The sequence below is a fragment of the Halarsenatibacter silvermanii genome (genome assembly GCF_900103135.1).
GTDB lineage: Bacteria > Bacillota > Halanaerobiia > Halanaerobiales > Halarsenatibacteraceae > Halarsenatibacter > Halarsenatibacter silvermanii.
This window is the reverse complement of record NZ_FNGO01000004.1, coordinates 1-115343: the sequence shown is the minus strand read 5'-3', so window position 1 is coordinate 115343 and position 115343 is coordinate 1. Positions and strand designations below refer to the sequence as shown.

113 protein-coding genes, 4 tRNA genes, 1 rRNA gene, 1 other RNA gene and 1 pseudogene (1 of these 120 running past the window's edge) are annotated in these 115343 nt (G+C 43.5%); 118 read left to right on the top strand and 2 right to left on the bottom strand.

Annotated features, from left to right (window positions below; all coding sequences use genetic code 11):
• From amaP to rnhA, 69 genes and pseudogenes are all read left to right on the top strand, one after another.
• Window positions 1-250: the end of an alkaline shock response membrane anchor protein AmaP gene (gene amaP / locus BLT15_RS03260; RefSeq protein WP_089758613.1), read on the top strand. The gene continues 449 nt to the left of window position 1, outside the view; the window shows 250 of its 699 coding nt (coding positions 450-699); its start codon lies off the left edge, out of view; its stop codon occupies window positions 248-250.
• A 41-nt stretch (window positions 251-291) separates the two neighbouring features.
• Window positions 292-519, top strand: a complete 228-nt coding sequence (locus tag BLT15_RS03255; protein WP_089758611.1) for a DUF2273 domain-containing protein — start codon at window positions 292-294, stop codon at window positions 517-519.
• 42 nt (window positions 520-561) lie between these two features.
• On the top strand, window positions 562-972 hold the full coding sequence (nusB, locus tag BLT15_RS03250; RefSeq protein ID WP_089758609.1) for a transcription antitermination factor NusB: 411 nt from the start codon (window positions 562-564) through the stop codon (window positions 970-972).
• A 37-nt stretch (window positions 973-1009) separates the two neighbouring features.
• Window positions 1010-1720 (top strand): FadR/GntR family transcriptional regulator, encoded by a 711-nt coding sequence (locus BLT15_RS03245; protein WP_089758606.1) that lies wholly within the window; start codon window positions 1010-1012, stop codon window positions 1718-1720.
• 314 nt (window positions 1721-2034) lie between these two features.
• Window positions 2035-3450, top strand: coding sequence for an FAD-binding oxidoreductase (locus tag BLT15_RS03240; RefSeq protein ID WP_089758605.1), 1416 nt, complete (start codon window positions 2035-2037; stop codon window positions 3448-3450).
• 30 nt (window positions 3451-3480) lie between these two features.
• Entirely contained in the window at window positions 3481-4278 is a 798-nt protein-coding gene (locus tag BLT15_RS03235) for an electron transfer flavoprotein subunit beta/FixA family protein (protein WP_089758603.1), read from the top strand.
• 2 nt (window positions 4279-4280) lie between these two features.
• A complete protein-coding gene (locus tag BLT15_RS03230; RefSeq protein ID WP_089758601.1) occupies window positions 4281-5267 on the top strand; it encodes an electron transfer flavoprotein subunit alpha/FixB family protein in 987 nt (328 codons plus the stop codon).
• 380 nt (window positions 5268-5647) lie between these two features.
• Window positions 5648-7324 (top strand): L-lactate permease, encoded by a 1677-nt coding sequence (locus BLT15_RS03225; RefSeq protein ID WP_089758599.1) that lies wholly within the window; start codon window positions 5648-5650, stop codon window positions 7322-7324.
• A gap of 125 nt (window positions 7325-7449) precedes the next feature.
• Window positions 7450-8724 (top strand): nickel-dependent lactate racemase, encoded by a 1275-nt coding sequence (gene larA, locus BLT15_RS03220; protein ID WP_089758597.1) that lies wholly within the window; start codon window positions 7450-7452, stop codon window positions 8722-8724.
• A gap of 471 nt (window positions 8725-9195) precedes the next feature.
• Window positions 9196-10239, top strand: a complete 1044-nt coding sequence (gene hrcA / locus BLT15_RS03215; protein ID WP_089758595.1) for a heat-inducible transcriptional repressor HrcA — start codon at window positions 9196-9198, stop codon at window positions 10237-10239.
• Between the two features lie 6 nt (window positions 10240-10245).
• Entirely contained in the window at window positions 10246-10833 is a 588-nt protein-coding gene (gene grpE / locus BLT15_RS03210) for a nucleotide exchange factor GrpE (RefSeq protein WP_159429788.1), read from the top strand.
• 78 nt (window positions 10834-10911) lie between these two features.
• On the top strand, window positions 10912-12816 hold the full coding sequence (gene dnaK, locus BLT15_RS03205; RefSeq protein ID WP_089758590.1) for a molecular chaperone DnaK: 1905 nt from the start codon (window positions 10912-10914) through the stop codon (window positions 12814-12816).
• 79 nt (window positions 12817-12895) lie between these two features.
• Window positions 12896-14068, top strand: coding sequence for a molecular chaperone DnaJ (gene dnaJ, locus BLT15_RS03200; RefSeq protein ID WP_089758588.1), 1173 nt, complete (start codon window positions 12896-12898; stop codon window positions 14066-14068).
• A complete protein-coding gene (locus BLT15_RS03195; protein WP_089758586.1) occupies window positions 14065-14991 on the top strand; it encodes a 50S ribosomal protein L11 methyltransferase in 927 nt (308 codons plus the stop codon). The genes dnaJ and BLT15_RS03195 overlap by 4 nt, the downstream gene beginning before the upstream one ends.
• A gap of 36 nt (window positions 14992-15027) precedes the next feature.
• Window positions 15028-15780 (top strand): RsmE family RNA methyltransferase, encoded by a 753-nt coding sequence (locus BLT15_RS03190; RefSeq protein WP_159429787.1) that lies wholly within the window; start codon window positions 15028-15030, stop codon window positions 15778-15780.
• Window positions 15777-17120 (top strand): tRNA (N(6)-L-threonylcarbamoyladenosine(37)-C(2))-methylthiotransferase MtaB, encoded by a 1344-nt coding sequence (mtaB, locus tag BLT15_RS03185; protein WP_089758582.1) that lies wholly within the window; start codon window positions 15777-15779, stop codon window positions 17118-17120. Before BLT15_RS03190 ends, mtaB begins: the two co-directional genes overlap by 4 nt.
• Before the next feature lie 16 nt (window positions 17121-17136).
• A complete protein-coding gene (locus BLT15_RS03180) occupies window positions 17137-17481 on the top strand; it encodes a histidine triad nucleotide-binding protein (RefSeq protein ID WP_089758580.1) in 345 nt (114 codons plus the stop codon).
• Window positions 17482-17777: 296 nt separating this feature from the next.
• Window positions 17778-18713 carry a PhoH family protein gene (locus tag BLT15_RS03175; protein ID WP_089758716.1) on the top strand — a complete coding sequence of 312 codons (936 nt, stop codon included), beginning with the start codon at window positions 17778-17780 and terminating at the stop codon, window positions 18711-18713.
• A 49-nt stretch (window positions 18714-18762) separates the two neighbouring features.
• Window positions 18763-20880 (top strand): HD family phosphohydrolase, encoded by a 2118-nt coding sequence (locus BLT15_RS03170; RefSeq protein ID WP_089758578.1) that lies wholly within the window; start codon window positions 18763-18765, stop codon window positions 20878-20880.
• The gene (ybeY, locus tag BLT15_RS03165) at window positions 20880-21338 is read left to right on the top strand and encodes an rRNA maturation RNase YbeY (RefSeq protein WP_234985482.1); all 459 of its coding nucleotides are present in this window, start codon (window positions 20880-20882) and stop codon (window positions 21336-21338) included. Before BLT15_RS03170 ends, ybeY begins: the two co-directional genes overlap by 1 nt.
• Window positions 21339-21363: 25 nt before the next feature.
• A complete protein-coding gene (locus BLT15_RS03160) occupies window positions 21364-22635 on the top strand; it encodes a hemolysin family protein (protein WP_089758576.1) in 1272 nt (423 codons plus the stop codon).
• Window positions 22636-22645: 10 nt separating this feature from the next.
• Complete coding sequence (locus tag BLT15_RS03155) at window positions 22646-23668, top strand: DUF3048 domain-containing protein (RefSeq protein ID WP_143423002.1); 1023 nt, start codon at window positions 22646-22648, stop codon at window positions 23666-23668.
• Between the two features lie 60 nt (window positions 23669-23728).
• Window positions 23729-24136, top strand: coding sequence for a cytidine deaminase (locus tag BLT15_RS03150; RefSeq protein WP_089758572.1), 408 nt, complete (start codon window positions 23729-23731; stop codon window positions 24134-24136).
• Complete coding sequence (gene era / locus BLT15_RS03145; RefSeq protein WP_089758570.1) at window positions 24137-25021, top strand: GTPase Era; 885 nt, start codon at window positions 24137-24139, stop codon at window positions 25019-25021. It begins immediately after the preceding gene.
• Between the two features lie 198 nt (window positions 25022-25219).
• Complete coding sequence (gene deoC, locus BLT15_RS03140; protein WP_089758568.1) at window positions 25220-25906, top strand: deoxyribose-phosphate aldolase; 687 nt, start codon at window positions 25220-25222, stop codon at window positions 25904-25906.
• A gap of 9 nt (window positions 25907-25915) precedes the next feature.
• On the top strand, window positions 25916-26701 hold the full coding sequence (recO, locus tag BLT15_RS03135; protein WP_089758566.1) for a DNA repair protein RecO: 786 nt from the start codon (window positions 25916-25918) through the stop codon (window positions 26699-26701).
• A 113-nt stretch (window positions 26702-26814) separates the two neighbouring features.
• Entirely contained in the window at window positions 26815-27669 is an 855-nt protein-coding gene (locus BLT15_RS03130) for a glycine--tRNA ligase subunit alpha (protein ID WP_089758564.1), read from the top strand.
• Between the two features lie 2 nt (window positions 27670-27671).
• Window positions 27672-29738 (top strand): glycine--tRNA ligase subunit beta, encoded by a 2067-nt coding sequence (glyS, locus tag BLT15_RS03125; RefSeq protein WP_089758562.1) that lies wholly within the window; start codon window positions 27672-27674, stop codon window positions 29736-29738.
• A 6-nt stretch (window positions 29739-29744) separates the two neighbouring features.
• Window positions 29745-30554, top strand: a complete 810-nt coding sequence (locus BLT15_RS03120) for a pyruvate, water dikinase regulatory protein (protein ID WP_089758712.1) — start codon at window positions 29745-29747, stop codon at window positions 30552-30554.
• A gap of 131 nt (window positions 30555-30685) precedes the next feature.
• A complete protein-coding gene (locus BLT15_RS03115; RefSeq protein WP_089758710.1) occupies window positions 30686-31693 on the top strand; it encodes a deoxyguanosinetriphosphate triphosphohydrolase in 1008 nt (335 codons plus the stop codon).
• Between the two features lie 56 nt (window positions 31694-31749).
• Window positions 31750-33552 (top strand): DNA primase, encoded by a 1803-nt coding sequence (gene dnaG / locus BLT15_RS03110; protein WP_089758560.1) that lies wholly within the window; start codon window positions 31750-31752, stop codon window positions 33550-33552.
• Complete coding sequence (locus BLT15_RS03105) at window positions 33542-33742, top strand: RNA polymerase sigma factor region1.1 domain-containing protein (protein WP_089758558.1); 201 nt, start codon at window positions 33542-33544, stop codon at window positions 33740-33742. Before dnaG ends, BLT15_RS03105 begins: the two co-directional genes overlap by 11 nt.
• Complete coding sequence (locus BLT15_RS03100; RefSeq protein ID WP_089758556.1) at window positions 33666-33842, top strand: sigma factor-like helix-turn-helix DNA-binding protein; 177 nt, start codon at window positions 33666-33668, stop codon at window positions 33840-33842. The genes BLT15_RS03105 and BLT15_RS03100 overlap by 77 nt, the downstream gene beginning before the upstream one ends.
• A 172-nt stretch (window positions 33843-34014) precedes the next feature.
• A tRNA-Ile gene (locus BLT15_RS03095) sits at window positions 34015-34091 on the top strand.
• Window positions 34092-34454: 363 nt separating this feature from the next.
• On the top strand, window positions 34455-35570 hold the full coding sequence (locus BLT15_RS03090; RefSeq protein WP_089758555.1) for a Nif3-like dinuclear metal center hexameric protein: 1116 nt from the start codon (window positions 34455-34457) through the stop codon (window positions 35568-35570).
• Window positions 35571-35717: 147 nt separating this feature from the next.
• An RNA gene (gene rnpB / locus BLT15_RS03085) (RNase P RNA component class A) lies at window positions 35718-36065 on the top strand.
• Window positions 36066-36087: 22 nt separating this feature from the next.
• Window positions 36088-36306: a hypothetical protein gene (locus BLT15_RS03080; RefSeq protein WP_089758551.1), complete on the top strand. Its 219-nt coding sequence runs from the start codon at window positions 36088-36090 to the stop codon at window positions 36304-36306.
• Window positions 36299-36514 (top strand): hypothetical protein, encoded by a 216-nt coding sequence (locus tag BLT15_RS03075; RefSeq protein ID WP_089758549.1) that lies wholly within the window; start codon window positions 36299-36301, stop codon window positions 36512-36514. Before BLT15_RS03080 ends, BLT15_RS03075 begins: the two co-directional genes overlap by 8 nt.
• Before the next feature lie 169 nt (window positions 36515-36683).
• Window positions 36684-37448: a YebC/PmpR family DNA-binding transcriptional regulator gene (locus BLT15_RS03070; protein WP_089758547.1), complete on the top strand. Its 765-nt coding sequence runs from the start codon at window positions 36684-36686 to the stop codon at window positions 37446-37448.
• A 72-nt stretch (window positions 37449-37520) separates the two neighbouring features.
• Window positions 37521-38018 carry a crossover junction endodeoxyribonuclease RuvC gene (gene ruvC, locus BLT15_RS03065; RefSeq protein ID WP_089758545.1) on the top strand — a complete coding sequence of 166 codons (498 nt, stop codon included), beginning with the start codon at window positions 37521-37523 and terminating at the stop codon, window positions 38016-38018.
• Window positions 38015-38605, top strand: a complete 591-nt coding sequence (ruvA, locus tag BLT15_RS03060) for a Holliday junction branch migration protein RuvA (RefSeq protein ID WP_089758543.1) — start codon at window positions 38015-38017, stop codon at window positions 38603-38605. The genes ruvC and ruvA overlap by 4 nt, the downstream gene beginning before the upstream one ends.
• A 7-nt stretch (window positions 38606-38612) precedes the next feature.
• A complete protein-coding gene (gene ruvB, locus BLT15_RS03055; protein WP_089758541.1) occupies window positions 38613-39680 on the top strand; it encodes a Holliday junction branch migration DNA helicase RuvB in 1068 nt (355 codons plus the stop codon).
• A 3-nt stretch (window positions 39681-39683) separates the two neighbouring features.
• Window positions 39684-40712: a tRNA preQ1(34) S-adenosylmethionine ribosyltransferase-isomerase QueA gene (gene queA / locus BLT15_RS03050; protein WP_089758539.1), complete on the top strand. Its 1029-nt coding sequence runs from the start codon at window positions 39684-39686 to the stop codon at window positions 40710-40712.
• A gap of 24 nt (window positions 40713-40736) precedes the next feature.
• Window positions 40737-41855 carry a tRNA guanosine(34) transglycosylase Tgt gene (gene tgt / locus BLT15_RS03045; protein ID WP_089758708.1) on the top strand — a complete coding sequence of 373 codons (1119 nt, stop codon included), beginning with the start codon at window positions 40737-40739 and terminating at the stop codon, window positions 41853-41855.
• 327 nt (window positions 41856-42182) lie between these two features.
• A complete protein-coding gene (gene yajC / locus BLT15_RS03040; protein ID WP_089758537.1) occupies window positions 42183-42479 on the top strand; it encodes a preprotein translocase subunit YajC in 297 nt (98 codons plus the stop codon).
• A 45-nt stretch (window positions 42480-42524) separates the two neighbouring features.
• Window positions 42525-43100: a signal peptidase I gene (lepB, locus tag BLT15_RS03035; protein WP_345788679.1), complete on the top strand. Its 576-nt coding sequence runs from the start codon at window positions 42525-42527 to the stop codon at window positions 43098-43100.
• Between the two features lie 31 nt (window positions 43101-43131).
• Complete coding sequence (secD, locus tag BLT15_RS03030; RefSeq protein WP_089758534.1) at window positions 43132-44349, top strand: protein translocase subunit SecD; 1218 nt, start codon at window positions 43132-43134, stop codon at window positions 44347-44349.
• Complete coding sequence (secF, locus tag BLT15_RS03025; RefSeq protein WP_089758532.1) at window positions 44342-45253, top strand: protein translocase subunit SecF; 912 nt, start codon at window positions 44342-44344, stop codon at window positions 45251-45253. Before secD ends, secF begins: the two co-directional genes overlap by 8 nt.
• A gap of 49 nt (window positions 45254-45302) precedes the next feature.
• A complete protein-coding gene (locus BLT15_RS03020; protein WP_089758530.1) occupies window positions 45303-45635 on the top strand; it encodes a hypothetical protein in 333 nt (110 codons plus the stop codon).
• A gap of 57 nt (window positions 45636-45692) precedes the next feature.
• Window positions 45693-47369: an ABC1 kinase family protein gene (locus BLT15_RS03015; protein ID WP_159429786.1), complete on the top strand. Its 1677-nt coding sequence runs from the start codon at window positions 45693-45695 to the stop codon at window positions 47367-47369.
• Window positions 47370-47437: 68 nt separating this feature from the next.
• Window positions 47438-49834, top strand: a complete 2397-nt coding sequence (gene recJ, locus BLT15_RS03010; RefSeq protein ID WP_089758526.1) for a single-stranded-DNA-specific exonuclease RecJ — start codon at window positions 47438-47440, stop codon at window positions 49832-49834.
• Entirely contained in the window at window positions 49831-50343 is a 513-nt protein-coding gene (locus tag BLT15_RS03005; RefSeq protein ID WP_089758524.1) for an adenine phosphoribosyltransferase, read from the top strand. The genes recJ and BLT15_RS03005 overlap by 4 nt, the downstream gene beginning before the upstream one ends.
• Window positions 50344-50395: 52 nt before the next feature.
• A complete protein-coding gene (locus BLT15_RS03000) occupies window positions 50396-52537 on the top strand; it encodes a RelA/SpoT family protein (protein WP_089758522.1) in 2142 nt (713 codons plus the stop codon).
• A 64-nt stretch (window positions 52538-52601) separates the two neighbouring features.
• Complete coding sequence (gene dtd, locus BLT15_RS02995; RefSeq protein WP_089758520.1) at window positions 52602-53051, top strand: D-aminoacyl-tRNA deacylase; 450 nt, start codon at window positions 52602-52604, stop codon at window positions 53049-53051.
• 28 nt (window positions 53052-53079) lie between these two features.
• The gene (locus BLT15_RS02990; RefSeq protein ID WP_089758519.1) at window positions 53080-53709 is read left to right on the top strand and encodes an MBL fold metallo-hydrolase; all 630 of its coding nucleotides are present in this window, start codon (window positions 53080-53082) and stop codon (window positions 53707-53709) included.
• 81 nt (window positions 53710-53790) lie between these two features.
• The gene (locus tag BLT15_RS02985; protein WP_089758517.1) at window positions 53791-54996 is read left to right on the top strand and encodes a SurA N-terminal domain-containing protein; all 1206 of its coding nucleotides are present in this window, start codon (window positions 53791-53793) and stop codon (window positions 54994-54996) included.
• A 20-nt stretch (window positions 54997-55016) separates the two neighbouring features.
• Entirely contained in the window at window positions 55017-56270 is a 1254-nt protein-coding gene (gene hisS, locus BLT15_RS02980; RefSeq protein WP_089758515.1) for a histidine--tRNA ligase, read from the top strand.
• Window positions 56271-56300: 30 nt separating this feature from the next.
• Window positions 56301-58103, top strand: a complete 1803-nt coding sequence (aspS, locus tag BLT15_RS02975; protein ID WP_089758513.1) for an aspartate--tRNA ligase — start codon at window positions 56301-56303, stop codon at window positions 58101-58103.
• Window positions 58104-58484: 381 nt separating this feature from the next.
• Window positions 58485-59822, top strand: a complete 1338-nt coding sequence (locus tag BLT15_RS02970; protein WP_089758511.1) for a replication-associated recombination protein A — start codon at window positions 58485-58487, stop codon at window positions 59820-59822.
• Window positions 59809-60465, top strand: coding sequence for an IMPACT family protein (locus BLT15_RS02965; protein ID WP_089758509.1), 657 nt, complete (start codon window positions 59809-59811; stop codon window positions 60463-60465). Before BLT15_RS02970 ends, BLT15_RS02965 begins: the two co-directional genes overlap by 14 nt.
• A gap of 63 nt (window positions 60466-60528) precedes the next feature.
• A pseudogene (locus BLT15_RS02960) lies at window positions 60529-60964 on the top strand (RrF2 family transcriptional regulator).
• 34 nt (window positions 60965-60998) lie between these two features.
• The gene (gene nifS, locus BLT15_RS02955; RefSeq protein ID WP_089758507.1) at window positions 60999-62174 is read left to right on the top strand and encodes a cysteine desulfurase NifS; all 1176 of its coding nucleotides are present in this window, start codon (window positions 60999-61001) and stop codon (window positions 62172-62174) included.
• A 72-nt stretch (window positions 62175-62246) separates the two neighbouring features.
• A complete protein-coding gene (gene nifU, locus BLT15_RS02950; protein WP_089758505.1) occupies window positions 62247-62681 on the top strand; it encodes a Fe-S cluster assembly scaffold protein NifU in 435 nt (144 codons plus the stop codon).
• A gap of 39 nt (window positions 62682-62720) precedes the next feature.
• On the top strand, window positions 62721-63809 hold the full coding sequence (mnmA, locus tag BLT15_RS02945; RefSeq protein ID WP_089758503.1) for a tRNA 2-thiouridine(34) synthase MnmA: 1089 nt from the start codon (window positions 62721-62723) through the stop codon (window positions 63807-63809).
• Between the two features lie 206 nt (window positions 63810-64015).
• Window positions 64016-64093: transfer RNA gene (locus tag BLT15_RS02940), tRNA-Ile, on the top strand.
• Between the two features lie 3 nt (window positions 64094-64096).
• Window positions 64097-64172 (top strand) — tRNA-Ala (locus BLT15_RS02935).
• Window positions 64173-64207: 35 nt separating this feature from the next.
• Window positions 64208-64324 (top strand): 5S ribosomal RNA (gene rrf / locus BLT15_RS02930).
• Window positions 64325-64342: 18 nt separating this feature from the next.
• A tRNA-Asn gene (locus BLT15_RS02925) sits at window positions 64343-64418 on the top strand.
• Between the two features lie 146 nt (window positions 64419-64564).
• Entirely contained in the window at window positions 64565-65380 is an 816-nt protein-coding gene (gene rnhA, locus BLT15_RS02920) for a ribonuclease HI (RefSeq protein WP_234985479.1), read from the top strand.
• Between the two features lie 53 nt (window positions 65381-65433).
• Here rnhA and BLT15_RS02915 read toward each other — a convergent pair whose 3' ends face one another.
• Entirely contained in the window at window positions 65434-65820 is a 387-nt protein-coding gene (locus tag BLT15_RS02915; protein WP_089758501.1) for a Fur family transcriptional regulator, read from the bottom strand.
• 217 nt (window positions 65821-66037) lie between these two features.
• On the opposite strand from BLT15_RS02915, the gene trpS reads away from it, so the two are divergent.
• The 32 genes from trpS to lnt all read left to right on the top strand — a co-directional run bounded on the left by trpS (window position 66038) and on the right by lnt (window position 97423).
• The gene (gene trpS, locus BLT15_RS02910) at window positions 66038-67033 is read left to right on the top strand and encodes a tryptophan--tRNA ligase (protein WP_089758499.1); all 996 of its coding nucleotides are present in this window, start codon (window positions 66038-66040) and stop codon (window positions 67031-67033) included.
• 26 nt (window positions 67034-67059) lie between these two features.
• Window positions 67060-68118: a D-alanine--D-alanine ligase family protein gene (locus BLT15_RS02905; RefSeq protein ID WP_089758497.1), complete on the top strand. Its 1059-nt coding sequence runs from the start codon at window positions 67060-67062 to the stop codon at window positions 68116-68118.
• Between the two features lie 198 nt (window positions 68119-68316).
• Complete coding sequence (mraZ, locus tag BLT15_RS02900; protein ID WP_089758495.1) at window positions 68317-68748, top strand: division/cell wall cluster transcriptional repressor MraZ; 432 nt, start codon at window positions 68317-68319, stop codon at window positions 68746-68748.
• Between the two features lie 42 nt (window positions 68749-68790).
• Complete coding sequence (gene rsmH, locus BLT15_RS02895) at window positions 68791-69735, top strand: 16S rRNA (cytosine(1402)-N(4))-methyltransferase RsmH (RefSeq protein ID WP_089758493.1); 945 nt, start codon at window positions 68791-68793, stop codon at window positions 69733-69735.
• Between the two features lie 60 nt (window positions 69736-69795).
• On the top strand, window positions 69796-70242 hold the full coding sequence (locus BLT15_RS02890) for a septum formation initiator family protein (protein ID WP_089758491.1): 447 nt from the start codon (window positions 69796-69798) through the stop codon (window positions 70240-70242).
• A gap of 18 nt (window positions 70243-70260) precedes the next feature.
• Window positions 70261-72357, top strand: a complete 2097-nt coding sequence (locus BLT15_RS02885) for a penicillin-binding transpeptidase domain-containing protein (RefSeq protein ID WP_089758489.1) — start codon at window positions 70261-70263, stop codon at window positions 72355-72357.
• A gap of 45 nt (window positions 72358-72402) precedes the next feature.
• Entirely contained in the window at window positions 72403-73860 is a 1458-nt protein-coding gene (locus BLT15_RS02880; RefSeq protein WP_159429785.1) for a UDP-N-acetylmuramoyl-L-alanyl-D-glutamate--2,6-diaminopimelate ligase, read from the top strand.
• 19 nt (window positions 73861-73879) lie between these two features.
• The gene (locus tag BLT15_RS02875) at window positions 73880-75277 is read left to right on the top strand and encodes a UDP-N-acetylmuramoyl-tripeptide--D-alanyl-D-alanine ligase (protein ID WP_159429784.1); all 1398 of its coding nucleotides are present in this window, start codon (window positions 73880-73882) and stop codon (window positions 75275-75277) included.
• 5 nt (window positions 75278-75282) lie between these two features.
• Entirely contained in the window at window positions 75283-76239 is a 957-nt protein-coding gene (mraY, locus tag BLT15_RS02870) for a phospho-N-acetylmuramoyl-pentapeptide-transferase (protein ID WP_089758482.1), read from the top strand.
• 55 nt (window positions 76240-76294) lie between these two features.
• Window positions 76295-77704 carry a UDP-N-acetylmuramoyl-L-alanine--D-glutamate ligase gene (gene murD, locus BLT15_RS02865; RefSeq protein ID WP_089758480.1) on the top strand — a complete coding sequence of 470 codons (1410 nt, stop codon included), beginning with the start codon at window positions 76295-76297 and terminating at the stop codon, window positions 77702-77704.
• A 65-nt stretch (window positions 77705-77769) separates the two neighbouring features.
• Complete coding sequence (gene ftsW / locus BLT15_RS02860) at window positions 77770-78921, top strand: putative lipid II flippase FtsW (RefSeq protein WP_089758478.1); 1152 nt, start codon at window positions 77770-77772, stop codon at window positions 78919-78921.
• Complete coding sequence (gene murG / locus BLT15_RS02855) at window positions 78918-80033, top strand: undecaprenyldiphospho-muramoylpentapeptide beta-N-acetylglucosaminyltransferase (RefSeq protein WP_089758476.1); 1116 nt, start codon at window positions 78918-78920, stop codon at window positions 80031-80033. Before ftsW ends, murG begins: the two co-directional genes overlap by 4 nt.
• Window positions 80034-80036: 3 nt before the next feature.
• Window positions 80037-81455 (top strand): UDP-N-acetylmuramate--L-alanine ligase, encoded by a 1419-nt coding sequence (gene murC / locus BLT15_RS02850; protein ID WP_089758474.1) that lies wholly within the window; start codon window positions 80037-80039, stop codon window positions 81453-81455.
• Window positions 81452-82141, top strand: coding sequence for a cell division protein FtsQ/DivIB (locus BLT15_RS02845; protein WP_089758472.1), 690 nt, complete (start codon window positions 81452-81454; stop codon window positions 82139-82141). The genes murC and BLT15_RS02845 overlap by 4 nt, the downstream gene beginning before the upstream one ends.
• Window positions 82142-82331: 190 nt before the next feature.
• A complete protein-coding gene (gene ftsA, locus BLT15_RS02840) occupies window positions 82332-83636 on the top strand; it encodes a cell division protein FtsA (protein ID WP_089758470.1) in 1305 nt (434 codons plus the stop codon).
• A 65-nt stretch (window positions 83637-83701) separates the two neighbouring features.
• Entirely contained in the window at window positions 83702-84784 is a 1083-nt protein-coding gene (gene ftsZ, locus BLT15_RS02835; protein WP_089758468.1) for a cell division protein FtsZ, read from the top strand.
• A gap of 2 nt (window positions 84785-84786) precedes the next feature.
• Window positions 84787-85566 (top strand): purine nucleoside phosphorylase YfiH/LACC1 family protein, encoded by a 780-nt coding sequence (locus BLT15_RS02830; protein WP_089758466.1) that lies wholly within the window; start codon window positions 84787-84789, stop codon window positions 85564-85566.
• A 6-nt stretch (window positions 85567-85572) separates the two neighbouring features.
• Window positions 85573-86457 (top strand): permuted SH3 domain-containing protein, encoded by an 885-nt coding sequence (locus tag BLT15_RS02825; protein WP_089758465.1) that lies wholly within the window; start codon window positions 85573-85575, stop codon window positions 86455-86457.
• Between the two features lies 1 nt (window position 86458).
• Window positions 86459-87166 (top strand): YggS family pyridoxal phosphate-dependent enzyme, encoded by a 708-nt coding sequence (locus BLT15_RS02820; RefSeq protein ID WP_234985478.1) that lies wholly within the window; start codon window positions 86459-86461, stop codon window positions 87164-87166.
• Between the two features lie 29 nt (window positions 87167-87195).
• The gene (locus BLT15_RS02815) at window positions 87196-87642 is read left to right on the top strand and encodes a cell division protein SepF (RefSeq protein ID WP_089758460.1); all 447 of its coding nucleotides are present in this window, start codon (window positions 87196-87198) and stop codon (window positions 87640-87642) included.
• A 24-nt stretch (window positions 87643-87666) separates the two neighbouring features.
• Window positions 87667-87951: a YggT family protein gene (locus BLT15_RS02810; RefSeq protein ID WP_089758458.1), complete on the top strand. Its 285-nt coding sequence runs from the start codon at window positions 87667-87669 to the stop codon at window positions 87949-87951.
• 44 nt (window positions 87952-87995) lie between these two features.
• A complete protein-coding gene (locus BLT15_RS02805; RefSeq protein ID WP_089758456.1) occupies window positions 87996-88784 on the top strand; it encodes a YlmH family RNA-binding protein in 789 nt (262 codons plus the stop codon).
• A gap of 31 nt (window positions 88785-88815) precedes the next feature.
• Complete coding sequence (locus BLT15_RS02800; RefSeq protein ID WP_159429783.1) at window positions 88816-89604, top strand: DivIVA domain-containing protein; 789 nt, start codon at window positions 88816-88818, stop codon at window positions 89602-89604.
• Complete coding sequence (locus tag BLT15_RS02795; protein ID WP_089758453.1) at window positions 89601-90818, top strand: hypothetical protein; 1218 nt, start codon at window positions 89601-89603, stop codon at window positions 90816-90818. Before BLT15_RS02800 ends, BLT15_RS02795 begins: the two co-directional genes overlap by 4 nt.
• Window positions 90819-90882: 64 nt before the next feature.
• Complete coding sequence (locus tag BLT15_RS02790) at window positions 90883-91137, top strand: hypothetical protein (protein WP_089758452.1); 255 nt, start codon at window positions 90883-90885, stop codon at window positions 91135-91137.
• On the top strand, window positions 91121-91435 hold the full coding sequence (locus BLT15_RS02785; RefSeq protein ID WP_089758450.1) for a DUF5665 domain-containing protein: 315 nt from the start codon (window positions 91121-91123) through the stop codon (window positions 91433-91435). Before BLT15_RS02790 ends, BLT15_RS02785 begins: the two co-directional genes overlap by 17 nt.
• A 70-nt stretch (window positions 91436-91505) precedes the next feature.
• Window positions 91506-91940: a signal peptidase II gene (lspA, locus tag BLT15_RS02780; protein ID WP_345788678.1), complete on the top strand. Its 435-nt coding sequence runs from the start codon at window positions 91506-91508 to the stop codon at window positions 91938-91940.
• Between the two features lie 40 nt (window positions 91941-91980).
• Window positions 91981-92919, top strand: coding sequence for an RluA family pseudouridine synthase (locus tag BLT15_RS02775; protein ID WP_089758444.1), 939 nt, complete (start codon window positions 91981-91983; stop codon window positions 92917-92919).
• Between the two features lie 109 nt (window positions 92920-93028).
• Window positions 93029-95002: an elongation factor G gene (fusA, locus tag BLT15_RS02770; RefSeq protein ID WP_234985477.1), complete on the top strand. Its 1974-nt coding sequence runs from the start codon at window positions 93029-93031 to the stop codon at window positions 95000-95002.
• Complete coding sequence (locus BLT15_RS13795) at window positions 94947-95087, top strand: hypothetical protein (protein WP_427854094.1); 141 nt, start codon at window positions 94947-94949, stop codon at window positions 95085-95087. Before fusA ends, BLT15_RS13795 begins: the two co-directional genes overlap by 56 nt.
• A gap of 146 nt (window positions 95088-95233) precedes the next feature.
• A complete protein-coding gene (locus BLT15_RS02765) occupies window positions 95234-95917 on the top strand; it encodes a Crp/Fnr family transcriptional regulator (protein ID WP_089758443.1) in 684 nt (227 codons plus the stop codon).
• An 18-nt stretch (window positions 95918-95935) separates the two neighbouring features.
• Entirely contained in the window at window positions 95936-97423 is a 1488-nt protein-coding gene (gene lnt, locus BLT15_RS02760; RefSeq protein ID WP_089758441.1) for an apolipoprotein N-acyltransferase, read from the top strand.
• Here the strand turns inward: lnt and BLT15_RS02755 are convergent.
• Complete coding sequence (locus BLT15_RS02755; protein ID WP_089758438.1) at window positions 97420-99189, bottom strand: Rqc2 family fibronectin-binding protein; 1770 nt, start codon at window positions 99187-99189, stop codon at window positions 97420-97422. The two genes, lnt and BLT15_RS02755, sit on opposite strands and share 4 nt — an antisense overlap.
• A 618-nt stretch (window positions 99190-99807) precedes the next feature.
• Here BLT15_RS02755 and remA point away from each other — a divergent pair.
• The 17 genes from remA to BLT15_RS02670 all read left to right on the top strand — a co-directional run.
• The gene (gene remA / locus BLT15_RS02750; protein ID WP_089758436.1) at window positions 99808-100065 is read left to right on the top strand and encodes an extracellular matrix/biofilm regulator RemA; all 258 of its coding nucleotides are present in this window, start codon (window positions 99808-99810) and stop codon (window positions 100063-100065) included.
• Window positions 100066-100095: 30 nt separating this feature from the next.
• Window positions 100096-100662 (top strand): guanylate kinase, encoded by a 567-nt coding sequence (gmk, locus tag BLT15_RS02745; protein WP_089758703.1) that lies wholly within the window; start codon window positions 100096-100098, stop codon window positions 100660-100662.
• 4 nt (window positions 100663-100666) lie between these two features.
• Complete coding sequence (gene rpoZ / locus BLT15_RS02740; RefSeq protein WP_089758434.1) at window positions 100667-100885, top strand: DNA-directed RNA polymerase subunit omega; 219 nt, start codon at window positions 100667-100669, stop codon at window positions 100883-100885.
• Window positions 100886-100907: 22 nt separating this feature from the next.
• The gene (gene coaBC, locus BLT15_RS02735) at window positions 100908-102092 is read left to right on the top strand and encodes a bifunctional phosphopantothenoylcysteine decarboxylase/phosphopantothenate--cysteine ligase CoaBC (RefSeq protein WP_089758431.1); all 1185 of its coding nucleotides are present in this window, start codon (window positions 100908-100910) and stop codon (window positions 102090-102092) included.
• A 17-nt stretch (window positions 102093-102109) separates the two neighbouring features.
• Complete coding sequence (gene lgt, locus BLT15_RS02730; protein ID WP_159429781.1) at window positions 102110-102880, top strand: prolipoprotein diacylglyceryl transferase; 771 nt, start codon at window positions 102110-102112, stop codon at window positions 102878-102880.
• Window positions 102870-104054 (top strand): methionine adenosyltransferase, encoded by a 1185-nt coding sequence (gene metK / locus BLT15_RS02725; RefSeq protein ID WP_089758427.1) that lies wholly within the window; start codon window positions 102870-102872, stop codon window positions 104052-104054. Before lgt ends, metK begins: the two co-directional genes overlap by 11 nt.
• Window positions 104055-104243: 189 nt before the next feature.
• Window positions 104244-105290 carry a lysylphosphatidylglycerol synthase transmembrane domain-containing protein gene (locus BLT15_RS02720; RefSeq protein WP_089758425.1) on the top strand — a complete coding sequence of 349 codons (1047 nt, stop codon included), beginning with the start codon at window positions 104244-104246 and terminating at the stop codon, window positions 105288-105290.
• Window positions 105271-107532, top strand: a complete 2262-nt coding sequence (priA, locus tag BLT15_RS02715) for a replication restart helicase PriA (RefSeq protein WP_089758423.1) — start codon at window positions 105271-105273, stop codon at window positions 107530-107532. Before BLT15_RS02720 ends, priA begins: the two co-directional genes overlap by 20 nt.
• 87 nt (window positions 107533-107619) lie before the next feature.
• Window positions 107620-108102, top strand: coding sequence for a peptide deformylase (gene def / locus BLT15_RS02710; protein WP_089758421.1), 483 nt, complete (start codon window positions 107620-107622; stop codon window positions 108100-108102).
• Between the two features lie 6 nt (window positions 108103-108108).
• A complete protein-coding gene (fmt, locus tag BLT15_RS02705; RefSeq protein ID WP_089758419.1) occupies window positions 108109-109059 on the top strand; it encodes a methionyl-tRNA formyltransferase in 951 nt (316 codons plus the stop codon).
• 27 nt (window positions 109060-109086) lie between these two features.
• Entirely contained in the window at window positions 109087-109755 is a 669-nt protein-coding gene (locus BLT15_RS02700) for a DUF6391 domain-containing protein (RefSeq protein WP_089758417.1), read from the top strand.
• 48 nt (window positions 109756-109803) lie between these two features.
• Window positions 109804-110844: a dual-specificity RNA methyltransferase RlmN gene (rlmN, locus tag BLT15_RS02695; protein ID WP_089758415.1), complete on the top strand. Its 1041-nt coding sequence runs from the start codon at window positions 109804-109806 to the stop codon at window positions 110842-110844.
• Window positions 110844-111563, top strand: a complete 720-nt coding sequence (locus tag BLT15_RS02690) for a Stp1/IreP family PP2C-type Ser/Thr phosphatase (RefSeq protein WP_089758414.1) — start codon at window positions 110844-110846, stop codon at window positions 111561-111563. Before rlmN ends, BLT15_RS02690 begins: the two co-directional genes overlap by 1 nt.
• Before the next feature lie 17 nt (window positions 111564-111580).
• The gene (pknB, locus tag BLT15_RS02685; protein WP_089758412.1) at window positions 111581-113479 is read left to right on the top strand and encodes a Stk1 family PASTA domain-containing Ser/Thr kinase; all 1899 of its coding nucleotides are present in this window, start codon (window positions 111581-111583) and stop codon (window positions 113477-113479) included.
• 22 nt (window positions 113480-113501) lie between these two features.
• On the top strand, window positions 113502-114365 hold the full coding sequence (gene rsgA, locus BLT15_RS02680) for a ribosome small subunit-dependent GTPase A (RefSeq protein ID WP_089758410.1): 864 nt from the start codon (window positions 113502-113504) through the stop codon (window positions 114363-114365).
• The gene (gene rpe, locus BLT15_RS02675) at window positions 114349-115002 is read left to right on the top strand and encodes a ribulose-phosphate 3-epimerase (protein ID WP_089758408.1); all 654 of its coding nucleotides are present in this window, start codon (window positions 114349-114351) and stop codon (window positions 115000-115002) included. Before rsgA ends, rpe begins: the two co-directional genes overlap by 17 nt.
• 133 nt (window positions 115003-115135) lie before the next feature.
• The coding region (locus tag BLT15_RS02670) for a hypothetical protein (RefSeq protein WP_143423000.1) at window positions 115136-115343 on the top strand (208 nt) is incomplete at its 3' end.

Genomic DNA, 115343 nt, shown 5'->3' with positions numbered 1-115343 from the left:
GAATATAACCGGTGCGGAAGTTATTTCAGTTGAAGTGATGATCGAAAACGTTGAAACTGAAGAGGAGATGGAGGAATATCATCCCCGGGAAGAAAGTTCTTCGACAGAAGAGCTCTCTTCCGAGGAGAGAGAGGATGAGGATAAAACAAATATTGAAGATAAAGATCTTGAAAATCAAGCCGAGGATTCGGATGCAGGCGATGAAGAAGAAATAGAAGAAGAGAGCGAAGGATCTGGCTTTTTTGGCTGAGCAATAGCTTGAATGCATAAGGCTCGGGAGGGATAGCTGGCATGGATGAGGAAAGTTTTAAGTATAAAATAAAAGAACTCATCTCTGAAAATATGAGAGAGTTATTGGGAGCATTAGCAGGACTTTTAATAGCAATTATGCTGCTATCTTTTGGGGTTTTACGCACAATAATTTTGGTTGTGTTTACAGCCTGCGGATTTTTGATAGCCAGCAAAGAAGATCTCAAACGGGATATTAAAGATCTGGTGAATAGGATCATCTCAGGCTAATTTAGCAGAACAAACAGTATCAGGATGGTGTATTAGTAAAAAATGAAAAATCTTACCAGACGACAGGAAAGAGAACTCGCGCTTCAATATTTATTTGCGCTTGAAAGTCAGCAGAAACTGAAAAAAGAGCTTTTCCCTGAGGACCTGGAGGAACTGCCGGTCTCCGCCGAAGGTGTTTCCCGTGATGCCTATCATCTGGATATAATTTTTGGGATTAACCAAAATTTAAAGGGTATAGATAGGGAAATATCCCGGCATCTGATCGAATGGAGATTTGAAAGAATAGCTATGGTCGATAGGAATATTCTTAGAATTGCAGTTTGTGAGATTATTCATAATGAGGAAGTGCCTAAAGCTGTGGCTATAGATGAAGCAGTAGAGCTGGCAAAGAAGTATGGTTCAGAAAAATCTCCAGAATTTATTAATGGTGTTTTAGCTCAGGTAGGGGATTGATTTTTCAGAACTGTGTCCTGAAGTGGAGGAAACTTATATGGAATTCGAACCGATTAAAACCAATAAAGTTTATGAAGAGGTAATAAATCAAATAAGAGAGATGATTTATCGGGGGGAGTTAAGTCGGGGTGATAAGCTTCCCTCAGAGAGAGAGTTAAAAAAAGAACTTAATGTCAGCAGGGCGTCCATCAGGGAAGCTTTTAGCGCCCTGGAGATGATCGGGTTGATCGAATCACGGCCTGGCGAAGGCACTTTTATTAAAACCGATGCAGATCGCAATCTGCTTGAGCCTCTTTCTCTGGTTTTGATGCTGGAGAATGATATAGCTCAGGAGCTTTTAGAGTTGAGAAAAATACTGGAGGTCGATTGTGTTAAATTTGCCTCGGAGAGAATAACAGAGGAAGAGCTTGAACAGCTGGCCGGTTATCTCGCAGAGATGGAGGAGATGAGCGGTTTTGAAGAAGAGAGCATAAAGCTGGATAAAAACTTTCATCATACCATTGCTGAAGCCGGGAAAAATAACGTGCTTTATTACGTAATGACTTCGATAATGGATGCTATGGATTTTCATATCAAGCATACAAGAACTACACTGGTTTCCAGGCCGGAGACGATGAATCAATTTACCGTCCAGCACAGGAAAATTTTTGAAGCTGTAAAAGCAGGGGACTCTGATAGCGCAATGAAAAAAATGGAAGAACATCTCGAATACGTGGAGAAACTAATTAGCAGGGAAATAGAAGGTTGAAGGTTATTTAGAATTTAAAGCTTAATATTATGAAAATTAAAATTTTGTAGCCGAAAAAAATTGTGAAAAATATAATTTGTCTAATTAAAAAAATAATTTACAAATCAAGCAGGATTTCTTACCGTGAATGTTGAATCGTTATTATAGGCAATGGTCTGACCATCATATCTTTGGTTTTTTCGATTTTTTAGGTCATTGTCTGCTAGTTTTTAAAAATAGAAGTTGAATACACCTATTTTGTTCAGCTAAAAAAATCTATAAAGTCCAACAAAAGATTTTTATCCACCAAATCTTCAGGGAGGGATTTTAATCAAATGGAAAAGACAGTTGTGAATGATCTTATGAATATTGTCGGCGAAAAGTGGGTTGATACCGATGCGGAAAGAGTCTTTAGTTATGCCAAAGAGTGGACGATTGAAAGTTACGGCCTGGTAGCACCTGAACCTGCTGAGGACTGCGTGGTAGTCAAGCCCTGTGAAGCACAGGAAATTTCTGAAATAATGGAATATGCCAATGAGAATTCAATACCAGTTTTGCCCAAAGGCGGTAATACTGCTCTTTCCGCCAATGCCATACCTGATGAGCCGAGTATTATTATTGTACTGGAGAGAATGAATGAAAAGATAGAGATTGACGAACAGAATATGACCGTCACTTGCGATGCTGGAGTCACACTTGAAAGCTTACTCGAAAAGCTTTCGGAACATGACAAGCTTTATTTCCCTCTCCATCCTGGTGATGAAGGGGCTCAAATAGGTGGAATGGCCATCATGAATGCCGGGGGAGTTAGAGCTGTAAGAGATGGTGTTATGCGCGATCAGATCAGGGGATTAAAAGCGGTTCTTCCCACGGGTGAAATTGTGGATTTTGGCAACAGAGATGGCAAATTGATAAAAAATAATGCTGGTTATGATCTGTCACATCTTATGATCGGCAGCGAAGGAACTCTGGGGATCGTCACCGAAGTCACTCTGGATTTAAAGCCTGAACCACCTTACAGTGCTACACTAATAATTCCTTTCGAAAAGCGAAATGATGCATTTAGAGCAGTTCCAGAAATACTTCAGGAGGGTATAATACCTCTAGCTATTGAATATGTGGAAAGAGAGCAGATCCTTGCAACTGCTGAGGACCTGGGTAAAGAGTGGCCTGCCACTGAAGGAGCCGGAGATCTGATGGTCATTCTGGCCGAGGATTCAGAGGAAGATTTATTTGAATCAGCCGCTGGAATTGAGAATATATGTGAGGAGCACAATTCAATTAACACTTTAATGGCGGACACCACTCAAGAAGAGAAAGAACTGCTGGAAATAAGAAGTCACTTTTTGCCAGCAATTGAAGATGATGTTGTCGACTGCCCGGATATAACCGTGCCCCGCAGCGAACTTGGAGATCTAATGGACAAATTGGACGAGCTATCTGAGGAATATGATGCCGATATGCCGCTTATGGCTCATGCTGCCGATGGAAATCTCCATGCATTTATTATGCTGGAAGATCCAGAGGTTGATGAGATACCTGATTATTACGAAGAGCTAAAACATGACATGTATCAGGCAGCTCTGGATCTGGGCGGCACAATAACAGGGGAGCACGGAGTGGGAGCACTGAGGAAAAAGCAGCTCAAAATGCAGTATACCGAAAGAGAGATAGAGATAATGAAAAGTCTCAAACAAGCTTTTGATCCTAACAATGTACTCAGCCCTAACAGGATTGTCGATATCGACTGAGCTTAAAATCAAATCATGGAGGCTTAAAAGATGGATATAATTGTATTAGTTAAAGAAGTTCCTGACATGGAAAAAGTCAAGTTTGACCGGGAAAGAGGGGTTATCGACAGAAGTTCAGCCTCTGCACAAATTAACCCTTTCGATCTCAACGCTCTGCAGACAGCTGTCGATTTGAAGGAAGAAGTTGGAGGTAATATTACGGCAATCAGTATGGGCCCTCCCAGCGCTGAAGATTCTCTTAAGGAAGCAATAGCCCGCGGAGCCGATGAAGGTATTCTGCTGACCGATACTTCCTTTGCCGGAGCTGATACCTGGGCTACCTCATTTATCCTGTCCCAGGCCGTCAAAAAAATAGGTGATTTTGATCTGGTAATCTGCGGGGAGATGAGCGTTGATGGAGATACTGCCCAGGTAGGTCCTCAGGCAGCTGAATTTTTGGACATTCCTCATGTGGCTTTTGTATGGGATATAGAAGAAATTGTTGACGAGGGTCTGGTAGTCTGTACCGATATGTGGTCGAGCAGCTACCGTCAGCAGGTCAATTTTCCCGGTATGATCACTGTAACCAAAGATATAAACACTCCACAGCTGCCCTCTCTGCAGGATAAAATGAAGGCGAAGAAAGCTGAAATAACAACCTGGGGGCTTGATGATTTTGCTGAGCTGGATATCGAAGACGACGATGTAGGTCTTTCCGGATCCTACACCAAGGTGAAAAATATTGTTGTTCCACCTGAAACCAGCCGTGATAGCAAAATTTGGGATGATGATTATCAGGAAGGCCTGGATGAACTTATCGAACTGTTGGCCGAAAAAAGGAGGCTATAACGATGAGTCGTGATTTGAGCGGAGTGCTTGTATATGCTGAACAAAACGCAGGGGAGATTCATCCGGTCTCCTATGAACTTTTGCAAAAAGGCAGACAGCTGGCTGAAGACCTGGGAGAAGAACTGATCGCTATTGTGCTGGGACCGGAAGGACTTGAAGCTGATGAGCTGGTTTATCGAGGGGCCGACAGAGTATATTGTATCCAGGGTGAAGAGCTTTCCCAGCCCAATTTAATTACCTATAAGGATAATCTTAAGAGATACATCATTGATGAGATAAAGCCGGAAATAATTCTTCTGGGGGCAACACCTTTTGGCAGATCTCTGGCTCCCAGGCTGGCGATCGCAGTTGATTCAGGTTTGACTGCTGATTGCACCGATCTGCAGATAGATGAAGAGGATGGAAGACTTATACAAATCAGACCCGCATTTAGTGAAAATATTCTGGCCCACATTAAATCCACTTCTGATCTACAGATGGCGACGGTGCGCTATCAGGAATTCGATGAAGCCGAAAGAGATGATAGCCTCGAGGGCGAGATAATTAATGCCGAAGCAGAAAGATCTAAAGATCACGGTCTTAAAGTTCTGGAAAGATTGGCCGGTAAAGAAGTTAATATTACCGAGGAAGATGTCATAGTGGCCGGCGGCAAGGGCCTTAAAAATCCCGAGGACTTTTCCCTTCTGGAGGAGCTGGCCGAAAAATTGGGCGGCGAAGTCGGAGCCTCACGTGATGTAGTTGATGAGGATTATATCGGCAAAGAACATCAGGTCGGTTACAGCGGTCATCGCGTAAAACCGGTAATATATATTGCCTGCGGAATTTCAGGCGCCCCCCAGCATCTGGCCGGGATGAAAGAATCGGATACGATAATAGCGATTAACAATGATCCATCCGCACCCATATTTGAGCACTGTGACTATGGGATTGTCGGCGATCTATATGATGTAATTCCCGAGATGATCGACAGGATAGAAGAATCAGCCTGATATGATAAAAGGCATATAGAATTAGTTCTTTGTACAAAATAAAAGATTAAATATCCCCGGTTTTATCCAATATGATAGGCAATTACAATAATTTTAGCCGGAAAATATTTTTAAACGATAAAATCATCAAAATCCTTATTACAAAGCCGGGGATTATCACTGTTCAAAATTTGAAATGCGGGGGTGATATTATGTTATGATAATTATATCTAAATTGAAAATTCATAATAAATAATACGTTCACAATATTATTCTTTTAATATGAGAACATATATTGTCGATCAGATGGTCACCTTTTTGGGAGAGAGGAGAAAAAATGTAGTTCTGGCTTTAAGTCTAAATTATTTGAATTATAAAATCAGTAGAGGAGTAGATAATTTATGCTAGCACTGTTAGCAGCTATTCCGATAATAATTGTAGGTGTGCTGATGATAGGCTTTATGTGGCCTGCTATGAAGGCTATGCCTTTGGGCTGGATTGCCGCGGTGATTATTGGAGTAATCTGGTGGGATATGCCTTTAAACTGGATTATGGGTGCTTCTATAGGCGGAGTGATTGATGCCTTTGGAATATTATTGATCGTCTTTGGCGCTCTTTTGATTCTGCAGCTTTTAAAGGAAAGCGGCGGCGTGGACAGCATTTCTTATTCTATGGCCACCGTATCCACTGATAGAAGGGTACAGGCTCTCTTACTGGCATTTCTCATGGGGGCGTTTTTTGAAGGGGCTGCAGGCTTTGGAACTCCTGCTGCTGTAGCTGCGCCTCTTTTGGTAGCGCTGGGTCATCCCCCCCTTATCGCAGCAACAATAGCTTTAATAGGCAACAGTGTTCCGGTTTCCTTCGGAGCCGTTGGAGTTCCTATCTGGGGCGGCTTTGATGTGGTGGACGGCCTGGTTGAACTTCCCCTTGAAAGCATGGGAGCACAGATCGAAACCTTCAGAGCATTTTTGGAATCGGTAGGAGGCTATGCTGCTATATTGAATGGCAGTATGGCAATTTTCATTCCCCTGGCTATAGTAGGAGTCATGACTAAAATTGCTGAAGGCTCTCTGCTAAAAGGATTGAAAGTTTGGCCGCTGGCAATATTTTCGGGTTTGATTTTTGGACTGCCGATGATTTTCATTGCAAATTTTATCGGTCCGGAATTGCCCTCTCTGCTGGGTTCATTAATAGCGCTGCCTATTTTCGTATTCGCCGTGCGGCGTGGATTTTTAGTTCCTGGAGACGAATGGGATTATCCGGACAAAGAAAATTGGGAGGATGAATGGGAAGACGAAGTCGAAGCTGAAGCAGAGATACCCGATCCCGATGAACTTACGGTTACGGTAACACCTTTTAAGGCCTGGCTTCCCTACCTGATTATTGCAGCTGTTCTGGTGATTACCAGAATTGAAGCTTTTGGCCTGGTCGGTACCCTGCAGGGGGTTGAAATAGGCTGGGAAAATATTCTGGGCACTGATGTTTCTGAAGCTGTTGCACCTCTTTACAATCCGGGCATAATTCCGTTTATTTTGGTAGCCTTGTTTATTCCTTATCTGCTGGGAATGGAAAAAGGCAAAGCTTCTAAGTGCTGGATGGAAACATTGAGTACTGTTAAACCTGCAGCTATAGCTCTATTTTTTGCGGTAGCCATGGTCTATGTTATGATGAATTCTGATCCCGTAGTAGAATATACTATGTTAGAAGAAATGGCCTTTGCCACTGCTAATATTTTTGGAGGAGCCTGGCATTTTGGAGCTCCTTTTGTAGGGACTCTTGGTGCTTTTATATCCGGTTCCAATACAGTTTCCAATATAATGTTCGGTGCTTTTCAGTTTGAGACTGCTATGGCTGCTGGAGTAGAGGTCATTCCCACACTCGGATTACAGACTGCTGGTGCGGCCGGCGGTAATATGCTCTGTGTTCATAATGTAGTGGCAGCAATCACAACTGTTGGGCTGGTAGGAAAAGCAGGTCTGGTCATGAGAAAAACCATACTTGTTACGATACTATACGGTCTGTTCATTGCGCTTTTAACCACTTTTCTGGTAGGTACATTATATGCAGGGATTTTCTAAAAGAAATATAATAACTTAACTCAGTGTAAAATATACTAAAGTAAATTTCAGAATCGGCCGGGAACACAAATCGATTTATAAGTTCCTGGCCTTTTCTGAAAAAAAATAATCGAGGGGGTATTCCCTTGAAATTTGATATACCTTATGGCAAAGAAAACATTTCTTTTACAATAGAGAATGATAGAATAGAGGGGGTGCTGGAATCCAGAGCAAATGAGTATGAGCCCGAAGCTGATCAAAAAGCTCTGGTTGACAGCGCACTGACAGATCCTATAAATTCGCCTGATTTGAAAGAAATTGCCCGGGATAAAAAAGAAGTGGTAATAATATGCAGTGACCATACCCGACCTGTCCCCAGCAGGTTTATAATTCCTCCTATGCTTGCAAAAATCAGGGAGGGTAATCCTGAAGCCAGCATCAAGTTATTGATCGCAACAGGATTCCATCGACCTTCTACTGAAGAAGAACTTGTAGATAAGTTCGGCCAAAAGATCGTTGAAAATGAAGAAATAATCGTTCACCGCAGTGAAAACAAAGATGAAATTGTTCATCTGGGTTCGCTTCCATCAGGGGGAGATCTTGAACTAAATAAACATGCCGTTGAAGCTGATCTGCTTTTGGCCGAAGGTTTTATAGAGCCTCATTTCTTTGCAGGATTTTCAGGCGGACGCAAAAGCGTTTTGCCCGGAGTGGCCAGCCGTGAGACCGTTCTCGGCAATCACTGTGGTGAATTCATTGCCCATGAAAATGCCAGAACTGGAATTTTAGAGGGCAATCCCCTGCATAAAGATATGCTTTATGCTGCCGAAAAAGCAGAGCTGGAATTTATTGTGAATGTTGCCATCAATCAAGACAAAGAAATTATTAACGCTTTTGCCGGAGATTATAAAAAGGCCCATGAAAAAGGTTGTGAATTTGTAGCCCGATTGGCCGGAGTCAAAGCAGCTCCTGCCGATATCGTTATAACAACCAATGGAGGTTATCCTTTAGACCAGAATATTTATCAATCTGTGAAAGGCATGACTGCAGCGGAAGCTGCCTGTAAAGAGAATGGCGTAATAATTATTGCCGCTGAATGCTCGGATGGTCATGGAGGGGAAGGTTTTTACAATACATTTTTAGAAGCTGATAGTGTTCAGCAAATACGAGAAGATATAAAAAGCCGAGATATGTCTGAAACAGTACCTGATCAGTGGGAATCACAAATCCTGGCCAGAATTTTGGACAAATTTGAGGTTATTATGATCACCGGGGCTCCTCGAAAAATGGTGGAGGATATGTATATGTATAAAGCCGAAAATATGGATGAAGCTTTGAGTATGGCCGAGGACATGGTAGCAGAGGTTAAACCCGGGATAACCGTAATTCCTGATGGTGTATCTGTTATTGTAGAAAAATAAAAGCTTTTTGGAGAGAAGACTGAAGCGGAGCGGAATAGGAGAAGGTCGGTAGGTTGAGAGCTCAACCTACCGACTTCCTCCTAATGTCCTCCTTTAATAAAAGATTTTTTGGCAGGCTTTGCCTCCAGTGTATTTAAATTTTCTCAAAAATTATTTTGCTACCGGGCGGGCAGCAATTATTTTTGCTGCCTTTTTTTATTTTTAGGATCTTCTTGTATTCAGTTGATTAAAAGGTGTGTAAAAAACCTCATTTAGTTGTACTGGAAGATATAAAGCTTCGTTCACAATGAAATTTTTCCCCGATCTTATACGATATCTATCAGCTGATAACAAGAAGATTCTATTTTTAAACCTTCGTAATATACGCAAATATCTCCGGATAATTAACTTGACAAAAAAAAGATCATGTGGTATTTTTAATTATGGTTGTTAGCACTCTTCCGGAGTGAGTGCTAAAAGGAGGGGAGTGTGATGAAGGAGCAGGTTTCGGATCGGCAAAAAGAAGTTTTACTGGCTATAATTGAGCAGCATATTTTAACAGCGGAGCCGGTTGGATCCAGAACACTGGCTCGCGAGTATGATCTGGGTTTTAGTCCAGCTACCGTGCGCAATGAAATGGCCGACCTTGAAGAAATGGGCCTTGTGGAGCAGCCTCATACTTCAGCCGGCAGGGTTCCTTCTGATCTGGGATATAGATTTTATGTTGATAATTTGCTGGCGAGTGATTTCAAAAAACCGGAATCTATCACCAAATATTTAAAAAAGCTATCACAAAAGAAGTCCGGTCTTGAGGATATAATGTCGGGAATGGCCCGCATGCTGTCGCAGATGACCCAGTACACTGCCCTCTTGAGTGAACCGGGTTTTTCAGCCGGAAAAATTTCGCGTCTGGAGCTTTTTCCTGTAAATAAACGGCGTCTGCTTCTGGTACTAATCACTGATGCCGGACTGGTGACCAATAAGGTAATTCCTCTGAAGGAGGAGTTGACTGAAGAACAGATAGAAGATTTGAAAATTGTCCTCGCTAAAAGGATCATCGATAAAAATATAGATGATATAGATGAGGAATTTTTGCAGTCACTCGAGCAGGAATTAAAACGAAGGTTAAATTATACGGAACAGATAATTTCCGTTCTGCAGGAAGAGTTGAATAAAGTTTTGAGTCAGGAAGAGATGAAAGTATATCTTGAAGGTACGAATTATATCCTGGAACAGCCCGAATTTAACGATATCTCGGATTTGAAACAGATTATGAAAGTTCTCGATAAAGAAGAAAATCTCAGAGAACTGCTGCAGGGCCTGGAAGAAGAACTGGACGTTAAAATTGGACGTGAGATTCATCTCGAAGAGATGCAGAATTGCAGTCTGGTTTATGCCACCTATCAGCTGTCCGATCAGGCCAGAGGCAAACTGGGAATCTTGGGGCCGACGAGGATGAAATATGTACAGGCTATATCGGCAGTTGATCTGGCTTCTGAGCTATTGAGCCAAATAATTTCCAGCACAGGCAGGTGATAAATTGTGTTTCAAGAGAAGAAAGTCGAACAAAATCAGGAAGTAAAAGGTACAGAACGTGAGATTCCTGATTCAAAAGCTTATGAACCTCCTGGTTATGAGGAGATAGCTACCATGAAACCCGAAGAGATCAAAAAGGAATTTGAACGACTCGCCCAGGCACTCGATGAAGTTTCCTCTGCCAGTAAAGATTATCAGGAAAAGTTCAAACGTTCTCAGGCAGATTTTGCCAACTATCGCAGGAGGGTCAAAAAGGAAAAATCAGAGCTTGAAGAAAAGCATAAATGTGATCTAATAGAAAATATACTTCCCATTCTGGACAATTTCCAGCGAGCTCTTGATAGCTGTGAAGAGGAAAATGAGTTTACCAGAGGAGTAGAAATGATTTATCGTCAGTTAAAGGACATGTTATTCCAGGAAGGTATTGAGGAGATAGAAGCAGAAGGGGAAGAATTTGATCCCAGATTTCACGAAGCAGTCGACCAGATAGAGGGAAGCGAAGCAGAACCAGGAACTGTTGTTGAGGAAGTTCAGACCGGTTATAGTCTTGGTGATCAGGTGATAAGACCCAGCCGGGTAAAGGTTGCGGAATAAGTTTTGTTGACCTGATATAAAATCATGAAGATGATTTTAAAGAAAAATTTTTAGATAAAATAAGGAGGATGCATATATATGAGCAAAATACTCGGTATTGATCTGGGCACCACCAATTCCTGCATGGCAATTATGGAGGGTGGCGAACCCACTGTTATTCCCAACAGAGAGGGCGAGAGAACCACTCCCTCAGTGGTAGCCTATAATGAAAAAGGAGAAAGAATTATCGGTGAGCATGCCAAGCGTCAGGCAATTACCAATGCCGATCAGACGGTGACTTCTATTAAACGACATATGGGCACAGATCATAAAGAAACTTTGAACGACAAAGAACAAACTCCTCAGGAAATTTCCGCTATGATTCTGCAGAAGCTGAAAAGGGACGCAGAAGATTATCTGGGCGAGGAAATTGAAGAGGCAGTTATCACTGTGCCTGCTTACTTTACCGACAGTCAGCGTCAGGCCACCAAAGATGCCGGAAAGATAGCCGGTTTTGACGTGAAGAGAATAATCAATGAACCCACAGCGGCTTCGCTTGCTTATGGGCTGGATGACAAAGAGGATAAAACGATCTTTGTTTACGATCTCGGTGGTGGAACATTTGATGTATCGATTCTGGAAATAGGAGATGGCGTATTTGAAGTTATAGCTACCAGCGGCAACAATAAACTCGGCGGCGATGATTTCGATGAGAGAATTCTGAATTACGTTGCCGACAGATTTGAAAAGGAACACGGAATAGATCTGCGTGAGGATAAGATGACTCTGCAGAGACTAAAAGATGCCGCCGAACAGGCTAAAATAGAACTTTCGAGCATGAAAGAAACAAATATCAATCTACCCTTTATCACGCAGACCGAGGAGGGGCCGCTTCACCTCGATGAAGATATCACCCGGGCTAAATTTAATGAGTTGACCGAAGATCTTATAGACAAAACAATGGGCCCGGCTCGACGGGCCATGGATGATGCTGATATATCTCCTTCCGAAATAGATGAGGTTATACTGGTAGGCGGTTCTACCAGAATTCCAGCTGTGCAAAAAGCGGTAGAAGACTTCATAGGCAGAGAACCTCATAGGGGTATAAATCCTGATGAAGTGGTCGCTATCGGTGCTGCCATTCAGGCTGGAGTTCTTTCCGGCGAGGTAGATGATCTGGTTTTGCTGGATGTAACCCCTCTTTCTCTGGGAATTGAAACTCTCGGAGGCAAATTTACCAAGCTGATAGATAGAAACACCACCATACCGACTTCGGAAAGCAAAATTTTCACCACTGCCGAAAATAACCAGACCACCGTGGATGTGCATGTTCTGCAGGGTGAACGCAAACTGGCTGAACACAATCAAACTTTAGGACGCTTTCAGCTGACCGGTATTCCTCCTGCTCCCAGAGGAACTCCCCAGATAGAGGTGACATTTGATATCGATGAGAATGGCATTGTTCAGGTTTCAGCAGAGGATAAAGGCACCGGCAAATCCGAAGATATTACGATAGAATCCACTGATGGTCTTTCGGAGGAAGAAATTGAAGAGATGGTCAATGAGGCTGAAAAATATGCTGAAGAAGATGAAAAGAAAGTTGAAAGAATTGAAACACGCAACGAGGCCGATGCCTTGATCCATTCGGTCGAGCAGACTCTTGAAGAAGCTGGCGAGGAAATCGAGGAAAGCGTCAAAAAGCCAGTGATAGAAGCAAAAGAAGAGCTTGAAGAAGTTCTGGAAGAAAATGAGGATGATATCGAGCTAATTAAGGAAAAGATGGAAGCGCTGAACGATGCTGTGGCTGATCTGAGCAGCGAACTTTACAGTCAGCAGGATGCTCAGCCCGGTGGAGCTGCCGGAGGTCCGGCTGGAGCAGGTCCACAGGGAGCAGGCCCCGCCGGTCCTGGACCGGAAGGCACTCAGGCCGGTCCTCAGCAGAGCTCAGAAGAAGATGATGAAACGATAGATGTCGACTACGAGGAAGTAGATGAAGAAGAATAAATAAACCGGGAAAAGGCAAAAAAGGCAGGAGGGGGCGTGATGCCCTCTTCTGTTGTTTTATAGAGGATGGTGATAAATTATGGCCAACAGCAGCAATAAAGATTATTATGAAGTTTTGGGAGTAGATCGCGATGCCGATCAGGATGAAATCAAAAAAGCCTATCGCGAACTTGCCAAAAAGTATCATCCCGATCGCAGTGATGATCCCGAGGCAGGGGAAAAATTCAAAGAAATTTCGGAAGCTTATGATATACTGAGCGACCCTGAAAAGAGAGAAAAATATGATCGTTACGGTCATGCCGGTCTCGGTCAGGACGATTATTCAGTGAATTTTGATGATTTTGCAGGTGGTGATTTTGGCGGAATTGGCTTTGAAGATATTGACGATATTTTCGATATGTTCTTTGGCGGCAGGCGCAGAACCTCCCGGGGCCGATCCGATCGCAGGTCGTCCCGTCAGAGCAAAAGAGGCAAAGATCTTAAATACCGGATTGAAATAGATTTTGAAGAGGCTGTTACCGGAACGGAAAAAGAGATACAAATTCCCAGAGAGGTCAGCTGCGATGAATGCGGTGGAACCGGTGCTGAACCGGGCAGCAGCAGCCGCACCTGTCCTAAATGCGGTGGGCAGGGGAGAATTAGAACCACTCAGCGCACACCTTTTGGTCAGATGGCCAGCACTCAGGTTTGCGATGAATGTGAGGGAGAAGGAGAAATCATAGAAAACCCCTGTCCTCAATGCGGAGGTTCAGGCACACAGCGTGAAAGAAGCACTCTAACCGTAGATATTCCGGCCGGTATTCGTGATGGGAATCAGCTGAGAATGTCCGGAGAAGGACAGGCCGGCCAGAGAGGTGCCCGGCCCGGTGATCTCTATATTGTTGTTAATGTCAGAGATCATGAAATTTTTGAGCGCCGGGGAGATGACATTCACTGTGAGGTACCTATCAATTTCGTTCAGGCTGCTCTTGGAGATGAGATCGAGGTTCCCACAGTTGAAGACAAAGTTAAATTTCAGATCCCCGAAGGGACTCAGCCCGGCGATGTGCTAAGGCTGAGAAATAAGGGAGTTCCTCATCTGAAAAAATCCGGCAAAGGAGATCAATATATCCATGTAAAAGTTGTTATACCACGTTCGCTCGACCAGGAGCAGAGAGAACTGCTGGAAAAATTTGCTGAAATCAGCGGAGACGAGATAAACCCTGAAGGAAAGAGCTTTTTCAGGAGGGTTAAGGACGCATTTGGAGGATGAATAAATCAGGCGAAAATCTCATTAAATTCTATATCGAACTGCCTTCCGACTGCAGAGAGATCGGTCAGAATATAATGAATGCCGTTTTTCAGGCCGGTTTCATGATGGATAAATCTTCGGAAGGCAGCATTTTATTTACAGGTTATTCCAGCAGTTCCGATTATTTATCAAAGGAGGTCTGGTCCAGACTGCACAACTTGCTGGAATTAAATCGCTCTGATATCATTAAAGCCGGAGGTTATTCTTTAAGGCGACAGCATTCAAAACGCACTGATTGGAATGAAAAATGGAAATCAAATTTTAAAAGCAAAAAAATAGGATCGAACTGGATTGTAATTCCGGCCTGGGAAGCGGATAAACAGAATTTGGTCGGGAGCAAAAAAACGAAAAAAGGCGATAGATTTCCTATAATTCTGGAACCGGGGGTTGCTTTTGGTTCCGGACATCATCCTTCGACCATTCTGGTTTTGACTGAACTTGGAAGGCTGATAAAAAATCCGATTAAGATTAATTCGTTTTTGGATGCAGGCTGCGGCAGCGCGGTTTTGTCGATTGCAGCAGCGCACCTGAACATTCCTCGCGTAAAAGCAGTTGATGTTGATGAGCTCTCCATAAAAAATGCTGAGAGGAATATAAAATTAAACAGAATGGAAGATCGAATAGAGCTTAATAAGAACGATATAAACAGAATCGATACACAGGAAGAATATGATCTTATTGCGGCGAATTGTCTTCCGCAGATACACAGGGATATCATGCCTCGACTCACAAATCTTTTGACCGAAGAGGGTAGACTGCTGGTGGGTGGCATCCTCCTCCAGCATCTGCGGAAAATTGGTCGGAATATTGAAGAGCATAATCTCACAATTGACTGGAAGCTGGTCAGAGATGGCTGGTGGCTTTTGAGCTGTTCGCGGTCATGAAATGGGGTGGAAAAAATGCCCAGCAAGCGATTCTTTTTGCCTGCATCTCGAAGCGAAGATTTGATGAAGCTTGATGAGATCGAAGTAGGCCCTGATATGTATAATCATATGATTAAAAGTATGCGCATGCAGAAGGGGGACTGCTGTCTTCTGCTGGATGGCAGAGGTCATCAGGGCAAAGTCAGGATAGAGGAAATAGATAGAGATAGGGAATCAGCAGTTTTAAAAGTGATTAATACAGAAGATGCTGCCGGGGAGCCAGATACAGAAATTTTTATAGCTCAGGCGCTGGCCAAAAAAAAGAAGGTAGAGACTGTTATCCAGAAGTCAACAGAGATTGGGGCCAGAGGATTTTATCCCTTTAGCAGCCGGCACGCTGTGGTAAAACTGAAAGCAGACAGAGTCGATAAAAGACTCGATCGCTGGAGAAAAATTATCAGAGAAGCAGCCCGCCAGTCAGAGCGGGGAATTCGGCCGGATATTTTTCGGCCTATTGATCTTGACGGGCTGATGGATCTGAGCCGAGATTTCGAAGTTGTGCTTCTGGCCCGGGCTCGAGAAGCTCGTCATACTATCAAAGAATTGAGTAGAGAGAAAGTTGTTCGGAAAGGAAGAAAAATTCTTCTGATCATCGGACCTGAAGGAGGCCTGGCCGAAAAAGAAATAGAAAAATTAATCAGCCTGAAAAATTGTTATGATATCTCTCTCGGCCCTAGAATTTTGAGAACTGAGACCGCAGGGCCGGTACTGTCTGGAATTATACTGCATGAAGTGGGGGAGATGCAGTGAAAGTTTCCGATATGAGAAATCAGCCGAGGATAGCAGTATACAATCTGGGCTGCAAGGTAAATGAATATGAAGCTGAGGCTCTTATCGATCAATTTCGTCGGGCCGGCTACAAACCGGTTGATTTTTCAGAGGCGGCAGAGATTTATGTCATAAACAGCTGTGCGGTAACCACATCTGCTGCCAGCAAATCGCGCAAGATGGCCCGGCGGGCCAGCCGCAGAGGTGGGGAAAATTCGATCGTAATTGTGGCCGGCTGTTACAGTCAGTCGACTCCGGGGGAAGTTGAAGAGATCGACGAGGTAGATTACCTGGTGGGAAGCTCGGATAAAGACAGGCTGGTTGAGCTAATTGAAGAGATTTCCGCAGACCGCAGCTGGCTTGCCCCCAGAAAGAATTATGAAAAGATCGATGAGTATCCGGAGCTGGAAGTCCGTGAAGTTGAAAGAAGAACCAGAGCCAATATAAAAATTCAGGATGGCTGTGACCAGTTCTGCAGCTACTGTATAATACCTTTAGCCCGGGGCAAAAAGCGCAGCCGTGAGCCTGAGAGTGTACTCGAAGAATTTGAGCGCCTCAAAACCCAGAACGTAAAAGAATTTATTCTTACCGGTATTCATCTGGGGGCCTACGGAGATGATTTCTCCGATGATAGAGATCATCTGCAGGAATTACTGCAGCAGATTTTGGGAAAGAAGGGTGACTTTCGGATCAGACTCAGCTCTTTAGAAGCTTTAGAGGTAAGTCGCGAACTTGTTGAACTGATAGGGGAATCGGAAAAATTCTGCCGGCACCTGCATCTGCCTCTGCAGAGCGGCAGCAACAGAGTGCTTTCCAGAATGAATCGACCTTACAGGGTTGAGGATTTCACCCAAAAAATAAATATGATAAGAGATATCGTGCCGGAGATAGCTATTACCAGTGATGTAATGGTTGGCTTTCCGGGGGAGACGGAAGAAGATTTTGAGAGGACAGTAAAAACGGTGGAGAAACTGGAATTCAGCGATATTCATGTTTTTTCTTATTCCTCCAGGCCGGGTACTAAAGCTGCCAGCATGTCTGATGAAGTAGACAGCAGGATAAAAAAAGAGAGGTCTAAAATTCTGCGGCAGCTGGGTAAAAAACTGAGCAGAAAATATAAAAAAAGATTTTTGAAAAAAACTCTTCGGGTGCTTTTTGAACGGGAAAAAGATGGTGGAAGTTTTTCAGGATACAGCGATAATTATCTCAGGATAAGAGTGGAGAGCGAAAAAACTTTAAAAAATAAATTTTCCAAAGTAAAATTAAAAAAGCTCTCCTCCGATGAGGGCGAGCTTAAAGGAGCACTTATAGAAAATCCATAAGGAGGTGAATTCGGAGATGACGGATTGCATTTTTTGTGACATAGCTTCCGGAGAAATGGATGCCGATGTAGTATACGAGGACGATAGGATCGTTGCTTTTGAGGACGCCAATCCTCAGGCGCCGGTTCATCTGCTGGTAATACCCAAAAATCACATTGAATCACTTGAGGAAGTTCCTGAAGATGAGTTTGATCTTATAGCTGATATTCATAAGACCATTCAGAAGCTGGCCCGTTCGGAAGGGATAGCAGAAAGCGGTTACAGGGTGGTAAATAATTGTGGAGAAGAAGGCGGACAAACTGTCGGCCATGTCCATTTTCATCTTCTGGGAGGAAGAGAACTTTCCTGGCCGCCCGGATGATCACCACTTCAAGAGAATTTAATTTTTTATATCCCTGCTTCGTCCACTTTTGCGCGGCCGCAGGAGAGCGGCTGAATTTGGCGGAGCAGGTTTTTTATGCTTATAATTGAGTAAGCGGGGTAGATATGTTAATATAGGTTATGCTATCGAGCTAATAGTTAGGGATTCTATAATGAGATGAGGAAGGATTTTTAAATTTTTACTGGAATAGTGTTTTTAAGGACATTCAGTCCAGGAATTTCAATTATCTCTGGATGAGGAGGGTGATTGTGAGCAGTAAGATCTCTGAAAAATTCATGGTCTCAAATTATCATAAAGCCAGAAATCTGTTCGGCAACCTCGATAAAAACATCAAAATGATCGAGGAAGAGCTGGATGTGAAATTGATTGCCAGAGGCAGCGAAATCAATATCGAAGGCCTCCCCGAAAAGGTAGAGCTGGCCCGTCGTACGCTGGAGGAGATGGCAAAATTGCTGGAAGAGGAAAATACTGTCTCTGATCGTCAGCTCAACTACATCATCGAGCTTTTGCAGGATGATAACAACCTGGACTTCTCCAGCATATTTAACGAGGTTATCCAGGTTAATCATAAAGGGGAGGAGATCAACCCTCAGACTGTCGGACAGAAAATGTACTTAGAAGCCATGAGAAAGTATGATATCGTTTTCTCGATCGGGCCGGCAGGAACAGGGAAAACCTATCTGGCAGTTGTCATGGCAGTTAAAAATTTACTAAATCACAGGGTCGATAGAATAGTTCTGACCCGGCCGGCTATAGAAGCCGGTGAGGAACTTGGTTTTCTGCCGGGTGATATGCAGGATAAAGTTGATCCCTATCTTAGACCTCTGTATGATTCTTTATTTGATGTACTCGGTCCCGATAAGGTCAGAGAATATCTGGAGAAAGATATAATCGAGGTTGCGCCGCTGGCCTATATGAGGGGAAGAACTCTTGATGATTCTTTTATCATTCTGGATGAAGCTCAAAATACAACCACAAAACAGATGAAGATGATGCTAACCCGGATAGGTTTCAATTCCCGGGCGGTAATTACCGGAGATATAACTCAGATAGACCTTCCCTACAATCAGAAATCAGGTCTGGGCCAGGTGGAAGAAATATTGAAAGATATAGAAGGCATAGAATTTGTCTATCTGGATGAAACCGATGTTGTGCGTCATAATCTGGTCCGCAAAATAATTACCGCCTATGAGGAGAAGGAAAATGAGTGATTAGGATCTACAATAGAGGTTGTTTTTACTAAAGGTGGAATTTCAATTCATGAGCAGTTTAATAGATTGGCTGCAGGAAAATATTAATATTTTTTCCCGGGCTCGGGACCTGGACCCCAATGTGAGAAAAGTAATTTTTGGGCTGCTCTTCTGCCTTCTGATGCTCATAATCCTCACTGCCAGCATCATCCCTACAGTTTCCGAGTTTTCGGTGGGTGAACCCAGCCCTGTAAATGTATCCGCTCCTGCTGATATATCTGTGCTTGATGAAGAAACAACAGAAATAAGGCGCGAATTGGCCTTGAGCAATGTTTCTGCAGTTTTCGTGGAGAATAGGGAGGCACTTGAGATTGCCCGCGACAATCTGGAATTGGAATTTTCGGTCCTGGCAGAAGCAGCTGCCCTGGAGGACGGAGATCAGGTGGAAAGCGTTCTGGGTGAGGCGGGCATATTGCTGGACACCTCGCAGATGGACATCTTAAGGGAGCTAACAGAAGAGGAAGTAACTGGTTTTAGAGAACATGTTTTTGGCGAACTGGAAAGACTTTATCGGGGATCTCTCAGAGAGGGAGAGATGGATCGTTCTCTGCAGGACTTAAAAGAGTTTATAGGAGATATAGACCTGGATGAGAACAGTCAGGATTTACTCTTCAGCAGGGTTGAAGAAAATCTAGCCCCCAATATGGTTATAGACGAAGAGGCCACCCGGGAGAGGGAAGAAGAAGTGCTTGCCGGCGTGCAGCCTGTTTATCAAGATTTTGCTCAGGGAGAATTAATAGTCGAAGAAGGAGAATTAGTTTCGCCTGTACAATATCGGGCTCTTGATGATGTTGGTCTTTCAGCCCTGGAAGTCAGCTGGTTGAGATTTTCAGGCACAGTTCTGTATTTTTTAATATTGACTCTGATCATAATCTATTATTTTAAAAACCATCTGACAGCGATCTGGCGGGAAAACAACAAACTTTACCTTATAGAGACACTGATAGTTATTCTGTTTATGATGGCCTGGATATCGACGCTTTTTGAGCCCGATTATATATTTTACATCGTGCCGGTGGGTATGCTTTCGGTGCTTTTGACGATACTCCTGTCCACAGCTCCCGCGGTTACAGCTACCGTGTATGCTTCGCTTCTGCTGCCGATACTTTTTGATATGAATTATAATGTGGCCGTCGTAGCTTTTATATCCGGCATGATCGGTATCTATAGCGTTGCTGAAATAAATCAGAGAAGCGATCTGATCAAAGCCGGTTTCAATATCAGCGGGGTTCTGGTCTTCACGGTAATAATGCTGAATTTTATTCAGCCCGCCTTTACCCTGCTGGATATCATACTGCTGGCGGGAATGGGAGCCCTGAACGGTCTGCTCGTGGCCATTTTGGCCAACGGATTACTTCCCTATCTTGAGAATATATTTAATTTGACCTCGGCGGTTAAACTTCTCGAACTTTCCAATCCCAACCAGCCTCTGTTAAAAAGACTTCTCGTAGAAGCACCTGGCACCTACCATCACAGTATGGTGGTGGGTAATCTTGCGGAAACTGCGGCGGATAATATAGGTGCTGATTCCCTTCTGGTCAGGGTGGGAGCTTATTATCATGATATAGGCAAGCTAAAAAGACCCTACTTTTTTGCGGACAATCAATTCGGAGGTGAAAATCCTCACGATGATATCAACCCCAACTTAAGTTCATTGATCATAAAATCTCATGTCAAAGATGGGGTCAAAATGGCAAAAAATCATGATCTTCCCAGAGCTGTAATAGATTTAATAGAACAGCATCAGGGAACGAACCTGATTTCATTTTTCTATCAGGAAGCAGCCAGGGAGAATAATCATTCAGTTGCCGAAGAATCGAACTTCAGATATGATGGTCCCAAGCCTCAATCAAAAGAAGCAGCTATTCTTATGCTTTCTGATATTGTGGAAGCTGCTGTGAGATCAAAAAACTTTGATAAAACCGACCCCAATAGAATAGAGAATCTGGTGCGGGGATTGATCAGAGAAAAACTCCTGGAAAATCAGCTGGATGAATCGGAGCTCACTCTGCAGGAGCTCGATACTATCGCCGAGAGTTTTACCAAAATATTGACCGGGATTTATCACCAGAGGGTGGAGTATCCCGAAGATCTGGAGGAAGAATTTCAGGATGTGGAGGGAGAATAGTGACTATTAATTCGCAGATTTTGATCAGCAGTCAGATAGATGATTTTGATCTCGCCGATGAGAGGCTCGCTGAGCTGAAAAAATTGATCAAAATCATTTTAGATCGGGAACTTGAAGAAGCTGAAGAACATCCTGACTGTCTTGAAGTCAGCCTTACTTTTGTGGATGATGACAGGATCGAGAAACTGAACAAAGAATATCGCGATAGACAAAAACCGACTGATGTGCTGGCCTTTCCTCTGGGAGAGGAGCTTCTGGGAGAAGTTATAATTTCTATTCCCAGGGCCAGAGATCAGGCTGAAGATTATAATCACTCCTTATTTTACGAGATTTCGTTTTTAACCGTACATGGAGTGCTGCATCTTCTGGGCTATGAACACGGTGATTTTGAGACTCGCTCTGATATGGAGGAAAGGGAGAAAAGTTATCTTTCAGAGCTCGACTTTTTTTCGGATTAGTCAGGGATGAACTGGGGGGAGTAAAATGGTCTGGCAGGTAATCCTGCTGCTTGTTTTATTTTTCCTTTCGGGATTTTTCTCGGGATCAGAAACAGCCTTCATGGCTGCCAGCAGGGTAAAGGTAAAAGATCAGGTGAATAAAGGAGACGAGAAAGCCGCTCTGGTAGATAAACTGCTGGAAGATGAAATCAGGCTTTTAAGCACCATACTCATCGGAAATAATCTGGTCAACATCGCTGCTTCAGCGATAGCTACATCAATTTCCATCGAAATTTTTGGCAGAAGCGGAGTCGGCATTGCTACCGGGGTTATGACCTTTCTAATATTGATCTTCGGAGAGATCACACCTAAATCTCTGGGCAATAACAGATCCCTGAAATATGCCCGGACAGTTGCCCCCTTTTTGATCTGGCTGGAAAGATTGTTTTCGCCTTTCGTCAGCTTTTTTTCCTGGCTGATCAAGATCATAATTGGAGCTGAAAACGTTATGTCGGCTGCTTTTCTCACGGAGGAGGAGATTCGCCGATTCGTCAACGTTGGGGAAAAAGAGGGAGCTATAAAAGAGACGGAAAGCGAAATGATCCACAGCATCTTTGATTTTGATGATATAATGGTGAGGGAGATCATGGTTCCTCGTACTGAAATGGTCTGCGTGGAAAGAGGTGCTCCGGTTAATAAAATCGTCGAACTCGCCGTAGAATACGGTTATTCGCGCATACCAGTCTATGAGGGAACTGTAGATGACATTGTCGGCCTGGTTTATGTTAAGGATCTTCTGGTTATGCTGCTGGAAGAATCGCCGCCTAAACTGGAAGATCTAGATCTGGAAGATTTTATCAAGCCGATCTATTTTATACCGGAAAGCAAGCCGATCAATCAGTTATTGAACGAGATGAGAAGACGGCAGGAGCATATGGCTATTGTCCTCGATGAATACGGAGGCACTTCGGGTTTGATAACTATAGAGGATCTTTTGGAGGAGATAGTCGGCGATATCAGAGATGAGTTTGATCCGGCAGAAAAAGAAATTGAGCCCGTTGGTGAGCACGAACTTATAGTTCAGGGCGGCGTGGATATAGACAAAATAAATGAATATTTGCCTGAGCCTCTGGGGGATGAGGAGACCTACGAAACCATAAGCGGTTATATTCTTCATCAGCTCGGTTATTTTCCCAGAGAAAGCGAGAAGATAGTCAGGGGCAGTCTGGAACTGGAAGTAATGGCTACCACTGAACATCGCATTAAAAAAGTGAGGATAAAAACAGAAGATCCGCTGGAAAAACTGACTTACATATAGTATTTATGAGGTGAAAAATTTGAATTACATGTTCAATCTCTGTCTCCCGGTCAGCACGGGAAAAATTAAATCCATCAGTTTGACCTTTTTCCTGTGCGGACTTTTAATCATTATGATGACAGTTTATTTTATTCCCCCAATTTCTGCGGGGGCAGATCATCCTCCCGTACTGGTAGTGGTGGATAATCATCCTTCTTCTCAACCTCAGGCAGGCCTCAACCAGGCCGATATCGTATTTGAATTTCTGGTAGAAGGAGGCATAACCCGCTTTCTGGCCGGTTATAACAGAGATCTTCCTCCGCAGAGGGTCGGCCCTGTAAGAAGTCTTAGGCCTTATATGGTGAAACTCACCGAAGGCTTTGATCCGGTCATTTTCCATGCTGGCGGCAGCAGTAAAGCTATGGAAAATCTGGAGGCAAGCAGTGCTGAAAGTGTTAATGAATTGATCAGGCCGGGCTATTTCTGGAGAGATGAAGGCCGGAAAACACCTCACAATCTCTATACCGGGAAAGAAGGTATAACCAGAGCAGCTGAAGATATGAATCTGAAAAGAACTTCAGATAATGATATAGGTCAGCACCTATCATTCCGGGGAGAAGGGGAAGCAGAATCAAAAAAACATACTGTTCTGGCTGCCGATGATGATGAGTTAAAGCGGATAGAATTGAGTTTCAGAGGACAAAACCTGACCTATGAATTCGATGACGATTCCGGCCGCTTTTACCGCTATACTGGCGGTGGTCCACATCGGGATGAAACGGGGGAAATAATAAATTTTAAAAATCTGGCAGTTATATTTGCTCCCCACAAAACGATCGATGAGGAAGGCAGAAAGAGAATTCATTTAGATTCCGGAGGAGCAGCTTATTTTCTCACCGGAAGGAAATCTTATAAAGGAACATGGGATTATGACAGTCAGAAAGATGAGCTGCGGCTGGATGGTGTCGGTGCCGACAGCTCTTTTGCGGAGCATCTGGAGTCGGAAACCTGGTTTCATGTTCTGCCCGAAGATGCGGAAATGGAAATATATTAAGGTTTTATTTGTTGCCAGCTGAAGACGAGAAGATCCTTGTTAACAAAAGGAGGAGTTTTTATGGCTCTGGAAGCGGGGCATCTTGATGAAATCATCGATGAAGCCAGAAAAGCCAGAGAAAATGCTTATGTTCCTTACTCCAACTTTCGGGTCGGGGCAGCCGTTTTGACCGCCGGTGGAGAATTGTTTACAGGATGCAATGTGGAGAATGCCGCACTGGGCCTGACAAACTGCGCGGAAAGAACGGCTATATTTTCAGCCGTGGCTTCCGGGCATCAGGATTTTGCAGCCCTGGCAGTAATAGCTGACACAGATAGACCGGTATCTCCCTGCGGTTCCTGTCGGCAGGTTTTGGTAGAATTCAATCCTGAAATGGAAGTCATCATGGCTTCTGATGGAGGAGAGTACAGAAAAACAAAAGCTTCTGAATTACTGCCCTATAACTTCACTGCAGAGGACATGAAATAGATGGGAGAATTTAAATCCGGTTTTGTGTCCGTGCTGGGCCGTCCCAATGTGGGGAAGTCATCTTTAATAAATGCTCTGATTGGTGAAAAGGCAGGCATAGTTTCCAGAAGACCGCAGACTACCCGCCGCAGAAGCAGAGCTATACTTACCGGGGATGATTTTCAGGCTGTTTTTCTCGACACACCTGGCGTTCATAAGATCAAAAATAAGCTGGATGAATTCATGCTGGATGAAATAGAGAAGAGCATGAGCGGGATAGATTTAATACTGCTGGTCTGTGATGTCTCGGAGAAATTTGGTCCCGGTGATGAGTTCATTTATTCCCGAATTGAAAGTCGTGATATTCCTGCCGTGCTGATTCTGAATAAGATTGATCTTTTGCATGAGAAGGAACTGGCGGAGAGAATCGAAAATTACGAAAAGAATGCTGATATGCCGATTATCACCTGTTCGGCCCGCCGGGGAACAGGAAAAGAGAACATTATGGATTTTCTCAGGGAAAATTTGCCCGAAGGACCTCAGTATTACCCCGATGGTATGTACGTGGATAAAATTGAGAGGGAGCTTGTGGAGGAGTTTATAAGAGAGCAGATTTTTGAACTCACCTGGGATGAAATTCCCTATGGTACAGCTGTCAGGGTCGAAGAATTTGAAGAAAAAGAGGATATAATTTATATCAGAGCTAATATATTTGTCGAACAGAAAAGTCATAAGGGTATGATAATAGGTGAAGAAGGCAGCATGCTGAGGAAGATCGGGAAAAGAGCCCGGCAGGAGATAGAAAAAATGATGCAGGATAAAGTTTATCTCGATCTATGGGTCAAGGAGAAAAAAGACTGGCGAAAAAAAGAGAAATGGATGAAAAATTTAGGTTATGAACTTTGAAAAAAACAGGGATTATGAATATCAGGGGGCAGCCGGATGCTGACTTCTAAAAATTTTGCCTTCGAAGAAAGAGGCAGGATATCATAAGGCCGGCATAGAATAAGAGAATAAGGATATGACGCAGTGGAATTGATTGGATCTGGATATTAAATTAATACACAAGTCAAAAGAACTGTTACAGGGAGTGAAATAACAAGCATGGCTATAAAACCTAAAGATATGGCAAAAATGATCGATCACACATTGCTTAAACCTCAGAGCACGGTTGAGGATGTTAAAAAGCTCTGTCAGGAAGCTCATGAGCATGAATTTGCCTCGGTGTGCGTGCTTCCTGTTTATGTTCCTTTTGCCAGCCGCAGGCTGGAAGATAGTTCTGTAAAAGTCTGTACAGTTATCGGGTTTCCTCTGGGAGGACATACGACAGAGACCAAATCATTCGAGGTCAGGAATGCGATCAAAAATGGTGCCAGAGAGCTGGACATGGTAATGAATATTTCAGCCTTTAAATCCGGATCCTATGATCTGGTAGAATCGGATATTAAGTCAGTGGTTGAAGCCACCAATACTGCTGGTGTGACATCGGATATAATCGTAAAGGTGATTATAGAGGCCTGTTATCTGGACGAAGAAGAGATAGAAAAAGCATCACAGATTGCCAAAGATGCGGGAGCAGACTTTATAAAAACCTCCACAGGATTTGGCGATTCGGGAGCTACTCCAGAAGCCGTAAGCATTATGAGAAAAACTGTAGGAAGAGACCTGGGAGTTAAGGCTGCTGGCGGTATCAGAGATTTTTCTGATGCCCTTGAGATGCTCGATGCCGGTGCAAATCGTATTGGCACCAGTTCGGGTGTGAATATTGTTTCTGAAGATGAAGAGGATTAAAAATTATCGATGGCGAAAAAGGAGATAACGGGTGTAGTATTAAAAGATATGGATCTGGGTGAGGACGATCTGCTGGTAACATTTTATACCAGGGAGGAGGGACTTTTGAGGCTGGCTGCTCCCTCTTCCAAGAAGATGACCTCTGATTTTTCTGGCATGCTGCAGAAATTTTGCTGGAATGATATCGAATATTACAGGAAGGATTCTAGAAGCCTGGGGAGCATCTCCGATCTTGAGCTGCGCTGTCAGTATGCACAGATAAAGAATGATCTCAAGAAACTCAGTTATGGCAGTTATATACTGGAATTTATTTATAAAACCGGCACAGAGATAGCGCAGCCAGATTACTTTGGCCATCTTGTCAGGACATTATCCCTGTTGATGGAGGCAGAAATCGACGTTGAAGTTGAGCTTAAGACTATTCACGCCGTCTTTAAACTAAAAGCCCTGGATTTTTTGGGAATTAGACCCCGGCTTCAGAGATGTTCGGACTGCCAGAATTATATGAGCGCGGAGAAATTTGCTGATGGCTACAAATCTTCTCTTTCCATCAGGGCGGGCGGTGTCACCTGCTGTCAGAAGCCTGAAATATCCCGGGGTAGAATGCCCATAGACCTTTCTAGCTTTAAATTTTTAGCCGAATCATTTTCCCGGGGTTATGAAATTTTGCTGGATGAAAGAGAACTCACTGTAGATGAAGACAGGCTGGATTATATCAACAGGATTTTGGATAAATTTATAAATTATCATCTCGACCTCTCCCTGAACTCCAGCAGATTTCTATCGCTTTTTTAAGCGCTGCTAACTGTTCTGGAGAGGTGTTTTATTTTTTTAATTTTGGACTTTGAATCTGGTCTTTTTCCAAAAACAGACAATTAAATTAAGTCAGGAGAGGAGCTGTGAGTATTATGATTTTTCAGGAGATCATTTTTAATCTGCATGAGTTCTGGAATGATTATGGCTGTGTCATAGAACAGCCTTATGATATGGAGGTTGGAGCAGGTACCATGTGTCCGGCAACTTTTCTGGGAGCTTTAGGTGATGATGACTGGAATACCGGCTATGTTCAGCCTTCTCGCCGACCTCAGGACGGTAGATACGGTGAAAATCCCAATCGGGTTCAGCGTCATTATCAATATCAGGTGATTTTAAAACCCTCTCCCGAAGATGTTCAGGATTTATATCTGGCCAGCCTGGAAAATCTGGGTATCGAACCCAGAAAACACGATATCAGGTTTGTCGAGGATAACTGGGAAGCTCCGACGCTGGGAGCCTGGGGGCTGGGCTGGGAGGTCTGGCTGGATGGTATGGAGATTACTCAGTTCACCTACTTTCAACAGGTGGGAGGATATGATACCGACCCTGTTACGGTCGAGCTAACCTACGGCCTGGAGAGGATAGCGATGTATCTTCAGGAGAAAGAAAGCGTCTATGATCTTGAATGGGTCGACGATGTTACCTATGGAGACATTTATTATCAGAACGAATACCAGCAGTCATGTTATAACTTTGATGTGGCAGATCAGTCCCGACTGCGGGAGATGTTTAACCACAGCGAAAAAGAAGCTGAGGGCTGTCTTGAGGAAAATCTGCCCCGGCCTGCCTATGATTATACACTCAAGTGCTCACATCTGTTCAACGTGCTCGATGCACGCGGCGCGATAAGCGTTACTGAACGCACCAACTACATCAATAGAGTAAGAGATCTAGCCCGCGGCTGCGCCAGCAAATATCTCAGTTTAAATTTTGAGGAGGAGGAGTAATAATGGCTGATAAGCTGATTTTTGAACTGGGAACGGAGGAAATTCCCGCCGGCATGGTGGCCGGTCTGCGTAATAACCTGGCCGATGACGCAGAAGAACTTCTCGAAGATAACAGGATAGATTATGAAGAAATTGACGTTTATTCTACTCCCAGAAGGCTTGTGCTGGAGGCTGAAGGAGTAGCAGAAAAACAATCCGATACTGAAGAGGTCATTAGAGGGCCTTCAGAGGAAATAGCTTTTGATGACGAGGGAAACCCTACCAAAGCTGCTGAAGGATTTGCTCGTGGTCAAAATGTGGATCTGGAGGAAGTGATAATCAGGGACGGTTATCTTTTTGTGGAGAGGTTGATTGAAGGCAGACCTGCTCGGGAAGTTCTGGCCGAAATGCTGCCCGAACTGGTCAAAAACCTCTCACAGCCGCAGACAATGCGCTGGGGAAGCGGCCAGTTTGAATTTGTCCGTCCTATACGCTGGATTCTGGCTCTTTACGGCGAAAGAGTGATAAATTTTGAGCTTGCCGGCCTCGAATCCGATCGGATAACCAGAGGGCATCGATTTTTGGGAGTTGATTCGAAGCGGATTGAATCAGCCGACGATTATTTCTCCCGGCTGGCCGACGAATATGTGATAGTCGATCAAAATAGACGCCGCGCGATGATTCTGGAGCAGATTAAAGAGATAGAAAACGAGGAAGATATAGAAGTTTTTATCACCGATGATCTTATCCAGGAAGTGACTAATCTCATCGAATTTCCCGCCGCTTTTCTCGGCAGTTTCAACCCCGATTTCCTTAAGGTACCCGATGAGGTGCTGAAAACTTCAATGATCGAACATCAGAGATATTTCCCGGTAAAAGAAAATGACAGCCTGGCTGCTTCATTTATAAGTGTAAGAAATGGTGATGAAAAACACCTGGAGAATGTTATAAAGGGGAATGAAATGGTCATAAGAGCAAGACTGGCAGATGCCGCTTTCTTTTATGAGGAGGATAGAAGTGTTGAACTGGAAGATTTCAATCAGGAATTGAAGAACATTATTTATCAGGAGGAATTGGGCAGTATATACGACAAAGTAAAAAGACTGGAAAAACTTTCCCGGGGATTTGGTCAAAACCTCGGTCTGTCCGAAGATAAGATACAGGCTTTAAAGAGGGCTGCCCGGCTGGCCAAATTTGATCTCGCCACGGATATGGTTGATGAATTTGCCAAATTGCAGGGAGTTATGGGGAGAATATACGCTGAAGATGCCGGCGAGGAAAAGCCTGTCGCCGAGGCTATCGAAGAACATTATCTTCCCGATCAGTCCGGCGGAGAGCTGCCCGGTTCGGATGTCGGAGCTGTTTTGAGCATCGCCGATAAAATGGACGATATTGTGAGCAATTTCTTTGCCGGAAATGAACCCAGCGGCAGCCATGATCCTTTTGCTCTGCGCAGAAAAGGTGTCGGTATAATCAGAATACTCATCTCCCGGGACTGGAATATTACGGTGAGTGAGTTGATCGCTGAGACCTCTGAATTGATCGGAGCCGAAGATGAGGTCAGGGTGAACATACGGGATTTTATCAGAGATAGGCTGGAATCGCATCTGGGCGAGCGGGATATCAGATATGATATTATCAAAGCTGTACTGGAGGCAGGATTCGATGATATCACCGACTGCTGGAAGAGATGCCAGGCACTTATGAATTTGCGCAGCGAGAATCTGGGCAGATTTACAGATTTGATATACGGTCTTCAGAGATGCCAGAATTTGGCGGCCCAGGGTGAGCCTGCCGCGGAAATAAATCCGGATCTGCTGGGCGAGGAAGAAGAGATGAACCTCCATCGGGAATACAGCGATGTTAAAGAGGATGTTCTCTCCTCCTTTTCTGCAGGCAGCTATGAAAAGGGGCTGGAAAAGCTGGTCGATCTCAAAGATCCCATCGATAATTTTCTGGATAATGTTGTCGTAATGGTCGATGATGAAGAGACGAGGAAGAATAGACTGGCTCTGCTTGCTGAAGTTTCCAGTCTCAGTGATCAGGTTATGGACATCGGCGAAATAGCTCTTGACGAGGATCGGAAGTGATTGGACATGTCTTCACAGGATAATACTTCAATTTATGTAGTTTCTGATTCGCTGGGGGAAACGGCCAATATTGTTCTCGAGGCGGCGGCCAGTCAATTTGATAAGACAGATTTCAGCGTAAAAAAATATTCTCATATGAACACCATCAGGGAGCTGAAAAGCATCATTCTTGAGGCGGAAAAAGAGGACGCCCTGATTGTCTATACGCTGATAGATCCAGAACTGAGGTCCGAATTCAAAGAGATGGGTAATACAAGGAAGATATCCATGGTCGATCTTATGGGACCTATAATGAATGAGCTGGAGAATAAACTCGACCAATCTCCTCAGCTCAAACCGGGTCTGCGTCATCAGCTTGATGATAATTATTTCGACAGGGTTGAGGCCATGGAGTTTACCGTCAAATACGACGATAGAAATGATCCCGAAGGAGTGGAGAAGGCTGATGTGGTTCTGGTAGGAGTTTCCCGGACTTCAAAAACTCCTATGTGCATATATCTTTCCTATCGTGGATACCGGGCTGCCAACGTTCCTCTGGTACCCGAAGTCGACGTTCCCGATATATTGCTTCAAAATCCGGATAACAAAGTAGTTGGGCTTACAATCGATCCCCTGGTGCTCAATGAAATAAGGCAGGAAAGATTGAAATCACTGGGGCTCAGTCCTGATTCTCAATATGCCTCTATCGAAAGGATAAACGAAGAGCTCGGATATGCCGATGATATAATGAAAGAGATAGGGTGTCCGATTTTCAATGTTACCAATAAATCGATCGAAGAATCGGCCACTCAGGTACAGAAATTTCTGGAAGAATAGTTCATGGCTCTTCATAAAATCCATTGGTAGAATTGTCATATATACTGGATTATCAGGAGAGTTTATATGGAGAAGATCCTAATTCACAAGGCGGGGATGAAATCATGGATTATCAGGGAGTGGATTCCGGGCTGGTGGATAGAGAGGGTCTGGAAACGAGAGAGAAAAATATTCTTTCTTCAAAGGCTGCTTTAAGCGCAGAGAGCAGGGGCAGGAGGAAAACAGAGGAAGGCTGTCCCCTGCGTACCGCTTTTCAAAATGACCGGGACAGAATTATCCACGCCAAAGCATTTCGTCGGCTAAAACATAAAACTCAGGTTTTTATATCACCTCAGGGAGATCATTATCGGACCCGCCTCACCCACACTCTGGAAGTTTCACAAATTTCCAGAACTATAGCCCGCGCTCTCGGCTTAAATGAGGATCTGACCGAGGCCATATCTCTGGGCCATGATCTGGGTCATACCCCCTTTGGACATGCCGGCGAAGATATTCTCGATGAGCTGACTTCGGGGGGCTTCAACCACAATCAACACAGTTTAAGGGTGGTTGATTTTCTCGAGGGAAGCGACAGCGATGACTCCGGGCTTAACCTGACTTATGAAGTCAGAGATGGCATCTGTCATCACACCGGCAGGGAAAAACCGGAAACTCTCGAGGGCCAAATTGTCAAGCTGGCCGATCGAGTCGCCTATATAAACCACGATATCGATGATGCTTTGCGGGCGGGAATTTTGCAGCTCAGCGATCTGCCCGAAAAAGCGGATGAGATACTGGGAAAAACCCACTCCCGGAGAATAGACTCCATGGTGAAAAGTATCATCAGTGCCAGCAGAAACAGAGATGAGATCAAAATGACAGATGAGGTAGAGAAAATCACGAAAAAACTGCGGGATTTTTTATTTGCCAATGTCTACATCGGTTCCCGTGCTAAAAAAGAAGAGCACAAGGCCAGAAGACTGCTTAAGGAATTATACAGCTACTATCATGAGCATCCGGAAAAAATGCCTTCTGAATACAGCAAAAGAGCTCAGCAGTCTGAGCTAGAACAGGCGGTGGTGGATTATATAGCCGGTATGACCGACCGCTATGCCATCCAGAAGGGAAGAGAACTCTTTATTCCCACCCCCTGGGCTTAAATCTGCAGGATAATTTCTGTTGGAGGAGAATTTACTTAATAGAGGGAGTTAAGATTATGGCTGGAATAAACGAAGAGTTTATAGAAAAATTAAAGGACAGTGTAGATATTGTTGATCTGGTTGAAGGATATCTTGATCTGGAAAAGACGGGCAAAAATTATAGAGCACTCTGTCCTTTTCATCAGGAGGACACTCCCTCTTTTACGATCAATCCCCGCAAACAATTCTTCTACTGCTTCGGCTGTGGAGAAGGCGGAGATGTTATCAGTTTCATCATGAAAATGGACAATCTCTCCTTCCAGGAAGCCCTGATAGATTTAAGTGATAGAGCGGGGCTGGAGATGCCCGACATCAGCGAAAAAAAAAGAGCCAGGATGAAAACAAGAGAAAGAATTTTTGAGATCAACAATCTGGCAGCCAGATTCTATAATTATATCCTTATGAACAAGGATGTAGCTGATTCAGCCCGGAAGTATCTCAAAGATCGGGGATTTAATCGGGAGCAGATCGAACGCTTTAATCTTGGTTATGCCCCGTCCCGCTGGCGGGCCCTGCTGAGGTTTTTCGAAGATCGCGATTATTCCCCGGAGATGCTGGTCAAAGCAGGTCTGGTGGGCAAGTCAGAAAAAACAGACAATTATTATGATTTATTAAGAAATAGAATTATTTTCCCTATTTTCAACGTCAGAGATGAGGTCATAGGGTTTGGCGGCAGGGTTGTTTCTTCTGATGACAGCCCTAAGTATTTAAATTCTCCTGAAACACCCATTTTTTCCAAAAAGCATACCCTTTATGGTCTGAACTGGGCCAGAGAAAGCATGAGGAAAACAAATCAGGCTGTGGTGGTAGAAGGTTATACCGATGTATTAACCGCACAGAGCTATGGACTGGAGAATTTTGTGGCTTCGCTCGGCACTTCATTTACCGAACAGCAGGCCGAGCTTCTGGCCCGATATGTTGATAAAGTTTTAATCGCCTTTGATGCTGATACTGCTGGGGAAGCAGCCACTTTGAGGGGTCTGGATATACTGCGGGAGGCCGGCCTGGCTGTAAGGGTGATAGATCTCCCCCGTGAAGTTGACCCCGATGATCTTTTAAGAGAAAGGGGCAAACCTTTTTTTGAGGATTTAATAGAAGATGCTTCCGCTCTGATAGATTACAGGCTGGATAGAATCCTGTCCCAATACGATACTGGCGATACCGATGAAAAGCTGCAGGCTGTCAAAAAAGCCCTCAATTTTCTGGCTACAATCGAGGATTCCCTGACCCGGGAAGCCTATATCCAGAAGCTTGCTGATAAAGTTGAGCTGTCGGCAGCCCGTCTGGAATCCGAGGTGAAAAAGCATATCAAGAAGATGAATGAGGAAAAAAACAAAAAAAACGATAGGTTTAGAAAAACTGGCGGGAATTCCGGTCATGAAAAAAAAGTGAGCGGTTCCCGGCAGGAGAGTCTTGAGTGGATGGTTCTTGCCGCCATACTTGAGTGTTCAAGCCTTGATAAAAAAACCATTGCAGATATAGGTGAGGGTTTATTCTCCCGGGAAGGCGCTGAAGTGTTGAGAACAATAAAAAATATGGAGCAGATCAATACTTCCACAGTATTTTCGCGAATAAAAGAAAGCTCTCGAAAACAATTAGCACGTTTTTTGATGGATGAAGAGGAAAATGCCGTTTCTGTCAGCAGGGTAGAGGAACTTCTGGACCGCTTAAAAGACAGACATTTTGAGAAAGAAAGCCGGAAATTGTTAAATGATCTGAAGGAATTCGATAATATCTCTCGTCCTGATGTCGTAAATGACTGTTTGATCTATTATAATCGCCTGCTTAAAAGGCAGGGGGGTGAAGGTGATGAGGGATGATGAAAGGCTGAATTTTGATAAATCCGGCTCTGTTCATAAACTGCTAAAAAAAGGAAAAGAGGCAGGGCGTCTCACCCGGGAAGAAGTTATGGAATTTATCGCGGGAGAGGAGTATGATTACGATGAGATTGAAAAAATATTTGAACTTCTGGAGGAGCAGAACTTTGAAAGAGATAGGCAGGGAATTTGATGTTACCAGGGAAAGAATAAGGCAGATAGAAGCCAGGGCGCTGAAAAAACTGGAAAATTTGCAGGATAGCGAGCACCTCAAAGAATTTTTGGTTTTATAATAAGTTTATAGTCATAAAAATGAGCTTATCGGAGTATTGATGAGTTAATTGGTTCTGAAAATGGTTGAGTGTTTGAAATCATATTGTTTTTTTATTATATGCTATTGACGATGACCGTAATTTGAATTATAATAAATATGGAAAGTTGAAGCAAAGAGCAGAATATGTGCGTGGGCCCATAGCTCAGCTGGTCAGAGCAGGCGGCTCATAACCGTCTAGTCCTAGGTTCAAATCCTAGTGGGCCCACCAAATACTATATCATACTCACATCAACCTTGTTCTGGCTCAGAACAGGGTGTTTTGTTTTTATAATCATTCTTTAAAAATTCAGGATCAATTTAATAAAAAAGGTTTTTCTTGCATTCAGCTGGTAAATAGGTGTGTTAAAAAATTGAGCTCCTTTCGCCAAAGCTTATCCCTGAGCTCACGCTCAGCCCGGCACATCCTGAATCGGGGATATTATTTTGTGGCCAGGGAATTTTGTGACCAGGGACCTGATCCGAGCCTGGAAAAATTTGAGTATCACTTCGCTTTTATCGTCCATTAATTAATATTATGAGAGCGAGCCTATAGGATATTTATCAACCGATAACAATTTATGGAGGTCAATTTATGGTTTATTCAGTTTCAGACGTGCTCAAAATGTTAAATGAGATTGCTCCTTTCAATCTTGCCGAGGAGTGGGATAATTCCGGTCTTCAGGTAGGAGCTAGAGATCAGAATGTCGAAAAAATTCTGCTGACTCTGGATGTCGATGAAAAGATAATCGAAGAAGCCCTGAACAGGGATTGTGAGATGATAATCTCCCATCATCCCTTGATATTCTCACAGCTTGACAGTGTGACCGAAGCCAGCGGTACAGAGAAAATAGTCCGCAGTTTAATTCAGAATGAAATAACCCTGATTTCAGCTCATACAAATTTTGATAAGTGTGAGGGCGGAATGAATGATTATCTGGCTGACAAAATCGGGTTAAAAAATATAAAACCCCTCAACGATGATGAGGACATGAATAAGCTGGTCGTGTTTGTTCCTGTTGATAGTCTGCAGGCTGTTAAAAACTCTCTCCATGAAGCAGGTGCGGGAGAATTTGAAAAATACGATATGGCCGGTTTTTACAGCGAAGGTACCGGCACTTTTAGGCCTCTGGAAGCCAGCAGCCCGGCTGTTGGCGAAAAAGGCGATTACACTGAAGTATCAGAATACAGGCTGGAGATGATTTACCCGGCCCGATTCACCGATAAAATTATTTCCTGTCTTGAAAGAGAACATCCCTACGAAGAGCCTGCTTACGATATTTTTAGACTCGAGCAGCACAGCGGAGAAATACTGCCGGCGCGTACGGGAGAGCTGCCCCAAAAAATGGGCTTGAATGAGTTTTTGACCGGGGTTAAAGAAGAGCTAGATGCTGAAAACCTGAAATATTTTGGTCATGATGACAGGGACATAAAACATGTGGCTGTTGTCTGCGGCAGCGGCAGCGATTTTATAGGGGCTGCCGCGAAAAGCGGTGCTGATGCACTATTGACTGGAGATATAAAATATCACGACTGGCAGCTGGCCCGGGATAAAGATCTCATTCTGATAAATGCAGGCCATTACGATACTGAAAAACATTTTGCCGGCCTGATGGCGGAGAGAATCATGGCGGCTCTCGATTCAGACGGCTTTCATCCCGAATTAATTTTATCTGATCGGCAGGAGAATCTCTCTGAAACTTTTGCTTGATATCAATAATATCTAGTTATATGTTTAATTGATAAACAGTAGATATGTTTTACTGATTTTTCTTGATATTTAGATCGAGTAGTGGTATACTATAATTGACTATTCTTAAGTCAAAAGCTCAAGAAATTACATTAAATTGCTATTACATAAGCTGGCCGGGTGATCGCGGTGGTTTGGGCCACCGAGGAAAGTCCGGGCTCTACAGGGCAGAAGGCCGGGCAACTCCCGGCGGGGGAAACCCCGGGAAAGTGCCGCAGAAAATATACCGCCAGCTGTTCAGCTGGTAAGGGTGAAATGGTGCGGTAAGAGCGCACCGGCCTTTCGGGAAACCGAAAGGGCCTGGCAAACCCCCTTCGGAGTAAGTCCAAATAGGAAGGCAATAAGATGGCCCGTCTTGATGCCTTCGGGTATGGACGCTTGAGAGCTGCAGGCAACTGCAGCTCCAGATAGATGATTACCCTTCGACAGAACCCGGCTTATAGGCCAGCTTAACATAAAGAATTGAGGTGTTAACTTTATGGCACAGGAAAAGAGCGATTTACTGCAGGTTGCTGAAAAGCTCTCTTATTGTCTGGAAAAAGTAGAAGAAATCGATCCCCTGGAAGCTGACATTGATGATGATATTGTGAAAAATCGGATCATCACCCTTCGAGGTTATCTTAGATACCTTGATAAAGATGGTATAGATGTTTTAAAGAAAATTCAAAGCAGAATAGAAGGTGCTGAAAATGGCTGATAAAATTTATTACAGAGTGCAGTATCCTTTAAAAAAAGGGATTCAGAAACTCAAAAAACTCGACAAAGATGAAGAGAAGCTGGATGAAATGATCGCCGGTCTTTCCGAATACGAAAAAAGCAGATTGCGAAATTTTCTGCAGGATTGGGAAGAAGGAGGTAGAAACGATCTTGTCCAGTTCATCGAAGAACTGGAGGAGAGGTTATAATTTTTATTCTGGATTGATTTATTGAACCGATCAGATATAAATATTTTTCATTTGAACGCCGGGACCGCAGGTCCTGGTTTTTTTATTGCCATTTATTTACTTTTGTTTTATTGAAAAGATATTTTATCTGTGTTAAAATTAAGTTCAGGACATTTATAGGAGGGTCAAAATGGCTGGTCATTCTAAGTGGCATAATATCAGACATCAGAAGAAAAAAGAGGATAAGAGAAGGGCTAAATTATTTTCCAAATTAAGCCGCAGGATCTCCGTAGCTGCCCGAGAGGGCGGGGGTGATCCCGATAAAAATCCTGATTTGAGGATGGCTATAGAGAAAGCCAAAGATAAAAATATGCCCAAGGAAAATATCGAGAGGGCTATAAAAAGAGGTACCGGAGAGCTTGAAGGTGTTGATTATGAAAGCTTCACCTACGAGGGTTACGGCCCGGGAGGCGTGGCGCTTTATTTTGAAATCACTACTGATAATCGCAATAGAACAGCTTCGGAGTTAAGACATATCCTTTCGGAGAACGGGGGTAATTTGGGCCAGGAAGGCTGTGTGGCCTGGATGTTCGATGAGAGAGGACAGCTTCTTCTGAAAAAAGACGAGATTGAAAAAGATTCAGAGGCAGTAATGCTGGATGCCATAGAAGCCGGTGCTGAAGATGTCATCGAAGAAAATAATCTTATCAGGATTATGACTGACCCTCAGGATTATATAGATGTTAAAGAGCAGCTGGATGACGAATATGATTTCAGCGATTCAGATATAGTGATGGTGCCCAACAACGAAGTGGACTTAAATTACAAAGAAGCCAGAAAAGTTCTGGAATTGATGAATGAGCTGGAAGAACATGACGATATTCAGGAGGTTTACACGAATTTTAACATCCCGGAATCCGTCATGCAGGAGCTCAATAAAGAGGAAATAGCCTGATTTATAGCTGCAGGCTCTATTAAAAGGGCACTGGTAGGTCGGTGTCTTTATTTTTTTTCATGAGGTGATGAAGTGAAAATTTTAGGCGTAGATCCCGGACTGGCTGAAATAGGTTATGGAGTAATTGAAAAAGATGGAAATTCTCTTTCTCAAATAGAATTTGGCCTGATCAGCACATCCAGCGAGAAATCTGATCTGGAGAGGTTAAATGTTGTCTTCGAAGAACTCACCCAGATTATAAAAAGCCTGGAACCGGAACAGATGGCTGTAGAGGAATTGTTTTTTAATAAGAACGCCAAAACGGCTATCCGCGTCGGTCAGGCCAGAGGAGTGATTCTGCTGGCCGGGTCCCGGGCAGATATCCCCGTCTTTGAATACACGCCGCTGGAAGTTAAACAGGCTGTGGTGGGACACGGCAGGGCTGAAAAGATGCAGGTGCAGCAGATGGTTAAAACTCTGCTGGGGCTGGCTGAAATCCCAGCTTCTGAAGATGCAGCTGATGCTCTGGCCGTCTCGATATGCCACTGTCACACTGAATCAACCAGAAATAGCTGGAGTGAGATGCTTTGATAGGCTACTTAAGAGGAATATTGATAGGGAGAAGAAAAGATAAATTGCTGCTGGAAGTTAACGGAGTCGGTTATGACGTTAAGGTTCCTGATGATTTTCCTCTCGGTAAGAAAGGAGAGGAGATAGAGGTATATACCTATACCTATGTGAGAGAGGATCTCATAGAATTGTTCGGTTTTAAAAATCGAGAGGAGAAAAATCTTTTCAGCACTCTGCTGGAGGTTTCCGGTATAGGTCCTAAAGTTGCTCTCAATACCGTTTCGACCCTTAATCCCCAGGAGCTAGTTTCAGCTATACTGGGTGAAGATGTACCCACCCTGAAAAAGGTGAGCGGCATAGGGCCCAAAAGCGGTCAGAGGATGATACTCGAGCTGGAGAGTAAAATAGACAAACTGGTCGCCAGCGAGGACCTGGAGATAGCTGCGGAGGATAAACAGGAGAGAAAAGAAGAGCTCTTTTCTGCTCTGAATAATCTGGGATATAGAGATCAGGAGATAAGAACGGCGCTGAACAATATCTCTTTTGACTCCGATCATGAGCTGGAAGAGAAGATACGTCTTGTGCTCAACTTTTTGGGAAAGGAGTAATCTTTAGATGGACGAAGAAAGAGTTATATCTCCTGAACAGCAGCCTGATGACAATCGTATGGACAGCACTCTCAGACCCGAAAAGCTCGAATACTACGTGGGCCAGGAGAGAGTAAAAAAGAAACTGAGTATATTCATTCAGGCTGCCTGTGAAAGAAATGAAGCTTTAGATCATGTTCTTCTTTACGGCCCTCCCGGACTGGGTAAGACAACTCTGGCTCATATTATATCGCGAGAGATGAACGTCAACCTGCACACCACCAGCGGGCCGGCCATCGAGAGACCGGGAGATCTGGCCTCGATACTCACAAATTTGTCCGACAAAGATATCCTTTTTATAGATGAAATTCACAGATTAAATCCGGTCGTTGAGGAGGTCCTTTATCCCGCCATGGAAGACTTTGGCCTCGATCTTATGATCGGCAAAGGGCCTTCGGCCCGATCTGTAAGAATTGATCTCTCTCACTTTACTCTGGTAGGAGCGACCACCAAAATAGGCAGATTGAGTTCTCCTCTGCGTGATAGATTCGGAGTAATTAACAGGCTGGGATTTTACAGCGATAAAGAATTGAGCGAGATCGTGAAAAGATCCGCCCGCATCCTCGAAATCGAGGTATCCCCGGAGGGAGCGGCAGAGATAGCCCGGCGGGCCCGGGGTACTCCCAGAGTGGCAAATAGACTTCTGCGCAGAATTAGAGATTTTGCTCAGGTAGAGGCAGAAGGAACTATAACCGGAGAAGTTGTGACAAAAGCGTTGGAGCTGATGGAAATAGATGAAAAAGGTCTGGACAGGATAGATCATAGGCTGCTGGAGACGATAATAAATAAATTTTCCGGAGGTCCGGTGGGCCTGAAGACTATAGCTGCTGCGATTAATGAGGATAGTTCCACCATTGAAGAGGTTTATGAACCGTATCTTCTCCAGCTGGGTTTTTTGAAAAGAACCTCCCAGGGGCGGGAGGCAACGCCGGCTGCCTATAAACATATGAATATAGATCTTCCCGAAGAGATGAAATCAGCGGATGAGCAAAAATCTCTCTTCGATCAGGAAAATAAGAGTGGAGGTACTTCATAGAGGATGGACGTCGATAAATTTTCTTTTGATCTGCCCGAAGAATTGATTGCTCAGGAACCAGCCCAGCGCCGGGATGAATCCCGGCTTCTTGTTATGAATAAAGACGGTAATATAAAAGATCATTCGATATTTAAGAATTTGCTCGATTTTTTACAGCCGGGTGACAGAATTGTGCTTAACAACAGCAGGGTTATACCGGCTCGCCTGTACGGGCAGAAAAGGACTTCTGGTATTGAGATAGAGATCCTGCTGCTGAATGAGCTCGAAACAGGCAGGTGGGAGGTGCTGGCCAATCCCGGACGTAGAGTAAAACCGGGTACGGAGATCGAATTTGAAGGAGAAATATCGGCCAGATGCGATGATGTGACCGATTTTGGCGGCAGGATATTGAGTTTTTCTCCGGAAAATAAACTGCGGTCTGTGCTCGACGAGATCGGTGAAATGCCTCTCCCCCCCTATATAAAGAAAAAACCAGAAGATCCTGGCCGGTATCAGACAATCTATGCCAGCTCGGATCGTGAGGGGTCTGTGGCAGCCCCCACGGCCGGACTGCATTTTACTGAAAGACTCATTGAAGAGCTGAGATCAAAGGGGATTGGAATCAGTTATCTTACCCTGCACGTGGGCCTGGGAACATTTCGACCGGTTAGAAGTGAAAGGGTAGAAAATCACGATATGCATTCTGAGTATTTTGAATTACCCGAAAAAACCGCAAAAGAGATCAATGCCACCCGCCAGCAGGGAGGAAGAATAATTGCGGTGGGGACCACCGTCACCAGGACCCTGGAAGGAGCCAGCGAGGCGTTAAACAGGGGAGAAGGGAAAAAGGGCTGGACTGATCTTTTTATTTACCCCGGCTATGAATTTCAGGTAATTGATTCTCTGATAACAAATTTTCACCTGCCTGAATCGACTCTCATAATGCTGGTCTCAGCTCTGGTCGGCCGGGAAGAAGTTCTGGAAGCTTATAGAGAGGCAATCGAAAGAAGATACAGGTTTTACAGTTTTGGAGATGCTATGCTTATCCTGTAGCAGGAAGAAATGGGGTTTATCGAGATGACAATTAATTTTTCAGTGGAGTCCAGATCGAGTGACAGCCCGGCCCGAACAGGAACTCTGGAGCTGGAAAATGGAATGTTTGAAACTCCTATATTCATGCCTGTTGGCACCAGGGCTACCGTAAAAAGCCTTTCTCCGGAGGAACTCAAAAAATGCGGAACAGGCATACTGCTGGCCAACACCTATCATCTTTATCTGCGGCCGGGGGCCGATGTCGTAGCTGAAGCGGGCGGACTGCACGAGTTTATGAACTGGAGCCGTCCAATTTTGACCGACAGCGGAGGTTTTCAGGTTTTCAGCCTTTCCGATATGAATGAAGTCACCGAGGATGGAGTACAATTTCAATCGCATCTGGATGGCTCAAAGCATTTCATCACACCCGAAAAATCTGTCGAAATTCAAAAGAAGCTGGGAGCAGACATAATCATGGCCTTCGATGAATGTGTGTCCTATCCTGCCGATAGGGAGTACGTGGAAAAGTCTCTGAATAGAACCTTGAGATGGGCAGAGAGATCCTTGAAAGCTGCCGAAGATCTGCAGGATCATCAGCATATATTCGGAATTGTTCAGGGAGGCACCTATCCCGACCTCAGAAAGAAAAGTGCGCGTCGAACCAGAAAACTTGATTTTCCAGGCTATGCCATCGGCGGACTGAGCGTTGGAGAAGAAAATAAGCTCATGTATCAGATGCTCGATGTTACCGTTCCCGAACTTCCTTCTAAAAAACCCAGATATTTGATGGGCGTGGGCACCCCCCGGGATTTGATTGAAGGAGTTAAAAGAGGCGTCGATATGTTTGATTGCGTTCTGCCGACCCGACTGGCCAGACATGGAAGTCTGTATACTTCCAGAGGGCGAATAAATATTACCAACGCAGCTTTTAAAAAAGATTTTAATCCGCCTGATAAAGACTGCAGCTGCTATGTGTGCAGGAATTATTCATCAGCTTACCTCCGTCATCTCATCAAAAGAAACGAGCTTTACGGATTGAGGCTGGCATCATATCACAATTTATACTTTTTTCTGGACCTGATGCGAAAATTGCGCTATAATATTAGACGGGACACATTGGATGATTTTGTTGAAAGTTTTTACAGCGGTTGGGCAGAGGAATAAAAGGATCTTCTTGTATTCAGTTGGTTAATAGGTGTGTTAAAAAATTACGCTCCCTTCGCGAGAACTCGTCTCTGAGCTCCCGCTCAGCCCGGCACATCCTGAGCCGGGGACACTATTTTTTGGCCATGGACTTAACCTGAGTCTCGAAAAATTTCGAGTATCACTTTGCTTCATATCTTCCAGCCACTATTGTCATGATAGTGGTCTTATACGATATCTATCAACTGATAACAAGAAGATACGAATAAAATCGCTCCAGCCCTGGTGTTAAACGTCTCTTTATAATTAAATTTAAAATAAGAAGTGACCGAAGGAGGAAACTCAAAAATGGAAATACTCGTTTCACTTTTACCCTGGGTTCTAATTTTCGGTGTTTTTTGGTTCTTTCTGATCAGACCACAAAAAAAGCAGCAGAAACAGCATCAGCAGATGCTGCAGGATTTACAGGTCGGTGACAAAGTGGTAACCGCCGGCGGAATCAAGGGGAAAATCATCAAAATTAGAGATGAAAGTGTGAGGCTGAGAATATCTACTGATGTCGATATCGATTTGATGAAGAATTCCATAAGCCGTCTGGAGGAAGAAGAGGCTGAGGACAAAGCGGGTGAAATTGAGGGAGAATAATCATCTTAAGCTGTTAAATGTTAAACAAAGGGAGGTAATTTGCCGGTGGATAAAAGAGATTTGATAGAAATTGTCCAATCCCTGGCAATAGCTGCCGTTCTGGCGTTTTTGATAATTACTTTCGTGGCTCAATCCTTTGTGGTTGAGGGTAGCTCTATGGAAGAAACGCTGCAGCATGGGGAGCGGCTGATAGTAAATAAATTGGTGTACCGCTTCAGTGAACCTGACAGGGGAGAAATTGTGGTTTTTACTCCGGGCGAAGATGAAGATAACCGCTACATCAAGCGAATTATAGGTGTGCCTGGAGATACCGTCTATATACAGGATGATCAGGTTTATGTCAACGGTGAGCCAATTGAAGAGGAATACATCAGAGAAGAGATGAGGGAAGTTGGAGAAACCGGGCCATTTGAAGTGCCCGAAAATAGCTATTTTGTTCTGGGAGACAACCGAAATCACAGCGCCGACAGCCGTTTTCCCAATCTGGTCGGATATGTGGACAGAGATAAAATTCACGGCAGGGCCCTGTGGGTATTCTGGCCTCTGAATGAGATGAGACTTGTTGATCATGCCGAGTATTCTCTGGAAGAAAAAAATAATTCAGCTGCGAATTCTAGCTGATCCGGTTAAAAACTGTGTGGGAGGATAAAAAATGAGGTACAAGAGAAAGAGGAAGCTGAAGGCTGCTTTTCTGGTTATAGTTGTGGCCTTCGGTGTATTTCTTTACTTTAATTATGGGATCAATCTCGGCCTGGATCTGGCCGGGGGAGCACATGTAGTTATGGAAGCGCAGGAGACAGAAGGCAGAGAAGTTGATGATGAGGTAATGAGGGGAATTGTCAATATAATCGAGAGAAGAGTCGACGAAATGGGACTTACAGAGCCTGTCGTTCAAAGACAGGGGCAGGATAGAGTTATCATCGAGCTGCCGGCGGTCGATAATCCTGATGATGCCATCGAGACTATCGGACAGACGGCGATGCTGACCATCCGCAACCAGGCAGGAGATGTTTTGATGACGGGCGACGAGATAGCCGATGCCCGGGCGAGTTATGATCAGAACAATCGCCCTGTTGTTTCCTTTGAAATGACCGGCAGCGGAGCACAGACATTCGAGGAGATCACCAGGATGTACATGGGTGAGCCGATAGGAATATATCTTGATGATGAACAGTTAACCAATCCTACAGTTCAATCAGTTATCAGGGATCAGGGTCAAATAACCGGGTATGCCAGCGTAGAAGAAGCTGAAGAGCATGCTATATTGATTCGGGAGGGCGCTTTGCCGGTGGACGTTGAAGTTATAGAGAACCGTACGGTTGGGCCAACCCTGGGAGCCATCGCTTTACAGCAGAGTTTAAGAGCCGGCCTGATAGGGCTTCTGCTCGTAGGAATCTATATGGTTTTCTACTACAGATTTCCGGGGATTATAGCTGCTGCCACACTCTTAATATACGGGGTTTTGTTTATGGGTGTGCTGGCCGGTCTCCAGGCTACGCTGACGCTGCCGGGTATTGCAGGGCTGATATTATCTATTGGTATGGCTGTCGATGCCAATATAATTATTTTTGAGCGCATCCAGGATGAATTGAGAAATGGCAAACCCTTGAAGACCTCTATCAATTCCGGTTTTAAGAGAGCGTATCTCACAATAGTTGACGCCAATGTCACCACCATGATTACCGCGCTTATTCTGGCTTACTTTACCACCGGTGCGGTAAGAGGATTCGCCGTGACGCTGGGTATCGGGATTCTTTTGAGCATGTTCACAGCTTTTTTCGTCACGAAGACTTTCATGGATCTTTTTGCCGGAACCAGAGCATTTAGACTTTCAGGATCATTTGGTGTGAGGGGGCAGGAAAATGTATAATTTCAGCGAAAACCTTGATTTGATGGGAAAAAGAAAAATATGGTTTGTAATTTCCGCCATAATTATTGCGGCCTCTCTGTTATTTTTGCTGGTCAACGGCCTTAATCTGGGCCTGGATTTTGCCGGCGGTACGATACTGGAATACAGTTTTGAAGAAAATGTAACCAATGAAGAGGTAAGAGAGGCTCTAGCCCCCCTCGAAATGAACATTGCTGAAGAGGCTGCCATGCAGGATGTTACTGAAGAGGAATTCCAGGGAGTTATGATCAGGACGGGTGAATTGAGTCCGGAAGAGATTACCTCTGTGAATGAAGCTATTGAGCAGGAGTTTGCCGGAACAGAAGTTCTCAGGACTGAGATGGTAGGACCAACCATCGGTCAGGAGCTGAGAACGCAGGCCTTACTGGCCCTATTAGTTGCCGCGGTTGGTATTGTGGCCTATATCAGTTTCCGTTTTGAATTTAAATTCGCAGTCGTTTCTCTGGCTACTCTTACTCACGATGTAATTTTAACGGTCGGTGTTTTCGCACTGCTGCAAAGAGAGATAAATACTGCTTTTATAGCTGCACTTCTCACGATTGTAGGTTACTCTTTGAACGACACTATTGTAATATTTGATAGGATCAGAGAGAACATGAAACTTTATCGCAGGGACAGCTTCATAAAGCAGGCCAATAGGGCTGTGGTAGAAACTCTGCCCCGCTCTATAAATACCTCTATGACCACTCTGGTAGCTATACTGGCTATTTATCTATTTGGGGGAGCAGCGATACAGACTTTCATGCTGGCACTTTTTATAGGGATGGCCGCCGGGACATATTCCTCGATATTTGTGGCCAGTCCTCTGCTCGTCAGCTGGGATTTAAAGTCTTCCTCTAAGTCTGCTTCTACCGGCAAAGCTTAAAGAATGGCGCTGACTAAAAAAAACAAAAACAATTCAGGAGGTGGAATCTATGTCCGATCTGCTGGAAAATATTATCTTGAAGGGATTGGGAACGATCGATCTAACCAAAGAGAGAGTTGAAGAGTTGATTGAAGATATGGTTGAAGATGATGAACTGACCAGACAGCAGGGTGAAGAGGTTCTGGAAAGATGGAGAGAAAAGCTTCATGATAAGGAAGAAAGCACACGCGAAGACCTCGATGAGTTCTTCGAGGAAAAGATTGAAGAGATGGGCCTTGCCCGCGGCAGGCAGATTGAAGAACTGGAAGAAGAGCTGGAGGAGATAAGAAAAAATCTCGCCAGTCTCCGCAGCGAAATGGATGATCTTCAGCAGTCGGAATAACCTCAGGTTTTTTGAAACAATTCTGTCTGCAGTCTTTCTGGAGCCGGAGGTAAAATGATGGATTTTAACGTTAAGAAAAAATATGAGCATTTCCAGCGATATCGTGAAATCAGCCGTATTTTTATAAAGAACGGTCTGGGGTTTCTGCTTGATTATTTTGATCTCTGGAGCTTTGCTCCCATAAAAAAGAGGTTGGGTGAAGAGAGGGATGATATCGATAAATCATCCCTCCCCAAACGGCTGCGGGTAGTTCTTGAGGAATTAGGACCCACGTATGTAAAACTGGGACAGCTTTTGAGCACCAGGCCGGATATATTACCTCCTGAATATATCCAGGAATTTCGCAGATTACAGGATGATGTTCCTCCTGTAGATTATGAAGAGATCAAGCCCCTGCTGGAAGAGGAGCTGGGCGATAGATGTGATGAAATTTTTTCCCGGGTGGAAAGAGAGGCACAGGCAGGGGCTTCCATAGCTCAGATCCACAGGGCTGTTCTGCATTCCGGTGAATCTGTGGTAATGAAGATACAGAGGCCCGGGATCAGGGAAAAGATCAGGACAGATCTGGAAATCATAGAAAACCTGGCGGAAATGGCTGCCGAAAGAAAAGTTCTTCCTGACTTCATAGATGTCGAGGGAATCGTGGAAGAGTTCAAGGAGAGCCTGTTCAAAGAACTCGATTTTATGCGCGAACTTTATAATATCAAAAGATTTCGGGACAACTTTTCTCATGAAGATCAGGTTACCTCTCCCGAGGTTTATGAGGAGTATTCCAGCAGGCGCGTTCTGGTAATGGAAGAAATAGAGGGGCGAAAACTGAGCGAATTTGAGCCGGATGACAGAAAATCGGTCAATGCCAGCGAGCTGGCCAGAGTTGGGGCGGAATCTCTTTTGAAGCAGGTGATGATAGATGGTTTCTTCCATGCCGATCCTCATCCGGGAAATTTGATCGTAGTTAATGATGATACCCTTGCCTATATTGATTTTGGTCTGATGGGTCAGATCAGCAGCAGCGATCGCGACAGATTTGCGCTGCTTTTTGCCGCCCTGCTGAGAAGAAATGTAGAAGTCATAACCGATATAATTCTGGAAATCGGTGAAGTTCCTGAGAATTTGAAGAAAAGAAAACTCAAAATAGACATCGAGGATTTCATCTATAGTTATTATAACCGCCGGCTGGAAGATATTAATTTTAAAGTTCTTTTTCAGGAGCTGCAGCACATCGTTTTCAGACATCATATAAAACTTCCTCAGGAATTCTTCCTTCTTTTTAGAGCTCTCAGCGTCAGTGAAGGGGTTGGTTCTACCCTGGATCCCGAATTCAATATAGTTACTTTTGGGGAAAAATTTATAAAAAAAATACTCAAAGACCGGCTGAGTCCCGACAACCTTCTCAAAAAATTTGGAATTGGAGTATGGCGATTCTATAGAAATTTGAAAGGGATGCCTGCTGATCTATCCACAGTTCTGGAAAAACTGAAGATGGGTGAACTATCGATAATCTTCAAGCACGAAAATCTGGAAGAGCTGGAAAAAAAGTTAGATTTAGCTTCCAACCGTCTTTCCATAAGCATGATCATTTCCTCTTTAATTATCGGCTCCTCTCTGATAATCCAGGCTGGAATTCCCCCCTTTATCTATAACATCCCTATATTCGGACTTGCCGGTTTCTCAGCGGCCGGAATCCTGGGGCTCTGGCTGGTTATTTCTATTTTCAGGTCGGGAAGATTTTGAGTATTTATCAACAGATTAAATGGTTAACGGTTCGAGAATAAGTATTTTGTGGAGTGATCTGAAAAAATATGGAGAAAGTCTGGCGGCTAAAAAACCCATCGATCGAAGAAAATAAAATCGTCGATCAGATTCTAAAAAGGCGTGAGATTTCGGAGCATGAAATTTCTCCTGCCGGTGATTTAAAACTCGTTGACTCTTTAGATCCCGGCCTGTTTGAGGGCATGATGAGCGCTGTAGAAAAGCTTTTAAAAGCTGCTTCTGAAAATAGCAGAGTTCTGGTTTACGGCGATTATGATGTCGACGGCATAACTTCGTCTGCGCTGTTGATAGAATATTTTCGCGAGCGTTTACAGCTGGATGTTTCTTATTATCTGCCCGATAGATTTGAGGATGGTTATGGCATCAATCGCGAAACTTTAAAAAAGCTCGGGCCCGAAAATTACGACCTTCTGGTGGCGGTAGATTGCGGTATATCCGCTGTATCCGAAGTTGAATATCTGCGCGAGTTTGATATAGACACATTAATTATAGATCATCACAGACCGTCCGAGAAGCTGCCTGAGGCTTCAGCGATTATAAGTCCTTTTTTCACCGATAAGGATGAGGAGCTTAATCTGGCCGGAGTCGGTCTGGCTTTTAAATTATGTCAGGCTCTGGAACAGAGTCTCAAAGATGAGCAGGTGAATGAATATCTGGAATCAAAACTGGATCTTGTTGCTCTGGGAACCATAGCTGATCTGGTTCCCCTGCGCTCTGAAAATCGCCTGCTTGCCGGCCTCGGTCTAGAGATGATTGCCCGGGGAGGACGGCCCGGTCTGGAAATCATCAAAGAAAAAGTTGGACTCGACCGCGAGGAAGAAATTTCGGCCGGACAGATCGGCTTCATTCTGGCCCCTCCTTTCAATGCAGCTGGCAGACTGGAAAAACCCGATCCGGCTTTAGAACTTCTTCTTATCCGGGATAGGGAAGAAGCGAAGTCGCTGGCCGATGACCTGATAAAATTAAATTCCCGAAGACAGAACATCCAGGAAAAAATTCGGAATGAAGCTGAGAATAAAATAGCTGAAAGCTCAGCCCCTACGCTGAAAATGGCAGTGATGGCCAGCGAGAGCTGGCATCGGGGTGTGGTGGGCATCGTTGCTTCACAGCTTGTCGACAAATATGATATACCGATAATATTGATAGCACTGGATGAAAAGACGGGGATGGGACGTGGATCGGGGCGGAGTATTTCCGGATTGAATCTTTACGAAGCTCTGCAGAGTTGTTCTAAAAACATCGAAGAATTTGGCGGTCACAAACAGGCGGCCGGTTTAACCATCTCTGAAGACCGGATTGATTCATTCAGTCAGGAATTTACCCGGTATATCAAGGAAGAACTATCCGAACAGGATTATATTCCGGCTCAAAATTTTGATGGTTTCCTGCAGCCTGCTGATCTAAACAGGAAAATTCACGGCGATATACAGAAATTAAAGCCCTTTGGCTGGGGGAACCCGGAGCCGTTATTCGCAATGGAAACTTCCCTCCGAGAGATGCGAAAAGTCGGTCAAAATGGCGGTCACCTCAAGATTAAAACTGGAGACGGAATATCGGGAATAGGTTTTCAGCTGGGAAAGCGGTATTCAGAGCTCAAAAGATATAACTGCAGCAAAAATAAATTTAAACTTATCTGCAAGCCTTTTTTAAACAGCTGGAGGGGCTCGGAAAATCTGGAGATAAAAATAAAGGATATAATCGTTCAAGAAAGATCCCATCTGCGGCCGATAAAGTACGAAGACGAAGATATCCTGCTGTTCGATGCCCGGGGGGGTAATAAGAAGGATTATCTGGAAGTTATCTCGGGTTGGGAGGGCAGGAGTGCTGTAAATATTTATAATCGGCGCATAAAAGAAAAACTGAAACATAAATTCGGAGATCTGCTCTTCATATCCTCCCCCGATCAGCTTGATGACAGCTGTTCCAGAATTGTTTACTGGGATCCGCCTTTTTCTCTGGAAGAGATGGTGAGCTCGGTGAGATATCTGAGATCGGGAGAGGATAGAGCCGGTGTGCATTTTATTTTTTCCCGGGCGCAGCTGGATCAAAATAGTTCTATCATAGACAGCAAAATACCTCATAAAGAGTTTCTGCGTGATATCTGGTTGAATTATCTCCGGGAAAATGGGGAAACAGTCGATAGAAGTGAGATTTTTGCGGGCAAAGATATAAGTGATGATTTAAAAAAGGAAATTCTGGAGATCTTTTCCGAGCTTGAAGCTTTAGAGTTCGAAAACGATAAAATTTTAATCAAAAGCCCTTCAAAAAATCTGAATTTCCATGAGTCAGTGAGATATAATGAGATAACTCGCATCCGAGAAAGATTTGCGGAACTTGAAAAAATGTTAAAAAGAACTGACTTATCCAGTTTTATAGCAAAATTCGAAGACCGATTGAATAAACCGGAGGAGGAAAGGGCAAAATGAATCTAAAAAATTTGTTGAGAGAAATAGAGGATTTTCCCGAAGAAGGCATTCTCTTTAAGGATATCACCCCTATATTAAAGGATGAGGATGGTTTTAATGAGGTGATTGAGAGATTTTTGGACGAATTTGCTGAGCTCGAATTCGACTACATAGCTGCTATCGAGGCCAGGGGTTTTCTCCTGGGGCCGGTTTTATCCCGGGAATTTGCATGTGGATTCATACCTATAAGAAAGTCGGGGAAGCTCCCAGCTGATAAGGTTTCGGTGACCTATGAACTCGAGTACGGAGAGAGCGAGCTGGAAATGCATACTGATTCTCTGGAAGCCGGGGATAAAGTTCTGTTGATAGATGATCTGCTGGCTACCGGCGGAACTTCTCTGGCAGCAATAGAGTTAATTGAAAAGCTGGAAGCAGAAGTGATTGCCGCCGGATATTTGATTGAGCTGACGGACCTGCCGGGCAGGAGCAATTTGCAAGACTATAATATATTTTCTATAATGAAGGAATAAGGAATTTGTCGGTTCTCCGATTTAAAAAATGCTGCACGTTAGGGGATAAAAGATGAAACTGAGCAAAATAGAAGAAAAAATTAAAACCTATATAGACGATCCGGATCTCTCATGGATTCGCAAAGCTCATGAGCTCAGCAGAGAGGCTTACAGAGGACAGTATAGAATTTCCGGTGAGCCCTTTGTAGAACATCCCCTGGGTGTTGCCTATATAATGGCTGAACTCGAGCTGGATCTGACCTCTATTGCCGCCGCTATTCTGCATGATATAATTGAAGATACCGAATTTTCGCGGGAAGACATCGCAGAAGAATTCAATCAGGAAATCGCTCTGCTGGTCGATGGTGTGACCAAACTCACCCGAATGGATTTCAAGTCCAGGGAAGAACAGCAGGCTGAAAGCCTGCGCAAAATGTTTCTGGCCATGTCCGATGATATCAGGGTGGTTCTCATAAAACTGGCTGATCGGCTGCATAATATGCGAACTCTCGGGTATATGAGAGAGGAAAAACAGATCGAGAAGGCCCGTGAAACTCTGGAGATTTATGCTCCGCTGGCTCACAGGCTGGGCATGTCCAGATTGAAATGGGAACTGGAAGATTTGAGTTTTCGGTACCTTAAACCCGAAATGTATTATGAACTCTCCAGAAAAGTGGCAGCCAACCGGGATGAAAGAAAAAAATATATTCAGCAGGCTATCGATCAAATTGAAAAAGCTTTGAAAGAGAATGATATTGAGGCCGATATTTACGGACGGCCCAAACATTTATACAGTATATATCAAAAAATGGAAGAAAAAGAGATCTCCTTTGAAGAGGTTTATGATCTGACTGCGGTTAGAGTTCTGGTGGATTCCGTCAGGGAGTGTTACGAAGTTCTGGGTATAATTCATGAGATCTGGAATCCCATGCCGGGCAGGTTTAAAGATTATATAGCCATGCCCAAATCAAATATGTACCAATCTCTTCACACTACCGTTATCGGTCCCCATGGTGATCCTCTGGAGGTGCAGATTAGAACGCCGGAGATGCATAGAACGGCGGAATACGGAATTGCAGCTCACTGGCGTTATAAAGAAGGGGGAAGTGGTGAGGAAGATTTTGAAGATAAGCTTTCCTGGCTCAGACAGCTGCTTGAGTGGCAGAAGGACCTGCAGGAGCCGCATGAGTTTATGGAGGCGCTCAAGGTTGACCTTTTTGAAGACGAGGTATTTGTGTTTACGCCCAAAGGAGACGTCATAAATTTACCCCGGGGAGCCACGCCGGTTGATTTTGCCTATTATATTCATACTGAAGTGGGGCATAATTGTGTGGGGGCCAAATCTAACGGCAAAATGGTGCCCCTGGAGTATGAGCTGGAAAATGGCGATATTGTAGAAATATTGACCTCCAGCGACAGCAGTCCTTCCCGGGACTGGCTTGAATTTGTACAGAGCTCCCGGGCCAAAAGTAAAATAAAAAGATGGTTTAAAAGGCAGAGAAAGGATAAAGCAAAAGCTCAGGGCAAAAAATCATTAAATCAGGCTATTGAGCGGGAAAATATAGAAATCCCCTCTTCTGAGCGAGAAGGAGTTCTGAAAGAGATTGCTGAAGATCTGAACAGGAAGGGTGTCGAAGCTCTTTTTGAGGGGATAGGTTATGATCAGATTTCGATCAGGCAGGTTTTGAAAAAAATCCCTGATGATTACAAGGAATCGGAAGATCTCGAAGAGCTCATTTCCGATAAAAAGAAAGATAAAAGAAGTTCCGGTCGGGGTATTCAGGTTAAAGGGATGGATGATATACTGGTAAGGATAGCTAAATGCTGCAAACCCGTCCCTGGAGACAGAATTGTTGGTTATATTACAAGAGGCCGGGGGGTTTCCGTTCATAGAGCTGATTGCCCTAATGTTAAGGAGATGAAGGGCGAGGACAGGTTTATTGAAGTCAACTGGAGCTCTTCTGAAAGTGATTCCTATGAAGTTGAATTGATGATTGAGGCTGTCAATAAGCAGGCTTTACTGAACGAGATAACTGGAGTAATAAGCAATGAGAAAATTGAACTTCATTCAGTCATGGCCGATACAGATAAATACAATCAAGCCTATATTAAAATAGATGTCGAGCTCAGCAGCAAAGAACACATGAAAGAGCTCATGACTAAAATTGAAAATGTTTCCGGAGTTTTGTCGGTCAGCCGGGCCCGACCCAGTTAGGAACCGATTATTGTGATTCCGGGGATTTTTTTGACACTACGATATTATACGAGGGGGTTTAGAGATGAGAGCTGTTGTACAGCGGGTTAATAGCTGTCAGGTATACGTTGATAATGAAGAAATCGGCAGCATTGATTCAGGATTGTGTGTTTTTTTAGGTGTTGGGGAAGATGACGATGCCGAAGATGCTGACTATCTCCTCGATAAGATTATAAATCTGAGGATTTTCGAAGATGATGACGGGAAGATGAACCTATCAGCTCTGGATCTTGACAGAGAGATTATGGCTGTATCTCAATTTACACTTTACGGAGATTGTCGTCAGGGCAGAAGGCCGGGATATAGCGATGCCGCATCAGCTGATAAAGCCAAAAAATTATACAATTATTTTGTCGACGAACTGGAAAAGACCGATCTTGATTGTGCCACCGGAGAGTTTAAGGCTTTTATGGAAGTTGAACTCAATAATGATGGTCCCGTAACAATTCTTCTGGACAGCAAAAAGAACTTTTAATCTCTGTAAATATGGAGGTAGATTTAACTTGCATATAGAAAAGCTGCAGCTGGGTCGAAATGCGACAAATTGTTATATAGTGGACTGCGATAATCAGGGCTTGATAATTGATCCTGGCTCTGAAGATTCAGCTAAAAGAATTATGGAAAAAATCACAGAGCGGGAGTATGATTACAAATATATAGTCAATACCCATGGTCATTTCGATCATATAGGAGCCAATGCGGTCTTAAAGGATGAGCTGGATCTGGAGATAGCTGCTCATAAAGAGGCAGCTTCTGCCCTGACCGATCCCGAAAAAAATTCATCTCATCTGATCAATAAAAAGGTAATCAGTCCTCCGGCTGATCGACTTTTAAGCGAAGGTGAAAATATCGAGGCTGGAGACTGCAAATTTGAAATTTATCACACTCCCGGGCATAGCCCCGGCAGCATAGTTTTATTTGAACCCGGAGAAGAAGTTCTTTTTTCCGGCGATGTTATTTTTCGAGGAGGAATAGGCAGAACCGATCTGCCTGCCGGGGACAGCAGTGAACTTAAAGAGTCTCTGGAAAGGATAAAAAAATTATTTCCATTGAACACCAGGGTCTTTCCCGGTCATGGTCCTGAAACCACGTTAAAAGATTTTTATGATTACGTATATCATCAGATATATTGACATTGATCGGCTCCTGAGTTAAAATTATAGTGAAGAACTTTATCCGAAGCAGTATAAAGAAAAAGGGAGTGTTTTAATTTTATGTTTGATAAATTGAGAAATTACAGCAGGTATATAGTTTATATTGTCGTGGTCTCTTTTGCTGTCGGTGGAGGATTTATGGGTTATGGCGCATTTTCTGGCTCTGATCAGAGCCCGGCAGACCAGGAAGCCATGAATATAGTGGCTGAGGTTGAAGGAGAAGAGATCAGCCGACATCGGTTGAACGAGATGCAGCAAAATTACGCCCAACAGACTGCTGATTTCACCAGAGCTCAAAATCTATCTTTTCAACACGGTATTTTGAGTTCGTTGATCGATGAGAGGTTGTTGATGCAAAAAGCAGAGGAGCTAGAAACTGATACAGAGGTAAGTCCGGAGGAGATCGATGAGGTTATCGATAATATTCTGACTCAGAACAATATGGAGATGGAAGAGCTGGAACAGATGCTGGCCCAGCAGGATATGTCGATTTCACAGCTGCAGGAAAACATCAGACGCTCTCTCGAACAGCAGAAGAAGATGGAGGGAGCGATGGATCATATTCAGGCTGGAGCAGAGGTGACTGAAGCTGAGGTTGAAGAGGCTTATCAGGAAGAATATGGAAATGGCGAGGATGAAGCCGATGAAGACCAGGAAGAGCTGAAAGAGGAGATACGCGAGGATCTGCTGTCTGAAAGAGAAGATGACATGCTGGATCAATGGTTGATGGAAGCGAGAGAGGAAGCTGAGATAGAAATCAAAGATCCGGTAATGCGAGCCATGGATCTTTTTGATAATGAAGAATTTGCTGCTGCAGCAGAAGAATTTTCCGAAGCGAGAGAGATGAGTAGAGATCCTGCTGTCGATATATATTATGCTCGTTCCTATCAGGAGCTGGGAGAAGCTGAAGAAGCTTATTCAGTTCTGGAGAGTGCTACCGATGTGCATCCGGAGGAATGGGAAATATATTATGAGTTTGGCGAGATTTATGCTGAAAACGATGAAGAGGAACTGGCCCTGGAGAAATACGAGAAAGCATCGGAGCTGGCCGGTCGCAATCTCATGGCCCGCTATCGGCTGAGCAATTCCTTTACCAGATTGGAAGAAAGTGAGCTGGCTCAGGAGGAAATGGATGAATTTGTAGAGCTGCAGGAGGAGAGGCAGGAGATCAGGCCTGAACAGGAAGCTATGGACGAGGAAGAGATGGAAGAGGTAGATCCGGATGAAATTGAAGTCAGTCCAGGAGAAGATGAACAGGTTGAATAGGTAAAAAAAGGTGGTAAAAAATGAAAATAAATTCACCCAGGGGGACTCAGGATATTCTGCCCCCCGATTCTTTTGATTGGCAATTTTTGGAAAACAAGGCCCATGAAATCAGTGAAAATTATAATTACCAGGAGATAAGAACACCTGTCTTTGAATATACCGAGCTTTTTAACCGGGGCATCGGGGAAGCTACCGATATCGTTGAAAAAGAGATGTATACTTTTGAAGATAGGGGCGGCCGCAGTATAACGCTCAGGCCGGAAATGACTGCCTCGGTGGTTCGTTCTTTTCTGGAAAATAAGATATACGGCAGGGCTCAGCCCACCAAATATTACTACATCGGTCCCATGTTCAGATATGAAAGGCCTCAATCCGGTCGTTACAGACAGTTTCATCAGTTCGGAGTTGAAGTTCTGGGCAGCAATGACCCGGATATAGATGTGGAATTGATGGCCATGGGCATCGATTATCTGGAAAAGCTGGGACTGAAAGATTTCTTCGTTGAGCTAAACAGTATCGGCTGTCCTGAATGCCGTCCCGATTACGTTGCAGATCTCCAGGAACATTTTTCCGAGCATGAGGAGGAACTGTGCTCCGACTGCAGACGCCGGCTGACGAGAAATCCTTTGAGGATTCTGGATTGCGATGAGTGCGCGGAGACGACCGGGAATGCTCCGGAAATACTGGATTACATATGCAGCCAGTGTCACGATCATTTTGCTCAGGTAAAAGAAGGTTTAGAGCAGCTTAAAATTGATTTTCATATAGAGCCCCATCTGGTGAGGGGACTTGATTATTATACAAATACAGTCTTTGAGGTAAAATCACACGATCTAGGAGCTCAAAATGCAATTTTTTCCGGGGGCAGATATAACGGGCTGGTCGAAGAAATTGGAGATCGGGATGTTCCCGGATCAGGCTGGGCGCTGGGATTGGAACGTCTTCTGCTGGTTCTGGAAGAGCAGAGAGACGAAGATATAAAATCCGATCTGGATGTTTATGTGATCAAGATCGGTGCCCGGGCTGAAAAATTATCATTGAGTCTGCTGCGCAAACTCCGCAGGGCGGGATTTTCAGCCGACACAGATTATGGAGATCGCAGCGTGGGCAGTCAGATGAAGGATGCTGACAGAAAAAACAGCGATTACAGCATTATAGTCGGAGAAGATGAGATACAGAAGGATTCTCTAACTCTCAGAGATATGAATACCGGCGAGGAAAAGATGATAGCACAGGATAAAATTGTCGATGTCCTGGCCGATAAAATTCAGTAAACATCATTGATAAGAGGTGAAATGAAATAAATGCAGAGCAGGGAAGCTGAAAATATAAACGTTGAAGAAGAATATAAAAGACGAACCCATAGATGCGAAGAGATAGGTACCGGTCTGACCGGAGAAGAGATCACAGTTAATGGCTGGGTGCAGAGATTAAGAGATCATGGCTCTCTTTTATTTATCGATCTGAGAGATCGTTCGGGCGTTATTCAGGTGGTATTTGATCAATCCGTCGATAAAGAACTTTTTGCAAAGGCTGAAAATCTGGGGAGTGAAGACGTAATCTCTGTGACGGGTATTATCAGCAGCAGGCCCGAAGAAAATATAAATCCCGAAATAACCACCGGAAAAGTTGAACTTGAGGCAGACAGGCTTGAGCTGATATCCCATTCTCAAACACCTCCCTTTGAAGTTGAGGATAAAACCCGGGCCACAGAGAGAGTGCGTCTTGAGCATAGATATCTTGACCTTCGCCGCCCCCGGATGCTGGAGATTATGAAAAAAAAGCATCAGGTTATGCAGGCTACCAGAAATTTTCTTTCGACCTCAGGTTACTGGGAAATAGAGACACCCATACTGACCAAAAGTACTCCCGAGGGTGCCCGCGATTATCTTGTCCCCAGCAGATTGCATCGAGGGAATTTTTACGCTCTTCCTCAATCTCCCCAGCTTTTTAAGCAGCTGCTGATGGCTGGAGGAGTTGAACAGTATTTTCAGATTGCCAAATGTTTTCGCGATGAAGACCTGCGTGCAAATCGTCAGCCTGAATTCATGCAGATTGATATAGAGACTTCATTTATAGATGTTGAAAGCTTTATGTCCGAAATGGAAAATTTGATGGGGGAGATATTTGCTGTTGCGGATATTGAAATACCCGAGAAATTTGATGTCATCAGCTATCAGGAGGCGATGGAAAGATACGGAAGCGACAGCCCTGATACCAGGTTTGATCTCGAGATTGAGGATCTTTCAGATATATTTTCTGATAGTGATTTTAATCTCTTCAGCGATACTATAGCTGAGGGCGGTACCGTCAGAGGCATTAAGCTTGCTGACGGAGCTGATATGAGCAGAAGTCAGATAGATAAATACGAGGATTTCGTGAAAGAGCTGGGAGCAGCTGGCTTGATTAATTTTGCTGTCAAGGAGACGGAAATTGCATCTCCAGTGGCTAAATTTATCTCCTCTGAAGAGCTAAAATCTCTCAAGAATAAGTTATCAGCTGAAAAAGGAGATATGATTTTTGTTATAGCCGGAGAAATCGATTTAACCCTTAAATGTCTGGGTGATTTGAGATTAAAACTTGCCGAAGATTATAGTCTTATACCTGAGAATGAATACGATTTTCTCTGGGTGGTGGACTTTCCGCTCTTCGGCTATAATAAAAAAGAGGATAGAATTGAATCCGAGCATCATCCTTTTGCCGCTCCCCTTCCAGAAGATGAGGAGATGATTTCGGAAAATCCTCTTGATGTCAGATCTCAGGCATATGATATGGTTATAAACGGCGAGGAGGTAGGCGGGGGCAGTGTCAGAATCAGCGATGCTGATCTGCAGAAAGAGGTTTTTGAGCTGTTAGGATTTTCTCCAGAAGAAGTTGAAGAAAAGTTTGGTTTTATGATAGAGGCATTAGAACACGGCGCCCCACCTCACGGAGGTATAGCATTTGGACTGGATAGGATTGTAATGTTATTGACAGGGAGTGACTCAATTCGTGATGTGATAGCTTTTCCCAAGACTCAAAATGCCAGCTCTCCCCTGACGGGAGCACCGGGTGAGGTTACTGGCAAACAGCTTGAAGAGCTGAACCTCAAAGTTGATGATAAGTAATATTTGCCTATATCTGCAATTAAAAGATGGATCTTCTTGTTATCAGTTGATAGATATAGTATAAGATCACTGTCATGACAATAATGGCTGGAAGATATAAAGCAAAGTGATACTCGAAATTTTTCGAGATTCAGGTTAAGTCCATGGCCAAAAAATAGTGTCCCCGGCTCAGGAGGTGCCGGGCTGAGCGGGAGCTCAGGGATGAGCTTTTGCGAAGGAAGCGCAATTTTTTGGCCGAAAACTAAACTTATGCCGGGGAAAAATTTCATTGTGAACGCAGCTTTATATCTTACAGCACAACTAAATGAGGTTTTTACACACCTTTTAGCCAACTGAAGACAAGAAGATCCTAAAAGATAAACAGATCGGAGGATTGTAAAGATGAATCTCTTCGCCAGCGTAGATCACAGCGATCAAAAACCTCTTGCCTTCAGAATGCGACCGGAATGTTTCGATGAATTATATGGCCAGCATCATCTAACCTCTGAAGGTAAGCTTTTGAGAAGAATGATAGATTCCAATCGACTTCAGTCGATGATACTTTACGGTCCTCCGGGCAGCGGCAAGACCAGTCTGGCGAGAGTGATAGCTGAAAACACCGATTCAGAGTTCAAAAAGGTAAATGCCGTTACTTCCGGGGTCAAGCAGCTCAGAAAGATCATAGCGGCAGGAAAAGATAATCTTCAGATGCATCAGCAAAATACTATATTATTTATAGACGAAATTCACAGATTTAATAAAGCTCAACAGGATGCCCTTCTTCCTTCTGTAGAAGAGGGGTATATTATTTTGGTTGGAGCAACCACAGAAAATCCTTATTTTGAAGTTAACTCTCCCCTGCTTTCTCGAGCAAGAGTCTTTAAACTGCATGAGCTGAGCAGTGAAGATATAAAAAAAATAGTTCTGCAGGCATTAAATGATGAGCAAAGAGGACTGGGGGATAAGGACGTGAAAATAGGGGAAGAAGAATTGAAATTTTTGGCCGAAGCTTCCCGGGGAGATGCCAGGACGGCTTTAAACTCGCTGGAGATTGCGGTTTTATCAACAAAGCCCGATGATTCAGGTGCTATCAAAATAGACATCGAGATACTTGAAGAGTGTCTTCAGGAAAAAAGGAAACAGTATGATAAAAGCGGAGATAAACATTATGATATAGTTTCTGCCTTTATTAAAAGTATCAGAGGTTCGGACCCTGATGCAGCTATGTTCTGGCTGGCAAGAATGATAGAGGCAGGAGAGGATCCCATGTTCATAGCCAGGCGGATTATAGTTCATGCTGCTGAGGATATTGGTCTGGCTGATCCCCGCGCTTTGAATATCGCCATTTCAGCTGCCAGAGCGGTCGAGTATGTGGGTATGCCGGAGGCAAGATTGCCTCTGGCGGAGGCTGTTTTATATCTGACAACTGCTCCTAAGTCCAATTCCACCATAAAGGCTGTCGATAATGCCCTGGAGTATATTAGAAAAAATGATCCCGGACCGGTCCCTGACCACCTGCGCGACACTCATTACAGCGGGGCGGATGATCTGGGCCACGGAGAGGGGTATAAATATCCCCACAATTATCCAGATAACTTCGTAGAACAAAATTATCTGCCCGATATGCAGGGAGAACTCGAATTTTATAACCCCGATGGTCAGGGGCGTGAAAAAAAGATTAAAAAATATCTGAACTATTTGAGTGAGGACGAAGGAGAAAGAAATAGTGACAGTGGATAGAATGGATGGTGAAGATCAATATAAAACTATAAGCCGGAAAAACAGAATAGAATCCAGGGTGAAGGGCAGCCGATTCATAGCTACGACTTTCCCCTGTTTTTCTCGCCAGGAAGCTGAGGGGGCTGTCAAAAACGTTAAAGCTGAGTTTTCTGATGCCACTCATAATGCTTTTGCTTTTCGAGTTTTTAATAAAGGGAGTTTGGAGGAAGTATCTGATGATGACGGTGAGCCTGCTTCCAGCGCTGGTCCTCCGATTCTGCAGCGGCTTCAGGGTGAAAATCTCTTAAATGCTGCAGTTGTAGTTACCAGATATTTTGGGGGAACAGAGCTCGGAATAGGTGGTCTTATCAGGGCTTACGGGGAGGCTGCCGGCCGGTCTATAAAAACTGTGGAAAAAGTTGAGGTCAAGAAATATTTGCAGTTCTCCTGCCGGGGCAGCTATAATCATATAGGCGAGGTTATAAATCAGCTGGAAAAAAGAGAAATAGAGATTAAAAATCGAGGCCACTGTCAGGAAGGATTTGTTCTTAAAGGTGAGATGCCCCTGGAATTTGAACAGGTTTTGAGGAGTGAGCTGAAAAACATTACGGGAGATAAAGTGAAATTAGAAATCATCGATAGTTTTTTCAGGCGGATTGATTGACAATCAGTAATAATTATGGTAAACTTAAGTTGACAAATTAGGTCAAGTTTGAGAGGTGTAAAAATGAAAATATCTACAAGAGGAAGATACGGGTTGAGGGCGCTTGTCGACCTCGCTCTTCATGAAGATGGTAAAGCCATACCTCTTAGAAAAATATCGGAGAGAGAATATATCGGAGCAATATCTTGAGCAATTATTCGCCAGCCTTAGAAAAGCCGGTATAGTTTCCAGTGTCAGAGGAGCTCATGGAGGATATCTTCTCAATGAAGATCCGGACGAGATCACCGCCGGAGATGTAATAAGAGTACTCGAAGGCCCTATTCAACCGGTCAGCTGTGTAACGGATGACTTTAAGTGTGAACAGGAAAAAGAATGTGTAACTCATGATTTATGGTTGCTTTTAAGCGAGCAAGTTGGTGAGGTTCTCGACTCCTATACCCTGTCGGAACTTGTACAAAAAGCGGAAAATCTTAAGTATGGTTCGGAAGAAAGTGAGTAGTTTGTAACCTATCGTGAATTTGAGGTGATTAACAATGGAAAACAGATACTATTTTGATCACGCGGGCACCTCTCCTCTCGACGAAGAAGTTTTAGAAGCTATGAAGCCTTATTTTTTGGAGAAATACGGAAACCCCTCGAGTATCTATCAGGAAGGCCAGGAAGCTGATAGAGCTGTTGAAAAGGCCCGGCAGCAGGTGCAAAACCTTATAAATGCGGAAAAAAGCGAGGAAATTATATTCACAGGAAGCGGGACTGAAGCAGACAATTTAGCGGTAAAAGGGGCAGCAATTGCCAGGGAGAACAGAGGAAAGCATATAATCACTTCTGAAATCGAGCACCATGCTGTTCTTCATACCTGTGAATATCTTGAAGAAAATCGTGATTATGAAGTTACTTATCTTTCTGTTGACGAAGACGGTTTAATAGATTTAGAAGAACTCAAAGAAGAAATTCGCGAGGACACAACGCTTATATCTATAATGATGGCCAATAATGAAATAGGAACAATTCAACCAGTGAAGGAAATTGCCGAAATAGCTGATAAACGCGATATTATTTTTCATACAGATGCAGTTCAGGCTGCGGGGCAGCTGGAACTGGATGTGCAGGAGCTAGGAGTGGATTTGCTATCTCTATCAGCTCATAAAATTAACGGCCCTAAAGGCGTGGGAGCATTGTATCGCAGTAAAGGGACTAAATTAGTTCCTCAAATGAATGGAGGAGCCCAGGAAAATAAACTCCGGGCCAGCACCGAAAATGTTCCCAACATTGTTGGCTTTGGAAAAGCAGCTGAACTGGCCCTAAAAAGACTCCCGGAAAAACAGGAAAAATTACAAAATTTGCGTGATAAAATTATTGATAGAGTAAGAGAAGATATAGATGATGTTATATTGAACGGACCTGAACCCGGCAGCGGCTGCAGACTGCCGAACAATGTTAATTTTTGTTTCAGATATATCGAAGGTGAATCGATACTTCTTAATCTTGATATGGAAGGGATAGCAGCTTCTAGCGGTTCAGCCTGTACATCCGGTTCTTTGGAGCCTTCTCATGTATTGCTGGCACTCGGTCTCAGCCATGAAGTTGCTCATGGATCATTAAGATTGACACTGGGTTATAGCAATACGGAGGAAGAAGTTGATTATTTGCTGGAGGTACTTCCTGAAGTTATCGAAAGACTCAGGGAGATGTCTCCTCTGTATGATTAAATATTACTCATAAAAGAGTGAGTTTTGTAGTGGAATATATAACATCCAGTCAAATCTTCGGGAGATGATAAAATGTATTCTGATAAAGTTATGGATCATTTTCAAAACCCCCGGAACATGGGTAAAATAGAAGACGCTGATCTAATAGGAGAAGTGGGGAATCCGACCTGTGGAGACATCATGAAGATCTATATGAATATCGATGATGAGGAGAAAATCACCGATATAAAGTTCAACACTTTTGGTTGTGGAGCTGCTGTAGCAACCAGCAGTATGGTTACCGAACTCGTCATGAATAAAACCTTAGACGAGGCTGAGGAAATCTCCAACGAGGAGATTGCTGAATCTCTGGACGGTCTTCCCCCTGCCAAGATGCATTGTTCTAACCTTGCGGCAGATGCTGTCAAGGATGCTATCGAAAAGTACAGAGATCCAGAAAAACAGTCAGGAGCAGGACATGTCGATCATGCTGAGGAACTGCAGCAGGACGAAAAGGTGGCGGAATAATTTTTACAAACTTTGGTATATAAGGCGGCGGGTGATTAAATGACAAAAGTTATGGTAGCTATGAGCGGCGGTGTTGATAGTTCTGTCACCGCCGCTATTTTAGATGAAAAAGGCTTTGATGTTATCGGTGCTACTATGAAAATCGTTCCTGATTTTGTGAAAGAGAGCCATGAACAGGAGGGGAGCTGCTGCGCAATTTCGGATGCCAAAAAAGTTGCGGCAGCTCTGAATATTCCTCATTACAGCTTTAATTTTAAAAAAGAGTTTTCTGAGAGAGTTATAAATAATTTTGTGAAAGAATATACCAGCGGTAGGACTCCCAACCCCTGTGTTGTCTGCAACGAGGAGTTGAAGTTTTTTGAGCTTTTACGTCGTTCCCGGGAAGCCGGCTGCCAGTATCTGGCAACCGGTCATTATGCTTTGAAGGCAAAATCCAATTCCGGAGATAGAATTCTGTTAAAAAAAGGCAAATCGCTGGATAAAGATCAAAGTTATATGCTATATCGGCTGGATCAAAAACAGCTAAAAAGATCTTTATTTCCTCTGGGAAATTATGAAAAGGGTCAGGTTAGAGAGCTGGCTCAAAAGTTTGATCTTCCAGTATCTGATAAACCTGACAGCCAGGAAATTTGTTTTGTACCTGATGATGATTATAAGAAGTTCCTGGAAAGATATTTTTCTGAACCTGGAAAAACAGGACCAATTTATTATGTCGATGGCGAAAAAATAGGAGAGCATGAGGGTCTTTATAATTACACGATCGGGCAGCGTAGAGGCCTTGGTATTTCTCTTGATCATCCTGTTTATGTGGTTGAAATAGATAGTGACAATAATGCCCTGATAGTGGGACCTCGAAGCGAGCTCAACTTCAAAGGTTTAAAAGTTAAAAAATTAAACTGGATACCATTTCAGAAGCCCCCCCAGTATTTAAAGGCTGATCTAAAAGTAAGATATAATGCTGATCCCGTAAAATCTATAATTGAGCCAGTATCTTCAGATCAGGCCATAGTATTTTTCCAGGAACCTGTCAGAGCAGTTGCTCCCGGCCAATCCGCCGTTTTTTATCGCGAGGATTTAGTGGTGGGGGGAGGCTTAATAGAGAAAGGGTTTAGGATTAAGAAGATCTAAAAAAAAATTGCTATAAGGCTTGACATGTAAGTCTTTGAATGGTATTCTATTAATCGTCGAGCGGGAAAGGAACTCTTTTTTAAATTGTTTTCTGCTCGAGAAGCAGATAAGAAAAGTTTGGAAAACAAATGACAGATTAGCTCTTGACAGATGATAGTTAAAATGCTAAAATTGATTGTGGATTGAAGATAGAATTTAAGGATTTTGGGCCTATAGCTCAGACTGGTCAGAGCGCACGCCTGATAAGCGTGAGGTCAGTGGTTCAAATCCACTTAGGCCCACCATTTGGGGGTATAGCTCAGCTGGGAGAGCGCCTGCCTTGCAAGCAGGAGGTCAGCGGTTCGAATCCGCTTACCTCCACCAATTAGAAATAAATTTTTAAAATAAATTTTGCTATTTCCGGTGACAAAAGCGGAGGGGAAACACCTGTTACCATTCTGAACACAGCAGTTAAGTCCTCCAGCGCCTATGGTACTGCAGAGGCGACTCTGTGGGAGAGTAGGTCGTTGCCGGATAATAATTTTTATTTTCGCTCCCCGATAGCTCAGCTGGTAGAGCAAGTGGCTGTTAACCACTGAGTCGCAGGTTCGAATCCTGCTCGGGGAGCCATTTTTGTTTGATTAGAATTTTTTATTCAAAAGTTAGTAAATTAATTTGAAAAGACAGCAGTTACAGCAGTTAAAAGATTGTATTTTAAATGTTTATTTGATAATATGCTATTTAGATTGGATTTTTGGCAGGAGGAGGTCGTAACTTTGAGGGAATTTAATGAAGAATGTTTTTTTGAATTTAGAGAGAAAATGGATGAGAGAATTATGGATATTGATAATTTACAGATAAAGAGATTTTTTAATCTGGATAAAAAGGTTTATGAGGAAGGCGAGCTGGATAGAAAAACTAAAGAGATGATGGGACTTCTTGCTTCCTTGATTTTAAACTGTGATGACTGCGTGAGATATCATATTAATGAATTACATAATTTAGAGGTAACTGAAAAAGAGCTGGGAGAGATCTTCAGCATCAGTCTGATTACAGGCGGCTCGGTAGTTATACCCCATCTAAGGAGGGCAGTTAATTACTGGGATGAATTGAAGTCTAATACTGATGAATCGAAAAGAGCGGGCAGTTATGAGATATATACAGACGGCGCCTGTCAGGATAATCCAGGTCCCGGCGGATTTGCAGCCATAATAATGCAAGAAGGGGAAGAAAAAGAGGCTATATCCGGAGGGGTAGATGAAACCACGAATAATAGAATGGAGCTCAGGGCGGTAATCGAAGGTTTGAAAAGCTTTGAGCATGGCAGCAGCATTGCTCTATATAGCGATTCCAATTATGTGGTTAAAGGACTTGTTAAATGGCTGGATAACTGGAAGGAAAATGGCTGGAGCACTTCTTCTGGCAATGAGGTCAAGAACAAGGATCTATGGCTTGAGCTTGAGAATCTGCGGCACAAGTATGATCTGTCTGTTAACAAGGTAAAAGCGCATGCTGACAATGAGCTTAACAATAGAGCTGATGAGCTGGCCAAGAAAGCTATTCCTCAATCTGAACTCAAGGGAGAAAAATAAAAAATCCCCGCTTCTTTAAGCGAGGATTTGTCGGGACGAAGCACAAAATTGCCTTACTTCTGACAATCAGGGCAGAGTCCGTAAAATTCCAGCCTGTGCTTGTTGACTTCAAAAGGAAAGTTATCTTCGACACTGGAATTTAATTCATCCTGTACTTTCATATCGAGATCATAAATTTCTTCGCATTCGCTGCAGTGAAAGTGATAATGATTTTTTGAACAGCCGTCAAATCTACTGTGAGTGCTACCATAATCAAGAACCATAATCTCATCCATCTCTTCTAATACATTGAGGTTACGATAAATTGTTCCCAGACTGATATTGGGGATTTCTTTCTTTACTTCCTCATAAATTTCATCAGCAGTAGGATGAGAGTCGGTATTTTTCAAAACTTCCAGAATAGCTTTCCTCTGTTTTGTCATACGAGTATTTTTGGGCATTATGGTTACCCCCCAACGTTAAAAAAATTTATAATGGTTATTGCTATTAGTATTATAACAGTAATACATGCTGACTGCAAATTATATTATGAAAAATTCAAAAATATGAATTAAGGGATCTTCCAGTACAAATAAATGAGGTTTTACACACCTATTAACCAACCGAAGACAAGAAGATCCGAATTAAGAAGATCCTAATTAAGAAAGGAGAGTTAAGATGTCTGAAAAAAAAGGCAGAATTTTGACCGGTGATCGACCAACAGGAAAACTTCATCTGGGCCATTATGTTGGGAGTTTGGAGAATAGAATTAAACTATCAGAAGAATACGAAACTTTTATAATAATTGCAGATGTACAGGCTTTGACAACAAATTTCGACGAGCCTGAAATGCTGGAAAAAGATGTGATGCAGGTGACAGAGGATTATCTGGCTGCAGGTATCGATCCTGAAAATGTCACTATATGTGTTCAATCGATGATTCCTCAAATTGCTGAACTAACAGTTATTTATTCCATGCTGGTAACCGTTAATCAGCTGGAAAGAAATCCTACTGTCAAGGCCGAGGCAGAACAGCACAATTACGAAGAAATGACATATGGTTTTCTTGGCTATCCGGTAAGTCAGGCTGCAGATATCACGTTTTGTCGTGCTGATCTGGTTCCTGTTGGAGAAGATCAAATTCCTCATCTCGAACAGACTCGAAAAATTGTCAGGAAGTTTAACAATCTTTACGGAGAAGTATTTCCTGAACCTGAACCAAGAATCGGTGATTTTCCCAGGCTTATCGGTCTCGATGGAAAAGCTAAAATGAGCAAAAGCCTTAATAACGCTATTTTTCTTTCAGATACCCGGGAAAATGTAAAAAACAAGGTCAGCCAGGCAGTTACCGATCCGGCTCGTGTCAGACTCGATGATCCCGGCCATCCAGAAGACTGCCCTGTTTTTGAGTATCACAAAGCTTTTAATGAAGAAGAGGTCGAGGAGATTAGAGAAAGCTGTCGCGAGGCAAAAATAGGATGTGTTGCCTGTAAGGAGAGGCTTGCTGAAAAAATTAATCAATTTTTGGAGCCGATGAGGGAACGGAGGAAAAAATATAAAAATAATCCTGATCTGATCGAGGAGATTCTTTATTCTGGAACGAAAAAGGCCAGAAAAGAAGCTGAAAAAACGATGGAGAAGGTTAGAGAGGTTATGGAAATAGATTATTTCTAAATTATCCAGCCCGGGAGGAAAATGTTTTGAATTTCACTAAAGTATGCCTGTTGTTTGGAGGCCAATCACATGAACATAAAGTATCCATAATGTCAGCCAGGTCAGTTTTCGCTCAGCAGGAAGGCCTGGATAATTTTGAGTTTCATCCTACAGCGATAACCCGGAATGGTTTTTGGCTCAGTGAAGCTTTATCTAAAAAGATTTTAAACAGCGACACAAAAGAGATCCCTGAGGAATACGAAAAAAAGTATTCTTCTAGCTGGCAGAGCATTAAAGAAAATTTTGATGAAAAAATTGACTTAGCTTTTCCACTTTTGCACGGTCCATTTGGAGAAGATGGAACCATTCAGGGTTTTTTGGAGACTTCAGATATCCCTTATGTAGGCTGCGATGTTACAACTTCTGTTCTCGGCATGGACAAAATTTATCAAAAAAATATTTTAGAAAATCAAGGATTCCCTCAGGCTAATTATATTTCTTATAACAACTTGAAAAATATATCGGCAAATAATGATCTAAGCAAAAGATTGGATGAGGAGGTCTCAGAAAAAACAGGCTATCCATGTTTTGTTAAGCCATCACGGCAGGGTTCCAGCCTTGGTATAAGCAGAGTCAGGTCGGCTGATGAACTAAACCAGGCTTTGGAAAAAGCTTTAAAGTACGACGATAGAGTTTTGATCGAAGAATCTATTGCCGGCAGGGAGATCGAGTGCTCTGTTTTAGCTGAAGATGAAGAATGTAAAGCCTCTGTTCCTGGAGAAATAATACCCGCGGGTGATTTTTATGATTATAAGTCTAAATACCTTACTGACGAAACTGAATTAATTACGCCGGCAGAATTAAGTTCTGAAATTGAAGAAAATATACGCTCGCTTTCCTGCGATTTATTTCGTAATCTCGGAGGAAAAGGTTTTGCCAGAATAGACTTCTTTTTGACCTCCGGGGAAAATGAAGTATTAATTAATGAGATAAATACCATCCCGGGTTTTACCAAAAGAAGTATGTATCCTAAAATGTGGCAGGAAAGCGGACTTGACTATGTTAAACTTCTTCAAACCCTGTTCTACACGACTTTAAAGAACTGATATTAACTCAAACTTTTTTACTGTTTTCTATCAAAACTCCTACAATGCGTGCGATTGCGGCCATTTCCCCTGTTTTTTAACAGGGGAATATTTTATTTAAGTTTATTGGATAGAGAGGAGTTTTTTTCTTTTTGTAGAATACTAAAAATAAGCAGTGGTGAAAAGTGGTGAATTGTGGAGTGGAGGGGTGGATAGCTTATGTTTATGGGAGAATATCATCACAAATTGGACAGCAAAGGACGGGTAATTATGCCCGCCCAGTTTCGTGAAATTCTGGATGACAGTTTTGTCATTACCAGAGGGCTGGATAATTGTCTTTTTCTTTACCCACCTCCTGAATGGAAAAAACTAGAAGAAAAACTCAACTCTCTTCCCCTCACCAAAAAAGATGCCAGAACTTTTACGAGATTTTTCTTATCCGGTGCGAGTGAATGCTCCTTCGATAGTCAGGGAAGAATTAGTCTTCCGCAGAATTTGCGCAATTACGCAAATTTAGATGAGGATATTGTTATCGCCGGAATAGGCCGCAGAATTGAACTCTGGGCCAGTGACCGCTGGGAGGACTTTTTGCAGGATGCCGAAGAATCACATGAGGATATAGCTGCTACTCTTGAGGGGCTTGAGATTTAAAATTTATTCTGACCAGTTTGATCGTGGTAAGGAGTGAAAATTTTGGGGAATAAAGAGCAAGATCATATTCCTGTTCTTTTGGATAAAGCAGTCAATTATCTTAATATAAAAGAAGATGGTATTTACATAGATGCTACCCTGGGCCGCGGAGGACATGCGGGTGAAATTTTGCATAAACTGGACGAAGAAAAGGGGCAGTTTTTGGGAATAGATAGAGATAAAACTGCTGTTAATTTCTGTCGTGATAAATTTTCCGATCATAAAAATGCTGAGTTTTTCCACGAAAATTTCGTAAAGTTGCCGGATATAATTCGAGATAAAGGTTTGGCAGGGGCAGACGGAATATTGTTCGACCTGGGAGTTTCTTCCCCTCAGATCGATAATCCCGAGCGAGGTTTTTCATACAGCAGCCCAGCTCCTCTCGATATGAGAATGAATAGAGATAATAATATTACCGCAGCTGATATCATCAATAATAGATCTAAAAAAGAGATCAGCAGAATATTAAAAGAATACGGAGAAGAACGCTGGGCAGAGAGAATTTCAGAATTCATCTGCAGGCGCCGGAAAGATCAGGAAATCGAAACCACTGAAGAACTCGTGGAAATTATTAAGGATGCTATTCCAGCTTCGGCCAGAAGAAAAGGAGGACATCCTGCCCGCAGGACATTTCAAGCTTTGAGAATTGCGACAAACAAAGAGCTGGAATCTCTGGAAAAAATAATGAAAAAGCTGCCAGGATTGCTTGTTCGAGAAGGTAGAGTCTGCGTCATCTCTTTTCATTCTTTAGAAGACAGGATCGTCAAACATAGTTTTAAAGAGCATGCCCGCGAATGCACATGTCCGCCGGATTTTCCCATATGTCGATGTGAAAAGGAAAAAGAGCTAGAAATAATTACTAAAAGCCCGGTCAGGGCTGATGAAAAGGAGGTTGAAAAAAATCCCAGGGCCAGGAGTGCGCGATTGAGAGCTGCTAAAAAATTGTGATTTAAAAGCTGAGATTATTTTAAGAGAAAATAATTTATCCATAAAGGGGGTGCAGCTATCTTGAGGAAAGGTCATTTTTCTGGAGAAAGGTTTATTAATGGCCTGCAGAAGATTATCGATTTAAAAAATCAGGATAGAAGTGCAATGATAATATTTTTGATGATTTTTATTATGTTGATTCTGCCTATGAGCATTATAATAACTCAGTCTTTGAGAATTGTCGATCTTAATTATCAGGTGGAAAACCTCGAGGAGAATTTATCCGAAGTTCAGGCAGAAAATTCTCAAATTGAAAGACAGATTGCGGAGAAAAAGAATCTGGAAAGGATCGAAAGATTAGCAAGAGAAGAATTAAACATGGTTGAGGCTGAAAATACCAGGGATTTAGCTCTTACACCGCAGACGGAAGAATCTCAGGTTCTGGCAGCGGGGGAAGCTGATAGCACAGGAATATTTGAGGAGTTCGTGCAGGTCTTTCGCAGGGCAGCAGCGGCTTCTTTCGACTGATGAAAAGAGGTTAGTGATATGTCGGATCGCCACAGCATGGATGAAGTGCATAACAGAATAAGATATTTTTTGTTTCTTTGTCTGCTGGTATTCATAATAATTACAGGCAGATTGTTATGGCTGCAGATTTTCCAGAGCTCTCATTTTCAGAGGCTTGTCCTGAATCAAAGAATTCAGCAGAGGCAGGTCGACAGCGATAGGGGTAAGATTCTGGACAGAGAAGGCAGAAATTTGGCTGTCAATACCAGTGCTCCCACTATTGTTGCGTTACCTGAAAAGATTGATGATCCTGCTTCTGCTGCTGAGAAGCTGGCGGAGGTGCTGTCGGCCGACCGCAGGAAGCTGGAATCGAGAATCAGCGGCGGAAGTCAGCTGGTGTATCTGGAAAGACAGGTTTCTAACGATATTTATTCTCAAGTGGAAGATTTAAATCTGGAAGGTATATCCAGTATTGAAGAGCCAAAAAGGATTTATCCCTCCGGTGATCTTGCCGGGCAGATACTTGGTTTTACAGGGATAGATAATTTTGGGCTGGAAGGTCTGGAGTACGCCTATAACAGCATTTTGAGCGGGAATCCGGGGTTGGAAATCAGAGAAATGGATGCCCTGGGAGATAATATCCCCCTGGAAATAGAAAACCAGAACAATATAGACGGCGATCAGGGCAAAAATATACACCTGACCATAGATGAAACTCTTCAATATTTTGCCGAAAATGAGCTCAAAAGAGCCCGGGAAAATTACAATGCCTCCGGCGGAACTATTATAGCTATGGATCCTGAAAACGGGGATTTACTGGCTTTGGCCAACAGCCCTGACTTTAACCCCAATAACTTCCAGGATTTCAGCAGTGAAAAAATGAGAAACAGGGCTATTAGCGATAATTTTGAGCCCGGTTCAGTATTTAAAGTGTTTACCGCTTCCCTCTTTTTGGAATATGGTTATTATGATATGCAGGATAAATTATATGATCCCGGGAGCATAAAAGTTAATGATGCTGAAATTAACTGCTGGTCTGCAGACGGTCACGGTACCCAGAGTTTTGTAGAAATTTTTGCCAACTCCTGCAATCCCGGTTTCGTACAGATGGGTCTTTCAATGGATCCTGAAAATTTAATCGAAGGTCTGGAAAGATTTAATTTCGGTAAAAATACTGGAATTGGACTTCCCGGCGAGAGTTCCGGAAAGCTGAGGCCGGATCATTATTCAGAAGTTGAACAGGCTACCATGTCTTTTGGCCATGGTTTGTCGGTTACCCCTCTGCAGCTGATAACCGCCGCCGGGGCTATAGCAAATGATGGTATTATCAAAAAACCCCGGCTTGTCAGGGGTATATCCTCATCGACGCTGAATGAAGAGGATATTGCTGAGCTGCAGTCTGAAAGGATAAGAAAGGCTATATCACCTGATACCGCAAAAAAGGTTAGAGATCTGATGATAGAGGCTGTAGAAGAGGGAACCGGCCAGGAAGCAAAGATGGAAGGGCTGTCAGTCGGGGGAAAAACAGGGACTTCCAGGCATTATGGGGATGAGGACACCTATGACACCTCATTTTTGGCTCTGGTTCCCGGGGATGATCCTGAACTGGCAGTTTTGGTGGTTTTGAGAGATATTGAAGGAAAAGAGGATGAAGATTTTTATGCGAGTGAAAATGCAGTTCCAGTATTTAAAAATTTGATCAGCAATGCTCTGCTGGAAAGAGATTTACTCGCCGGAAATGATGATCCGGATCCGGATGAATACGATAAATCCACTGAAAAGTTCGAAATTGGAAATTATAGGGGTTTGAATGCACGCAATATCAGCAGAACATTGAGAAGAAAGGGATTAAATGTTAAACTTATAGGAGAAGGAGAGACGGTAAAAGGACAGAGGCCGCTTTCGGGGGCAGAAGTTAATTCCGGAAGCACACTCAAACTTTTTCTGGATGATGCAAAATTGGAGAATAGAAAGGTTATGGTGCCTGATTTTCGAGGTTTAGAAACTGGAGAAGCAGAAAATCTGGCCAGATTATACGGTTTTTACTTGAACGGATCGGTTAGTGGGGAAATCAGCTACCAATCTCCCCCGCCGGGCGAACGTCAGGAAATTTTTGATTCGATCACCATCGAATAATTGAACTGAATCTTTTCAGGAAATAAATTTTGGAGGTATTATGAATTGGAAGCCAGAGATCTTCTGAAGGAAATTGATTGGCAGAACCGATATGGCAGAGGAGATTTCAGCGTCGCTGATGTGACTCAGGATTCCCGCCGGGCAGAAGAAGGATTTGTTTTCCTGGCCAGAAAAGGTTTTAAAACTGATGGTCACAGATTTATAAAGGATGCCTACCAGAGAGGATGTCGGGCTTTTATAGTTGAGGAGCTGCCGGAAACATTGCCCGATGATACTTTTTTTATAAAGGTGGAAAATTCGGCTGAAATTCTCGGGCAGGTAGCTGCAGTTGTGCATGATCATCCAGAGAAGGATCTTGATATTTATGGAGTTACAGGTACCAACGGAAAAACCACAACCTGTTATCTTCTTTATGAGCTCTTAAATGAGCTTGGATTTAAGACTGGATTAATCGGCACAATAAAGGTCGACGCAGGAGGAGAGGAATACTCCGCCGCCCGGACCACCCCTGAAGCCAGCGAGATATTTAGATATTTGGCCGAAATGAGGGATAACGGCTGCCAGGGAGCGGTGATTGAAATTTCCTCTCATGCTCTGGAATTGAACAGGGTGGATAATTTAATTCTTAAATCAGCTGTCTTCACCAATATCAGCCAGGATCATCTCGATTTTCATGAGGACATGGATGATTATCTATCCGCAAAATTATCAATTTTCGATCTGCTGGATGAGAAAGAAGGCATAGGGGTATATAATGGCGACGATGCTATGATAAGATCAGGAGCTGACGGAGCGGAGAATTTGTACTCGTTTTCTCTAAAAGAGGAAAGCGATTTCAAGGCCGAGATAATAGAGGCCAGCGCTGAAGAGGTTGATTTCAGGCTCAATGGCTATAAATTCAATCTTTCAATGGGAGGATTGTTCAATGCCGGTAATGCTGCGGCAGCTTTGTCAGTTCTTTTCAACGAAGGATACGAAGCTGAGAAGCTCGATGAAGCTTTGAGAGGTTTTTCAGGTGTGCCCGGCCGCATGGAAAAAGTTGAAAATGGGCTTGGTTTTACTATCCTGGTAGATTATGCTCATACACCTGCGGGCATGAGGAATGTGCTGCGATCAGTAACCAGGCTTAAATACAATGATCTGATTGTGGTTTTTGGCTGTGGAGGAGATAGAGACAAAGATAAAAGGCCAAAAATGGGAAAAGCGGCCCTCGAGTATGCAGAAAAAGTTTTTATAACCTCTGATAATCCCCGCTCCGAGAAGCCAGAAAATATAATTGATGATATTGTTTCCGGAATAGATTTCGCCGATTATGATTCTTCCTGGAAAATTATTGAAGAGCGCGGAGAAGCAATCAGAGAAGCTGTAAAAGAGGCTGAAAAAGGAGATATTCTCATAATTTTTGGCAAAGGACATGAAACTTATCAGGAGTTTGCAGATGAACGGATAAATTTTGATGATAGAGAAGAGGCCAGAAAAGCTGTTAGGAGAATTGAGCAGTAGAGTCGGAGGAGGAAAACATATGATATCCATGAATCTTTCCGAAATTGCCGAAGCTACCGGAGGAAAAATTGTTCAGGGCAATCCCGGCAGGGATTACAGCAATCTCGTCATAGACAGTCGAAACGCAAAACCGGGAGATATATTTGTGGCCATAGTCGGAGAAAATAATGACGGACATGATTTTATATTTGAGGCTCTGAGTAATGGAGCTGAACTTATTATTGCCTCTCGTTCAATAAATCCGGAGGCCGGTGAATCGATTCTGCAGGTTAAAGATACCACCCGGGCTTTACAGGACCTGGCGTCCTATCATCGTGGATTGATGGAAGATGTTACAGTGATCGGCGTTACTGGGAGCGCTGGGAAAACTACTACCCGGGATATTCTGTACAATGTACTCGGTGAAGATTTCAGGGCTTACAAATCCCCTGAAAACTATAATAACGAGTACGGTCTGCCCCTGACCCTTTTGGGACTGAACGGAGATGAAGATGTAATAGTGCTGGAAATGGGGGCAAGAAATCTTGGAGATATCGAACTCCTGGCTGAAATAGCCAGACCACACATGGGTATAATTACTAATATAGGTGCTGCTCACCTGGAAAATTTTGGTTCACTGGAGAAGGTAACCCGGGCTAAAAGCGAGCTGCTTGAAAATATGGCTGGAAGCGGCACAGGTATACTTAATTATGATGATGAAAATATTCGTCAGGTGAGCGGAAAGTTTGATGATATCAGTATGATTTCTTATAGCCTGGAAGATGATAATGCTGACTATTATGCCGATGATGTTGAGGTATATCCCAGCGGCAAAAAAAGTGAATTCAAAGTTCGGGAGAAGTCTACCGGAGATAGAAAGCGAATGGTTATGAATAGATCGGGAAAACACAATGTTTATAACGCTTTATCAGCTGTTGCTGCGGCCAGGAAATTGAATATGGACTGGGGTAGCATTCAAAAAGGTCTGCTCAATATTGAAGTTACTGAACTGCGTCAGGAGATACGTGAATTTAGAGGTGCTACGATTATAAACGATGCTTATAATGCCAATCCACTTTCGATGAGGGCAGCTTTGGATTATTTAACCAGTCTGGAGGGGGATAGAAATATAGCGGTTCTGGGAACAATGCTGGAACTTGGTGGTTTTGAAAGAGTTGCTCATCTGGACCTGGGTGAGTATATAGAAGAACTGGATCTGGATATGCTCATTACCCTGGACCGGACAGCACGCACAATAGCTGAAGGAGCGAAAAAGAGCGGAATGGATAGAGAAAAGATTTATACTTTCCAGGATAAAGAAAACATCTCTGTTTTTCTGGAAGATATGATCAAGCCAGGAGATAATATTTTAGTCAAGGGTTCGCGCAGATTAAAAATGGAGAAAATAGTTGAATTATTACTGGAACAGGGTGAGTAATAAGGATGGATTCGGCAATTTTTAATTTTTCTATTCCTTTTTTTATTGTTCTGCTGTCAATGCCTCTGATGCTGCCACTTCTAAAAAAATTTGAATTATATCAGGAGATAAGGGAGCTGGGACCAGATTCACACAGAAAAAAGAAAGGCGTTCCCACCCTCGGTGGTATACTATTCTTTCCCGCAATGCTTTTTTCTTCTATTTTATTTCTCCCATTTAATTTTTTAACCTCGATAATACTTTTAATAATAGCCATTAACTGGTCTGTTGGAGTTATAGATGATCTGTTGATAATAAAAAAATCTTCTGCTGAAGGAATAAGCGGCTGGGTTAAACTTATTGTCCAGGGTTTAACCGGTTTGCTTCTCGGTTTGAGCATGTATTATACCGAGATCAGCATCTCACTTTTTATACCCCTGATCGGCGATTGGCTGGACCCGGGAATTTTAATCATTCCACTGGCTGTGCTGGTAATGATGGCCACCACCAATGCGGTAAATTTAAGCGATGGACTTGACGGCCTGGCGGCCGGACTTGTTATAATTACAGTGATATTCGCTCTCCCTTTTCTCCACGAACAGGGTCAGATAATCTTGAGCCTGTTATCACTGCAGGGGGCGGGAATTATGCTCGGATTTCTCTGGTTTAATTTTCATCCCGCCGCTGTCTTTATGGGAGATTCCGGATCTTTGATGATGGGAGCTTTACTGGCAGCTGTTCTGACCTATTCAGGTTACAGTCTGCTTCTGGTAATTTTGGGCGGTGTTTTCGTCATGGAAGCCCTTTCAGTTATCATCCAGGTGCTGTATTTTAAATGGACAGGCGGAAAAAGAGTTTTCAAAATGACTCCTCTCCATCATCACTTTGAACTTGCTGGTTGGCCGGAAACCAGAGTAACATCGAGATTCTACATTATTCAGATTATATTCGGTCTCGCCGCTCTCTTTATCGGCTATATGTGAACGGGTTAAAGCAATTTAGAAAATGCAGGTTTAAAATTAGAGTGAGGTTAATTATATGAAAAACATCGATCGGGATCTGCTTGATCTGGACGGTAAAAAACTGGCCCTGTATGGTTTTAAGGGCGTAACCGGTAAAAGTGTGATTAACTTCCTGGCAGCCAGAAATAAAAAACTATCTCTATATGATGATTCATACAAAGGTGAAAGCATCGACAATTACATTCAATCAGCTGCCGGAGCTGATAAATTAAATATTCTGGATGATAAAGAGAAACTTCTCGATCATGAAGTCATCATCACCAGTCCGGGAGTTCCCACAACTCAGGAATTTTTCCGGCGATCTGAATTCGAAGATATTGAAATTATAAGTGAAATTGAGCTGGCCTATAATTATTTTGACAGGTATATAGTTGCCATAACCGGGACAAATGGCAAAACTACCACCACCTCTATGGCTGGAAGGATTTTAAAAAAAGGACTGACTTCGCGGGAGGTGGAAACGGCAGGAAATATAGGCCGGCCGCTGCTGGAGATCATGGAAAAAACGCCGCCGGATTCTGTAATATTGGCTGAAGTCAGCTCCTTTCAGCTGGCAGGCATAAAAAACTTCAAACCCGAAATAGCTGTTTTGTTAAATTTTTCTCCCGATCATCTGGACTGGCACCGGACCAGATCTCATTATCAAAAATCAAAGGCGAAGATATTTAGCAACCAGGATAAAACAGGTCTGGCGATAATCAATGGTGATTCTGAAGTTCTGAGAGAAATGCTGCCGGAGGACGGTCCTTCAGTTAAGATGATTTCAGAAACTTTAAGCGGGGCCAGCGTCAGAATCGATGGTGGCCTTCATTTTCAAAAAGAAAAAAAATTTGATGAGAACTTTATAAGCGAAGATTTAATACCCCTTGTGGGGAAGCATAATCTTAAAAATGCTGCTTTTGCAGTTTTGATAGCCAGCACTCTTGGTGTCGATATCAGCACATTAAAAAAAGAAATTAAAGATTACACTCCCCCTCCTCACAGGCTGCAAAAAGTTAAAGAGTATAAAAACCTTGATATTATAGATGACTCCAAAGCAACCAACCCTCATGCTGCTCTATCTGCTCTGGAATCTCTGGCCGGTCAATACGATAACATTTATCTGATAGCTGGAGGCCAGGACCGCTGCAGTGATCTCTCTGATTTTACCTTAAAGATCTCCCGGTTAACTGAAGGCGCCGTGCTTCTGGGTGAGACTTCAGAAGAGATGAAAAATCTTTTGCTGAAGAAAAATTTTGATGACTTTAAACTTGCAGTTGATATGCCAGGGGCTGTGAAAAAAGCCCTGAGTATGATAGAATTGGAAGTCGCCGGAGACAATCTTCTGCTGTTATCACCTGGCGCTCCCAGCTGGGATATGTACGATAGTTATAAGCAAAGAGGTAAAAAATTCAGAAGAGAAGTTGAGAAAAACCTCACAGAATGATTACGGCTGCTGCCGGTTTCTGCTGTTGTACTGCTGGAAGAGTCTGAGACAGGGAGAGGCAAAACATGGAAAATTTTAACCGGGCCGAAAAAGAAAAACAGAATGATTACGAACGCAGCAGCATCGATAAGATTCTGGTGCTGACAGTTTTAATGCTTTTAAGCTTTGGATTGATCATGATTCTTAGCGCCAGCTCAATAAAATCCATGCAGGATTACGGGGATATTTATTTCTTCTTTAGAAGGCAGCTGAAATTTGCAGGTGCCGGTTTAGCAGTTATGTTTCTGCTCTCCCAGCTGGATTATCACTTTTATCTCCGCCATTCACGCAAAATTGTTTTCTTTTCTCTTTTCTTGCTGCTGGCAGTTTATTTGCCCGGCCTGGGAGTAGCTGCCGGTGGATCCCGCCGCTGGATTGATCTGGGGTTTATCAATTTTCAGCCTTCGGAGTTCACCAAACTGGCCGCGGTGATTTATTTGAGCTCTTTTATCTACAGAAAGAAGAATTTCATTAAGAGTTTTTGGAAGGGCGTTTTTCCGCCGATGATTATCATCAGCGCCATGTTTTTTCTGGTGACCAATCAGCCGGACCTGGGTACCGGCGTGGCCATCTTTGCCACCTCCCTGCTTCTGCTAATCATAGGGGGAATGAAGTTCAGCCATCTGCTGGTGATCGGTCTTCCCGGCAGTCTGATTTTAATCTATTACCTGACAGCGGCCAGCTATAGAGTCGAGCGTCTGACCTCATTTGTTGACCCCTGGTCGGAACCTCGCGGAGCCGGTTATCATGTCATTCAATCTATTCTGGCCATTGGTTCGGGCGGGCTTACCGGTCTGGGGCCGGGCAACAGCCTGCAGAAATTTTTTTATCTTCCAGAACCGGCCACCGATTTTATTTTTGCCGTAATAGGGGAAGAATTGGGTTTTATAGGGGCATTTATTTTGATTTTGCTCTTTATCCTTCTCACTTACAGGGGAATTGTGATCGCCCTGGGGGCACCCGATCTTTTTGGATCTATGCTGGCCGTGGGGATTACCGTTATGATCTCCCTGCAAATATTTATAAACATCGGGGCAGCAACTGCTTTAATGCCTGTTACCGGAATCACTCTGCCGTTCATAAGCTATGGGGGTAGTTCTCTTCTGATTATGATGAGTTCTATTGGTATCCTGCTTAGTATATCGCGTTTTGAGTCAGTTGAGGATGTTAAAAAGTGAAAATATCGATAGCAGCCGGAGGAACGGGCGGACATATATCGCCGGGATTGGCGGTCGCCGAAAAATGGTCAGCAGAGACGGGTGAAGTTCTCTTTATAGGAGGCAAAGGGAAGGTTGAAAAGAAATTGATTGCCGGAAGCGGATATGATCTCCATAAAATTTCTGCCTCTCCGATACCCAGAAGTTTCAGCCGGAATATGTTTTACGGACTGGCTGGAAATATCAAAGCTTTTTTCGAAAGCCTGAAGATTCTTCGAGATTTTTCTCCCGATATTGTACTGGGCACGGGGGGCTATGTTTCCGGAATGCCAGTACTGGCCGCGAGCCTTATGGGAATACCCACTGTAATACATGAACAAAATTCTTATCCCGGTCTGGCCAATCGAATACTTTCCTACCGTGCAAATGGCATTGCTGTGAGCTATGAATCTTCAGACGGGCATTTTCCGGACAGGTCGCAGGATAAAATTTATCATACGGGAAATCCGATAAGATCTGCTCTGACCCAAATACAGCGTGGGGAAGCCCGGGCAAAATTGTCAGTAGATTCGGAAGCATTTATGGTGCTTGTGATGGGAGGAAGTCAGGGATCGAGGAAAATAAATCAGATTATCACCAGGACCTACCGGAAGCTGACCTCTTTTGAGAGTCTTTTTGTTTATCACATTACGGGAACAAGCAATTATCATGAGGTCATCGATCTGGCCGAAAAGAGACTCGACCAGGATAAGCTGGATAGGATAGAATTCACCTCCTTTTGCGAGCAGATCTCCTATCCCTTATCAGCAGCTGATCTTTTCATAGGGCGGGCCGGAGCTACAACTCTGGCTGAAATCACAGCCTGCGGGCTCCCGGCAGTGCTCATCCCCTATCCTCATGCTGCGGCCGGACATCAGAGAAAGAATGCTGAGGTTCTGGCGGAGGCCGGAGCAGCTGAAACTCTCAAGGAAGATGATCTGAGCAGTGAGAAGCTGAACAGGATGATCGTTTCCCTGTATAAATCACCAGAGAGGTTGGATAAAATGAGAAAAGCCAGTTTTGAATTGAGCAAGCCGGAAGCAGGCAAAAAATTATATGAGCTTTTACTAAAACTGGCCCGGGAGGCGAAGTAAATTATGGTTTCATCTACTTTCGAAGTTGATCCAGATGATAGAGTTCATTTTGTAGGAGCGGGAGGAGTATCAATGAGCGCACTGGCGGCTTTGCACCTGGAAGAAGGCGGGCAGGTCACCGGATCGGATATCACGAAAAACAGCAGGATCACAAACCTGCTTGAAAAAGGGGCAGATATTTCGATCGGACATAAACCGGAAAATATTGATGATCAGGATCTGCTGGTTAAATCGACGGCAATTCCTGAAGGAAACAGCGAGGTTCAGCAGGCTGCCGAAAAGGGTATTCCCGTGATCAGCAGGGCAGAATTTCTGGCGGGACTGGCCGCTGATAAAAAGCAGATAGCGGTGAGCGGTACCCACGGCAAGACTACTACAACTGCTATGCTGACCGAGATTTTTTTAAGGGCCGGCAGAGATCCCAGCGTCATGCTGGGGGGAGAGCTGATCTCTGCTGAGAGCAATCATATTTCCGGAGAAGAAGAACATTTCATATTCGAAGCGGATGAGAGCGATGGTTCACTGGTTTATTATTCACCCTGGCTGGCGATAATAACCAATCTGGAAGCTGAACATTTAAATTTTTATGAAGATGAAATAGAGATTGCCGACAAGATGAAGGAATTTATAAATCGTATTGAATCCGGAGGATTTTTGATACTTTGCAGCGATGACCCTCTGATTCGAACTCAAATAAAACCATATGCCGAAAAAAGAGATATAAATATCATCACTTACGGCATCAACAGCGGGGATTATAAAGCCGATCAGGTAAAAACTAAAAATTTTAAAACCAGTTATCAGTTCAAAATCGAAAATAAAAATGTCAGCAGAGATATGAGAGTAAACCTCCCCGGCCGCTGCAGTGTTCTTAATTCGCTGGCAGCAGCAGCTGCTGCCCGGGCAGCGGGGGTGGATTGGAATGCCATCGAAGATGGGCTTGATAACTTCAAAGGTGTTAAGAGAAGATTCGAGGTAAAAGGAATGGTTGATGATATTCAGGTTATAGATGATTATGCTCATCATCCAACCGAAATTTTTGCCACCTATTTGACAGCAGCCCGGTCTGAGCCCTCTCGAATTATTACAATTTTTCAGCCACACAGATTTACCAGAACCAGAGCTCTCTGGTCGGATTTTGTCTGTACCCTATCCCGTATTGATTACCTGCTGGTCTGTGATATTTATCCGGCCAACCAAAAACCCATAGAAGGTATTAACTCCCGCAGGCTGATCGAGGAGATCAAAAAAGAAAAGGGCAGCTCCAATGGCTGGACAAAATACTCCGGCACACCTCAGGAGGCTGCTGATTTTCTCCTGGATAGGCTTGACGGAGGAGATCTGGTTCTGACCCTGGGAGCTGGAGATGTTTATAAAGCTGGAGAAACTCTGCTGGAAAAAATGAGGGGCAGGGAAGATTGATTAAGGACAATTTCGGGAAGCTTATACTGGCCGTTTTTTTGGGGCTCGGTCTGGGGTTGATACTTTCTTCCAGTCTATTTGAGGTCAGAAGAGTGGAGATAGAGGGCTATGATGACGAAAATCTGCAGATGGAAAAAATAATCGGCAGCAATATCTTCAGACTGGAAGGCATCGAACTGCTCAAAGAGAAGATCGGAGAGGATCCATATGTAGAAGGAATCGAGGTCAGTAGAAACCTGCCTCAAAGAGTTGTGATAAATGTAGATTATAATAGGCCGGTAGCTGCTCTGCAGATCGATGGAAAATACACGATTTTCAACCGTTATTTTTATATAATTGCTGAAGATAAAGACCAGAGGAGATATCAGGTTCCGGTGCTGAAAAATATCTCCTACAATTTTCGCAGGGATAGACTGGTTTTTCCTGAAGAAGCTGAGCTCATGATATCAAAGCTGGAGAGTTTAAATCCCGATCTGCGTCACCGCCTGGAGGAAGTAGATTTTTCGAAAGGAAAAATTGAACTGGTTCTCAGTTCCGGGGCAGAAATTCTGATAGGTTCTGTTCAAAAACTCGATGAAAAGTTGAGAGTGCTTAATTCTTTTGCCGAAGAGAATCCGGAGCTGCTCTCGCGGCTGGAATATCTCGATCTGCAGGCTCCTGCCCGGCCTGTAATTAAAGAGAGGTGAACTTTTTTCAGACAGCAATTGATCCAAAAGTTTAGCAATGCAGAGAGGAATATAATTTTATCTATTGAACTTTATAGAAAGGAAGGATTTCTGTCTGAAAAACTTTTTTAAGCAGCTTTTGTTTTTAGAGCGCATAATTTGCATAAAAATCAACATCCCGGTTCAAAATTCATCGAAAGGGGGTAGATTTTTGAATAGAAAAGGTTGTATTTCAGTCATAGATGTCGGTACCAAAAAGATATGTGCTTTGATAGCGGAAATTTCTCCGGCACCGCAGGAAAGTTTTTATGACGAAGTTGATATTCTGGGGGTGGGTTTTCATTCTTCAGAGGGTTTAAAAAAGGGAATAGTTGTAGATCTGGAAAAATCCGCGGAATCTATCAGATCAGCTGTAGAAGAGGCTGAAGAAATGGCCGGTGTAGAAATTGAATCGGCTTTTGTGGGAATTGCTGGTTCTCATATCGAATCAGTCAACAAACGGAGTTCAGTTGAAGTAAGCGGCAGAGATGAAGAGATTAAGAACAGTGATATAGAGCGAGTTATAGAGAAGGCAAAAGAAGGTGCTGTTGGCGAAAAGGAAAGGATTATACATACTCTTCCCGGAGAATATATTGTTGACGGCACCGCAGGAATAAAACACCCTCAGGGAATGTCGGGATTTCAGCTGGAGGTTGATGCTCATATTGTCAAGGGGTCGGTCGGGTCTATCAAGAATTTGATAAAAAGTGTAAATCAGGCCGGGGTCGATATTGAAGAACTGGTTCTGGATCAGCTGGCTTCAAGCAAAGCGGTTTTAAACGGAGATGAGAGAAATTTGGGAGTTGCCCTTGCTGACATCGGGGGCGGAACCACAGATTTTATAGCTTTTGTCGGAGATAAAATAGCATATACCTCGGTGCTGCCTGTTGGCGGGGATCATGTGAGCAATGATATTTCTGTCGGGTTGAAAATTTCCGGTTCAGAAGCTGAAAAGATTAAAATACAGCATGGTTCAGTAAATGTCGATGAAATAGAGGAAGACAGCAGGGTAGAAGTAAGAAGTGCCAGCGGCAGCGAGACAATGCAGGTTTCCCGCAGATACTTATGTCAGATCATAAGATACAGAATGGAGGAATTATTTGACCTGATCGGAAAGGAGATTGATAATATTGGCGTCGACAATCCAGCTCCGGCCGGTCTGGTTCTGACCGGAGGAGCATCTCTTTTGAGCGGCAGCCGTGAACTCGCCTCTCAGGTGACCGATCTGCCTACTAGAATCGGCGAGCCTGTCTGGGCTGATAAGATTTCGGAGCTGAATTCAGGTCCTATTTACGGGCAAAACGGTGATTATTCCTGCGGACCGATTTATTCCACCTCTGCAGGCCTGATCAAATACGCTCTCGAACATACTTCAGCCGGACGCAGTCGAGTGAGCGGGACAAAAAAGGACAGCAGTAAAACTGTAGAAAAGTTTTTTAGCAGAGTGAAGAAATTTTTTGGAGGTTTCTTTGAATAGAGTCATGGCCGGCAAAATTCTGGACATAATCCTGATGCTTTATACGAAAAGGGGGAATTTTGATTGTGTTTGATATAGGTACTGAAACAGAAAATTTTGCAGACATAAAAGTGGTTGGTGTTGGAGGCGGCGGCAATAACGCTGTAAATCGAATGATAGCGGAAGGGCTGGATGGTGTTGAATTCCTGGCGGTCAATACTGACGCCCAGGTTTTGATGGAATCGAATGCAGGTGTTACCATTAGAATAGGTGAACAGATAACCCAGGGTCTGGGAGCTGGCTCCGATCCGGAGATAGGAAGAGAAGCAGCAGAGCAAAACAAGGATGAGATCGCCGAAGCTCTTTCCGGGTCTGACATGGTTTTTATTACCGCAGGTATGGGTGGAGGTACAGGGACCGGTGCTTCGCCTATAGTGGCCCGGGCCGCCCGGGAACAGGGTGCGTTGACTGTGGGAGTGGTAACCAAGCCTTTCTCGGTTGAAGGTCAAAAACGCATGGATAATGCTCTGCAGGGTATAGGTGATCTCAAAGAAGAGGTCGATACTCTGATAGTAATACCTAACGATAGATTGCTCGAGGTGGCTGAGGAAAAGACCAGCCTGATGGAGGCTTTCAAAATTGCCGACAATGTCCTCCGTCAGGGTGTTCAGGGCATATCGGATTTGATAACTATCACCGGCATAATAAATCTGGATTTTGGAGATGTTAAAACCATTATGAAGGATGCAGGCACCGCTCTTATGGGAATCGGTCAGGCCCGGGGAGAGGAAAGAGCTGAAGAAGCAGCCCGGCAGGCCATCGAATCCCCTCTGCTGGAGGCTTCAGTCGACGGAGCAAGAGGAGTTCTTTTAAATATAACCGGCGGAGAAGAGCTTGGCATCCACGAAGCCTACGAAGCTGCCAGTATCGTCAAGGATGTATCTGATCCCGGTGCCAATATTATTCTGGGAGCTGTTATAGATGAAGAGATGGAAGAGGATGTGATGGTTACGGTTATAGCTACCGGATTTGACAAGGATGGAATGCCTTCTGCCGGAGATGTTCAGCAAACAGGAGGGGAAGAGGATATGTCTTCCAGAATGGGTGTAGATACATTCGATGAAGATGACCTGGACGTTCCCGCTTTTCTGCGCAAAAACGAGGACTAGACTTGTTTGAATATATCGAGGGTGAGAGAGTAAATTATTTCAGATATAATTTTAATTCCGATGGTTCGGCTGCAGCATTTATTTCCGGCAGGTCCGACGGGTTTAACAGTGATCTCGAACAGAGAAAAATATTATACGAGGAATTAAACATTGATCATGAGCAGATCGTACAACCCGGGCAGATTCACAGCGCTAAAATTTTGGAGCCGAATTGCGGCAGTGTCTATGATAATGAAAGGCCGATACCCGCAGATGCTGTTATCTGTCAGAACAATAACTGTCTGCCTCAGGGGCTTTTTGCCGACTGCGTTCCAGTTTTTCTCTATCATTCCAGTTCTAAAATCAAAGCCATTGTTCATTCGGGGTGGAAGGGAACAACCCGGGCTATAATAAGTATGGTTCTGGAACGTCTAAAATATGACTATTTGCTCCCATTTTCGGGGTTGAAAATCGCGATCGGTCCGGCCATCCAGCAGGAGAACTACCAGGTCGATAGTCGGGTATATGAACTTTTCTGGAAAAGATTGCCGGTTTTTATGAGGGGTTATTCTGAGGAAATATTCGTCGAAGGCGAAACTTCGAGTGAATTTTATTTAGACCTAAAAAAAGCCAATTATCTGCTGGCAGTGAACTCAGGAGTTCCTTCTGAAAATATTTTTGTTTCAGATATCTGCACGTATGATTGTGATAGGCTTTATTCATATCGACGGGAAGGAGAACAGGCCGGCAGAATGACGGCTCTGCTTTTGACAGCAAAGACTTTTGAGAGTAGAAACGAGTGATTATGGATGAAGATCAAAATTTTTATAGTTGTTCTATTGCTGGCTTTGCTGCTGGGTCTTTTAATCAGTCTGCTGGGAACTGATGTTAACCTGCAGATAGCTGCTTATGGCGAACTGGAAGAGGCTACCAGCGCTACAGCGATAATTTTGAGAGATGAAAAAACCTTTTCGGCTTCTCTGACCGGCGAGCTTAAAACTGAAATAGCAGAGGGGGAGGCTGTTCCCTATGGCGAAAAGATCGCTGCCATAGAAGGAGAGGGAAATAATATCTCTGTTTACGCAGATAAAGCAGGAATAATTAGTTATACAATAGATGGTATGGAGGACAAAGAGTTTGAAGATCTCGGAGAAGCTCAAACCTCTATAGACTTTGAGGAAATTTCTATAGATCAGCGTCATTATCATACAGGCGTCGATATAGAAGCCGGAGAAGTATTTTTTAGAATCGTAGATAATAGATCTTATGAACTGATTATGTCACTTCCGGAGAACTGGGCTGATAGATTTCAGACGGGAGAGGAAGTTCTATTACGTCCTGATGATGATTCCAGAGAGCTGCGGGCAGAAGTAAAAGAAGCTGTATCAGGAGAAAATAATGATCTTCTGCTGGTCGAAACTAAGGATTTTTATGATCGCTGGCTCAGCGCCCGCCGGGTTGAGATAGAACTTGTAAAAGATATTCATAGTGGAATAATAATACCGGAATCAGCTTTATTCAACACACCGCGGGGCAGGGGAGTTCTCGTCTATGAAGATGACGATAAAATGAGTTTTAGAACTGTAACTGTTGTCGCGGAAACTGAAGAAAAAGCAGCCGTGGAAGGACTTGAACTGGGCACTCAGGTAGTTACCAATCCATCTAAAATCAGTTATGGCAGGGGGCTTGATTAATTTGCTTTCCAGAGATGAAAAAGATGAAATAGAAGATAATTATTATAGGATACAGGATAATATAATTGAAGCGGCCGAAAGCGCGGGAAGAAATGCCGATGAGATCAAACTTGTAGCTATAAGCAAGGGACAATCGCTGAATAAGATAAATTTTGTCAGGGAACTGGGCGTTCATGCTATCGGTGAGAGCAGAGTTCAGGAGCTCAGAGATAAAGAAGAGAAGCAGCCTGAAGAAATAGATTGGCATTTTGTAGGGCATCTTCAGCGCAACAAAGTTAAATATCTGGCCAGAATGGATAACTGTAATTTGATTCATTCTCTTGACAGCTTGCGCCTGGCCAAAGAGATAGAAAAAAGAGCGGCCAAAAATAAGCGGGAGATGTCTGTTTTAATTCAGATTAATGTAGCCAGGGATGAAAACAAATTCGGCTTTATGCCAGAAGACCTAATACCTTTTCTGGAAAAAGCAGAGCAGTTTGATAATCTCAGCTTCGAAGGACTGATGACGCTTGTGCCTCATTACGATGATAACGAGGAGGCCAGGGAGGATTTTAAGAAACTGGCTGATCTTCGCAGGCGGGCAGAAGAAAAAGGTTTTGAAATGCCAGAGCTTTCAATGGGAATGACCAATGATTATAAGGTGGCGATAGAAGAGGGGGCTACAATGATTCGGCTGGGAAGAGAACTTTTCGGCGAGAGGCAATATTGATCTCCTAATAAAAAAAGCAGGTGATAATTATGAGTGGAAAAAGTTACTGGAACAGGGTGATGGAATTTTTTGGCTTTAAGGAAAATGAACGGGAGACCCCGGAAAATAGAGACCAGGCCAATCCCGAAGCTGAAGGCTCCGGAGAAGATCGGGTCATCAATTTGAGCCGCACTCAGGATGTCAAACTGGTTGTACACAATCCCGATTCTTTTGAAGGGGTGAGAGATATTGTAGATGATCTGAAAAATTCCCGGGCAGTTATCCTTAACCTCGAAAAAAGAGACAAAAATCTGTCCAGAAGGCTTATTGATTTTCTCAGCGGCTCGGTTTATGCCCTGAATGGGAATACTCAAAAACTCGGTTCACAGGTATTTATATTTGCTCCTCCCGGCATGGATGTTGATGCCAGAGCAATAGAGAATGCGATAAGGGGTGGATTTATTGATGCCGAAAAAGAAGATAACAGTGATGAATGAAATAGATATGGAGGTAGTTATTCAGTGAGATTGCTTTTAAGAAGCGTTGATATTTTCTTCAATATACTTTATCTGATATTATTGATCAGAGTTATCCTCTCCTGGGTGGGTAGAGGAATTCCCTATAATTCCAGATGGCGCGGCCTGATCACATTTGTTTACAGCGTGACAGAGCCGATTTTAAGACCGATAAGGCAGATAATACCTTCTTCTGGTATGGGAATAGATTTTTCTCCGCTGATAGCCTTTATGCTGCTCGGTTTCATAAGGAGAATTATAATGAGTCTTTTGACCTCTTTGATGTTTTAACAGATTCAAATTTAAATAGTCGATAATATGGAGGTAGGATTTTATTGAGCAGTGAGAAAAAAATCCTTTCCCATCTTCAGCGGGAAGAGGATATAAAATTGGGCGAAAGAATACTGGATCTGGCCGAGAGAGTTCAGGAAAGAAACAATAAACACACCACAAAATTTTTAAACCCCCGGGAGACAAAAATAGCCGAAGAGATCCTGGCTCAGCTGGCGGACATAAATTACCTGTCAGAAGGCGGGCATGATAAGGCTGAAAGAAAAAGAGTGATTATATTTCCCGCTTATTTATTTCCCGAGCATCAAAACGTGCCCCTTTCCTGCTTTAAAATTAAAGGCAACTTTGATTTTGTAAATGTTGGTCATGGAGATTTTCTGGGGGCCCTCACGGGCCTGGGCATTAAAAGAGAGTTGATTGGAGATATAATAATTTACAGAGATACAGCCCAGGTGGTGGCTGTTCCGGAGGCAGAAAAGGAAATTTTATTCAACCTGGAAAAAGTAAACGAAGTCCCTGTCGAAGTTGAAAAGATGGAATGTGATGAAATTATATTTGAAGAAAAACACCGCAAAGAAATTAAAACCAGCGTGGCTTCTCAAAGACTCGATGCTATACTCAGCGCTGGATTCGGTGATTCCCGCAGCAACAGCAAGGCTGCCATAGAAGAGGGGAGAATAAAACTTAACTGGGTCCGGGAAAAAAACCCGGCTGCCGAAGTAAGCGTTGGCGATCTTATCTCAGTAAAAGGGAGAGGCAGACTTAAGGTAGTAAAAAAGAGAGGGATATCCAATTCCGGGCGGATAAAGCTGCAGATTGATAGGATTACATGAAATATAAGGAAAATTAAGAGGAGGGATATTTTTGAAATTTTCACCTCTGGATATTTACAATAAAGAGTTTAAAAAGTCCACCTTTGGTTATAATAAGGATCAGGTAGATGAGTTTCTGGACGAGGTGGGGCTGGCCTACGAAAGATTGCTCAAAGATTACAGCTCCCTTGAGGATGAAAAAGAAAAACTGGAAGAAAAGCTCGAGAATTATGAAAATATTAAGGAACAGCTGGAAGAAACGCTGGAAAGCGTGAGAGAGACTGCCAGACGCCAGACGGACCAGGCCCGCCGTGAAGCCGAAAATATTATAAAAGAGGCTGAACGCGAGGCAGATCTCATAAAGAAGAATGCCAGAGAAGATATCAGGGATGAAAAAAGAAAAATTGAAGAACTCAAGCGGGAAGCCAAAGGTGTGATCCGCGGAGAGCTGACTGAGGCTGAAAGAATAAGAGAGAAACGCAGGGAGTTCAAGCGGAGATTTAAGAATATGCTCGAGGATTATATTGAAATTATGGATGAGGATTATGAGGATATTCCCGGGGTGGAGGATATTGAGGAGAGTATAGATTTTGATGAAGAAGACAAACTTGATGATATAATGAATGATATGGAAGAGCTGACTGATTCTATAGATACACCGTCTGAAGACGTATCTGTTCGGAATGATTCCCATAATGCTGCTGAAGCCGGAAAATTCTCGAATGAAAGAGAGAGTGTCCAGTCAGAAGACAAGGACGGGGAGAATTTGGACGGAGAGGAAAGCTCCGCTCAGGAAAAACAGCAGGAATTTGATATCGATGAGACAATTATAAATGATTGAGTTTAAAGACTGTTAAAATTGGTTTTGAAATAGCTTTCCGGGAGGTGGCCATAATCAAAAAATTGAAAATAGCAGCACTGCTGGTTTTTCTGTCTTCCCTTGTTTTTCTGGCAGCCTGCAGCGATATTCAGGAAGGTGATATAACCAAAAATGCGGTGAATTTTACTCCCGGAGATTTGCCTCAGGAACTCGAAGATGATATGGACAATAACAGAGTTATTATGCTGGGAGAGTTTCACGGTTCGCGCGAACATCAGGAGCTTTTGACGGATATTGCGATAAGTCTGCATGAAAGAGGTCAAATAGACAGGGTGGTTTTGGATGACAGGCATGCTTTCAGCTGGATTTTTGAAGATTTTGTTCTGACAAGACTTGATGAAGGGGTTTTCGTCAGAGATATTGGAGATACCAGATGGGAACTTCTCCAGGCTATCAGGGATTACAATGAGGAAAGAGAGGCCGGAGACAGATTGAAAGTAAGCGCCGGAGATATAAATTTTCAGCGGGATCAGTTCATTACATCCATGCAGTTCATGCGCAGATATCTCGAGGACAGCGAACCCATCAACAGATTTTTAAATAATTATAGAACTTCTGCTGACATGGAAGGAGTTCTGAAAGATTTTAGGGATGAAGTGAAAGAAAAGAGGATGCTCGAGGGAGAATGGAATGTCGACTGGAATGAAAGAGTCGTTGATCTGATCGAGATCGAACTGGCCAGTCGGGAGCCAAGAGAAATCTGGCAAAATGAGTATCCGAGAGCTCACAGAATCAGAGAGGATGTTGTAAAAAATATAGCCGATAGATATCTGGAGACAAAGAATGATAGAGTTCTTTTCAATTTCAGCTATTCTCATGCCCAAAAGGAACATGCCTTTGGAATAGAGAAGGAGTGGCTGGCCGAACATCTTGAAAAGACGTACTCTCCGGAAAATTTATTTTCACTGGTGCTGGTGCCCTTAACCGGAGAAGTTAGAGCCACTTCCGGCGAAATTCAATCGATTGATCTGCTGGATGATCCCCTCGATGACGAGCTGATAAGCACTACCGCTAATATAATGGGAGAAAATCAGTATACCTATTTACACCTGTCTGAGGAGTATTTCGGAGATAAAAGCATAAAATTTGACTTCAACCACCATCAGTTCGAGGCTGTTCCTTCCGATTTATTTGATGGCTTAATTTTGATTCCTGAAGTCAGGCCGCTGCCCTAACTTCTTTATACAGGTGGATTCTTCCTTATTAATGAATTTAAATTTTATTTTTGGGGGTGCATTCATGAATGAGAGAGAGGATTTTGAAAGGATACTGGAGCTGAAAAATGAGTTTCAGGCCGGCTTGATATCTACGGAGCTGGAAAGCCGGGATATACCTCATGTGGTGAAAAGCAACTTCGATAAAGCCTATAATGGCGTTTTTCAGTTTCAACATGGCTGGGGATATCTTCTTGCGCCTTCCAGATATCGCGAGAAGATAGAAAAGATATACTCAGATCTTGAGGAGGATAAAAATCAGAATGACCGGAAAAAATGATTCCGAAGATGATTCCTCACCTCCTACCAACGAAGAGATTATGGAGAGATTAGAGGAAATTTCGCATGATGTGCATAAATTTACTCTGGCTGATTATATAAAGTTTATTAAATCTCCGCGAAAAATGGTTTTAATAAATTTCATATCCGGCCTGGCCCGGGGACTGGGAATAGCAGTGGGTATAACCTTTTTAGGAGCTATATTCCTTTTAATCCTGATCAGAATGGCCGAGGCCAACATTCCGGTTATTGGAGAATTTCTGGCCAGATTGATCCAGGTTATTCAAAATCATCTCTGATTTTTAGGATATATAGATACAACACAAACATGCGGGATTTTAGATTTTAGAGCGGAAAGGATGGCTGAGCTTGATAAAATTTTTGTCAATATTTTTTTTGGCTGTATTTGCCGATCAAATCAGCAAATATTTTATTGATAGTAATATGAGCCCGGGTCAGAGAATTGCGATCAGAGAAGGAGTTTTAGAGCTGACCTATCTCAGAAACCCGGGGGCTGTTTTAGGTCTTTTGGCAGAGAGCAAATATCTGCTTTTGGTGATTCAGCTGGCAGTAGTTTTTTTACTGCTGTTAATTTACTATTATTATCTTCCGAAAAACAATTATATCGATCTCTTTCTGGTGCTTTTGCTTTCCGGTGCCGCTGGAAATATCATTGATAGAATTAGACTGGGATATGTAATCGATTTTATCGATTTACAGATCTGGCCTGTATTTAATCTGGCCGATGTTTTTATAACTCTGGGTACTCTGGGAATGATCATCATCTTCTGGAAAGAATTATAGATGAAATACAAACTCTTGCTGTATTTCGAGGTGAGCCTGAATGTATAAAAATAAATTTGTAATAAAAAGCGATGAAAATGTGGGCAGAAGGGTGGATAAGTTTCTGGCGGAAAGAATTGATGATTTTTCCCGTTCAACCCTTCAGAAATTTATCAAAGAGGGATATGTTCAGGTTCCCTCTGCCGGCCGGAATAAATTGAAATCTTCTTATCCATTAAAACCTGAAGATGAGATCATCGTCAATATACCCGAAAATGAGCTCTCTACCCGGCTGGAACCCTGGGAGCAAGAGCTGAACAAGATTTATGAAGATGCAGATATAGCCGTGATTGAAAAGCCGGCTCCTCTCGTAGTTCATCCAGCTCCCGGCCATGAAGAGAAAACTCTGGTTCATGCACTCCTTTACAATTTTGATAAATTGGCCGATGAAGCGGCAGAGACAAGGCCTGGAATAGTTCACCGGCTTGACAGGGAGACCTCGGGGCTTTTAGTCATTGCCAAAAGCAATCGAGCTTATGTAGAATTGAAAGGACAGTTCAAAAATAGAAAGGTCAAAAAAATTTATCGTGCCCTGTTGACCGGTGTGCCCGAGCACCGCCGGGCTAAAATAGATGCACCCATCGGCAGAGATCCCGCCAGAAGGACTAAATTGAAGGTGAGACCTCATAAGGGTAAAAGAGCTGTAACCCGTTATAAGCTGACTGAAAAGTTTTCCGGGTTTTGCCAGGCAAAAATAAAAATTGAAACAGGCCGGACTCATCAGATAAGGGTTCATTTCTCATTTCTCGGTCATCCTGTCGTCGGCGATAAAAAATATGGGGGTAGTCAGGGTGGAGAGCTTGAAACGCCGCGGATGATGCTCCATGCTCAAAATTTGGGGTTTTATCATCCTGTTGAAAAGGAATGGATGGAATTTGAGCTGAATCCGCCTGAGGATTTCAATAAAATCGTGAGGGACCTTTCAGATCCTGATGATTGATCAACTGTATAAATTTGAATGCAGGATTTTCTTTGAATAATATAGAATAGATTAGATAGGGATTTTATGCCTTGAAAATATAATAATATAAGAAAGGGTTGGTGATAACTTGGCGGGTTATAATACCAGTGAAATCAGAAACCTGGCTCTTGTGGGTCACAGGGGAGCAGGAAAAACAACCATCAGTGAAATGATTCTGGCTGAAGCAGGAGAAGTAGAAGAACCGGGGAGTGTAGATCAGGAAAATACCGCTTCCGATTTCACCCCCGAAGAGATGGACAGGGGTTATTCGATCTTCAACTCGTATTTCACCTTTAACTGGAAAAATTCCAGATTCAACCTTATAGACACCCCTGGTTATATAGATTTTCAGGGTGAAGCTGGCAGTGCCCTCTCGGTGGTCGCAGGAGCTATGGTCGTGGTAAATTCTGACAGCGGGATAGAGGTCAACACCGATTTCGCCTGGAAGCAGGCCGAAAATAAAGGCGTTACCCGATTTATATTTATTAATAAGCTCGATAAAGAGGAGACGGATTTCGACGAAGTTTTTCAGGAGTTGAGCGAATATTGTGATCAGCCTTTGATTCCTCTTACAGTTCCGGCTGTTGAGGAAGATCAAATTGAAGGGTTGATCGATGTTCTTTCGGAGAAGCTCATAACAGATGAGGGCGATAAGCAGGACATTCCGGAAAAATATGCTGCTATGATCGATGAATATCGAACCGATCTGATTGAAGCAGCAGTTGAATCTGATGATGAACTCATGCTCAGGTATTTAGAGGATGAAGAAATCAGCGATGAAGAGATAACCGATGCTCTTTTTGATTCTGTTAAAGAAGAGCTGGCTGTGCCTGTTTTTGCCGGAGCTGCGGAGGAAAATCTTGGCGTTCTGGAAGCTTTCGATTACATTCGCAAATTGCTGCGCTCGCCTGCTGGCGAATTAGAGCTTGAAGATGTTTCCGGAGAAAAAGTCGCAGTCGATCCTGATCCTGAAGGCGAACTTCTGGCTCAGGTTACCAAAACCATGGTTGACCCTTATATCGGCAAGCTCTCCATCTTCCGAATATTCGATGGTACCATCAATGAAGTTGAGGAGTTGTATGTGCCGCGGCTGGGTCGTGAGATCAGCACCAACAAATTTTATCAGCTGAGCGGCGATGAGCAGGAGCAGGTAGAAGAATTGATCGCCGGTGATATTGGGGCGGTTGCCAAAGTGACCGAGCTGGAAACTTCTGATACAATCACAAACCCTGAGCGCGGTGTGGAGCTAAAGGAGATAGATCTGCCCGAGCCGATGCTGGTTCAGAAAGTGGTAGCCCTTGATGATGAAAGCGAAGACAAGATGTCTGATGCAATTCAAAGATATAGTCAAGAAGATTTAACATTCAAGGTTAATTATAATAATGAGACCAAAGAGCTTCTGGTTAATGCCATGGGAACTGTGCACCTTAACGTCATCCAGGACATCTGTCAGAGAAAATTCGATGTCAGCTTCGATACCAGAAAACCCAGCGTTGCTTACAAAGAAACCATTCAAACTAAAGCAGATGTTGAACATAGATTTAAAAAGCAGAGCGGGGGCAGAGGACAGTTCGGTCATGTCATGCTTCTCATCGAACCGCTGCCTCGAGGAGAGGGTTATGAATTTAAGGAGGAAATTTTTGGCGGAGCTATACCCAACCAATATATACCCGGAGTGGAAAAAGGCGTGCAGGAAGCCATGGAAGAAGGGGTGTTGGCCGGCTATCCCGTAGTGGACTGCAGATCTACAGTTTACGATGGCGATTACCATGAAGTCGACTCCTCCGAAATGGCCTTTAAAATAGCTGCTTCCAAGGCCTTCAAAAAAGGTATGGAACAGGCCAAGCCGGTGCTTTTAGAGCCAATTATGAATGTGAGAATCATTGTTCCTGAGGAGTATATGGGAGATATAATGGGTGATCTTAACTCGCGCAGAGGACAGATTCAGGGAATGGATCCTGAAAATGGCAAACAGGTAATCAAGGCAAAAAGTACCCCAGCGAGAGATGTTCACCTATGCGACCGACCTGAAATCCCTGACCGGCGGTTACGGCAATTTTGAGATGAATTTTTCCCACTTCGAAAAAGTGCCTTCAGAACTGGCTGAAAATATTATTGAAAAGGCCAATCAGGCAGCAAAAAATTAAATTTTAAGCAAATTCAGTTAAACTTTAGCTTTATAAAATAGATTAACAAACAGGCCGGGGCCTTTTCAGGTCCCGGCTTAAAATTCTTTGATCTTCAACTGACGCAAGAAGCACCAAAATCTTCAGAAGCTTTGAGGTGTAAATACATGACTTCCCCAAATAAACAGCTGCTCAAAAAGGTCGATCTTTTTTCTTCTATGGAAGAAAAACAGATCGAAGAATTATCAGACCTGCTGGAATTTCACTCTTTTTCTGAAGGCGAGGCCATATTTCGCGCAGGAGAAAAGGGGAGAAAAATGTACCTGCTAAAATCCGGCCGGGTTAAAATAATTAAAATTTCCCCCGATGGCAAAGAGCAGATAATAAAATTTCTGGAGAAGGGAGAGATATTCGGGGAGGTGGTGCTCTTCGGAGTCGAATATTATCCGGTCACCACAATCTGTCAAAAATCATCTGAGATAGGTATTTTGTCCAGGAAAAAATTTCGCAGTTATTTTTTGGGAAATCCCATGATTGGATGGAACATGCTGGAGGTAATGGCTCAAAAACTATACTTTACCCAGCAGAGAATAGAAAATCTGGCCATGAAAGATGCCCGGCGGAGAATTTCTCAGGCGCTCCTCGAGCTGTCCGGGGCAGATAATAATGTGGTTGAAAGCTTTAATCAGGAAGAGTTTGCCAGTTATCTGGGGGTGACCCGGGAAACCATAAGCAGAAATATCAGCAAGATGAAACGGGAGGGCCTGATCAAAAGAAAGGGAAGTAAATTAGTCATAAAAGATATAGAAAGTCTTAAAGAAATATCGAAATTTTCCAACAAACTGCGCTGATCAACCGGGGGGTTTAAATTGAAGTTTTTTCTTCTCGCTTTAAGTGCCATATTAATATCGATGCCTCTCGGCAGCAGGGAGCTTTTCTTTTTTAGCTGGCTGGGTTTTATACCGGCGCTGAAAATATTCATAGATATGGAAGGCATGAAAAATAATTTTATCTGGGGCTGGCTCTGGGGCTTTTTTCTCGCACTGGGTGCAGGTTACTGGCTGGTTCATCCCATCGAAGAATTCAGCGGCCTGCCTCTTCCCCTGGTCATTGTCTTAACAGCTTTGCTGCTGCTTACAGCTGCCATCTTCACCGCAGTCTGGACCGTAATATTTAAGCTTTTGAGCAGGGATAACAAATTCTCGGTTTTAGTATTTGCTTTTACCTGGACTGGCGTCGAATTCATCAGAGGAATGATATTTCCTTATTATCCGTTCGGATTTTTGGGCTTAAGCCAGTCCGGATTTGATCCTTTTTTACAGCTGGCCGAGGCTGGTGGTATTTATCTGTTATCTTTTATGGCTGCTGTTGTGGCCGGACTATTGTTCAAATTAATCAGATCCAAAAACCCTAAAATTTTAATCATTCTGGCAGCTGTTCTTGTCATCAGCACCGCGGCCGCCTATCATTTTAGCGGGAGAGCCGAGCAGGAATGGGCAGAAAACAAGCGCAGTTTGAAAACCGGTATCGTCATGACTGAAATTTCTCAGGAAGATAAATGGGAGGATGAGAATATAGAGATGAATTTAGAATCTGTGGCTGAAGATACAGAGCGAGTTTTAAACCAGGGAGCAGAAATAGCTGTTACTCCTGAAACTTCCCTGACTTTTGATTTTGTCAGAAACGAGTATTATCGGGAAAAATTCCTCGGCCAGATCGAAGAACCGGGTTATATGATGGTCGGAAGTCAAATACGTGATGCCGAACGGGGCGGAACTGTTAATAGTTATCTTCTTCTGGATGAAGAGGAAACCATAAAGAATAAATATAATAAAAACGATTTAATTCCCGGAGAAGTGATACCTTTTGCCGGCCTGGCTGAAATATTAACCGGCAGGGAGTGGCATTCGCTGAATCCTGGAGTGGACAAAAACGTCATGAATATTGTAAGTCAGCAGGATAAATTCGAGTTTAGAGTTTTAACCTGTTCGGAAATCCTGTATTCTCCACCTGACAGAGATGAGTTGACCGAGGTCGATTTTATTTTAAACCCATCGAATGAAGCCTGGTTCGGAGATACAAATCTGCTCAATCAGATGTGGGAATCAGCCCGAATTAGAGCTGTGGAGATGAGGACCCCGGTCATAAAGTCGGGAAATAAAGCCAGGGGAGGATATATTAACCCCCGTGGAGAAGAGATAATCGTTGAAGACAGGGAAGTCTTAACTGCAGGAGCGGGCAGAGCCCACAGCAGTTCAACTTTTTATCAAGAGCACGGGGATTATATCGGTTATTTATCCCTTTTGATGGTGCTGATATTCATACCGGGATTCAGGCTGCTGCAGACTGAATATTAAAGGTCTGCCGGTTTTCCTCGGGTAGCTATATCTTTAACTTTCTCCTCATCGGGATTGACATAAAGAGTGCTGTGATCATCATAGTAAACTATTCCCGGTCTGGCCCCTCCCGGTTTATTTACATTGGGAATTTCGGTATAATCTACCGGCACATTCTCAGATTGGCGCGCTTTGCTGTAATAAGCGGCAAGAACGGCGGCTTCTTCGATTGTTGAGTGAGGAATTTCTTTTCCCGGGCGATGGTTGCGAATTATAACATGGGAGCCGGCTATCTTTCGCGTGTGAACCCATATATCTTTATCAGATGCCACTTTGGTGGTGAGTTCATCGTTCTGTCTGTTATTTCTGCCGACCAGAATTTGATAGCCATCTTCAGAAAAGAATCTTCTCGGTTCTGCTTTTTTTCCCTTCTTTGAATTTTTTTTCTGGCTTTTATCCTGAATGTATTTTTCTTCGATCAACTCATTTTCGATCTCTTCCAGATCACCAAGATCTTCGGCCTGAGATAATTCATATCTGACTCGGGAGAGATATTTTCTTTCATGTCTCAAGCGGGCGAGTTCTTTGATTATATGTTCCTCGCTTTTTTTCAATTTATTATATTTATCAAAATATTTATCTACATTTTCAGCGGGTGATATATCGGGGTTGAGCTCAATTTTGATCTCGGGCTGGTTCTCATCATAATAATTGATGACTTCGATTTCTTTCTGGCCGGGCCTGACTTTTTCCAGATTGGCTTTTAACAGTTCGCCCTTCTTTTTATATTTTTCAGCTTCCCTGCTCTCTTTTAATTTGCCTTTGAATTTATCCTGTTGTTTGGAGTTTTTTTCCTGATAATTTTTTATTATGTCTTCCAGCTGTTTTCTTTTTCTTTCTATATCTTTTTTTACTATTTGATTTTGATAAAAGTAATCAAATAAGCTGGCCGTGTCCGGAAAATATTGTGGCTCTATCTCCTCATAGTGATGAAGAGGGAAGGCTGATATGTAAGCTGTTTCACCTTCATCATCTATCCCCAGAGCAGGCTGATAATCTTCAGATTTTATCCGGGCCAAAAACTCGAAAAAGGAAGACCCAATGGCTTCTTTTTCTTTTGATTTTAACCTGTGATAGTTTGTTTCCGGATCAACATCAGCTCGATAAACTATCTCCCGGGCCAGATCCGGGCCGAATCCCTGCACATTATTTAAGATGGCGCGGTATGCGTATTTGCGGAAATTTCCTCCGACTATATCATTCCAGGACATATCACTTATTCGATAGGGGTTTACTTTGTCCTGAGGTGGAGGTGGCTGATATTCAGAGTTGGGCATAAGCACCCTCTGGGAATCTTTCTCCGGAGGTATTCTTTTCAGAGCATCTTTTACCTGGTCCTGACTGTCCACCAGGATCACATTGCTGTATCTCCCCATTATCTCAGCTATGAGTTTATATCTTTTATTGCCTCTTTTGACATTAAAAACGAGCATCCTTTCCATCCCGGGCTGCTCAATATTTATTATCTTTCCCCCGTTTAGGTGTTTTCGTAACACCATGGAAAATACAGGGGGCTTTTGGGGGTTTTCAAAGTCCAGGCTGGTTAAATGAATTCTGGATTGTCGTGGATCTATGGACACGAGCATAGTCAAGTTTTGTCCATTATTTCTCAATCTCAAAGTCAAAAAATCCTTCATGGGCTGATAGGCTTTGCCCACCTTTGCTCCTTTTAATTCATCCTCGAGCTCTCTGCGGCAGCACGATAACATTACACCATCTATTGCCAAAATGATCACTCCTGTTATTATTTTTCAGTCAGGTTTCTCTGTCCATTCTAACATTTACAGGTAATCCTGACAAACTGTTCTGAGGGAAGGAGATTTAGAAATACGCTTCTTTCCGAAGCAGCAGGTTAAATTTACATAGATATAAATAAATGTGGACTCAGGGTTACCTATAATCTTAATTGCCGGGGTTTTAAAAATATCGGAAGCTACAGAGCGAGGAAATACTGGAAATTTTTCAAAGTTCGGATCAGCCTGAAATAATAAGCAATGTGAATATGACCAAAAACTATATTAAACCGAATGATATGGCGAAGATCCACAAATGCAAGTATTTATAAACTCTGCTGCCCAAGTCTGGTAAAGCAAAAGCTCAAATATCTTTGCTAATCGTGTTTGAGGATATGAGAGGGTTGTTCTTGCTAAAGATAAATAGCTATGTTATTATTATCTAAAATGAAAACATAAAGTTGAGCAGTTCAGGATAAGTTATGTTCTGAACCCGGGTAAGATCGCATTATTTTCAGGATCTTCTTGTCTTCAGTTATTGTCATGATTGTGATCTTATACGATATCTATCAACTGATAACAAGAAGATTTTATTTTCAAGGAGGCAGGAAAATGTCAGATGTAGAGCTTATAAATATAGGCTTTGGTAATATAGTTGCCGGCAACAGGGTAATATCCGTGGTAAGTCCCGAATCTGCTCCTATCAAAAGATTGATACAGGAGGCAAGGGAGCGGGGGATGCTTATCGATGCCACCTATGGACGCAGGACCAGAGCGGTGATAATAACTGACAGTGATCATATTGTGCTTTCTGCCATTCAGCCGGAAACTGTTTCTCAGCGTCTGGAGGATAAAGACGACGAGGAATAAGAATTATTGCAGCGGGGAGTGAGTTTAAAATTGAGTGGAGGTATTTTATTCGTTTTTTCGGGCCCTTCCGGGGTGGGTAAAGGAACTGTTCTTGATAGATTGTTCGAAAAATATGATGGTGTAGAGTACTCTATTTCCATGACTACAAGGCCCCCGAGAGATCATGAAGAAAACGGTGAGGATTATTATTTTGTAGAAGAAGATGAATTTGAACGCATAAAAGCAGAAGAAGGTTTTATTGAGTGGGCAGAAGTTCACGGCTATCTTTATGGAACTCCCAAAAAATTCGTAAAAGAAGCTCTCGAAGCTGGTAAAGATGTAATTCTGGAGATAGATATTCAGGGGGCCAGGCAGGTCAGAAAAATTTTCCCCGAAGCAGTTTTTATTTTTTTGGAGCCTCCTTCTTTTTCTGCTCTGGAAAAGAGGCTGGCCAGCCGTGATTCAGAGGACAACGAAATGCGAAAATTGAGACTTGAAAATGCCCGGAAGGAGATCGAAGAAGCTTCCCGGTATGATTACAGAGTGGTCAATGACGACATCGATGAAACCGCAGAAAGATTGATCGGCATTTTTGAAAAAGAAAAAAACAGGAGGTAATAGTATGGTTAACAGACCAACTTACAGTGAGCTCACCAAAAACGTCGAAAACCCCTTTGAACTTGTCATTATGGCTTCCAAAAGAGCTCGCAATTTGAACAATGGCGGCAGAGATCTTAAAGAGAATTATCGCAGCGGTAAGGTCGTCTCTAAAAGTCTGGAGGAGATAGCCGGAGGCAAAATCGTATTAAAAGACGGAGATCAAAATACCGAGCAGGATTGACAGGATTGAAAGGAGTGTTTACATGCCCCCTCGGGTACTTCTGGGTATTACCGGTGGTATAGCCGCCTATAAAAGTGCCTCGCTGGCCAGCAGCCTAACCAAATGTGGTTATGATGTTAGGACGGTGATGACGGAAGCAGCCTGTGAATTCATAACTCCCACAACCCTCAAGTCTCTGACAGGTAATCCCGTCAAGAAGAATATATTTTCCCCACCTGCTGACAGCACCATAAACCATATTGAGCTGGCTGAAGGGATCGACATAGGGATTGTCGCTCCCGCTTCTGCTGATTTTTTGGCCCGCCTGGCTGCCGGTCAGGGCGATGACCTGCTCAGCACCACAATGCTGGCTTTAAATTCGCCGGTAATACTGGCGCCGACCATGAATGTAAATATGTATGAAAAAGATGTGGTTCAGGATAATATAGATATTCTTGCTGACAGGGGCTACCAAATAGCAGTTCCTGAGACCGGTCGGCTGGCCTGCGGTACAGAGGGAAAAGGAAGAATGCCGGAACCTGAGGACCTGGTCAGGTCAATCAAAAAAGAACTGGTTCCCGGTGACCTTGCAGGTTATAAATTTTTAATCACTGCCGGCCCCACCAGAGAACCGCTCGATGAGGTAAGATTTTTGAGCAATCATTCTTCCGGGAGGATGGGTTATAAAGCTGCCGAAAGAGCGATTTATCGAGGGGCGGAAGTCACCCTTGTTTCTGGGCCAACAGATCTGGAAGCGCCGGCAGGATGCTCGAACTATTCTGTTGAGAAGGCTGAAGAGATGCACGAAATCTGCTCTCAGGTTTTCCCGGATATGGATGCCGCAATTCTGGCTGCGGCGGTTTCGGATTTTAAACCGGCTAATTTTATTTCGGGCAAAATCAAAAAAAATGATCGGCCAGGTCTGGAATTAAGTCTCGAGCCAAATCCAGATATACTGAATTCCCTGCGGGAAATGAAAAAACCCGGCCAGAAAATCATCGGTTTTGCTGCTGAAGCGGAAAATATTCTTGTCCGGGGCCGGGATAAATATGAAAAAAAGGCACCTGATATGCTGTTTGTCAATGATATTTCGGCTAAAAACACAGGCTTTAAATCGGAAAATAACGAGGGTTATCTGATCGGACAAAATTTTGAAGAGAAAATCACCGAACGCAGCAAGGCGATGATAGCTGATATTTTGCTGGACAGGATAAAAGAATTATTTTAGTTTTAGGAGGAGATGCTGTGGACCCGGTCGCCTTTGAGCTTCGCGGATTGAGCATCAGGTGGTATGGAATATTTGTAACTACAGGAATATTGATGGGTCTTTTTTATGTTTTGTGGCAGGGTAAAAAGTGGTCCTATGATTCTGAAGACATCATTGATTTTCTGTTATTTGGACTCCCAATTACTCTGATAGGTACCAGGCTGTATTATGTCGTTTTCAACTGGAGATATTACAGTAATGATCTCCGCAGGATAATCGATATTACCAGCGGTGGCCTTGCCATCCACGGCGCTATCATCACCGGTATTTTGTACACATTTGTATTTGTCAGACGAAGGGATTTTGATTTTCTGGAATTTGCAGACCTTCTTACCCCGGCATTTCTGCTGGGGCTGGCTGTCGGCCGCTGGGGCAACTTTGCCAATCAGGAAGCTCACGGGGGCGAAGTGAGTCAGGAATTTATGGAAATTTTCCCCGGCTTTATTCGGGAGGGCATGTATATAGAGGGTAGTTATTATCATCCCGCTTTTTTTTATGAATTTATCTGGAATACTTTTGTCTTTATCCTGCTCGTTATCTACACCCGGTCTCGATTTTATAGCCGGGGAAAAGTTCTGGCCCTGGGCCTGGGACTTTACTCGCTGGGACGCTTTTTTATAGAGGATATCAGGGTGGACAGCCTATACCTGGCTGGTATACAGATAGCCAGACCTGTAAGTGGTGCCATCCTGGCTTTGTGTCTGGTTTTTTTTATCAGAGATAGAAAGGGAGATACCGATGAAAAATAATTATAAATTCACCTCTGAATCAGTTACTGAAGGTCATCCCGATAAGGTGGCAGATCAAATATCTGATGCGGTATTGGATGAGATCATTGAGAAAGATCCCGGTGCCAGGGTGGCCTGTGAGACCTTCACCACCACCGGACTGGTTCTTGTTTCTGGAGAAATCTCGACTGATTGTTATGTGGATATCTCCGATACTGCCAGAAAGACCATCGTCGACATAGGTTATAACCGGGCTAAATTTGGATTTGATGGTGAGACCTGTGCCGTTATAACCGCGATTGATGAACAGTCCTCCGATATAGCAATGGGGGTTGATAAAGCTCAAAAAAACAGTTCTCCCGGGAAAAAGCGGGAACTGGGGGCCGGTGACCAGGGGCTGATGTTTGGTTATGCCTGTTCTGAAACCCCGGAACTGATGCCACTGCCCATAGTTTTATCACATAAACTGGCCCGCAGGCTGGCCGAGGTTAGAAAACAGAAAACACTCGATTATCTGAGGCCTGATGGTAAAACTCAGGTCACGGTTGAATACAGGGACGGACGCCCTTTTCGGGTCGACAAGGTGGTCGTATCGGCCCAGCATCATCCCGATATAACGAGGAAGCAGCTTGAAAATGATATAACAAGCCATGTGATCAAATCCGTGGTGTCTGAAGATATGCTCGATGAGAATACCGAATACTTTATTAATCCTACCGGCAGGTTTGTCATAGGCGGTCCTCACGGCGATGCCGGTCTGACCGGAAGAAAAATTATTGTGGATACTTATGGCGGCCGTTCCCGGCATGGCGGGGGCTGTTTTTCCGGCAAAGACCCGACCAAAGTTGATAGATCGGCTTCTTATGCCGCGCGCTATGTGGCCAAAAATATTGTGGCTGCAGGGCTGGCTGAGGAATGTGAGGTACAATTATCCTATGCGATCGGCGTCGCCCGGCCGCTTTCAATAGCAGTAAAGACCGGCGGCAGCAGCAGTATTTCGGAAGAGGATTTTGTTCATCTTATCAGAGAAAATTTTGATCTAACACCGAAAGGAATCATCGAGGATTTGAATTTGAGAAATCCCGTGTATCTACAGACCGCTTCCTACGGCCATTTTGGACGTCCGGAACTGGATCTGAGCTGGGAGAAAACTGACAGGGCCGATATGCTTAAGGATAAGGCCGGAAGGCTGTAAAGATATAATTACAAATGGTCCTTTATCCGGACCCGCTGTAAAATTGCCATATATACTGGATAATCAGGGCAGTTTATAACTTACAATAATAAGCAATATAGTTATGACTGAACTATATTCAACCAGTTGATATGAAAAAGAACCAACAGCTCTGGTTTTTTAAAAGAAAGTTTTAGGGTGTTATAAATAATGCATATCAGGGAAGAGTTCAGCAGAGAAAATTTGATCAAAGGTGTAAGACTGGCCATGAGTATAAGCCTGGGTATCTCGGCTGTAATCATCTTTTTTACGATTGATCTGGAAGCGCTGGAACAGATCTTCAATTATGTGGATTATAACACGATAATTATACTCATGGTTTTGACAGTTCTCAACTGGCTTGCTGCTTCCTTAACCCTTAAAATACTGGCTCTCGCTGTAAAAGAAAAGCTCAGCATATGGGCTGGGCTTAAGGTTTATCTCGCCGGCGCCTTTGCTTCCCGGGTGACTCCTTTTGCTACCGGAGGAGGTCCTTTCAGAGTATATTTTTTGACCAAGAATGGCGTTGATGTTGCCAAAGCTTCTTCCATAGTAATAGTCCAATTTGTTTATAGAATGATGCTTTTAGGCATCATGTCAATTTTTTTCTTTGCTTTTTTTCGCGGATATATATCCAGCGGTTTGATTCCTTTTTATGTTTTTATTATGGTGATATTATTTGGGGCTTCAATATCGGTGGGAATAGTTCTCTTTTCTTTTGTGCCCAACGTAGCTGAAAATATTTTTAATAAGGTTCTTCATATACCAGTGATAAACAGTATTTTCCGGAGAAGTATCAGGGCCAAAAGGTACCTGGTGAGAGCAAAATACGGGATGAGGAGATTTCGCAACTCCCTGAGAGTTTTGAGTGATAGACCCCTGCATTTGATTCTGGCTCTTATTTCGGCTTTTATGTTCTGGAGTTTGTTATTTTTTATAATTCCCGTTATGCTTTCGGGCATGGGGCTGGAAGCAAATTTTATGAGAGCTTACATCATGCAGACTCTCATATATCTGGTTCTGCCTTTTTTGCCGACACCTGGTGCCAGTGGGATTGCTGAACTAGGAGTTGCGTCTTTGTTTGCGGCATTTATTCCCGGCAATTATGTTGGGATTGTGGTCTTCGGCTGGAGGTTCTTTACTTTTTACATTCTACTTTTACCGGGGGGGCTGCTCTGCATGAGGGAGATAAACAAAGGTGAGAAAATTGTCGGATAAATTTCTCGAGGTAACTGTAGATGTTCCCATAACCGGGAGCGGCGAACTGACATATATGCCCGGAAAAAACAGGAGTTCGGATGATTTTTCCCTGGGGCAGCAGATTACTGTGCCGCTAGGCAGCAGGAAAGTTATCGGATATGTAACAGGCTTTACACAAAATCCGGATATAGACCACAAAAAAATAAAGCCTGCCGGTGATATAATCAATGAAAAACCCTGTTTTTCTGCCGGGCTTATAAAATCATTGAAAAGACTTTCATCTTATTATCACACTTCCCTGCAGAGTTTCATTCGCGCTGCTCTGCCCGCCAGAGTCAGGGCCGGAAAGATGTCAGGTACCTCCAGAATTCATTATAGAGTCCCGGAGAAAATGAACCTCGAAGCCACGATAGAAAAGCTTAAAAAAAGAGCGCCGGCCCAGTCCAGAGTTCTCGAATTTCTTTTAAATAGGGAAGAAGAGGTTATGGCAGCCGCAGATATCATTGATCTGGCTGAAGTTACCCGCTCTGTTCTGTATGGGCTGGAAGAGAAAGATTTGCTCGAGCGCTGTGAGATTACTGTAAAAAAAAGCCCGGAGTATGTCGTGAAATCATCCAAAGATCGGTCCGCAAATGAAAATATAACCCTCAACGATGAACAGGCTCAGGCTCTAAACAGGATGATGCCGGCCGTAGAAAATGAAAAATCGGAAGTTATTCTATTGCACGGAGTGACCGGCAGCGGAAAAACTGAGCTTTACCTGCGGTTAACAGAGGCCTGTCTTGAGTATAAAAGGCAGGCGATAATTCTGGTTCCTGAAATTTCTCTAACTCCTTATCTGGTCGATTTTTTCTATAGAAAATTTCCCGGCCGGATAGCAGTCATGCACAGCAGACTCTCTCCCGCTGAGAGAAGGGATGAATGGTTCAGGATCCGCAACGGAGAAGCCAGCATTGTCATAGGAGCCCGTTCTGCTGTTTTTGCTCCTCTGCAGAATCCCGGTCTGATTGTAATTGATGAGGAGCATGAAAATACTTATAAACAGGAAACGCCTCCCTATTATCATGCTCGAGGGGCAGCAGTGATCAGAGGACAGGTGGAAAACTTTCCTGTGGTTATGGGCTCTGCTACCCCTTCGCTGGAGAGTTATCATTTTGCCTCCCGGGGAGATTATGTTTATTTGAGCCTGGATGAAAGAGCCGGTGGAGGCAGAATGCCGGATATCGAGATAGCTGACATGCGTCAGGAGATGTCTGATGGGAACTCAAACGTTTTCAGCAAAAAAATTAGAAAGGCCCTGGAAAAACGTCTGAATGAAAACGAGCAGTCTCTGATATTTTTGAACAGGAGAGGTTTTGCCAATTTTATTCTCTGTCAAGAATGCGGAGAAGCGCTGGAATGTCAGCACTGTGATATCACTCTCACCTATCATAGAACCTCGGATCAGCTCAAATGCCATTACTGTGATTTTAGCAGCGAGATACCTGAATATTGCCCCGAATGCGAGAGCGATCTCCTGAAGGAATTTGGCACCGGTACTGAGAAGCTAGAAACAAGGCTGGAAGAGTTATATCCCGATGCTGCAATAGCCAGAATGGATCAGGATACAACCCGGAGCAAAGATTCCTACAAAAAATTATTGAGCAGAATTGACCGCGGTGAACTCGATATAATAGTTGGCACTCAGATGATAGCCAAAGGCCATGATTTTCATAATATCACTCTTGTTGGCGTGATGGGAGCTGACACAGTTTTAAATTTGCCCGACTTTCGTTCCTCAGAAAGAGCCTTTCAATTATTGACTCAGGTTGCCGGAAGGGCGGGGAGGGGAGACAAAAAGGGCCGGGTTATAATTCAGAGTTTTGATCCCGAACATTACGTTCTGGAAAATGTTGTGGGCGGTAAAGACCATAAATTTTACGATCAGGAGATAAATTTGAGAAGAAAATTGAATTATCCCCCCCTCTCCCGGCTGGTCAGGATCATAATCAAGGGGGAAAATCACGATTCGGTCGCTTCCTTTGCCTCCGAACTGGAAGACTTCATAGCTTCAAAACCCTGCGGAAGCATGACGTACAGAGGGCCGGCACCGGCACCTTTGACTAGAATAAAGAAAAATTATCGCTGGCATATGCTGATATTTTTTGAAAATGTAAATTCACGCCTTAACTATATTCCTTATCTCAAAAAATTTATAAAGTCTGAGGAACCCGAAGAGATAAACAGCGCAGTTGATGTAGATCCCCTTTCAATGTTATAATACAACTCAAATTGGGTCGCTAATTTTGCAGTTTTTGCGAAGGATTTTCATCTGGATAGAAAATTTGTATTTCTGGAGGTGGAAAGATTGGCCGTTTTACCCCTTAAAACAATAGGAGATCCGATCCTGAGATCGAAAGCTAAAGAAGTTGAAAATGTCAATGAGAGAACTAGAGAAATAATAAAAAATATGAAAGATACACTTCATGAAAACGAGGGGCTGGGACTGGCTGCCAATCAGGTCGGAATTTTACAGCAGATTGTCGTAATTTCGATTGAAGACGAAGAGATCGTTCTTATAAATCCTGAAATTGTGGAAAAAGAGGGCAGGAAATTGATGGAGGAAGGCTGTTTGAGTGTGCCGGGAAGACAGGGAGCGGTGCCCAGAGCCGAAGAAATAATGGTAGAATACCGGAATGAAGAAGAAAATCAGCAGCGCAGGAAGTTTTCTGATCTTGCTGCCAGAGTTATACAGCATGAAATTGACCACCTCAAGGGCGAACTTTTTGTGGACAAGGTAGTCGATATTTCTTCTGCGGCTCCGGAAAAAGAGCCTGGAAGTGTGGAATGATTTAACATGGATATAATCTTCATGGGGAGTCCTGAGTTTTCCCTGCCCTCGCTGGAAAGACTGGCTTCAGACGAAAAAATAAATGTTGATCTTGTGGTAACCCAGCCTCCCCGCAAAACAGGGCGCGGCCAGAAAAAGACGGTAACACCTGTGGAAAAAAAATCAGCGAAGCTGAATCTGGAAGTTATGAGTTTTCAGGATGTAAATTCGCCAGAAGCTTTTGAAGTTTTGAGCTCCCGAAATCCTGATTTTTTTGTCGTGGTGGCTTTTGGTCAGATTTTAAAGCGGAAAACTTTAAAGATTCCTTCAGCAGCCCCGGTAAACCTTCATGCTTCGCTTTTACCCAAATACAGAGGTTCCAGTCCCATACAGCATGCCGTCATAAACGGTGATAAAAATAGCGGAGTTACCACCCTGATTATGGATGAAGATATCGATACCGGTGATATACTGCTGAAAAGAAAAGTGCCCATCGACAGTGAAGATACGGCCGGCAGCCTTCATGATCGTCTGGCAGCAGAAGGTGCAGATCTGCTGTGCGAAACTCTTAAAGGCTATTATCAGGGAGAAATCGAACCTTCTCCACAAAACGAGAGCAGGGCCAGCTATACTCCCAAACTGACCAGAGAAGACGGCAGATTAAATTTCGAGAAAAGTGCAGAAGAACTCGTCGATTTTATCAGAGGGATGAATCCCTGGCCCGGCGCCTATACCACCTTTCGGAACAAAAGATTAAAAGTTTGGAAAGCAAAATCAGCATCCGACTTAAAAATTTCTGATGACTCCGGCAGACCGGGGACAGTCATCAGGGCCGGCAGTGATGACAAACTGCAGGTGATCGCCGGTCGGGGTGTTCTTCAGATTTTAAGTCTGCAGCCCGAGGGAGGACAGCGCATGCAGGCTGAAGATTTTATCAATGGTTATCAACCCGAGCCTGGTGAACTGCTGGGCGGTTAGATTTTGCTGGGGAGGGGATGAGACGAGATGGCTTTTTGGTTATTATTTCTTTTATTGATATTCTTTTTTCCTGTGTTGATAGGGCCTTTTCTTTTGTTTTTTTTATTTCTGCTTTTATTGATACCATTAAAGTTTACTTTGACCTCTTTAACAAGTTTATTTTCCGTTCCCGGAGAACTCTACAGAATAGCCAAAAAACCTGCTTTGAGAAAAAATCATGCTCTGGAGCACGCAACCATTAACGTTCTAGAAGAGTTATTCCCCTATGAAGGACTGTCTGGCTATGCCGAAGAAGATGGTTTTTATATACTGGGAGTAGAGGATATTTCCAGGGTTGAAAAAGCCGCCCGGGAAGGCCTGAAGCGTCTGAGCAGGGGTGAGAAAGAGCTGGTTATACATGACCGCTGCGGTACAACTATAACCGCGGCCAACCTGGCTTCGGCTGTGATATTTTTGATTATATTATTCACAACAGGTTTTTTCTCCATCTGGACTATGCTTTTGGCCATGGGACTGGCCAATCTGGTCGGGCCCTTTCTGGGGCGTTTTCTGCAGACATATGTCACTACTTCTCATCAGGTCGAGTCGGTTGAAATAGTATCCGCCCGTTATGAAATGCCTCGCTCCGGACTTCTGCAGGGAGGAGGCAAGGTTTATGTGGAAACCAGAGAAGTTCCCTTTATAGAATCGAGATAAAACTGCTCCTGGTTTCATATTTAGCTTCATGAGGAGGATCATCATTATATGAAAGAGATTATGAGTTTTACCCCTGCCGATCTTGCTGGGAAATGTGAGCGGGAAGGGTTTCAATCATTCAGGGCGGAACAGATTTATAACTGGCTTTACTGCAACCTTGTCAATGATCCGGAAAAAATGAAAAACCTCCCTGCAGATCTCCAGTCTGTGCTCATAAAAGATTACAGATTTGAGCTTCTGTCGCGTCAGGATTTATCAAGAGCTGAAGATAACACCATAAAGTTTCTCTGGCAGACAGATGACAGCGAATACGTTGAAGGAGTTCTGATTCCCGGCGCGGAAGCGGGCAGATATACCGCCTGTGTTTCGGTTCAGCTTGGCTGCAATGCTGGATGTGCTTTCTGCGCTTCGGGACTATCGGGCAAAGCCAGGGATCTTAAATCGGCAGAAATTGTAGAGCAGATCTGGCGTATGAAGAAGTTCGCCCGAGAAGAGGGCAAACGCGTGAGCAATGTTGTCTTTATGGGAATGGGTGAACCCTTTTTAAATTATGAAAATGTAAGCAAAACTCTGGAGATTATCACACATGAGAAAGGTTTCAATATCGGCAGCAGGCGGATTACCGTTTCCACAGTCGGTATAGTGCCGCGAATTGCCGAATTTGCCCGCAGCTTCCCTCAGATCGTACTGGCTGTTTCACTGCATGCAGCTGATGATAAACTGCGTTCCCGACTGGTTCCCATCAACAAAAAATATTCTCTGGCCGAGCTTCATTCTGCGCTCAGGGAATATCAGAATATCACCGGGCGGAGGATCACTTTCGAGTATGTGCTGTTCTCCGGCATCAATGATCGCCGCCAGGATGCTGAAAATCTGGCCGATTATGTTCGCGATTTCAAATGTCATATCAACCTGATTCCGGCCAATGACGTGAGTGAACTCGAATTTAAGCCTTCCGGCCGGAAAAAATTAAGAGAATTTAAAAACTGGCTGGAAGCTATGAATCTGCCGGTTACTATCAGAAAAAGCAGAGGCGAGAACGAAAAAGCCGCCTGCGGTCAACTGCGCAGGGATAGAGGTGGTTTTTGATGATGGAAGTTTGTGGCGGTACCGATAAAGGTCTGATGCGTGCTAAAAATGAAGATAATTATCTTGTGCAGACCGATCCCCTGCCCCTTCTGGCTGTTGCAGATGGTATGGGGGGGCATCAGGCAGGGGATGTAGCCAGCGAGACTGTCATCGAGACGATAAACAATTTTGATCTATCAGTGTGCGAGATTTCTCCGGATCATATGAAAAATTTGGTGGAAAGGACTAACCGTGAAGTTTTAAAAAAAGGCGAGGAAAATCCGCAGTACAGCGGCATGGGTACCACTTTATCCTGTGCCGCAATCTCGGAAGGCAAACTCTATTATGGTCATGTAGGAGACAGCAGAATTTATCTATACAGAGACCAGGAATTGACCAGGATTTCCAGCGATCACTCGCTGGTGGCTGAAATGGTCGAACAGGGAAAAATTTCTCAAAAAGAAGCATTCCAGCATCCGCAGAGCAACGTTCTGACTCAGGCAATCGGGTTGGGAAAAAATTTAGATATAGATCGGGGCAGCGTAAGTCTTCGGAAAAATGATATCATCCTTCTATGTACCGATGGGTTAACTGATATGGTCGGTGAAGAGGATATAGCCGATATTATTTTGCAGGCAGAAGAAGAAACGTCTGAAAAAATTTGTGATCGGCTTATTCAGTCGGCCCTGGAAGCCGGAGGGAAAGATAATATTACCGTAATAGCAGCTCAGATTTTCTGAGTTAGAGGTGAGCGAGATTGAAGAAGAAATTAGAAGACAGGTATAAAATAAATGAGGTAATCGGCAGAGGTGGAATGGCGATAGTTTATCAGGCCACCGACCTGCTGCTGGACCGGCCTGTTGCTATAAAAATGCTGAAAAAGGAATATATAACCGATGATAGTTTTGTTGAGAGAATGCGCAGAGAGGCCAGGGCGGTTGCTCGACTTTCTCATCCGAACATTGTTGATATTTATGACATCGGTCAATCCGGAGATCATCATTATCTGATCATGGAGCTGGTCGAAGGGGATACTCTTAAAAATCTGATAGAGAGTGAAAAAGCTTTAAGTCCCGATTCTGCCCTTAAAATAGCCAAACAAATATCATCAGCTCTTCAAGCGGCTCATGAAAAGAACATAATTCACTGCGATATAAAACCGCATAATATACTTGTTACTGAGAATAACAGGATCAAAGTGACGGATTTTGGCATCGCCAGGGCGGTAAACACGGCGGACACCATGAACCTTACCGATTCTATCGAGGGCAGTGCTCATTACTTCTCTCCGGAGCAGGCCAGAGGCAATAAGGTAGGGCCCGCCAGCGATATTTATTCGCTGGGAGTGGTTTTGTACGAAATGTTAAAAGGGGAAGTCCCTTACACCGGAGACACCCCCATCTCGATTGCCGTCCAGCATGTCCAGTCTCCGCTGCCAGAGATTGAAGATGAAGATATACCCGTCGCTGCAGGCGAGCTGTTGAAAAATTCTCTGGCTAAAAATCCCGAGGAGAGATATAGTTCAGCCGGGAAGTTCAAATCTGAGATCGATCTGGCTCTTAAAAAACTGAATGATAAAAGATCAGGCGATAAAAAATCCGTTGAAAAGCGCGATACACTGAAATTTAAATCTGCTGAAGGGCCAGACAGGGATGATGTTCAAAAACGGAATGATAGGGAAAACAATGAAGATGAAGAAAAGAATAGTGGGCTTTCATTCTGGAAAGCAGGATTAATTTTAACGATTTCTGCTGTGGTTCTGCTGGGGGCTGCTTTTTTGGGATACAATTTTTTTATGGATGTGCCTGTAGTTGAGGTTCCCGATCTTATCGGCATGGAGATCGAACACGCCGAAGAAGAACTTTCGGACCGGGGGCTGGAATCTGAAATCGGTGAAGACGTTAATCATCCGGATATTCCAGCCGATCATGTTGCCGAACAGGATCCCGAACCCGGAAACGAAATTCGACAGCTTCGTCCCGTCATCATTTACATCAGCTCCGGGACGGAAAAGTTAAAAATCCCCGAAGTCAGCGGCCTCTCTGAAAGAGAAGCGGAGATTGAGCTTCAAAATCACGGCTTCGAACCCGGAGATATCAGCTATGAATTTTCGGATACGTATGAGGAAGGAAAAGTGGCCGGTACTGTTCCTGAGGCGGATTCTGAAAAACGTAAGGGCGAGGAAATAGAGATTATTATCAGCATGGGACCTTCGCCTTCTCAGGTGAGAGTGCCGGGGTTATTGGGAATGGAGTGGAGAGACGCTCAGGAAATGTTGAGAAATAATAATCTGCGCCTGGGAGGAGTCAGAAGAGTAGAGAGTAAAAGGCACCCCGAAGGTTATATCATCAGTCAATCGCTGGAGGTAGGCAAAAGGGTCACTGCGGGTAGAGGAGTTGATGTCAAAATCAGCTCAGGTACGACCCTGGATGAAGAAGCAGAGGATGTCAATTTAAGAACTTTAAGTTTTACCTCCGCCGGCGATGAAGCTGCCGAATATAGAATTTTGGTCGAGGACGATCTCGGAAGAGATTTGATCTGGCAGAGAATGATTGAACCTGAGAGAAACATAGAAGTCAGCGTTTACAGTAAAGGAGAAACGCATTATCAAATAATTAAGGAGGATGAAATAATATACAGCCAAACCTTCAATTAAAGAAGGGAGAAATTACAGAATTATGAAGGGTATAGTAACCGAAGCAGTGGGCGGATTTTTTTACGTTGTTGACGATGAAGGTCAAAAGCATCGCTGTGAAGTCAGGGGCAGGGTTCAGGAGCAGATCTTTCCCGGGGATCGGGTTGTTTTCGAAAATTGGATGATTGAGGAGATAATTCCCAGGGATAATCTTCTACATCGTCCCAAAGTGGCCAATGTTGATGCCGTAAATATAATGTTTTCGATCAAAGAACCGGAGATAGATTTTAGTCTGCTCGATAGATTTATTCTGCTGGTGGAAAAAGAAGGTCTGAATCCGGTTATTTTAATAAATAAACTCGATCTCGATTCCGATTTTCCCGCTAAACAGGAGGATAAGATTACAGCCTACAAAAATGCCGGTTATTCAGTTCATATTTTTAGTGTGAGTAAAGGGACAAATCTGCAGGTTGTGAAGGAGTCGTTGTTTGCCGGCATAAACGTAATGGCCGGACCTTCTGGTGTGGGCAAATCGGCTCTGATCAACGAACTGGTTTCAGGGGCGGAGCTCACGGTGGGAGATATCAGTGAAAAACTGGGCAGAGGAACTCATACCACCCGCCAGGTTAAACTAGTGCCGCTTCCCGGAAATGGCTGGGTTGCTGACAGTCCCGGTTTTACTTCCTTAACTCTGGAAAATCTAAAACCTGAAGAAGTGAAAAATTATTTTCCGGATTTCAGTGGATATCAAAATAAATGTCATTTCAGCACCTGCACTCATACTCATGAACCCGATTGTTTTGTAAAAGAGTCCGTAGAAAATAACGAAATTCCAGAATTCAGATATAATTCATACTGTCAACTGGTTGAGGCCGCTCGCAAGGAGGGTGATGATCATTACAGCTAAGATTGCTCCTTCACTGCTGGCAGCCGATTTTTCTCAGCTCAGGGAACAGCTGCAGCAGATAGAAAATGCTGATTATCTTCATCTTGACGTGATGGACGGTAGTTATGTTCCCAATATGACTTTTGGACCGGTGGTGATCGAAGATTTAAGAGATTTTAGCGAACTCCCTTTTGATACACATCTGATGATAGAAAATCCTGAAGATTTTATCGAAGATTTTGCAGAAGCTGGCTCAGACATTATAACATTCCATGAAGAGGCCGCTCTTCACAGCCACAGGGTCCTGCAGCAGATAAAAAATGAGGGCTGTCGGGCGGGAATCTCTCTCAATCCTCATACTCCTCTGGCGAATATCAAATATTTAATGCCCGAGCTCGATATGATTCTGATTATGTCGGTTAACCCCGGTTTTGGAGGTCAGAGTTTCATACCGGTCATGCGTGAAAAGATCTCCGCGGCCAGAGATATGATAGAAAGACATAACAGCTCTGCCGAGCTGGCGGTAGATGGAGGTATAAAACTCGATAATGTTGACGAGATAGTTGATGCCGGGGCTGATGTTATAGTTGCTGGCTCTGCTATATTTGGAAAAGAAAATCCGGCAGAAGCTGTCTCCCGGTTTAAAAACAGGGTTTAATCTTCTTAGTGTAAAATAGTTGTAGGGTCAAAGTTATAATTGTCTGAAAAAAGTATCTGGCATTAAAAAAGAGGACTCCCCCTGATATAATTGTTTTAGATCCACCCAAAACAAAATTAAGGAGGGAGTCCTCTTGTTAAAAAGTATAACATATGAAGAACTAATTGACCAGTTTGGTGAAGACATTTTTGTTTTAATTGAAAAGTTTGAAGAAATGATGATGAATGATTCTGAAACAGACATTTCTGAGCTTTCAGCGGAATTGCAAAAGATTTTTAACAGGTATGGTAGAAAACTTATAGAAAAGTTTTTTCGGGATAGGGATGAAGAGATAAAAGATT

Bases quoted from the DNA above. Each gene is read 5' to 3' on its own strand.
- BLT15_RS03255 (WP_089758611.1), top strand. From the start codon at position 292: ATGGATGAGGAAAGTTTTAAGTATAAAATAAAAGAACTCATCTCTGAA.
- nusB (WP_089758609.1), top strand. From the start codon at position 562: ATGAAAAATCTTACCAGACGACAGGAAAGAGAACTCGCGCTTCAATAT.
- BLT15_RS03245 (WP_089758606.1), top strand. From the start codon at position 1,010: ATGGAATTCGAACCGATTAAAACCAATAAAGTTTATGAAGAGGTAATA.
- BLT15_RS03240 (WP_089758605.1), top strand. From the start codon at position 2,035: ATGGAAAAGACAGTTGTGAATGATCTTATGAATATTGTCGGCGAAAAG.
- BLT15_RS03235 (WP_089758603.1), top strand. From the start codon at position 3,481: ATGGATATAATTGTATTAGTTAAAGAAGTTCCTGACATGGAAAAAGTC.
- BLT15_RS03230 (WP_089758601.1), top strand. From the start codon at position 4,281: ATGAGTCGTGATTTGAGCGGAGTGCTTGTATATGCTGAACAAAACGCA.
- BLT15_RS03225 (WP_089758599.1), top strand. From the start codon at position 5,648: ATGCTAGCACTGTTAGCAGCTATTCCGATAATAATTGTAGGTGTGCTG.
- hrcA (WP_089758595.1), top strand. From the start codon at position 9,196: ATGAAGGAGCAGGTTTCGGATCGGCAAAAAGAAGTTTTACTGGCTATA.
- dnaK (WP_089758590.1), top strand. From the start codon at position 10,912: ATGAGCAAAATACTCGGTATTGATCTGGGCACCACCAATTCCTGCATG.
- dnaJ (WP_089758588.1), top strand. From the start codon at position 12,896: ATGGCCAACAGCAGCAATAAAGATTATTATGAAGTTTTGGGAGTAGAT.
- BLT15_RS03195 (WP_089758586.1), top strand. From the start codon at position 14,065: ATGAATAAATCAGGCGAAAATCTCATTAAATTCTATATCGAACTGCCT.
- BLT15_RS03180 (WP_089758580.1), top strand. From the start codon at position 17,137: ATGACGGATTGCATTTTTTGTGACATAGCTTCCGGAGAAATGGATGCC.
- BLT15_RS03175 (WP_089758716.1), top strand. From the start codon at position 17,778: ATGGTCTCAAATTATCATAAAGCCAGAAATCTGTTCGGCAACCTCGAT.
- BLT15_RS03170 (WP_089758578.1), top strand. From the start codon at position 18,763: ATGAGCAGTTTAATAGATTGGCTGCAGGAAAATATTAATATTTTTTCC.
- BLT15_RS03160 (WP_089758576.1), top strand. From the start codon at position 21,364: ATGGTCTGGCAGGTAATCCTGCTGCTTGTTTTATTTTTCCTTTCGGGA.
- BLT15_RS03150 (WP_089758572.1), top strand. From the start codon at position 23,729: ATGGCTCTGGAAGCGGGGCATCTTGATGAAATCATCGATGAAGCCAGA.
- era (WP_089758570.1), top strand. From the start codon at position 24,137: ATGGGAGAATTTAAATCCGGTTTTGTGTCCGTGCTGGGCCGTCCCAAT.
- deoC (WP_089758568.1), top strand. From the start codon at position 25,220: ATGGCTATAAAACCTAAAGATATGGCAAAAATGATCGATCACACATTG.
- recO (WP_089758566.1), top strand. From the start codon at position 25,916: ATGGCGAAAAAGGAGATAACGGGTGTAGTATTAAAAGATATGGATCTG.
- BLT15_RS03130 (WP_089758564.1), top strand. From the start codon at position 26,815: ATGATTTTTCAGGAGATCATTTTTAATCTGCATGAGTTCTGGAATGAT.
- glyS (WP_089758562.1), top strand. From the start codon at position 27,672: ATGGCTGATAAGCTGATTTTTGAACTGGGAACGGAGGAAATTCCCGCC.
- BLT15_RS03120 (WP_089758712.1), top strand. From the start codon at position 29,745: ATGTCTTCACAGGATAATACTTCAATTTATGTAGTTTCTGATTCGCTG.
- dnaG (WP_089758560.1), top strand. From the start codon at position 31,750: ATGGCTGGAATAAACGAAGAGTTTATAGAAAAATTAAAGGACAGTGTA.
- BLT15_RS03105 (WP_089758558.1), top strand. From the start codon at position 33,542: ATGAGGGATGATGAAAGGCTGAATTTTGATAAATCCGGCTCTGTTCAT.
- BLT15_RS03100 (WP_089758556.1), top strand. From the start codon at position 33,666: ATGATTACGATGAGATTGAAAAAATATTTGAACTTCTGGAGGAGCAGA.
- BLT15_RS03090 (WP_089758555.1), top strand. From the start codon at position 34,455: ATGGTTTATTCAGTTTCAGACGTGCTCAAAATGTTAAATGAGATTGCT.
- BLT15_RS03080 (WP_089758551.1), top strand. From the start codon at position 36,088: ATGGCACAGGAAAAGAGCGATTTACTGCAGGTTGCTGAAAAGCTCTCT.
- BLT15_RS03075 (WP_089758549.1), top strand. From the start codon at position 36,299: ATGGCTGATAAAATTTATTACAGAGTGCAGTATCCTTTAAAAAAAGGG.
- BLT15_RS03070 (WP_089758547.1), top strand. From the start codon at position 36,684: ATGGCTGGTCATTCTAAGTGGCATAATATCAGACATCAGAAGAAAAAA.
- ruvB (WP_089758541.1), top strand. From the start codon at position 38,613: ATGGACGAAGAAAGAGTTATATCTCCTGAACAGCAGCCTGATGACAAT.
- queA (WP_089758539.1), top strand. From the start codon at position 39,684: ATGGACGTCGATAAATTTTCTTTTGATCTGCCCGAAGAATTGATTGCT.
- tgt (WP_089758708.1), top strand. From the start codon at position 40,737: ATGACAATTAATTTTTCAGTGGAGTCCAGATCGAGTGACAGCCCGGCC.
- yajC (WP_089758537.1), top strand. From the start codon at position 42,183: ATGGAAATACTCGTTTCACTTTTACCCTGGGTTCTAATTTTCGGTGTT.
- secD (WP_089758534.1), top strand. From the start codon at position 43,132: ATGAGGTACAAGAGAAAGAGGAAGCTGAAGGCTGCTTTTCTGGTTATA.
- secF (WP_089758532.1), top strand. From the start codon at position 44,342: ATGTATAATTTCAGCGAAAACCTTGATTTGATGGGAAAAAGAAAAATA.
- BLT15_RS03020 (WP_089758530.1), top strand. From the start codon at position 45,303: ATGTCCGATCTGCTGGAAAATATTATCTTGAAGGGATTGGGAACGATC.
- BLT15_RS03015 (WP_159429786.1), top strand. From the start codon at position 45,693: ATGGATTTTAACGTTAAGAAAAAATATGAGCATTTCCAGCGATATCGT.
- recJ (WP_089758526.1), top strand. From the start codon at position 47,438: ATGGAGAAAGTCTGGCGGCTAAAAAACCCATCGATCGAAGAAAATAAA.
- BLT15_RS03005 (WP_089758524.1), top strand. From the start codon at position 49,831: ATGAATCTAAAAAATTTGTTGAGAGAAATAGAGGATTTTCCCGAAGAA.
- BLT15_RS03000 (WP_089758522.1), top strand. From the start codon at position 50,396: ATGAAACTGAGCAAAATAGAAGAAAAAATTAAAACCTATATAGACGAT.
- dtd (WP_089758520.1), top strand. From the start codon at position 52,602: ATGAGAGCTGTTGTACAGCGGGTTAATAGCTGTCAGGTATACGTTGAT.
- BLT15_RS02985 (WP_089758517.1), top strand. From the start codon at position 53,791: ATGTTTGATAAATTGAGAAATTACAGCAGGTATATAGTTTATATTGTC.
- hisS (WP_089758515.1), top strand. From the start codon at position 55,017: ATGAAAATAAATTCACCCAGGGGGACTCAGGATATTCTGCCCCCCGAT.
- aspS (WP_089758513.1), top strand. From the start codon at position 56,301: ATGCAGAGCAGGGAAGCTGAAAATATAAACGTTGAAGAAGAATATAAA.
- BLT15_RS02970 (WP_089758511.1), top strand. From the start codon at position 58,485: ATGAATCTCTTCGCCAGCGTAGATCACAGCGATCAAAAACCTCTTGCC.
- nifS (WP_089758507.1), top strand. From the start codon at position 60,999: ATGGAAAACAGATACTATTTTGATCACGCGGGCACCTCTCCTCTCGAC.
- nifU (WP_089758505.1), top strand. From the start codon at position 62,247: ATGTATTCTGATAAAGTTATGGATCATTTTCAAAACCCCCGGAACATG.
- mnmA (WP_089758503.1), top strand. From the start codon at position 62,721: ATGACAAAAGTTATGGTAGCTATGAGCGGCGGTGTTGATAGTTCTGTC.
- BLT15_RS02915 (WP_089758501.1), bottom strand. From the start codon at position 65,820: ATGCCCAAAAATACTCGTATGACAAAACAGAGGAAAGCTATTCTGGAA.
- trpS (WP_089758499.1), top strand. From the start codon at position 66,038: ATGTCTGAAAAAAAAGGCAGAATTTTGACCGGTGATCGACCAACAGGA.
- mraZ (WP_089758495.1), top strand. From the start codon at position 68,317: ATGTTTATGGGAGAATATCATCACAAATTGGACAGCAAAGGACGGGTA.
- BLT15_RS02885 (WP_089758489.1), top strand. From the start codon at position 70,261: ATGTCGGATCGCCACAGCATGGATGAAGTGCATAACAGAATAAGATAT.
- BLT15_RS02875 (WP_159429784.1), top strand. From the start codon at position 73,880: ATGATATCCATGAATCTTTCCGAAATTGCCGAAGCTACCGGAGGAAAA.
- mraY (WP_089758482.1), top strand. From the start codon at position 75,283: ATGGATTCGGCAATTTTTAATTTTTCTATTCCTTTTTTTATTGTTCTG.
- murD (WP_089758480.1), top strand. From the start codon at position 76,295: ATGAAAAACATCGATCGGGATCTGCTTGATCTGGACGGTAAAAAACTG.
- ftsW (WP_089758478.1), top strand. From the start codon at position 77,770: ATGGAAAATTTTAACCGGGCCGAAAAAGAAAAACAGAATGATTACGAA.
- murC (WP_089758474.1), top strand. From the start codon at position 80,037: ATGGTTTCATCTACTTTCGAAGTTGATCCAGATGATAGAGTTCATTTT.
- BLT15_RS02825 (WP_089758465.1), top strand. From the start codon at position 85,573: ATGAAGATCAAAATTTTTATAGTTGTTCTATTGCTGGCTTTGCTGCTG.
- BLT15_RS02815 (WP_089758460.1), top strand. From the start codon at position 87,196: ATGAGTGGAAAAAGTTACTGGAACAGGGTGATGGAATTTTTTGGCTTT.
- BLT15_RS02790 (WP_089758452.1), top strand. From the start codon at position 90,883: ATGAATGAGAGAGAGGATTTTGAAAGGATACTGGAGCTGAAAAATGAG.
- BLT15_RS02785 (WP_089758450.1), top strand. From the start codon at position 91,121: ATGACCGGAAAAAATGATTCCGAAGATGATTCCTCACCTCCTACCAAC.
- BLT15_RS02775 (WP_089758444.1), top strand. From the start codon at position 91,981: ATGTATAAAAATAAATTTGTAATAAAAAGCGATGAAAATGTGGGCAGA.
- BLT15_RS13795 (WP_427854094.1), top strand. From the start codon at position 94,947: ATGTTCACCTATGCGACCGACCTGAAATCCCTGACCGGCGGTTACGGC.
- BLT15_RS02765 (WP_089758443.1), top strand. From the start codon at position 95,234: ATGACTTCCCCAAATAAACAGCTGCTCAAAAAGGTCGATCTTTTTTCT.
- remA (WP_089758436.1), top strand. From the start codon at position 99,808: ATGTCAGATGTAGAGCTTATAAATATAGGCTTTGGTAATATAGTTGCC.
- rpoZ (WP_089758434.1), top strand. From the start codon at position 100,667: ATGGTTAACAGACCAACTTACAGTGAGCTCACCAAAAACGTCGAAAAC.
- coaBC (WP_089758431.1), top strand. From the start codon at position 100,908: ATGCCCCCTCGGGTACTTCTGGGTATTACCGGTGGTATAGCCGCCTAT.
- metK (WP_089758427.1), top strand. From the start codon at position 102,870: ATGAAAAATAATTATAAATTCACCTCTGAATCAGTTACTGAAGGTCAT.
- BLT15_RS02720 (WP_089758425.1), top strand. From the start codon at position 104,244: ATGCATATCAGGGAAGAGTTCAGCAGAGAAAATTTGATCAAAGGTGTA.
- fmt (WP_089758419.1), top strand. From the start codon at position 108,109: ATGGATATAATCTTCATGGGGAGTCCTGAGTTTTCCCTGCCCTCGCTG.
- BLT15_RS02700 (WP_089758417.1), top strand. From the start codon at position 109,087: ATGGCTTTTTGGTTATTATTTCTTTTATTGATATTCTTTTTTCCTGTG.
- rlmN (WP_089758415.1), top strand. From the start codon at position 109,804: ATGAAAGAGATTATGAGTTTTACCCCTGCCGATCTTGCTGGGAAATGT.
- BLT15_RS02690 (WP_089758414.1), top strand. From the start codon at position 110,844: ATGATGGAAGTTTGTGGCGGTACCGATAAAGGTCTGATGCGTGCTAAA.
- rsgA (WP_089758410.1), top strand. From the start codon at position 113,502: ATGAAGGGTATAGTAACCGAAGCAGTGGGCGGATTTTTTTACGTTGTT.
- rpe (WP_089758408.1), top strand. From the start codon at position 114,349: ATGATCATTACAGCTAAGATTGCTCCTTCACTGCTGGCAGCCGATTTT.